Annotated in this window: 79 protein-coding genes and 1 pseudogene; 54 read left to right on the forward strand and 26 right to left on the reverse strand. The window is 62.0% G+C overall.

The features are described 5' to 3' along the window. Positions 1-144 precede the first annotated feature (144 nt). The 5 genes from HX805_RS28755 to HX805_RS28775 form a co-directional block, all read right to left on the reverse strand. Positions 145-1560, reverse strand: a complete 1416-nt coding sequence (locus tag HX805_RS28755; protein ID WP_134326680.1) for an efflux transporter outer membrane subunit — start codon at positions 1558-1560, stop codon at positions 145-147. Continuing rightward, positions 1557-4736, reverse strand: coding sequence for an efflux RND transporter permease subunit (locus HX805_RS28760; protein ID WP_003210869.1), 3180 nt, complete (start codon positions 4734-4736; stop codon positions 1557-1559). The genes HX805_RS28755 and HX805_RS28760 overlap by 4 nt, the downstream gene beginning before the upstream one ends. 15 nt (positions 4737-4751) lie before the next feature. Beyond that, positions 4752-5993, reverse strand: coding sequence for a multidrug efflux RND transporter periplasmic adaptor subunit MexE (gene mexE / locus HX805_RS28765; RefSeq protein WP_008433857.1), 1242 nt, complete (start codon positions 5991-5993; stop codon positions 4752-4754). Between the two features lie 225 nt (positions 5994-6218). Further along, a complete protein-coding gene (locus tag HX805_RS28770; RefSeq protein WP_003210865.1) occupies positions 6219-6629 on the reverse strand; it encodes a DUF3757 domain-containing protein in 411 nt (136 codons plus the stop codon). 68 nt (positions 6630-6697) lie between these two features. Beyond that, positions 6698-7084 (reverse strand): cupin domain-containing protein, encoded by a 387-nt coding sequence (locus tag HX805_RS28775; protein ID WP_177117526.1) that lies wholly within the window; start codon positions 7082-7084, stop codon positions 6698-6700. A gap of 265 nt (positions 7085-7349) precedes the next feature. Between HX805_RS28775 and HX805_RS28780 the strand changes: the two genes are divergently transcribed. From HX805_RS28780 to HX805_RS28795, 4 genes are read left to right on the forward strand one after another with little or no spacing between them, the layout of a single operon-like run. Beyond that, a complete protein-coding gene (locus HX805_RS28780) occupies positions 7350-8336 on the forward strand; it encodes a sugar ABC transporter substrate-binding protein (protein WP_177117527.1) in 987 nt (328 codons plus the stop codon). Beyond that, the gene (locus HX805_RS28785; RefSeq protein WP_177117528.1) at positions 8336-9871 is read left to right on the forward strand and encodes a sugar ABC transporter ATP-binding protein; all 1536 of its coding nucleotides are present in this window, start codon (positions 8336-8338) and stop codon (positions 9869-9871) included. The genes HX805_RS28780 and HX805_RS28785 overlap by 1 nt, the downstream gene beginning before the upstream one ends. Beyond that, positions 9858-10850 carry an ABC transporter permease gene (locus tag HX805_RS28790; RefSeq protein WP_102369138.1) on the forward strand — a complete coding sequence of 331 codons (993 nt, stop codon included), beginning with the start codon at positions 9858-9860 and terminating at the stop codon, positions 10848-10850. Before HX805_RS28785 ends, HX805_RS28790 begins: the two co-directional genes overlap by 14 nt. Then, a complete protein-coding gene (locus tag HX805_RS28795; RefSeq protein ID WP_177117529.1) occupies positions 10847-11821 on the forward strand; it encodes an ABC transporter permease in 975 nt (324 codons plus the stop codon). Before HX805_RS28790 ends, HX805_RS28795 begins: the two co-directional genes overlap by 4 nt. 30 nt (positions 11822-11851) lie before the next feature. Here HX805_RS28795 and HX805_RS28800 read toward each other — a convergent pair whose 3' ends face one another. From HX805_RS28800 to HX805_RS28815, 4 genes are read right to left on the reverse strand one after another with little or no spacing between them, the layout of a single operon-like run. Continuing rightward, complete coding sequence (locus tag HX805_RS28800) at positions 11852-12703, reverse strand: DUF1989 domain-containing protein (protein WP_008433843.1); 852 nt, start codon at positions 12701-12703, stop codon at positions 11852-11854. 14 nt (positions 12704-12717) lie between these two features. After that, positions 12718-13383 carry a GntR family transcriptional regulator gene (locus HX805_RS28805; RefSeq protein WP_003210850.1) on the reverse strand — a complete coding sequence of 222 codons (666 nt, stop codon included), beginning with the start codon at positions 13381-13383 and terminating at the stop codon, positions 12718-12720. Between the two features lie 17 nt (positions 13384-13400). Then, entirely contained in the window at positions 13401-14909 is a 1509-nt protein-coding gene (locus tag HX805_RS28810; protein ID WP_177117530.1) for an amino acid ABC transporter permease/ATP-binding protein, read from the reverse strand. A gap of 16 nt (positions 14910-14925) precedes the next feature. Continuing rightward, positions 14926-15771, reverse strand: coding sequence for an ABC transporter substrate-binding protein (locus tag HX805_RS28815; RefSeq protein ID WP_008433837.1), 846 nt, complete (start codon positions 15769-15771; stop codon positions 14926-14928). 263 nt (positions 15772-16034) lie between these two features. Here HX805_RS28815 and HX805_RS28820 point away from each other — a divergent pair, with 263 nt between their 5' ends. The 8 genes from HX805_RS28820 to HX805_RS28855 all read left to right on the forward strand — a co-directional run bounded on the left by HX805_RS28820 (position 16035) and on the right by HX805_RS28855 (position 24933). Further along, positions 16035-17435 carry a DHA2 family efflux MFS transporter permease subunit gene (locus HX805_RS28820; RefSeq protein ID WP_177051661.1) on the forward strand — a complete coding sequence of 467 codons (1401 nt, stop codon included), beginning with the start codon at positions 16035-16037 and terminating at the stop codon, positions 17433-17435. A gap of 118 nt (positions 17436-17553) precedes the next feature. Continuing rightward, entirely contained in the window at positions 17554-18513 is a 960-nt protein-coding gene (locus tag HX805_RS28825; protein ID WP_008433834.1) for an AraC family transcriptional regulator, read from the forward strand. A gap of 85 nt (positions 18514-18598) precedes the next feature. Beyond that, positions 18599-19975 (forward strand): Rieske 2Fe-2S domain-containing protein, encoded by a 1377-nt coding sequence (locus tag HX805_RS28830; protein ID WP_177081194.1) that lies wholly within the window; start codon positions 18599-18601, stop codon positions 19973-19975. Continuing rightward, positions 19972-20460, forward strand: coding sequence for a benzoate 1,2-dioxygenase small subunit (gene benB / locus HX805_RS28835; protein WP_177081196.1), 489 nt, complete (start codon positions 19972-19974; stop codon positions 20458-20460). Before HX805_RS28830 ends, benB begins: the two co-directional genes overlap by 4 nt. A 10-nt stretch (positions 20461-20470) precedes the next feature. Then, positions 20471-21493: a benzoate 1,2-dioxygenase electron transfer component BenC gene (benC, locus tag HX805_RS28840; protein ID WP_008433832.1), complete on the forward strand. Its 1023-nt coding sequence runs from the start codon at positions 20471-20473 to the stop codon at positions 21491-21493. A gap of 10 nt (positions 21494-21503) precedes the next feature. Then, entirely contained in the window at positions 21504-22265 is a 762-nt protein-coding gene (locus tag HX805_RS28845; protein WP_008433831.1) for a 1,6-dihydroxycyclohexa-2,4-diene-1-carboxylate dehydrogenase, read from the forward strand. Positions 22266-22320: 55 nt separating this feature from the next. After that, a complete protein-coding gene (locus tag HX805_RS28850; RefSeq protein WP_008433830.1) occupies positions 22321-23655 on the forward strand; it encodes an MFS transporter in 1335 nt (444 codons plus the stop codon). 30 nt (positions 23656-23685) lie between these two features. Further along, positions 23686-24933, forward strand: coding sequence for an OprD family porin (locus HX805_RS28855; protein WP_177081200.1), 1248 nt, complete (start codon positions 23686-23688; stop codon positions 24931-24933). On the opposite strand, the gene HX805_RS28860 is transcribed toward HX805_RS28855, so the two are convergent. Continuing rightward, positions 24930-25148 (reverse strand): DUF2790 domain-containing protein, encoded by a 219-nt coding sequence (locus HX805_RS28860; protein ID WP_102369131.1) that lies wholly within the window; start codon positions 25146-25148, stop codon positions 24930-24932. The genes HX805_RS28855 and HX805_RS28860 overlap by 4 nt on opposite strands. 110 nt (positions 25149-25258) lie before the next feature. Here HX805_RS28860 and HX805_RS28865 point away from each other — a divergent pair, with 110 nt between their 5' ends. Further along, positions 25259-26182, forward strand: a complete 924-nt coding sequence (locus HX805_RS28865; RefSeq protein WP_177081203.1) for a LysR family transcriptional regulator — start codon at positions 25259-25261, stop codon at positions 26180-26182. Here HX805_RS28865 and HX805_RS28870 read toward each other — a convergent pair. Beyond that, positions 26179-26973: a helix-turn-helix domain-containing protein gene (locus HX805_RS28870; protein WP_177081204.1), complete on the reverse strand. Its 795-nt coding sequence runs from the start codon at positions 26971-26973 to the stop codon at positions 26179-26181. The genes HX805_RS28865 and HX805_RS28870 overlap by 4 nt on opposite strands. Before the next feature lie 127 nt (positions 26974-27100). On the opposite strand from HX805_RS28870, the gene HX805_RS32690 reads away from it, so the two are divergent. Genes HX805_RS32690 through HX805_RS28890 form a run of 4 tightly spaced genes read left to right on the forward strand, consistent with a single transcriptional unit; the run spans position 27101 to position 30282 of the window. Continuing rightward, entirely contained in the window at positions 27101-27289 is a 189-nt protein-coding gene (locus tag HX805_RS32690; protein WP_032899212.1) for a DUF1656 domain-containing protein, read from the forward strand. 10 nt (positions 27290-27299) lie between these two features. Next, positions 27300-28208 (forward strand): HlyD family secretion protein, encoded by a 909-nt coding sequence (locus tag HX805_RS28880; protein WP_177020820.1) that lies wholly within the window; start codon positions 27300-27302, stop codon positions 28206-28208. Further along, entirely contained in the window at positions 28208-30076 is a 1869-nt protein-coding gene (locus HX805_RS28885) for an FUSC family protein (RefSeq protein WP_177081205.1), read from the forward strand. The genes HX805_RS28880 and HX805_RS28885 overlap by 1 nt, the downstream gene beginning before the upstream one ends. A 20-nt stretch (positions 30077-30096) precedes the next feature. Then, entirely contained in the window at positions 30097-30282 is a 186-nt protein-coding gene (locus HX805_RS28890; RefSeq protein ID WP_003217145.1) for a hypothetical protein, read from the forward strand. A gap of 75 nt (positions 30283-30357) precedes the next feature. Here the strand turns inward: HX805_RS28890 and HX805_RS28895 are convergent, their stop codons facing one another. Next, complete coding sequence (locus HX805_RS28895; RefSeq protein ID WP_003217142.1) at positions 30358-31272, reverse strand: LysR family transcriptional regulator; 915 nt, start codon at positions 31270-31272, stop codon at positions 30358-30360. 248 nt (positions 31273-31520) lie between these two features. On the opposite strand from HX805_RS28895, the gene HX805_RS28900 reads away from it, so the two are divergent. The 4 genes from HX805_RS28900 to pgm all read left to right on the forward strand — a co-directional run bounded on the left by HX805_RS28900 (position 31521) and on the right by pgm (position 37799). Next, positions 31521-32543: a zinc-dependent alcohol dehydrogenase family protein gene (locus HX805_RS28900; RefSeq protein WP_003217140.1), complete on the forward strand. Its 1023-nt coding sequence runs from the start codon at positions 31521-31523 to the stop codon at positions 32541-32543. A gap of 651 nt (positions 32544-33194) precedes the next feature. Then, positions 33195-34616: a hypothetical protein gene (locus HX805_RS28905; RefSeq protein ID WP_177009997.1), complete on the forward strand. Its 1422-nt coding sequence runs from the start codon at positions 33195-33197 to the stop codon at positions 34614-34616. A gap of 24 nt (positions 34617-34640) precedes the next feature. Further along, positions 34641-36053 (forward strand): PLP-dependent aminotransferase family protein, encoded by a 1413-nt coding sequence (locus tag HX805_RS28910; RefSeq protein ID WP_177117531.1) that lies wholly within the window; start codon positions 34641-34643, stop codon positions 36051-36053. A 99-nt stretch (positions 36054-36152) separates the two neighbouring features. After that, complete coding sequence (pgm, locus tag HX805_RS28915) at positions 36153-37799, forward strand: phosphoglucomutase (alpha-D-glucose-1,6-bisphosphate-dependent) (protein WP_087694418.1); 1647 nt, start codon at positions 36153-36155, stop codon at positions 37797-37799. A gap of 127 nt (positions 37800-37926) precedes the next feature. Here pgm and HX805_RS28920 read toward each other — a convergent pair whose 3' ends face one another. Continuing rightward, a complete protein-coding gene (locus tag HX805_RS28920) occupies positions 37927-38622 on the reverse strand; it encodes a pirin family protein (protein ID WP_003217133.1) in 696 nt (231 codons plus the stop codon). A gap of 218 nt (positions 38623-38840) precedes the next feature. Between HX805_RS28920 and HX805_RS28925 the strand changes: the two genes are divergently transcribed. Further along, positions 38841-41309: a UvrD-helicase domain-containing protein gene (locus HX805_RS28925; protein WP_177117532.1), complete on the forward strand. Its 2469-nt coding sequence runs from the start codon at positions 38841-38843 to the stop codon at positions 41307-41309. Between the two features lie 148 nt (positions 41310-41457). Here HX805_RS28925 and HX805_RS28930 read toward each other — a convergent pair whose 3' ends face one another. Further along, complete coding sequence (locus HX805_RS28930; RefSeq protein ID WP_003217129.1) at positions 41458-41730, reverse strand: DUF1652 domain-containing protein; 273 nt, start codon at positions 41728-41730, stop codon at positions 41458-41460. A gap of 261 nt (positions 41731-41991) precedes the next feature. On the opposite strand from HX805_RS28930, the gene HX805_RS28935 reads away from it, so the two are divergent. Genes HX805_RS28935 through HX805_RS28950 form a run of 4 tightly spaced genes read left to right on the forward strand, consistent with a single transcriptional unit; the run spans position 41992 to position 45772 of the window. Then, on the forward strand, positions 41992-42807 hold the full coding sequence (locus HX805_RS28935; protein ID WP_003217127.1) for an AraC family transcriptional regulator: 816 nt from the start codon (positions 41992-41994) through the stop codon (positions 42805-42807). 49 nt (positions 42808-42856) lie between these two features. After that, positions 42857-44263 (forward strand): FAD-binding oxidoreductase, encoded by a 1407-nt coding sequence (locus HX805_RS28940; RefSeq protein WP_177081208.1) that lies wholly within the window; start codon positions 42857-42859, stop codon positions 44261-44263. Positions 44264-44290: 27 nt separating this feature from the next. Next, positions 44291-44632 carry a cupin domain-containing protein gene (locus HX805_RS28945; protein ID WP_003217122.1) on the forward strand — a complete coding sequence of 114 codons (342 nt, stop codon included), beginning with the start codon at positions 44291-44293 and terminating at the stop codon, positions 44630-44632. Positions 44633-44692: 60 nt separating this feature from the next. After that, positions 44693-45772 (forward strand): polyamine ABC transporter substrate-binding protein, encoded by a 1080-nt coding sequence (locus HX805_RS28950; RefSeq protein WP_003217120.1) that lies wholly within the window; start codon positions 44693-44695, stop codon positions 45770-45772. Positions 45773-45876: 104 nt separating this feature from the next. Here HX805_RS28950 and HX805_RS28955 read toward each other — a convergent pair whose 3' ends face one another. Continuing rightward, entirely contained in the window at positions 45877-46671 is a 795-nt protein-coding gene (locus HX805_RS28955; protein WP_371132459.1) for a response regulator transcription factor, read from the reverse strand. Between the two features lie 197 nt (positions 46672-46868). Here HX805_RS28955 and HX805_RS28960 point away from each other — a divergent pair, with 197 nt between their 5' ends. From HX805_RS28960 to HX805_RS29005, 10 genes are all read left to right on the forward strand, one after another. Further along, positions 46869-48233, forward strand: a complete 1365-nt coding sequence (locus HX805_RS28960) for an APC family permease (protein ID WP_003217116.1) — start codon at positions 46869-46871, stop codon at positions 48231-48233. 9 nt (positions 48234-48242) lie between these two features. Next, the gene (locus HX805_RS28965; protein WP_177081209.1) at positions 48243-49343 is read left to right on the forward strand and encodes a P1 family peptidase; all 1101 of its coding nucleotides are present in this window, start codon (positions 48243-48245) and stop codon (positions 49341-49343) included. 364 nt (positions 49344-49707) lie between these two features. Continuing rightward, the gene (locus tag HX805_RS28970; protein ID WP_003217113.1) at positions 49708-51156 is read left to right on the forward strand and encodes a serralysin family metalloprotease; all 1449 of its coding nucleotides are present in this window, start codon (positions 49708-49710) and stop codon (positions 51154-51156) included. Between the two features lie 74 nt (positions 51157-51230). Further along, positions 51231-51599 carry an AprI/Inh family metalloprotease inhibitor gene (locus tag HX805_RS28975; protein ID WP_177081211.1) on the forward strand — a complete coding sequence of 123 codons (369 nt, stop codon included), beginning with the start codon at positions 51231-51233 and terminating at the stop codon, positions 51597-51599. Between the two features lie 104 nt (positions 51600-51703). Then, positions 51704-53455 (forward strand): type I secretion system permease/ATPase, encoded by a 1752-nt coding sequence (locus HX805_RS28980; protein ID WP_134326662.1) that lies wholly within the window; start codon positions 51704-51706, stop codon positions 53453-53455. Continuing rightward, positions 53452-54786: an HlyD family type I secretion periplasmic adaptor subunit gene (locus HX805_RS28985; RefSeq protein ID WP_134326661.1), complete on the forward strand. Its 1335-nt coding sequence runs from the start codon at positions 53452-53454 to the stop codon at positions 54784-54786. Before HX805_RS28980 ends, HX805_RS28985 begins: the two co-directional genes overlap by 4 nt. A gap of 2 nt (positions 54787-54788) precedes the next feature. Beyond that, positions 54789-56126: a TolC family outer membrane protein gene (locus HX805_RS28990; protein WP_177081213.1), complete on the forward strand. Its 1338-nt coding sequence runs from the start codon at positions 54789-54791 to the stop codon at positions 56124-56126. 233 nt (positions 56127-56359) lie between these two features. Next, entirely contained in the window at positions 56360-59317 is a 2958-nt protein-coding gene (locus HX805_RS28995) for an autotransporter serine protease (RefSeq protein WP_177081215.1), read from the forward strand. A 184-nt stretch (positions 59318-59501) separates the two neighbouring features. Beyond that, the gene (locus HX805_RS29000) at positions 59502-62612 is read left to right on the forward strand and encodes an autotransporter serine protease (protein WP_177081217.1); all 3111 of its coding nucleotides are present in this window, start codon (positions 59502-59504) and stop codon (positions 62610-62612) included. Between the two features lie 179 nt (positions 62613-62791). Continuing rightward, complete coding sequence (locus HX805_RS29005) at positions 62792-64222, forward strand: lipase (protein WP_177117533.1); 1431 nt, start codon at positions 62792-62794, stop codon at positions 64220-64222. Positions 64223-64410: 188 nt separating this feature from the next. Here the strand turns inward: HX805_RS29005 and HX805_RS29010 are convergent, their stop codons facing one another. Further along, positions 64411-64635 carry a YgdI/YgdR family lipoprotein gene (locus HX805_RS29010; RefSeq protein WP_102369114.1) on the reverse strand — a complete coding sequence of 75 codons (225 nt, stop codon included), beginning with the start codon at positions 64633-64635 and terminating at the stop codon, positions 64411-64413. A gap of 188 nt (positions 64636-64823) precedes the next feature. Here HX805_RS29010 and HX805_RS29015 point away from each other — a divergent pair, with 188 nt between their 5' ends. Both HX805_RS29015 and HX805_RS29020 read left to right on the forward strand, forming a co-directional pair. After that, entirely contained in the window at positions 64824-66473 is a 1650-nt protein-coding gene (locus HX805_RS29015) for a VRR-NUC domain-containing protein (RefSeq protein WP_177117534.1), read from the forward strand. Continuing rightward, positions 66470-68758 (forward strand): ATP-dependent DNA helicase, encoded by a 2289-nt coding sequence (locus HX805_RS29020; protein WP_177117535.1) that lies wholly within the window; start codon positions 66470-66472, stop codon positions 68756-68758. The genes HX805_RS29015 and HX805_RS29020 overlap by 4 nt, the downstream gene beginning before the upstream one ends. Here the strand turns inward: HX805_RS29020 and HX805_RS29025 are convergent. Continuing rightward, entirely contained in the window at positions 68718-69926 is a 1209-nt protein-coding gene (locus tag HX805_RS29025) for a serine hydrolase (protein WP_177040570.1), read from the reverse strand. The genes HX805_RS29020 and HX805_RS29025 overlap by 41 nt on opposite strands. Positions 69927-69984: 58 nt before the next feature. Then, positions 69985-70944 (reverse strand): oxidoreductase, encoded by a 960-nt coding sequence (locus HX805_RS29030; protein ID WP_134326656.1) that lies wholly within the window; start codon positions 70942-70944, stop codon positions 69985-69987. A gap of 97 nt (positions 70945-71041) precedes the next feature. Here HX805_RS29030 and HX805_RS29035 point away from each other — a divergent pair, with 97 nt between their 5' ends. Together HX805_RS29035 and HX805_RS29040 are read left to right on the forward strand one after the other, a co-directional pair. Next, the gene (locus HX805_RS29035; RefSeq protein ID WP_177047957.1) at positions 71042-71968 is read left to right on the forward strand and encodes an AraC family transcriptional regulator; all 927 of its coding nucleotides are present in this window, start codon (positions 71042-71044) and stop codon (positions 71966-71968) included. Next, positions 71961-72902, forward strand: coding sequence for an alpha/beta fold hydrolase (locus HX805_RS29040; RefSeq protein WP_177117536.1), 942 nt, complete (start codon positions 71961-71963; stop codon positions 72900-72902). The genes HX805_RS29035 and HX805_RS29040 overlap by 8 nt, the downstream gene beginning before the upstream one ends. On the opposite strand, the gene HX805_RS29045 is transcribed toward HX805_RS29040, so the two are convergent. Further along, positions 72865-74331: a HAMP domain-containing sensor histidine kinase gene (locus HX805_RS29045; RefSeq protein WP_003217087.1), complete on the reverse strand. Its 1467-nt coding sequence runs from the start codon at positions 74329-74331 to the stop codon at positions 72865-72867. The two genes, HX805_RS29040 and HX805_RS29045, sit on opposite strands and share 38 nt — an antisense overlap. Continuing rightward, on the reverse strand, positions 74328-75038 hold the full coding sequence (locus tag HX805_RS29050; protein WP_003217086.1) for a response regulator transcription factor: 711 nt from the start codon (positions 75036-75038) through the stop codon (positions 74328-74330). The genes HX805_RS29045 and HX805_RS29050 overlap by 4 nt, the downstream gene beginning before the upstream one ends. Positions 75039-75339: 301 nt before the next feature. Between HX805_RS29050 and msrB the strand changes: the two genes are divergently transcribed. The 3 genes from msrB to msrA all read left to right on the forward strand — a co-directional run bounded on the left by msrB (position 75340) and on the right by msrA (position 78479). After that, positions 75340-75852 (forward strand): peptide-methionine (R)-S-oxide reductase MsrB, encoded by a 513-nt coding sequence (gene msrB / locus HX805_RS29055; protein WP_177010013.1) that lies wholly within the window; start codon positions 75340-75342, stop codon positions 75850-75852. Positions 75853-75881: 29 nt separating this feature from the next. Further along, positions 75882-77639: a cytochrome c biogenesis protein DipZ gene (locus HX805_RS29060; RefSeq protein ID WP_087692313.1), complete on the forward strand. Its 1758-nt coding sequence runs from the start codon at positions 75882-75884 to the stop codon at positions 77637-77639. A gap of 144 nt (positions 77640-77783) precedes the next feature. Continuing rightward, positions 77784-78479 (forward strand): peptide-methionine (S)-S-oxide reductase MsrA, encoded by a 696-nt coding sequence (msrA, locus tag HX805_RS29065; RefSeq protein ID WP_008433754.1) that lies wholly within the window; start codon positions 77784-77786, stop codon positions 78477-78479. Between the two features lie 160 nt (positions 78480-78639). Here msrA and HX805_RS29070 read toward each other — a convergent pair whose 3' ends face one another. Next, positions 78640-79590: an alpha-E domain-containing protein gene (locus HX805_RS29070; RefSeq protein ID WP_003217078.1), complete on the reverse strand. Its 951-nt coding sequence runs from the start codon at positions 79588-79590 to the stop codon at positions 78640-78642. A gap of 2 nt (positions 79591-79592) precedes the next feature. Beyond that, the gene (locus HX805_RS29075) at positions 79593-81002 is read right to left on the reverse strand and encodes a circularly permuted type 2 ATP-grasp protein (protein WP_003217076.1); all 1410 of its coding nucleotides are present in this window, start codon (positions 81000-81002) and stop codon (positions 79593-79595) included. Between the two features lie 413 nt (positions 81003-81415). On the opposite strand from HX805_RS29075, the gene HX805_RS29080 reads away from it, so the two are divergent. The 3 genes from HX805_RS29080 (at position 81416) to HX805_RS29090 (ending at position 82398) form a co-directional block, all read left to right on the forward strand. After that, positions 81416-81961: a hypothetical protein gene (locus HX805_RS29080; RefSeq protein ID WP_003217074.1), complete on the forward strand. Its 546-nt coding sequence runs from the start codon at positions 81416-81418 to the stop codon at positions 81959-81961. 72 nt (positions 81962-82033) lie between these two features. Continuing rightward, positions 82034-82246 carry a hypothetical protein gene (locus HX805_RS29085; protein ID WP_003217072.1) on the forward strand — a complete coding sequence of 71 codons (213 nt, stop codon included), beginning with the start codon at positions 82034-82036 and terminating at the stop codon, positions 82244-82246. Between the two features lie 11 nt (positions 82247-82257). After that, a complete protein-coding gene (locus HX805_RS29090) occupies positions 82258-82398 on the forward strand; it encodes a hypothetical protein (RefSeq protein ID WP_003217070.1) in 141 nt (46 codons plus the stop codon). A 3-nt stretch (positions 82399-82401) separates the two neighbouring features. On the opposite strand, the gene HX805_RS29095 is transcribed toward HX805_RS29090, so the two are convergent. From HX805_RS29095 to HX805_RS29105, 3 genes are all read right to left on the reverse strand, one after another. Next, the gene (locus HX805_RS29095; protein ID WP_177021707.1) at positions 82402-83748 is read right to left on the reverse strand and encodes a sodium:proton antiporter; all 1347 of its coding nucleotides are present in this window, start codon (positions 83746-83748) and stop codon (positions 82402-82404) included. A 98-nt stretch (positions 83749-83846) separates the two neighbouring features. Further along, the gene (locus HX805_RS29100) at positions 83847-87638 is read right to left on the reverse strand and encodes a hypothetical protein (protein ID WP_256348337.1); all 3792 of its coding nucleotides are present in this window, start codon (positions 87636-87638) and stop codon (positions 83847-83849) included. A 102-nt stretch (positions 87639-87740) separates the two neighbouring features. Next, complete coding sequence (locus HX805_RS29105) at positions 87741-88652, reverse strand: LysR family transcriptional regulator (protein WP_177117537.1); 912 nt, start codon at positions 88650-88652, stop codon at positions 87741-87743. Positions 88653-88763: 111 nt separating this feature from the next. Here HX805_RS29105 and HX805_RS29110 point away from each other — a divergent pair, with 111 nt between their 5' ends. From HX805_RS29110 to HX805_RS29140, 7 genes are all read left to right on the forward strand, one after another. Next, positions 88764-89747: an aldo/keto reductase gene (locus HX805_RS29110; protein WP_003217060.1), complete on the forward strand. Its 984-nt coding sequence runs from the start codon at positions 88764-88766 to the stop codon at positions 89745-89747. Positions 89748-89818: 71 nt separating this feature from the next. After that, positions 89819-90610, forward strand: coding sequence for a CDP-diacylglycerol diphosphatase (locus HX805_RS29115; protein ID WP_008433742.1), 792 nt, complete (start codon positions 89819-89821; stop codon positions 90608-90610). Between the two features lie 103 nt (positions 90611-90713). Beyond that, positions 90714-92708: an aminotransferase class I/II-fold pyridoxal phosphate-dependent enzyme gene (locus HX805_RS32530; RefSeq protein WP_177117538.1), complete on the forward strand. Its 1995-nt coding sequence runs from the start codon at positions 90714-90716 to the stop codon at positions 92706-92708. Positions 92709-92733: 25 nt separating this feature from the next. Then, positions 92734-93570: a transporter substrate-binding domain-containing protein gene (locus HX805_RS29125; RefSeq protein WP_087692319.1), complete on the forward strand. Its 837-nt coding sequence runs from the start codon at positions 92734-92736 to the stop codon at positions 93568-93570. 165 nt (positions 93571-93735) lie between these two features. Next, positions 93736-94440 carry an ABC transporter permease gene (locus HX805_RS29130; protein WP_134326647.1) on the forward strand — a complete coding sequence of 235 codons (705 nt, stop codon included), beginning with the start codon at positions 93736-93738 and terminating at the stop codon, positions 94438-94440. Positions 94441-94447: 7 nt separating this feature from the next. After that, positions 94448-95146, forward strand: coding sequence for an ABC transporter permease (locus HX805_RS29135; protein WP_003217050.1), 699 nt, complete (start codon positions 94448-94450; stop codon positions 95144-95146). Further along, a complete protein-coding gene (locus tag HX805_RS29140; RefSeq protein ID WP_008433732.1) occupies positions 95143-96141 on the forward strand; it encodes a DMT family transporter in 999 nt (332 codons plus the stop codon). The genes HX805_RS29135 and HX805_RS29140 overlap by 4 nt, the downstream gene beginning before the upstream one ends. Here HX805_RS29140 and HX805_RS32495 read toward each other — a convergent pair. Then, positions 96097-96609, reverse strand: a pseudogene (locus HX805_RS32495) (TetR family transcriptional regulator C-terminal domain-containing protein); the annotation flags it as partial. The gene HX805_RS29140 and the pseudogene HX805_RS32495 overlap by 45 nt on opposite strands. 74 nt (positions 96610-96683) lie before the next feature. Here HX805_RS32495 and HX805_RS29145 point away from each other — a divergent pair. Continuing rightward, positions 96684-97679 carry a succinylglutamate desuccinylase/aspartoacylase family protein gene (locus HX805_RS29145; protein WP_177117539.1) on the forward strand — a complete coding sequence of 332 codons (996 nt, stop codon included), beginning with the start codon at positions 96684-96686 and terminating at the stop codon, positions 97677-97679. The last annotated feature ends 50 nt before the right edge of the window (positions 97680-97729 follow it).

Raw genomic sequence — 97729 nt, forward strand, 5'->3', positions numbered from 1 at the left:
AAGAGCGGAACCAATAGCAGCCCTGACCGAAATAACGGATATGCACACACCACAAGCGAGCAAAAAAAAGCCCCGCGACCGAATGACGGCACGGGGCTAAAAATTGGCTGGATGCGACCAACCAAAGGAGCTCTTTAAGTCAAATCACTTGGCACTGGCAATCGTGGTACTCGGCTGCCACCCACCGCCCAACGCCTTGTAGATCGCGACGATCCCGCGATACAGATCCACCTCGGCCTGAGCCTGGGAGTCCTCGGCGGCCAAACGCTCACGCTGCGCGTCCAGCAACACCAGGAAGTCCACCGTCCCTTCGCGGTAACGAATCTCCGCCAGATCCGCAGCAGCCCGGCTCGACTCACTCTGACGAATCAGCGAGACCAACCGCTGCTGGCGTTTGCCGTAATCACTGAAGGCATTCTCCGATTCTTCCAGCGCCAGCAACACCTGCTGCTCATAAGTCGCCAGGGCGCCATCCGCCTCGGCATCCGCACCACGCAACCTTGCCCGCACACTGCCCAGGTCAAACGCCGCCCAGGTAATGCTCGGACCCAGCGACCAGGCATTCGCCGCCGCCGACCCAATCTGCGAACCCCGCCCAGCGGTAAACCCGAGGAACCCACTGAGGCTCACCCGCGGAAACAGATCAGCCTTGGCCACCCCAATCCGCGCCGTGGCGGCTGCCAACTTACGCTCGGCACTGAGAATGTCCGGACGACGTTGCAGCAGTTGCCCCGGATCACCAATCGGCAACGCCTTGGCAATCGCCGGCAAATCTTTCGGGCTCAAATCCACGCTCAACTTGTCCGGTCGCTCACCGAGCAGGGTAGCGATACGATTACGCTCGCGAACTTCCTCGGCCTGCAACTGCGGCACACTGGCTTCTACAGCCGCCAGACGCGCATCGGCCCGCACCACATCGAGCTGATCGCCCACACCGGCATCCCGCAGGCTGACGGTGATACCGCGCGAATCCTCCTGGTTCTTCAGGTTGGCCACCGCGATTTTCTCGCGCAGTTGCGCGCCCCGCAGTTGACCGTAAGCGTCCACCAACTCGGCAATCATCGTCACTTGCAGCTGATACAAGTCAGCTTCGGCAACCTGTTGGTCAGCGTCGCTGGCCTCCAGGTTGCGGCGGATGCGGCCGAACAAGTCCACTTCCCAGGCCATGTCCAGGCCCAGGTCATAACGCTCGCTGTTGACACGTTGGGTGGTCTGGCCGGGGATCTGGCCTTTGCCCACATCGCTGCTGACACGGCTGGTGATCACCGGCATCACGTCATTGGCGGCGTCGTCACGAATCGCCCGGGCCGCCCGCAGGCGGGCAAATGCCACCCGCAGGTCACGGTTACCGTTCAGGGACTGAGTCACCAACTGGTTAAGGGTCGGGTCCTCGAACTGCTGCCACCAGATGCCTTCGAACTTACCGTGGTCGTATTGCTTGGCGTCGGCGGCGGCCGTTACGTTGGCCGCCTCCAGTGGCTGGGTTTTATAGTCCGGGCCCACGGCACAGGCGCTCAGCGCCAGTACCAGCAAGCTCGGCAAAAATACTTTCACGCTCATTGCTGTGTCTCCAGCTTCAAGGCCTTGGCCGCTTTGCGCGCTTCACCGCGTTCAACAAACCGGCGGATCAGTACATAGAACACTGGCGTCAGCAGCAGACCGAAGAAGGTCACGCCGATCATCCCGGAGAACACCGCCACACCCATGGCATGGCGCATCTCGGCACCGGCACCGCTGGACATCACCAGAGGCACTACACCCATGATGAAGGCGAACGAGGTCATCAGGATCGGCCGCAGACGCAGACGGCAGGCTTCCAGTACCGCAGCGAGCGGATCGAGGCCTTCCTGCTGTTTATCCTTGGCGAACTCGACGATCAGAATCGCGTTCTTACAGGCCAGGCCCACCAGGACGATCAGGCCGATCTGCGTAAAGATGTTGTTGTCGCCGCCAGAGATAATCACCCCGGTGATGGCCGACAGCAGGGTCATCGGTACGATCAGGATCACCGCCAGTGGCAGGCTCCAGCTTTCGTATTGGGCGGCCAGTACCAGGAACGCCAGCAGTACGCAGAGCGGGAACACGAACAGCGCGGTGTTGCCCGAGAGGATTTGCTGATAGGTCAGGTCGGTCCACTCGTAGGTCATGCCGTTGGGCAGTTCGTCTTTCAACAGTTTCTCGATCGCCGCCTGGGCCTGGCCGGAGCTGTAGCCCGGTGCGGCGTTGCCGTTGATCTCGGCGGTGATGAAGCCGTTGTAGTGCATCACGCGGTCCGGGCCCGAGGTGTCGCTGACCTTGATGAAGGTCGCCAGGGGAATCATCTCGCCTTTGTTGTTGCGCACTTTCAGCTGGCCGATCTGGTCTTCATCCTGGCGGAACTGTTGCTCAGCCTGCACGTTGACCTGATAGGTGCGCCCGAAGCGGTTGAAGTCGTTGGCATACAACGAGCCCAGGTAGATCTGCAGGGTGTCGAAGATGTCGCTGATCGCCACGCCATGGGTCTTGGCCTTTTCGCGGTCGATGGCAGCATCGACCTGGGGCACGTTGACCGTGTAGCTGGTGAACAGGCCGAACAACTCAGGCACGCCACGGCTCTTGGTAATGATGTTCTGCACTTCTTTGTACAGCTCGTCGTAACCCAGGTTGCCACGGTCTTCGACCTGCAGGCGGAACCCGCCGATCGTACCCAGGCCCTGTACCGGCGGCGGTGGGAAGATCGCCATGTAGGCTTCCTGGATGCTGCTGTACTTGCCATTCAGTGCACCGGCAATCGCACCGGCAGACAGGCTCGGGTCTTTACGCTCATCGAACGGCTTCAAGGTCACGAACACGATGCCGTTGTTCGGGCTGTTGGTAAAACCGTTGATCGACAAGCCGGGGAAGGCGATCGCGCTTTCCACGCCGGGCTGTTTCATGGCGATGTCGGACATGCGCTTGATCACGTCTTCGGTACGGTCCAGGCTCGCGGCGTCCGGCAATTGCGCGAAGGCCACCAGGTATTGCTTGTCCTGGGCCGGTACGAAACCGGTCGGCGTGTGGGCAAAGCCCATCCAGGTCAGGACCATCAGGCCGGCGTACAGGAACAGCGCGATACCACTGCCGCGGATCACCCGGCGTACCGTGCCGACGTAACCATGGCTGGCCTTGTCGAAGAAGCGGTTGAACGGTTTGAACAACCAGCCGCCCAGCATCCTGTCGAGGAACCTGGAGAACCCGTCTTTCGGAGCGTTGTGGCCTTTGAGCAATACCGCTGCCAGTGCGGGCGACAGGGTCAGCGAGTTGAACGCCGAGATCACGGTCGAGATCGCAATGGTCAAGGCGAACTGCTTGTAGAACTGGCCGGTCAAGCCGCTGATAAATGCCGCTGGAATGAACACCGCACACAGTACCAGCGCGGTCGCGATGATCGGGCCGGTTACTTCGCTCATGGCCTTTTCAGTGGCCGGGAACGGTTCCAGGCCCAATTCGATGTTCCGTTCGACGTTCTCCACCACCACGATGGCGTCGTCCACCACGATACCGATCGCCAACACCAGCCCGAACAGCGACAGCGCGTTGAGCGAGAAGCCAAACAGGTGCATCACCGCAAAGGTACCGATCAACGATACCGGCACCGCCACCAATGGAATGATCGACGCACGCCAGGTCTGCAGGAACAGGATCACCACCAGCACCACCAGGATCAGTGCTTCGAACAGGGTGTGAACCACGGCCTCGATGGAGCCACGTACGAAGACGGTAGGGTCATAGGCGATGCGGTAATCCATGCCCTCCGGGAAGCTCTGTTTCAGCTCCGCCATCTTGGCGCGCACTTCATTGGAGATGTCGATTGCGTTGGAGCCCGGGCGCTGGAAGATCGGGATCGCCACGGCCGGCTGGTTGTCGATCAACGAGCGCAGGGCGTACTGGCTGGAACCCAGCTCAACCCGTGCAATGTCCTTCAAACGCGTGATTTCGCCGTTGGCGCCGGCACGGATGACGATATTCTCGAACTCTTCCTCAGTGACCAGTCGGCCCTGGGTGTTGACCGACAGCTGGAAGCTGGTGTCATTCGGCGCAGGTTGCGCGCCCAAGGCACCGGCCGCCACCTGGCGGTTCTGTTCGCGAATGGCCGTGACCACGTCGGTGGCGGTCAGGTTGCGCGAGGCGGTCTTGTTCGGGTCCAGCCACACACGCAGGGAGTAATCGCCCATGCCGAACAGCTGCACATCACCCACGCCGCCCAGCCGTGCCAGCTCATCCTTGATATTGAGGATCGCGTAGTTGGACAGGTAGAGCATGTTGTAGCGCTGGTCGGGGGAGGTGATGTGCACCACCATGGTCAGGTCGGGAGAGGCCTTGTCCACGGTAATACCGATGCGCGTCACTTCCTCGGGCAGTTTGGGCTGAGTCCGGGTTACCCGGTTCTGCACCTGTACCTGCGCGTTATCCAGGTCGGTGCCCAGGGCGAAGGTGATGGTCAGGGTCAGCTTGCCGTCGGCGGTTGACTGCGAGGACATGTACAGCATGTTCTCGACGCCGGTGATGGCTTGCTCCAGAGGCGCGGCCACGGTTTCACCGATGACCTTGGGGTTGGCGCCCGGGAAGTTGGCACGGACCACGACGGTCGGCGGCACCACTTCCGGGTATTCACTGATCGGCAGCTGGAACAGTGAAATCGCGCCGGCGATCAGGATCAACAGCGACAGCACCGCTGCGAAGATCGGCCGCGAAATGAAGAACTTGGAAAAATTCATCTTGAGTCGTATCCCTTAACCGCGTGGAGTCGCTGTACTTGCGAGCTTGGGCGCGGCTTTATCCGGCGCCACTTGCTCCAGGTTGCTGGCTTCAAGCGCTTGTCGTTGTTGTGCCAAGGCGGCGAGGGTTTCCTTGCTGGCCATCGGGATGGTTTCCGGTGCAACCGGCGACCCCGGGCGAACGCGCTGCAAACCCTTGACGATGATCGTGTCGTCCTTGGTCAGGCCGCTGCGCACGATGCGCAAACCTTCGATCTTCGGACCCAGCTCCACCGCGCGGTAGGCAGGCTTGTCGCCGTCCATCACCAGTACGAACTTCTTGCCCAGGTCGGTGCCCACGGCTTCGTCGCTGATCAGCACGGCGGAGTAGGTGCCACTGCCTACCAGCTTCAGGCGGGCATACAGGCCTGGGGTGTATTCGCCCTTGCTGTTATCAAACACAGCGCGACCACGAATGGTGCCGGTGGCCGGGTTGACCTGGTTGTCGACGAAGTTCATCTGGCCCAGGTGCGGGTTGCCGTCTTCATTGGACAGGCCCAGGTACACCGGGGTGGTCGCGCCACGGCGACCCTGGCGCGCGAGCTCGGTGTACTTGAGGTACACACGTTCATCGGCGTCGAAGTAGGCGTAGACCTTGTCGGTGGACACCACGCTGGTCAGCGCGGTGACATCGGCGGTCACCAGGTTGCCGGCGGTGATCTCGGCACGGCTGACGCGGCCGCTGATGGGCGAGCTGACACGGGTGAAGCTCAGGTTCAGCTTGGCCAGGTCCAACTGCGCCTGGATGCCGGCGACAGTCGCATGGGCTTCCTGGGCGGCGGTGGTGCGCGAGTCGGCCAGCTCGGCGGAGATCGCATTGCTCTGGCGCAGGCGTTCGCCGCGCTGGGCTTCGTTATCGCTGCGGGTGGCGGCGGCCTTGGTTTGTGCGAGTTGTGCTTCAAGGCGGCGCACTTCGGCCTGGAATGGGCGTGGGTCGATCTGGAACAACAGGTCGCCCTTCTTGACCAAGGCACCTTCGGTGAAGGCGACCTGATCGATCTGGCCCGACACGCGCGGACGGATCTGCACGGTTTCCGGCGCTTCGAGCCGGCCGGTGAATTCGTCCCACTCATTGACCGGTTGTTCCAGCACCTTGGCCACGCTGACGTGGCTTGGTGGCATGGCGGCTGCCTGTTCGGGCGCTTTGCCGCAGGCGCTCATCACCATCACGGCCAAAATGGCCAAGGGATAGCGCAAATGTTTGAGTGACTGTTCCATGAGGTGCATCCGCCAATGTATTTAAGATGGGCGGATCATGCTCGGCAGGGTGCTATCTCACGAATCGAATGAAACAAAGGTAACTATCATTCGGAATGATATAAGCGTAAAGCGAGCCCTCTAGCATGGGGCTTTCGTTAGGGAGCTATCAATGCTGTTGATGACAAAGGACTGTTGCGCAAGATGCAAGGAACAGCGCGCCGCATAAATTGTCGGGCGTGTCTGCTATTCAAATGTACAGAGCGCCGGGTTGGTTGCCGTGCATTCGTTGCCTGACCATGCGCTGCCCAGAGGCCTGGCATTGACCTGGTTTTTCAGGGTCATGCTTACCGGTTCATGGTTCTGATCCAGGTAGTGGCATGCCACAGACGACTGGCCCTGGCTGCTTTGGATCACCGCCTTTTCAAAGTGGACCTGGTGCAGGTCCTTCTGCTCTGTCATCGGGTTTTGCCCGGTCCATTGCCGACCGTCCGGGCCGGACGCGGTGTAGGCGACCACTTCCCCGGTCGGCGTCTTTTTGAACGCGTCTTTAAGGGCATGGGTGGGCGGGCAGGCGCCAGTGCCAGCGTAGACGTTGCCCATCAACGCCATCAGGGCAATCACGAGGGCTGAGGTTTTCCTGAGCTGCCTGTTCATCACGCGTGCTCCTGGTCTGGAGTAACTGTGAGGTAAAGACTAGCCCAAACACGCAACGCCGGAAGGTGCTAAATCCACACGTCGTTGATTGCCGTGCGCTCGCCACCCTCGCTGCCGGTGTTCAGCACGCCGCAGGGTTCGATCAACAGCAACTTCACCTCACCCAATGCGTGCGGCTTGTGCTCGACGCCCTTGGGCACCACGTACATTTCCCCTTGGCCGATGGTCACCGCGCCGTCGCGGAAGTCGATGCGCAGGGTGCCTTCGAGGACGATAAAGGTTTCATCGGTATCGGCATGGTCGTGCCAGATGAAGTCACCTTCGATCTTCACCACCTTGAAGTGGTAGTCGTTCATCTGCGCGACGACCTTGGGCGCCCATTGCTCGCTGAACAGGGCGTATTTCTGGGCGAAGTTGATCGAGGCGTAATTCGTCGAAGCGTGGGAGGCGGGCATTGTAGGTTCCAGGGTTGCAGGACATTGGAGCCTTAAGGTAGGCCCAACGGCCCGCCGGATATTGAATGATCGTGCAGCGCGCGACGGTCCTGGGTGTGTGCAACTGTTGGCTGGGCAACAGCAGTCGGACAGTTGTGGTTTGCTCGAGACAGCAAGGCCTTGTCCATTGTTTTTATCACGTTGATTTTATTGAAAATAATTTATGGCATGGGCTCTGCAATGCACACAGGTGAACCCTTTCACCCGTTGCTCAGCGGAGCCCTGTATGCCTTGCACCTTTTTCTCGCGTTCACGTTACATCTTGCTCGGCGCAGCGTTGTTGCTGGGCCACGCCGCCGTGTCCCAGGCCGCCGAGGGCGATGACGCGGTGCCGTCCCTGGCCGGCAAGCGCATTGCCGTGAGCATGACCGGCACCAGTCACTACTTCGATATCAAGGCCTTCCAGGCCCAGGTCGACGAGATCAAGCGCCTCGGCGGCACGCCCATCACCCTCGACGCCGGGCGCAATGACAAGAACCTGGTGACCCAACTGCAAACCGTGGTCACCCAGAAACCCGATGCGGTGATCCAGACCCTCGGCACCCTGAGCGTGATCGACCCGTGGCTCAAGCGCATCAGCAAGGCCGGCATCCCGCTGTTCACCATCGACGCGCCGTCGCAGTACAGCCTCAACAACACCACCTCGGATAATGTCGCCACCGGCAAGGCCCTGGCCGATCAGTTGATCAAGGATGCCGGCGGCAAGGGCAAGATCCTGGTGTTCAACGGCTTCTACGGCGTGCCGGTGTGCGCGATTCGCTACGACCAGTTGAAGCTGGCGCTCAAGGATCACCCGCAACTGGAAATCATCAAGCCGGAGCTGCGGGATGTGATCCCCAACACCGTGCAGGATGCCTATTCCCAGGTGTCCGCATTGCTCAACAAGTACCCGGCCGGCAGTGTCTCGGCGATCTGGGCGGCGTGGGACATTCCGCAACTGGGGGCAAGCAAGGCGTTGATCGACGCCAAGCGCACCGAGATCAAGACCTACGGCGTGGACGGTACGCCGGAGGTACTGGAGCTGCTCGGCCAGGCCAATTCGCCGGTGGGCGCGGTAGTCGCCCAGCAACCGGCGCTGATCGGCAAGACTGCTGTGCAGAACGTGGCCCGCTACCTGGCCGGGCAGCGCGACCTGCCCAAGGAAACCCATGTGCCGACGCTGCTGACCACCGCCGCCAACCTGGCGCAGGTCCAGCAACTGCGGGGTGATTGATGGCCGCGTTGCACTTGCAGCACCTGCGCAAACGCTTCGGCGCCACCCTGGCGCTGGATGATGCGAGCCTGAAGGTCGAGCGCGGCACCATTCACGGCCTGGTGGGCGAGAACGGTGCCGGCAAGTCGACCTTGATCAAGGTCTTGGCGGGGATCCACAAAGCGGACTCGGGGCAGGTGAGCATTGACGGTCAGGTGTACTCCGCACTGTCGCCGCGCCAGGTGGACGCGCTGGGCGTGCAGTTCATCCATCAGGAGCGGCTGTTGCCGGCGAGTTTTACCGTGGGCGAGGCGTTGTTTTTCGGCCATGAATTACGCCGTGGTCCGTTTGTCGACCGGCGCCGGCAGCAGCGCGAGGCCGAACGTTTGCTGGCGGAATATTTTGAGCTGCAACTGCGCGCCGACGCGTTGGTAGGCGAGCTGAACAGCGCCGAGCGCCAGGTGCTGCAAATCACCCGGGCGTTGATTCGCCAGCCGAAGATCCTGGTGTTCGACGAGCCCAGCGTGGCGCTGGTCAAGCGCGAAGTCGACCAGCTGCTGCGGATCGTCAAGCGCCTGCGGGACCAGGGTTTGTCGATTCTCTACATCTCCCATTACCTGCAGGAAATCGACAGCCTGTGCGATGAAGTGACGGTGTTGCGCAATGGTCGAGATGTGGCCGTGGTTGAGCCACGGCACACCTCCAGCGCGCAGATTGCGCGGTTGATGGTCAACCGCGAGGTCCAGGAGATGTACCCCAAGGCGCAGGTCGAGTTCGGCGAACCATTGCTGCAGGTGCGCGGCCTGAGCCTGGCCCGGCGCTATCGGCAGATCGACCTGGAATTGCGTCGGGGCGAGATCGTCGGCCTCACCGGGCTGGTCGGGTCGGGCGCCAAGGACCTGCTCAAGACCCTGTTCGGTGTGGTGCGCGCCGACAGCGGCAGCATTCATCTGGAGGGGCGTTTGTTGCGCCTGCGTTCACCCGGAGAAGCCATTGCCCAAGGGATTGCACTGGTGCCGGAAGAACGCCGCAGCCAGGGGATTTCACCGCTGCTGTCGGTGCTGGAAAACCTCACGCTCGCCGGGCTTGGGCGTTTCAGTCGCTGGGGGTTACTGAGCCAGCGTAAGGAGCAGGCCGAAAGCCTGCGGCTGATCGACGAGTTGGCGATCAAGACGCCGGGCCCGCAGGCTGCCGTCAGCCAGCTCAGCGGCGGCAACCAGCAGAAAGTCGCCCTGGGCAAATGGCTGAGCCGGCGCTCGGCGGTGTACCTGTTGGACGAACCGTGCGTAGGTGTGGACGTCGGCGCCAAGGTCGAGATTTATCGCGTGATCGGGCGGCTGGTGGAAGAGGGCGCAGCGGTGCTGGTGCTGTCTTCGGATTTGCCCGAGCTGTTGGGGATCTGCGACCGCATCCTGGTGTTGCATCGCGGCGAAATAGCCGGGGAGTTCCATGCCGGTGAGGCGGACAGTGATCAACTGTTGGCGTGTGCCACGGGTGCGGTGCAGTCCACAGTGGCTGTGCAGGTGAAACAGGAGGTGGCGCATGTCCCTGCTTGAAGCTGCTACTCCTGGCTTGTCCCAACGGTTATGGGTACTGCTGTTGCGGCGCGGCTCGGTGGGCGTATTCCTCGCGATTTTGCTGGGCTTTGCCGTCGCCGCGCCGAACTTCTTTTCAGTCGGCAATATCGCGAATGTGTTCAGCCAGTCGGCGATCCTCGGCGTACTTGCCTTCGGCCTGACCTGCGTGATTATCGGCGGCGGCTCCAACGTGGTGGCCGGCGGGCTTGATCTGTCGCTGGCAGCCAATTTGGGCTTGTGTGCGGCCGTGTTCAGTCGACTCAACAACGCAGGCCTCGACCTGTGGGCAAGCCTGCTGCTGACCTTGGGTTGCGGCCTGGCGGTGGGCCTGCTCAATGGCCTGGCCGTGGTGGTGCTGCGCTTGCCACCGTTGCTCGCAACGCTGGCAAGCATGAATGTACTGGCCGGGCTGGAGCTGGTCCTCACTGAAAACACCGTGGTCTCGACTGACTCACCGTTGCTCGACCTGCTCAGTGGCGGGACCTGGCTGGGCGTGCCGGCACTCGCCTGGGTGTTGCTGGTGACGGCCTTTGTGTTGACGCTGCTGATCCAGCACACCGCCTATGGGCTGCGCCTGCATGCCGTCGGCGAGTACCCGCACGCCGCCGAGGCCGCCGGGATTCGAGTGCCGGCCTACGTACTCTCCAGTTATTTGCTCTCTGGGCTGTGTGCCGCGGTGGCGGCTTTGTGTTCAGCGGCATTTTTCAGCGGCAGCACCACCGGCTCCGGTGACATGCTGTTGTCGGTGGTCGCCATAGCCTTTCTTGGCGTGGTGTTTTCCCGGCGACTGGTGGCAAGCATCCCCGGCACCTTGCTCGCGACGCTGTTGATCGGCTTTTTGATCAACGGGTTTCAGTTGCTCAACGTATCGAGCTTCTGGGTCAACGGTGTCCAGGGCGTGCTGATTCTGCTGGTGGTCGCCGCTTCCAGCGCATTGAACCGGGGAGAACATTCATGAGTCAGGTATCCATCCTGCAAGCCCATGGCGGCTGGCGTTCGCTGTTGCCCCTGACGTTGCCGCTGGTGTTCGTGGCCATCGTGGTGGTGTTTGCCTGGCAGGCCCCGGGGTTTCTCAGTGGCGGCAACCTGAAAAGCCTGGTGCTGAATAACTTCGTGCTGCTGGCGATTGTTGCGATCGGCATGACCTATGCGGTGGCGGCCGGTGGCATCGATCTGTCGGTAGGCACCGCGCTGGATTTCGCCAGCTTCAGCTTCGTGGTGTTGCTTAACGCCGGGCACGGGCTGGGTGTGGCGATTGCCGGTGCGTTGGCCGCCGGGCTGCTGGTAGGACTGTTCAATGCCGGCTTGATCGCGGGGCTGCGGATCAGCCCGTTCCTGGCCACCCTCGGCACCTTGTTTATCGGCACCAGTGCCCAGCAACTGCTCTCGGACGGCGGCCAGCCAATTTATATCGCCCAGGGTTTCAAGCCGGAACTGGCGAGCTTCAGCCCTTTGGGCGTGCCCTTGCCGCTGTTGATCGTGCTGGTATTGGCCGTGGTCTACGGCATGTTGCTGGCCCGTGGACGCCTGGGGCGCGAACTGCTGGCCCAGGGTACCCAGCCGCTGCTGGCGTATTACTCGGGGTTGTCGGTGCGGCGCATCGTCACCACCACGGTGCTGGCGGCGGCGCTGGTGTGCGCGGTGGCGGGGATCCTGCTCAGTTCGACGGTGAGTGCCTATGTGCCGCTGTCGGGCAATGCGTTCCTGCTGAATGCGATTGGTGCGGTGTTTATCGGCACCACATTGAACCGCCAGGGCCGGGCGAATATTCCGGGCACATTGCTGGGGGTGCTGTTCATCAACGTCATCGCCAATGGCTTGCTGTTGATCGGCTGGAACTTCTACTGGCAGCAGGTGGCAACCGGCGTGCTGATTTTTATCGTGCTGGCCTTCAGTTTTGTCAGCCGCAGGATTGCGCAGAACACCTGAGGCGCGGCGCCCCAGGTGTGGGCCTGCCCTTTACTTTTCCCAGTCGGCCTTGGCAATCAACAGGCCATGGTTACCGTTATAGGCGGCGCGCTCGGGTTGTTTCCAGCCCTCCAGAAGCGCGTCGTCGAGGCGGTAGATTTCCACCCCCAGCGGACGGCAGACCTTCAACGGGTCTTCCGCATCCGGGCCCCACATCGGCAGCGACAGGTCGCCACCGGGGCAGGTGGAGAGGGCACACAGCAGGTCGATTTCGGCGAAGAACTCCAGATAGTCGCCCTGCTTGGCCGGGCAGGCTTTCATGAAGTACATGTCGTCGTGATTGAGGCCGGTGCACTGGAAAATGTTCAGCACGTCATGCACGTCGAACTCGGTCAGGCCATGGGGCAGCACGGCGCGGGTCAGGTTGGAGTGGCAGTGGTGGTGGAAGTCTTCGCCCGTGAGCATCTTGTTCACGTAAGGGTCGCAGCGCGTGCCCAGCAAGTCGTGCAGGCGCCCGCCGTGTTCGTCGATGCCATAGTCGGCCAGGCTGTCGTCGGTGATGGTGACCATCGGCCGCAAAAACGGCAGGTTCGACCACAGGCGGTCGTAGGTGGTGACGTGCGCGCCTTGCAGCTGGCGGGTGCGTGCCGCCCACATGCGTTCGCGGGGGTCGTTGGCGCTCCACACGTTGAAGTCGCCAACCTGCGGGCCAACCGGCGTGGTCACGCGGAACACATGGCCTGCCGGTACTTTCCAGGCTCGGCCGGTGCGGATCGGCACTTCGAATTGCTCGATCAGGGTGCGCCCGTCCCGGGACTCGCGCACGCGGTCATAGAAGGCTTTGTCGACCTGCAAGGCAGCGCCTTTGCTGACTTGGTAGGCCGCTGGGTAGTCCTTGTACATGGTGGGTCCTCGCTTCAGGGTTTTGGAATGCTGCTCAGGATGTCCAGCAGCAGCGATTCGGAGTCATTGAGGTAGCTGGCCAGGGCTTCGCCGGCGGCTTGCTTGTGGCCGTCAACCAGCAAGTCGTGAATCTGCCGGTCGCGCTCCAGCCAGGGCTTCTGGAAGGTTTCCTCGCTGGGCGCGTTGGAAAACACCAGGCGCATCTGGGCTGCAATATGGGTAAAAAACTCGTCCAGCAACGGGCTGCGCATCAGCCCGACAATATGTTGGTGAAAGCGCAGGCTGTGGGTGCCGAAGGCTTGCCAGTTCTCGCGGTCCTGGGCCAGCTGCGCGGCCTCGATGGACTCCAGCATCAGGTCGGACTGGTATTCGCGCAGCGGCTTGCTGGCGGCGATGGCCTGCAGCTCCAGGGTGCGTCGCACCTTGAAGATGTCACGCACTTCCTCCACCCCCAGGCGGCGCACGATCACGCCTTTGTTGCGCACGTAGCTGGTCAGGCCTTCGCGGCCCAGGTGGTGCAAGGCTTCACGCACCGTGTTGCGCGAGGCGTTGTAGGCGTTCACCAGTTCGCTTTCCACCAGCGGCATGCCGGGCAGCAGGCGGCCGCCGATGATGTCTTCGCGCAGTTCGATGGCAACCTGGTCGGCCAGCGACAGGCTGGGTTCCTTGGCTTGGCTCACGTTGGGGCTCCTTGGGCTCACGCCAGTTGGACGTCTTTGAGGAACTTGGTCATGCGTTCGCTGCGTTGCTCGAGCATGTCACGCGGTGCGGCGTCCTGGATAATCTCGCCGCCTTCCATGAACACCACACGATCGGAAAGCTTGAACGCGAAGTTCATTTCATGGGTGACGATGACCATGGTCATGCCCTCGCGAGCCAATTCCTCGATTACCGCCAGTACGTCGCCCACCAGTTCCGGGTCGAGGGCCGAGGTGGGTTCATCGAACAGCATCACCGAGGGCCGCATCGCCAGGGCGCGGGCAATCGCCACCCGTTGCTGTTGCCCGCCGGATAGCTGGTGCGGGTATTTGCCGGCGTGCTCCAGCATGCCGACCTTGCGCAACAGGGCCAGGCTCAACAGGCGCAGTTCTTCGCCGCTACCATGGGCATGGTAGACCGGCGCGAGCATCACGTTCTCAAGGGCGGTTTTATGCGGGAACAGGTTGAACCCCTGGAACACCATGCCGACATGCACGATGCCGCGCATATGCACCTTGTGCCCCAGCGCGCCTTGCGGCTCCTGGCTGCCACGCAGGAACGGCTGGCCTTGCAGGGTGATTTCGCCACGGTCGAGGCTTTCGAGGCCGTTCATGGTACGAATCAGTGTGGTTTTGCCAGAGCCTGACGGGCCGATGATCGACACCACCTCGCCCCAGCGCACATTCAGTTCGACGCCCTTGAGCACTTCCAGCTCGCCATAGGCCTTGCGCACCCCGCGGGCCTGCAAGGCAAACTCGCCGGGCTCGGCCTGGCCGGGGGCACGACGCGTCGCCACCTGGTCGAGCATGGCGGGGGCGATGGCCTTGGGTTTGCGCCGGGTCACGTCCAGGTGGTTCTCCAGCACCCGCAACAGCCAACTGAACACCGTCACGATGAACACGTAATAGAACGCCACGGCCAGCATGGTCTCCATCACCAGGAAGTTCTGGGTGTAGAGCTGTTGGCCCACCAGCAGGATTTCCGAAAGCGAAATCACCGACACCAGCGAGGTGAGCTTGACGATGGTGATGTATTCGTTGGCCAGTGTCGGCAACGCAACCCGCAGCGCCTGCGGCACCACAATCAACCGCTGCACGCCGCGATAACCCACGCCCAGCGCCTTGCCGGCTTCGCGCTGCCCCTTGACCACCGCCAGCAGGCCGCCCCGATGGATCTCGGCGATGTAGGCCGCCTCACTCAGCACCAGGGCGATCAGGCCCGCGGAGTAGGGGTTGGACAACACCGCGCTGGTGGACGGAAACACCTGCGGCAGGTTGTAGACGAAGATCAACAGCACCAGCAACGGCAGGCTGCGGAAGAACCAGATGTAGACGCCAGCGGAGTCCCGCAGCCAGCGGCGCTCCGACTGCCGCGCCAGGGCCAGGAAAAACCCCAGCACAATGCCCAGCAGCCAGGTTTCCAGGCTCAGTTCGACCACGGTGCCGACGGCTCGCCAGAAGTCGCCGTTCCATAACAAGCCCAGGGTGTAGTGCCAATCGAATTGCATAAAGGTGCTCCGCGTTTCAGTTACCCAGTGCCGCACTGATCTCGGCGGCGTTCGGCTCGGCCAGGTTGTAGCGCGCCAGCAGCTTGCCGTAGCTGCCGTCCTGCTTGATCTGGCTCAGGGCGCCGGTCAGCGCCTGGAGCAGTGCCGGGTTTTCCTTGCGCACGGCCAGGCCGACCACCACCGGGTAGATCAACTCGCTGGAGCTGATCACGGTTTTGCCTTGCAGTTTTTCCACGGTGATCTTGGCGACCGCCGCGTCTTCCATCTGCACGTCCACCGCCTGGGCGAGCAGGGCCTGGGCGGCCTCCGGGGACGTCGGGAACTCACGCGACTCGATCGCCGGCTTGCCCGCAGGGAGGCAGTAGTCCGCCGAAACCTTGTTCAGCTTTGGCACCCACGACGCGCCCTTGATCGACCCGACGCGCTTGCCGCACAGGTCTTCCGGGCGCTGGGGCTTGAAGTCGCCGGTGCTGAGCACCATCAGCGAAGAACCGGTCTTCAGGTAGCTGAGGAAATCCACCTGTTTGGCGCGCTCGGGGGTGACGTACAGCGCCGAGGCCACCACGTCGAAACGCCGGGCGTTGACGCCGAGGATCAGGTTGGCGAAACGGGTGTCGAGAAAACGTGGTTTGAGCCCCAGTTGCTTGCCCATCAGTTGCATGAACTCCGGGTCGAAACCGGCCGGGGTCTTTTGCTCAAGGTAGGTGTAAGGCGGGTAGGTGAGGTCGGAGCCGATGGACAGCTCGCCCGGTTTCAGGGTGCCCTTGATTTCGGCAGCCGACAGCAGCGGCGTCACGCACGCCAGGGTGATCGCTAGCGCCAATGTGCGCAGGGTGTTCTTGCCCGTCAGACCTTTTTGCATGTTCGTCGCCTCGGTTGCTGGATGCAGGGAGATTTGGATTGTTCAACAATCCTGTATTAGCTAGTAAGCGGTTATCGTGCCAACTAATGACTTTTTCAGGTTTTTGATGGGTTTTGACGCGTGAGACAGCCGTTTTTTGCAAGCGCGCACCCCAATTCGGGGCAATTCGTTACCGGGCGCCACGTTGTGAGGCAGGCATTTCGCGGACCATAAAGGACGCACTTATTGATAAAGTGCCGATTCGAAACCATGAGTGAACAGCAATGACGTCGACCTCCCAACGCCGCTCAACCCTGATTGCCTTGTTGGTCGCCGTCACCTTCTTCATGGAGAACCTGGACGCCACAGTGATCGCCACCGCGTTGCCGGACATCGCCAAAACCTTCGGCGTGGGCGCGGTGGACGTGAACATCGGTATGAGCGCCTACATGCTCGCCGTCGCGGTGTTCATTCCCATCAGCGGCTGGCTGGCCGACCGCTTTGGCTCGCGGCGGGTATTCGGTTGGGCAATCGTGCTGTTCAGCCTGTCGTCACTGCTGTGCGGGTGGAGCGACAGCCTGCAGACCTTCGTCGCCGCGCGCGTGTTGCAGGGCATCAGCGGCGCGATGATGGTGCCGGTGGGGCGCCTGGCGGTGCTGCGGGCTACCGAGAAAAAAGACCTGGTGCGGGCGATTTCATTCATCACCTGGCCCGGCCTGGTGGCGCCGATACTCGGGCCGCCTGTGGGCGGGTTTATCGTTACCCACGCGTCCTGGCCGTGGATTTTCTACCTCAACCTGCCGCTGGGCCTGCTGGCGCTGATTGCCACGCTGGTACTGATCCCCAAACACGACGAGGTGACGTCCCGCTCATTCGATTTCAGCGGCTTCCTGCTGGTGGGTGTCGCCAGCGCGGCGCTGTTGTACGGCGTGGAACTGCTCGGGCAAAGCCGTGGCAGCTTGTTGCAGGGCCTGTTACTCAGCGCTGCAGGCGTAATGCTCGGCGCCTTTGCCTGGCGCCATATGCGCCGGCATGCCCAACCATTGCTGGCGCTGGGTGTGGTGAGTGTGCGCACGTTCAGTGTGTGCCTGTGCGGCGGGTCGATTTTCCGGGTGGCCATCAGCACCTTGCCGTTCCTGCTGCCGCTGATGTTTCAACTGGCGTTCGGCCTTTCTGCATTCGATGCGGGGTTGCTGGTGCTCGCGGTATTTGCCGGCAACCTGGCGATGAAGCCGTTCACCACGGCGGTGATGCAGCGCTGGGGCTTTCGCTCGGTGCTGATGATCAACGGCATCCTTGGCGTGCTCGCGATTGCGGCCTGTGCGCTTTTGGACGAGCGCATGAGCTGGACGCTGATCCTGTTCATTCTGTTCGTGGGTGGCCTGTCACGCTCCATGCAGTTCACCTTGTTCAACACCCTGGGGTTCGCTGATATACCCAAGGCGCAGATGAGCGACGCCTCAACCTTGTTCAGCATGTTCTTCCAGTTGAGCATGGCCATGGGCGTGGCGATTGGCGCGCTGTTGTTACGTTTTGCCATGAATTTTCACGGCAATACCGGGCAGGCCGCCACCGCCGATTTCCAGCTGACGTTTCTTCTAGTGGCGGTGATCGCCGGCGTGGCGCTGCTGGATAACCTGCGGCTGCCGCCCCAGGCCGGTGAGTCGGTTTTGCAGCGAAAGTGAACCCACGATACCTTCGGGGTATGACGCAACACCTATTGAATATTGGACGGTTTGCGTCCCCCGCATCACTCTGCGGTGAAGTACATACGCAGGGCCCATAACAATAAAAGGCGCAACCATGACCGTGCTATTGAGTGAGCGCAGCCAGATTTTCGACCGTGCAGATGCCTATGCCGTGTCCGACTACGTCAACCAGCATGTCGGCAGCCACTGCATCCGCCTGCCGCCCAAGGGCCGCCCGCAGGCAAGCATCAGCCACCGGACCTTTTCCAGCCTGGACCTGTGCCGCATCAGCTACGGCGCGCCGGTGCGGGTGACCTCGGTGGCGCTGGAAACCATCTACCACCTGCAGATCCTGCTGCACGGCCACTGCCGCTCGAGCTCCCGTGGCGAAGAGCAGGTGTTGGGCCCCGGCGAAGTGCTGCTGATCAACCCGGATGACCCGGTAGACCTGACCTATTCCGCCGACTGCGAAAAATTCATCGTCAAGGTGCCCGTGCGCCTGCTGGAAAACGCCTGCCTTGAGCAGCACTGGACGTTGCCGCAGCCGGGCATCCGTTTTGCGGCGCCGCGCCACGCACTTGCCGAAATGGGTGGGTTCCTGCAATTGCTGGGGCTGATCTGCCATGAGGCCGAAAACGCCGCCGAACCCGAAGTGCAGGGCCTGTACGAGCGCATTGTGGCGAACAAGCTGTTGGCGCTGCTGGCCAGCAACGTCCTGCGGGTGATTCCGCGACCGGATCAGGGTGGGGGCTTTGAAGCCGTGCGTCAGTTCATCGAGGAGCACCTGGCCGACGACATCAGCGTCGAACAACTGATGGCCATCGCCAGGGTCAGCGAGCGTTCGTTGTATACCTTGTTTGAACGCCAGGTCGGCCTGTCACCCCGTGACTACATGCGCCAGCGCAAGCTGGAGCGGGTGCACGCCATGCTGCAACTGGCCACGGCGCGCAGCGTGACGGAGGTGGCGCTGGATCATGGGTTTGTGCATTTGGGGCGGTTCTCCGAGGCCTATCGCAAACGCTTTGGCGAGCTGCCTTCGCAAACGTGGAAGCGCCGGCTCGCGCCAGGCGGATAACGAATTGCAGTCAGCGGATATTGAGGGGTAGGGCAAGCACATAAGGTGGGGGGGCCTGATACAAGAACAACCGAGGGCCTACCCCATGATCAGCACATTCGACCGACTCGCCCGACAATTGCGCGACTCCGTCCAGGAAGATCCCGCCACTGGGGTGTTCCGCTGCCGCCGCGACATCTTTACCGACCCCGACCTGTTTGCCCTGGAAATGAAGCACATTTTCGAAGGCGGTTGGGTCTACCTGGCACACGAAAGCCAGGTGCCGGAGATCAACGACTACTTCACCACCTGGATCGGCCGCCAGCCCGTGGTCATCACCCGTGACAAACACGGCACGCTGCACGGCCTGGTCAACGCCTGCGCCCACCGTGGCGCGATGCTCTGCCGCCGTAAACAAGGCAACAAAGGCTCGTTTACCTGCCCGTTCCACGGCTGGACCTTCAGCAACGCCGGCAAGCTGCTCAAAGTGAAGGACGCCAAGACCGGCGCCTACCCCGACAGCTTCGACTGTGACGGCTCCCACGACTTGAAACGCCTTGGTCGCTTCGAAAACTATCGCGGCTTCCTGTTCGGCAGCCTCAGCGAGACGGTGCCGGAGCTGAGCGACTACCTGGGTGAGACCCGGGTGATCATCGACCAGATGGTCGATCAGGCCCCGCTGGGGCTGGAGGTGCTGCGGGGCAGTTCGTCATATGTGTATGACGGCAACTGGAAGCTGCAGATCGAAAACGGCGCCGACGGTTATCACGTCAGCTCCGTGCACTGGAACTACTCGGCGACCATGGGCCGGCGCAATTACGAAGCCGAAGGCACGCGCACCGTGGATGCCAATGGCTGGTCGAAAAGCCTGGGCGGCGTGTACGCCTACGAGCATGGCCATATCCTGCTGTGGACGCGCCTGCTCAACCCCGAAGTGCGTCCGGTGCATGCCCATCGCAAGGCGCTGGCCGAGCGCCTGGGCCAGGAACGCGCCGATTTTATCGTCGACCAAACCCGCAACCTGTGCCTCTACCCGAATGTGTACCTGATGGACCAGTTCTCCACGCAGATCCGCGTGGTACGGCCAATCGCGGTCGACAAGACCGAAGTCACGATCTATTGCATGGCACCCAAGGGCGAAAGTGCCGAGGAACGCACCACGCGCATCCGCCAGTACGAAGATTTCTTCAACGTCAGCGGCATGGGTACACCGGACGATCTGGAAGAATTCCGCGCCTGCCAGACCGGCTACCAGGGCGCGACCACCTTGTGGAATGACCTCAGTCGCGGCGCCAAACAGTGGGTCGAAGGCCCTGACGAAAACGCCCGGGCCATGGGCATGAATCCGCAGCTCAGTGGCGTCAAGACCGAGGACGAAGGCCTGTTCGTGCGCCAGCACGCCCACTGGGCCCAGAGCCTGCAACGCGCTATCGAACGGGAGCAGCAAGGCTTGATCGCGACGGACAAGGAGGTGCTGGCATGAGTGCTTCCCGTGACCGCCTGCTGGACTTTCTGTACCGCGAAGCCCGCCTGCTGGATGACCGCCAGTGGGATGAGTGGCTCGAATGCTATTCACCCAAGGTCGAGTACTGGATGCCGGCCTGGGACGACCACGACACGCTGACCGAAGACCCCCAGAGAGAAATCTCGCTGATCTATTACCCCAGCCGCGACGGCCTGGAAGACCGGGTGTTCCGGATCAAGACCGAGCGCTCCAGCGCCAGCACCCCGGAGCCGCGCACCGCGCACCTGATCACCAACCTCGAAGTGCTGGCCGACGACGGGCAGCACGTGGAGTTGCGTTTCAACTGGCAAACCCTCAGCCATCGCTACAAGACCACGGATACGTACTTCGGTACCTCGTTCTATCGCCTCGACATCAGCGCCGAACAGCCGCTGATCACGCGCAAGAAGGTGGTGCTGAAAAACGACTACATCCATCAGGTCATCGATATCTACCACATCTGAGGACACGCCCATGACGTACTCCATTGCCCTGAACTTCGAGGACGGGGTAACCCGTTTCATCGACTGCAAGGTGGGTGAAAAGGTCCTCGACGCGGCCTTTCGCCAACGTATCAACCTGCCCATGGACTGCTCCGACGGTGTGTGCGGCACCTGCAAATGCCGCTGTGAAACCGGCGCCTATGATTTGGGCGACGACTACATCGAAGACGCCCTGAGCGAGGATGAAGCCGCTGAGCGCCAGGTGCTCACCTGCCAGATGGTGCCGCAATCCGATTGCGTGATTGCCGTGCCGGTGCCGTCCGGTGCCTGCAAGACCGGCACCGCGCAATTTGCCGCGACGGTGGCGAGTATTACCCGGCATGCCGATGCAGCGTTGGAAGTCAGCTTCGAACTGGATCAGGCGCCGGTGTTCCTGCCGGGGCAATACGTGAATATCGGCGTGCCCGACAGTGGGCAGACCCGCGCGTATTCCTTCAGCAGTCGCCCCGGCGACAAACGCGCGAGCTTCCTGATCAAGCATGTGCCCGGCGGGTTGATGAGTGGCTGGCTGGAGCGTGCCCAGCCGGGCGACGCGGTACCGATGACCGGGCCGCTGGGCAGTTTCTACCTGCGCGAAGTGGCGCGGCCACTGCTGTTGCTGGCAGGTGGTACGGGGCTGGCGCCGTTCCTGTCGATGCTTGAAGTGTTGGCCGAGCGCGAGGAAACCCGGCCGGTCACGCTGATCTACGGCGTGACGCGGGACCAGGACCTGGTGATGGTCGAGGCGCTGGAGGCGTTCGCCCAACGCCTGCCCAACTTCGGTTTTGTCACCTGCGTGGCCGACCCCCAGACCGCTCACCCCCGGCAGGGGTATGTCACCCAGCACATGGCCGCTGACGTGCTGAACGATGGCGACGTGGATGTGTACCTGTGCGGGCCGCCACCGATGGTCGACGCGGTACGCCAGCACTTCAAGAACCAGGGCGTCACCCCCGCCAGCTTCCACTACGAGAAGTTCACCCCCAACGCCATCGTCACCGGCGACGCCGCCTGAGGAATCCCCCATGACTCCACGTTTCAACACCCAGGTTGCGCTGGTGACCGGCGCCGCCCAGGGCATCGGTCGGCGGGTTGCCGAGCGTTTGCTGGAAGAGGGCGCCTGGCTGGTGGCCGTCGATCGCTCGGAACTCGTGCATGAATTGCAGCATGAGCGGGCGCTGATCCTCACCGCCGACCTGGAGCAGCATGCCGAATGTGCCCGTGTGATGGCCGCTGCCAAGGCGCGGTTCGGGCGTATCGACATCCTGGTCAACAACGTCGGCGGGACTATCTGGGCCAAGCCCTTCGAGCACTACGCCGAGAACGAAATCGAAGCCGAGGTGCGCCGCTCGCTGTTCCCGACCCTGTGGTGCTGCCATTGCGTGTTGCCCTACATGCTGGAGCAGGGCAGCGGTGCCATCGTCAATGTCTCGTCCGTGGCCACGCGCGGAGTGAACCGTGTGCCGTATGGCGCGGCCAAGGGCGGCGTCAACGCCTTGACCGCGTGCCTGGCCCTGGAGACCGCCGGCAGCGGCATTCGGGTCAACGCCACCGCACCCGGTGGCACCGAGGCGCCACCGCGGCGGATCCCGCGCAACAGCCAGCCCCAGAGCGACCAGGAGCGCGTCTGGTACCAGCAGATCGTCGACCAGACCCTCGACAGCAGCCCGATGAAGCGCTACGGCAGCATCGACGAACAAGCCGGCGCGATTCTGTTTCTGGCCTCTGATGAGGCCTCCTACATCACGGGCGTCACCTTGCCGGTAGGAGGCGGCGACCTCGGCTGACCCAGCGCCGTACCTGCAGACACTGACTCACAACAACAATAATGAGAGCACTGCCATGCGTACCCATGACGTCAATTCGATTATCGATAATGCCCATTTCAATCGTTTCCACTGGCTGGTGGTCAGCCTGTGTGCTGTGCTGTTGATCTTTGACGGTTATGACTTGTTCATCTACGGCGTGGTCTTGCCGTCGATCATGAAGGAATGGGGACTATCGCCCCTGCAGGCCGGCGCTCTGGGCAGTTATGCGCTGTTCGGGATGATGTTCGGCGCGCTGGTCTTCGGCAGCCTGGCCGACAAGTTCGGTCGCCGCAAAGGCATCGCCATCTGCTTTGCCTTGTTCAGCGTCGCCACGGTGATTAACGGTTTTGCCAGCAACCCGACTGAGTTCGGAATCTGCCGGTTTATTGCCGGGCTCGGCTGTGGCGGCCTGATGCCCAATGCGGCCGCACTGATTACCGAATACGCACCGAAGAAAATGCGCAGCATCCTGATGGCGGTGATGTTTGGCGGGTACTCGCTGGGCGGCATGCTGTCGGCCGGCGTGGGGATTTTCATGCTGCCGCGTTTTGGCTGGTCGTCCATGTTCTTCGCCGCGGCGATCCCGCTGCTGCTGATGCCGTTGATTGTGTACTGGCTGCCTGAGTCCATCGGGTTCCTGATTCGCCAGGGCCGCAAGGAACAGGCGCGTGAGCTGCTCAAGCGCCTGTCGCCGCAGACCCGGATCGACCCGCAAGACCAACTGCTCGTCAGCGCCGGTAAAGGCAAGGGCGCTTCGGTGCTGGAGTTGTTCCGCCACGGCCTGGCCTTGAGGACGGCGGCGATCTGGGTCGCGTTTTTCTGCTGCCTGTTGATGGTCTACGCCCTGAGTTCCTGGCTGCCCAAACTGATGGCGGGTGCCGGTTACAGCCTGGGATCGAGCCTGTCGTTCCTGCTGGCGCTGAATTTTGGCGGCATCGCCGGGGCGCTTGTCGGTGGCTGGCTGTGTGACCGGCTTAACCTGGTGAAGGTGGTGATCGGTTTCTTTATCGCCGCGCTGCTCTCCATCAGCCTGCTGGGTATCAAGAGCCCGATGCCGGTCCTGTACCTGCTGATCTTTTTTGCCGGCGCCACCACCATCGGCACGCAAATCCTGCTGTACGCCGGCGCCGCACAACTCTATGGCTTGAACATTCGAGCCACCGGCCTGGGCTGGGCTTCCGGTATCGGTCGTACCGGCGCCATCGTCGGCCCGCTGCTGGGCGGCGCGCTGATGGGGATTGAACTGCCGCTGCACCTGAACTTCATGGCCTTTGCCATCCCCGGGGCCATCGCCGTGCTGGCAATGACGGCGTATGCGCTGAATGAACGTCGGGGCCGGCAGGAGGTGATCGCCGCCCCGGCGCAGTAACTGTCGATAACAATAACTAAGAGCAACGACATGAACACACAACGTATCTGGCTATCCCTGTTGGGCGTGCCCCTTGCGGCGACGGCGGCCGAGGGCGGGTTTTTCGAGGACTCCACCGCCACCTTGCAGGCGCGCAACTATTACTTCAGCCGCGATTTCTCGGACATCGTCGGCGCCAACAAGCAATCAAAGGCAGAGGAGTGGGGCCAGGGTTTTATCCTGACCTATAAATCCGGCTACACCCCGGGGCCCGTGGGCTTTGGCCTGGATGCCCTGGGCACCCTCGGCCTCAAGCTCGACAGCAGCCCGGACCGCACCAATACCGGCCTGCTCCCGGTCAAGGGCGACGGCAGCGCCCCGAATGATTACAGCCGTTTGGGCCTGACCTTCAAGGCCAGGTTTTCCAGGACCGAATTGAAGGTCGGCGAACTGCAACCGAACCTGCCGGTGCTGGCCTTCAGCGATATCCGCTTGCTGCCGCCGAGCTATCAGGGCGTGAGTGTCAGCTCCGGCGAAATCGCCGGCCTTGCGCTGCAGGCCGGGCACTTGACCACCACCAGCCTGCGCAACGAAGCCGGCGACGAGAAAATGATCGCCATGCTCGGCCATGTGCCGCAACGCGGCGCTGAAAGTGATGGGTTCAACTACGTCGGCGGCGACTACGCCTTCAACACCAACCGCACCAGCGTCAGCTACTGGCATGGCCAACTCAAGGACATCTACCGCCAGGACTTTGTCGGCCTCAAGCACAGCCAGCCAATGGGTGAGTGGACGCTCGGCGCCAACCTCGGCTACTACGATGCCCGGGAAGACGGCGACAAACTGCTCGGCAAGATCGACAACCAGGCGTTTTTCTCGCTGCTGTCGGCCAAGCATGGCGGCCATATCTTCTACGTCGGTTATCAAGCCATGTATGGCGACAGTGCCTTCCCGCGGGTCTTCGCCAACATCACGCCGCTGGGCAACGAAGTACCCACCTACGAGTTTGCCTACACCGACGAGCGCTCCTGGCAAGTGCGGTACGACTATGACTTCGTGGTGCTGGGCATTCCGGGGCTGACCACCACCGTGCGTTATATCACCGGTAACAACGTGACCACCGGCGCGGGTTATGAAGGCAAGGATCGCGAGCGCGACCTGGATATCGGCTATGTGGTGCAAAGCGGCACATTGAGCGGCCTGGGCATTCGGGTGCGCAATGTCATGGCCCGTTCAAACTACCGCAGCGACATCGACGAGAACCGGCTGATCCTCAGTTACACCTGGAAGCTGCTTTAAACCCCGCCCTGGCACGTGCCCATGACCTGGTAGTTGACAGTATGGCTGGCGCCCTGGCTGTCGAGATACACCATGGTCGCCGGTTCTACCTGGCAACTGCCCGGCACGGGCGTGATTGAAACAACGTGTTGGATATCCAGTGCTTCATTGCTGCCGGCCGCCATGGCGCCGGCGGCGGTGAAAAACAGGAGCAGGCTGAGCCATTTGATATTCATGATGAGTTCCTCTGTGAGTAGGGTTCATTTTAGTGATTGCCGCAGCGGGATAAAGACAGGAACAGGTGAATGACTCGTACGTATCACGTAGCAATCGAGGGGCAATGTTGATGGATTTGCTCAATGGCATGCAGGTGTTTGCCCGGGTTGTCGACACTGGCAGCTTTGCCGCAGCGGCCGAGGCGCTGGACCTGTCCGGGGCACACGTATCACGGTTGATCTGCGAGCTGGAAAAACACCTGCAGACCCGCCTGTTGCAACGCACCACCCGACGCCTGGGCCTTACCGATTCGGGCGAGCGCTTTCTGTTGCGCTGTCGCGACATTCTTGAAGACGTCAGGGAAGCCACGGCAGAAGCCAGCGGCGCGCACCTCAACCCGCGCGGGCGATTGCGGGTGCATTGCATGAGCGGGTTGGGGGTGCTGATCACGCCGCTGATTGCCCGCTACAGCGAGCAATACCCGGACGTGTCCATCGAGTTGACCCTGTCCCAGCACAACCCGGACCCGCTTGAAGAGGGTCACGACGTGGTGATCTCCATCGCCCATTCGTTGCCGGATTCGGCGCTGGTCAGTCAGACGATCGGGCAGTTGTTCAGTGTGCCCTGTGCGGCACCGGGGTATCTGGCCCGGTACGGCGTGCCCGAGCATCCGCAGCAGTTGATGCAGCATCGACGGTTGCATCTGCAGGATTTCCAGGAGGATGCGTGGTTGTTCAAGGGGCAAGAGGGCGAGATTGCGATTTCGCCGGGTGACACCTTCAGGACCAATGTCGCGGATGCGATGGTCAAGGCGACGCAGGAAGGCATGGGCATCAGTCTGTTGCCGTTTTTCAGTGCAAGCGCGGCACTGCGGGAAGGTTCGCTGGTACGGCTGTTGCCCGACTATCGGCTAAGGGAGCGCAGCATTTTCGCGGTGTATCCGTCGAGGCGTTTTTTGGATGCCAAGGTGCGCACGTGGGTCGCGTTTTTGCAGGTGCAATTGCCGGTGTTGCTGGCGGAGCAGGTGAACGTGATTGAGGCTCCCCGAGGCTAGCGCGTTGCAGTACGACGGATATAACGCGCCGGCGACGAGCCCAGCGTCTTGCGAAACATGCTGATGAACGAACTGACCGACTCATACCCCAGCGCCTCGGCGGTCCGTTGCACCGATTCGCCCTCGGCCAGGCTCTGCAAGGCCACGATGATTTGCCATTGCTTGCGCCATTGGCCAAATGTCAGGCCGGTCTCACTCTTGACCAGCCGCGCCAGGGACCGCTCGCTCATGGCGACCTGGCGTGCCCACTGGGCCATGGTGCAACGGTTTGACGGGTCCTGGGCCAGGCCGCGGGCGATGAAGCGCAACTGCGTAGCAGCGGGGAGCGGCAGGTACAACTGCTCCGAAGGAGCCAGTTCCAGTTGTTCAAGGAGCACGCTCGCCACGCGCGAATTGGCAGAGGCAGGCGGATAATCCTGGGGCTGGGCGCTCAGGTGCAGGATCAACGCCAGGACCAGCGGCGAAAGCACCAGCGTGCAGCATTTCTCCGGTAGCGCGGCGGCGCCGGGCTCGATAAACAGATAGCCGATCCTGCCGTTGGCGGTCACCCGGTTGCTGTGGGCGATACCGCCCGGAATCCACACGCCGAAGCCCGACGGCACCATCCACACGCCATCCTCTACGGTACACACGATACCGCCGTGATATGCCACCACCAGTTGGCCTTTGCGGTGGCTGTGCACGGGGAATTCGGTGTCGTTGCGCTGGCTGCCGAGCATCAACGCGACGGCGGGCTGATCAAAACTGTCCAGTTCGAATTGATCAACGCCCTGGAGCTTCATCTCGCCCATGTTGCACCGCCTCGATTGTCTGAAATTGATTATATCCTGGCAGCATACTCAATATCGGCACGACCTTGCAGTCCCTACCATCTTCATCAAGGCGATCAAGGTGATTGCCGACTGCGAGATTCAACCGATGCTCAGCGAAATCACGATTGCCCACCTCTACATTCCTCCGTTCTTGCTCTACGTCGGCGTTGCAGCCCTGGTGTACGGGCTACTGGAGCGGGCCCTGCGGCGCTGGCTGGATTGGGCCTGGCACCCCAGCCTGGCGCGTTTCTTTGTGTCGCTGATCGTGCTCTCGACCTTGGTTCTGAGCTTTTGAGGGCAGCGCGATGATCATCAAACACATCCTCAAGACCCTCGTCACCCTGGTGCTCGGGCTGGCCGCATTGCTGTTCTGCACGCAACTGTGGCGTGCCTATGAGTTGGCCCCCTGGACGCGGGACGGGCGTGTCAGCGCACAAGTTATCCGTATTGCCCCCGAGGTGTCCGGCCAGGTCGAACACCTGCTGGTGGGCGACAACCAGTGGGTCGCCAAGGGCGCGTTGCTCTACCAGATCGATCGCAGCAGCTACTTGCTTGCCCAGCAACAGCGCACGGCCGAGCTTGCCGAGGCGCGCAGTGTTTTCGAGCAGCGCAGTGCACAGCTCAAACGCCGCAATCAGCTCGGCGATGCGATTGCGCGGGAGGAAACCGACAACGCAGCCCGGGACCTGGCGGTGGCCAGGGCGCGCCTGGATGCGGCCCGCAGCCAACTGGCCCATGCGCGGCTGGATCTGGACCGCACGACGATTCGTTCGCCGGTCGACGGCTATGTGACCCAGTTGCGGCTGCAGCCGGGTGACTACGCGGCAGCGGGCGAGACCAATATCTTTGTGGTCGATAGCCATAGCTTCTGGGTCACCGGTTACTTCGAGGAGACCAAGCTGGCTGGTGTTCGGGTGGGGGCTGTGACGTCCATCAAGCTGATGGGTTTTTCACCGCTGCTCGAAGGGCATGTGGCGAGCATTGGTCGGGGCATTGCCGACGGTAACGAGCTGCGCAGTAACAGTGGTTTGCCCCAGGTGGCGCCTACGTTCAGCTGGATACGCCTGGCCCAGCGCGTGCCCGTGCGGATTGAACTGGACAAGGTGCCGCCCGGTGTGGAGTTGGCGGCGGGGATGACCGCCAGCATCGAGGTTGCCGAGGAGGGCACGGCGCCGCGCTGGAGGCTGGTGCAATGGCTTCAGGCGTTCATGTGATGCTCCGTGCACTGCGCATGCTGGGGGCATGGGAAGCTGCTACCTCGGGCTATGTGCTGCGTAGTCTTTTGGCGGCCTCATTGGCCCTGTGGCTGGGGTTCCAATTACACCTGGATTCGCCGTTCTCGGCCGCCTCAACCGTGTTGTTGCTGATCCATCCGCTGCAGGGGGCAGTGGTTGGCAAGGGCTTCCACCGGGCACTGGGCACCCTGGTGGGGTTGGCTGTGGCATTGGTCCTGACCAGCCTGTTCGCCCAGCAAATGCTGCTGTTTATCCTCGGGATCGGGGTATGGCTGGGCCTTTGTGTCGGCGCCATGACCGTGCTTCGGCACTACCAGGCCACGGCGGCGGTGGTCGCCGGCTACACCGTTTGCCTGGCCCTGGGGCCCGCCATCGTCGCGCCACAGCAAGGTTTCGAACATATCGTCGGGCGGGGCACGGCCGTTGTTCTGGGGGTGTTGAGCCTGAGCCTGGTGGCCACGTTATTCAGCCGCAAGACCGTCGAGCGCACACTGACCATGGCACTTCGCGACGTCTCGTCGCGCACCCTGCGGTTATTGGCCGTGCGGTTTGACGGCGGGCCGGCGCGTGCGCAGGACCCGCTGGCCATCGATATCAGCAAAGTGGACGACCTTCTCGGGATTGGTCGGGGCGAGTCGGTGCTGATCCGCGCCAGGCTGGCGACCCTGCAGGCAGGACTTGCGTATCTGCATGCCGTGGTGCTCGACGAATGTGCGATACCTTCGCACGCTGGAATCGGCGCACAGTTGCGCCAGCTGGCTGAAGCCATGCCCGGGTTTTGCGTGGCGGCCGATCGTGTCCGGGAGCTGCAAGCCAGCCTTGAACCAGGCGCGAGCCAGCGGCGTCTGAATGAACCATTGGCCGAACTGGCCAGCGCCTTGTCGAGTTTTGCCTGCCTTGAGCGCGCGCCCCTGCCGCCGGCCCGCGCCGTGGGGTTTCACCGACACTACGGCGCTGCACTGCGTAACGGTGTGCGAGCGTTGCTGGCCACACTGGCGACCGGTGCTGTCTGGTACCTCACCGGCTGGGACCAGGGGCCAACCTTGCTGGCCGTACTGGGTCCGTTCTGCACCTTGCTGGCCACCAGCGCGGCGCCCGAGCAAGGCATTGCGAGCCTTGCCAGGGGAACCTTCTACGCAATCCTGGCAGCGGCGGGGTGCAAGTTCCTGCTGTTGCCGCACATCAGCGGGTTCGGGTTGCTCACGGTGGTGCTGGTTGCGTTCTGGGCGGTCGGGATTCATGCCACGACCCGGCCGCGCCATGCCCTGCAAGGCGTCGCCTACCTGATTACGTTCAATACCCTGGTCGGCACCGCCGGGACCGCCCAATACGACTTCGCTGACTTCGCGAATCAAGCCCTGGCCTGGATGGTGACGCTTGCTATCTGCCTGCTGGCCTTCCAGTTGCTGCCGGGGAAACCTGCCAGCCACGCCGACGTCCTGAGGACCGCGCTGCACAAGGACACACGCCGGTTACTGCGTCACGGGCACCGCATGGATCTTCTGAAGTGGCAGGCCACGCAACAGCACCGGATGGTTGCCCTGCAAGCGCTGTTGGGCGCCGATGAGGCTGGTGCCGTCTCGCTTCAACTGGGTCGACAGTTAAGGTTGCTGCACCGCAAGACACGCGACCTGGAGCCTGATTCGTCAATCGCCAGGTGTGTGCAAACGGGCGATCGGCGTATTGCCAGATATGCCTTCGATTCAGCGATCTGCGCGGCCCAGGCCCGGCGTACGTCGAGATCACTGATCCGCCTTGGTGCCCGCGACCTGGCTGCTTGTTACCGGGATTTGGCGGGGTTGCTCGACCAATACCAGCGTGCCGATATCCGAACCCGTTTCAGCTAAAACAACGAAGGTGAGATGAAATGAAGCAACTCCTTATCTGGACGCTTTTCGGGATGATTGTGTCTGTGCCAATGGCGGTGCAGGCATCGGACGGGGCTGAGGCGCTGGCCCGCTGGCAACAGCAATTCAAACAAGAGCAAAAAAAGCTCGCCGAGCATCGGGCGCCTGGCCGTGATTCAAGGCCCAAGGCCGATCGCCAGCGATGAGCCGGTTCCCGGGGAATTGCAATCTGTTCAGAGCGAAGTGACGAGTTCGGTGTGATGCCCGGCGGTGCTGTTGCTTTATAGGCTGTCCGGGTCGCCGAAGAACATCTGAATCCGCGACCTTAACCACCGTTCCCCCGGATCATTGTCCTGTGACCCACGCCACGCCATGTGCAATTCAAATGTGCGCACCGGCAGTGGCGGCTCCTCAGCCCGCAAGCCACCCGCTGAAGTCAACGCTTCAGCGGCATAGTCCGGCACGGTCGCGACAATATCGGTGCCCGCCAGCAATGTCCCGAGCCCATTGAACTGCGGCACAGCCAGGACTACGTGGCGCTTGCGGCCCAGTTTTTCCAGTTCTTCATCCAGAAACCCGCTCAAATCCCCGGCAAACGACACCAGAGCATGGGGCCGGGCGCAGAAGTCATCCAGGCTCATGGAGCCCGGCATGCTGTCGGCTCGCAACAGCATCGGCTTGCTGCGGCGCAGGACTTTGCGTTTGGCGTTGGCTGGCAAATCGGTGGTGTAGCTCACGCCGATGGAGATTTCGCCGGAGGCCAGCAGGCCGGGCATCAGGATGTAGTTGACGCGGCGCACTACCAGCACGATGCCGGGGGCTTCGGCCCGCAGGCGCTTGAGCAGCAGCGGCAGCAGGGCGAATTCGACGTCGTCCGACAGGCCGATGCGGAATACCGCGGTGCTGGTGGCCGGGTCGAATTCGGAGGCGCGGCTGACGGCCGTGGAAATCGAGTCCAGGGCCGGGGAGAGCAGGGCGAAGATTTCTACCGCACGGGCCGAGGGCTCCATGCTGCGTCCGGTACGCACGAACAACGGGTCGTCGAACAGGCCGCGCAGGCGTGACAGGGCTGCGCTGATGGCCGGCTGGCCAAGGAACAGTTTCTCGGCAGCGCGGGTCACACTGCGCTCATGCATCAAGGTTTCGAATACGATCAACAGGTTGAGGTCGACACGACGCAGGTCGTTACGGTTCATCTTGTGTCCCAGGCGGCGTCAGTAAACTTGACGGGAGCGGTCATATAAGAACAATGACCGGCATGAATCTTACGGGGAAAGGCTGGTACTCTGCACCGGCTAATTCAGTTTTCCTACATGGCTTGGCACCTTTTCCGTATGTGCGGAATCAATGACAGGCATGTCGACTATTAACGGCGACCGGTGGTCTTGCCCCGAAAGCCCAGATAGAGTTCATGGCAATAGAGGTTACTTTGACGAGGTTTGCGATGTCCCGCACGATCCGTTTTCACAAGTTTGGTCCGGCCGAGGTGCTCAAATGCGAAGAGCATGCAGCCGCTAAGCCCGCACCGGGCGAAGTGCAGGTGCGCGTCGAGGCGATTGGCATCAGCTGGTACGACATTCTGTGGCGCCAGAACCTGGCGTCGTCCCATGCCCGCTTGCCTTCCGGCCTTGGCCATGAAATGGCCGGCGTGGTTGTGGCCGTTGGCGAGGGTGTCGACGACCTGGCGGTGGGTGACAAGGTCGCCAGCTTCCCGGCCGAGAGCCCGAATGACTACCCGGTGTACGGCGAACAGATCGTCCTGCCGCGCTCGGCGCTGACCCGCTACCCGGATGTCCTGAGCCCGATCGAAGCCAGCGTGCACTACACGCCGCTGCTGATTGCCTACTTTGCGTACATGGACCTGGCGCGGGTCAAACCCGGGCAATTCGCCCTGGTAACGGACGCCAGCCACTGTGCCGGCCCATCGTTCGTGCAGCTGGGCAAAGCCCTGGGGGTGCGGGTGATTGCCGCCACCAAGACCAGTGATGAGCGCGAATACCTGCTGTCCCTCGGGGCCGAGAAGGTCATCGTCACCGAAGAGCAGGACCTGCTGATGCAAGTCAACAAGTTCACCGACAACCGCGGCGTAGACGTGGTGTTCGATGGCTTGGGTGGCCCGCAGATGTCGTTGCTGGGTGATGTGCTGGCGCCGCGTGGCAGCCTGGTGCTGTACGGCCTGCAAGGTGGCAACCAGACGCCATTCCCGGCCTGCGCGGCGTTCCAGAAGAACATTCAGTTCTTTGTGCACTGCATCGGCAACTTCACCGGCAAACCGGAACTGGGCATCATCCAGGACCAGGTGGCCTTGCAGCGAGCCTTGCGTGACATCAACCAACTGACCGCCGACAAGGTGCTGGTACCGCTGAAAACCACGGTATTTCCGTTCAGCCAGTTCGTTGAAGCGCACCGCTATATGGACGAATGTCCGTGCCGTGAACGGGTTGCCTTGCAGGTAGAAACTGTTTGATCTGTGGGAATATTCTCAAGCGAGTATTCCTGCCCCCGGGCGCATGGGGCAAATGCGCCATTTGACAGGACTTAACCTGCCCACCGCTTGAATCGGGATTTCAGTACTTCAGCCCGATAAACCAGATGTATGCCCCTGACGCCGCCCTGAATCCCAGCGCGGCGTTGTCGTGTCTGCACACTCGATACCCCATGCAAGCCCCCATCTGAACCGGTTTTAGCCGGCGTTCTGTATCTGTTAATCATTATTCAAGTGCCGATAATTGCCCCGTCACTTTTATCTCAAGGATTGAGCAATGATTGAATATATGAAATCACCCCGTACATCCGTCAAGCCCAATAATGTTTCCCATGGCTGTTTTGCCGGAACATCAATATTGAAGTGGGTTATGTCGGATGCTTCTCTAGTTTGTAAGTTAAAGCAGCGTAGGAAGTTGTCAGAGCGTTCCTAAGACTTTCGGTTTGGGCTGCGTGCCCCTTGGCTTGGCGCCTTTTCGGGACTGGAAGCCCCCAAAGGCAGGCTTGGCAGGTAGGGCCCGGTGCTAATCTCCATTGAATGTCACATGTTGTAACGCCCCTACAGAAACAACAGGTCAGGCAAATGCCGTCAACGATTGCCCGAAACTGATATTTCAACTCAGGTAGTAGAACTATGAGCGCTATTCACGAACAAGCCATGAACTATGTCTATCAACAAGTATTGCAACGCTTGATAGGGCATTTCTCTCGAACAGAACGTACCTCGCTCCAGTTATTGATTCAACGAATCGTGGTAGCGGCAGGCGGCATGGAGCGGATCGGTGAATACAAGGTGCTGGTAGCTCACGGCGCAGGCGCCGGCAGCAGCTATGTCCTGGCGTTGTTGCGGGCAGCCCAGCTGACGCTTGCAGGCCGGGCGCCGCGGACGTTTCAACTGCGAGTCGCGACCTTGCGCCATGCCGGCATGTCGCAAAATGCCCTGGACACGCTGCATCGCGGCTACAGCGCGCTGTTCCTGCATGACGATGCGCGTGTCGAATTGCTGATGGTCGAGAATCAGGAAGTCTTGCCGTTCAACCACCTGCGGCCGGCCTCCAGTGCGGCGCGCGACACCAGCCGGCGCAATATGCTGATGGTGGGGCACCTGACTTCGGGAGATCTTCGCCAAACCCTGTGCAACGACGCCTACCTGGCCCTCGGTGACTTTTACCAGCGCGTCACCACCTGCAATGGCGGCGTGCACGCGCTGGTCAGCGGTGACTCCGCGCGCAAGCAGCGGGAGTACCTGGCGTGGCTGAAGAAGGCTGCGCTGGCGAGCGGTGCAGAGATCCCGCCGCGCCAGCCCCTGGTGCTCAGCGGGCTGTTCGCGCGCATGGATGAGTGGAGCAACGCCTATTACTGCGACCTTTACGGCGAGCGTTACGCCGTCGCCGATAAGTCCGACACGGACAACCATCGCCACTTGGCCTATATCGGCGCTGCCGACCTTAAGGACGCGGCCGAATACTCCTCCGGGCCGCTGTTGCGTCAGTTCATGGGCTATGAACCGGACGAGTTTGGCTTTCATTTCAGCCACGCGAGCTATGCGAACCCGTTGCTGATGGCCCATCTGCGGGGCTTGCAGGCCGAGTGCCTGCGGGAACTGGATTACGAGGAGGGCGCACAGGGCTTCATGCAGCAGGCCGCGCTGTTCATGCGGCGCAAGCAGATTCCCGAACACCTGATTGCCCAGGCAGCGACCCAGGATGGCCGAGCGCTGGCGGCCGACTACGCCCAGGCGCTGTTCCGATTGGATGAAAGCCAACTGAACTGCCTGATGTTTTCGCCGTTTATCCGTCACGGCGAGCGCCTCGAAAGCTTTTTGCGCCAATGCCACCCCGGCATGCTGGTGGCGCTCCCCGAGCTGCACAAGGCGCTGCAAGGCAAGCCGGTGGCCGAGATGCTGGTGCAATGGGCCATCGACACCAGCGGGTTGCCGATCGACCTGCTGCAACATCTCTATCGCAAGCGGCCCGCCACCGGCGTGCCGGGCATGGCCGAGACGCCACAGCAAGGTGCGCCCGCCCTGGCAGCCTACCAACTGGCGGGGCGTTAAGCGGGTGGCGGCGGGTGACCAGCGATGAACCTCAGGGACGACCGGCAAACCGACTTCGCCTACCAGGCGGTGTATCGCTACATGATCAACCTCATCGGCGAGGTGGGCACGGATGCCCGGGTAAAACTGCCATCATTGCGGCAGCTGGCGGAGCGCCTGAATGTGTCGATCTCGACCATTCAATACGCTTACTCGTTGCTCGAGAAGGAGGGCCGGGTGTACTCGGTGCCCAAGTCGGGCTACTACGCCTGGCCGGTATTGAATAAACCGCCAGGCAGCAGCGGTGGCGACCTGCTGGAGCGCCTCTATGCCAGTGCGCGACGCCCGGGAATGCGCGTGCTCAGCGCCGATGAGCCGGCACTTGCGGCGTCACTGGACGCAGCGCTGTTGCTGCTCGAGCGCGAACTGTTGCGGCATTACCCGCATCATCTGCAGCCATGGTCGCAGCCCTGTGGCGTGTGGGAACTGCGGGCGACGCTCGCGGCGCGCTATACCTCGTCGCCGACCCGTTGCTGGCAGGCGGACGAGGTATACATCGGCGCCGACTTGCGCGGGGTACTGGAAATCCTGATCGAGGTGCTGGGTCTCAAGGGCGCTGCGATCATCGTCGAATCCCCGTGTGACTGGCTGATCCTGCGGTTGTTGCAGGGGGCAGGCGTGAGGGTTCTCGAATTGCCATTCACGGCGGACGACGGCCTGGACCTGGCGTTGTTCGAGCACTTGCTCAGCACCGAGCCGGTGCAGCTGGCGTTGCTGTCATCCGGTGTCAGCCTGCCGTCCGGCGTAGTCCTGTCCACCCATGACCGCCTGCAGCTAGTGCGATTGCTGGACCAGCATGGCTGTTGGTTGTTAGAAAATGACAGCCATGGTGACCTCGGCTTCGGGCAGCCAATCACCGCGTTACGGGACCTGGCCAATCCCGAGCGGCTGATGGTGTTTTCCACGTTCGAGAAGATGCTCGGGCCGGAAGCGCCGTTTGGCTATTTGCTGTCGCGCCACCTCAGCGGCGAGCTGCAGCGCCAGTTCCTGTTGCGCGCATTCCGGTTGTCCTCTATCCGCCAGCGCGCGATTGCGCGGCTCTATCAAAGCGGGCGCATCGACCAGCATCTGCGGGAGTTGCGCCCGCAACTCAAAGAGCAGGCCCGGCGCATGGGCCTGCGGCTGGACACGCATCTGGGCAACCAGGTGAGCTACCGAATGCCCGCCGCTGGCGCGACCTTCTGGTTGCGCTCAGAGGCCCCGGTGGATATGCGCCAGGTGTTCCAGCGCCTGCTCACCCGGCAGGTGGTGATTGCGCCGGGGGAGTTGTTCAGCCTCAGTGGCCTGCACTGCCAGCATCTGCGGCTGAGCCATGCCGTTGACGGCGCCCATAACCTGGAGAACGCCCTGGATGAACTGGCTCTGGCGCTCAGGCAGGCACAGACCGGCGCTGAATGAAATTTCGCTGATTGCTGTAGGATTTATAACGTCGCGGAGCAGTCCAAGTCCCAGTAAACTGCACTTTTTTCCGAATCCTTCTCTTTCCGAGGTTTATGCATGACTCTCAGTCCTTTTGCGGGCAAGCCGGCACCAGCTCAATTGCTGGTAGACATCCCGCGACTGGTAACGGCCTATTACACCGGCCAGCCTGATGCAGCGATCTCCACCCAGCGCGTCGCCTTTGGTACCTCAGGGCACCGCGGCAGCTCGTTCGACCTCAGCTTCAATGAATGGCACGTGCTTGCCATCAGCCAGGCCATTTGCCTGTACCGTGAAGCCCAGGGCATCAACGGCCCGCTGTTTGTCGGCCTGGACACCCACGCCCTGTCGACGCCTGCCGGCGCCAGCGCCCTGGAAGTGCTGGCCGCCAATGGCGTGCACGTGATGCTCGCCGAAGGCGACGAGTACACCCCGACACCGGCGATTTCCCACGCCATCATTTGCTACAACCGCGGCCGCACCAGCGGGTTGGCCGACGGCATCGTGATCACGCCGTCCCACAACCCGCCACAAAGCGGCGGCTACAAGTACAACCCGCCCAACGGCGGCCCGGCCGACACCCACATCACCAAGTGGATCGAAGCCAAGGCTAACGAACTGCTGGCCAATAAGCTGGCCGGGGTCAAGCGCATCACCCATGCCCAGGCGCTGAAGGCCGACACCACTCATCGCCACGACTACCTCAACACCTACGTGGCCGACCTGGTCAACGTCATCGACTTCGATGCCATCCGCAACGCTGGCTTGCGCCTGGGCGTCGATCCGCTGGGCGGAGCAGGGGTGCGCTACTGGTCGGCCATCGCCGAGCATCACCGCCTGAACCTCGACGTGGTGAACACCGAAGTGGATTCGACCTTCCGCTTCATGAGCGTCGACTGGGACGGCCAGATCCGCATGGACCCGTCCTCCAGCTACGCCATGCAGGGGTTGATCGGCCTCAAGGACCGTTATGACGTGGCCTTCGCCTGCGACCCGGACCACGACCGCCATGGCATCGTGACGCCGTCCGGTGGCTTGCTGGCGCCGAACAACTACCTGGCCGTGTCCATCGACTACCTGTTCCAGAACCGCCCCGAATGGCGCGCTGATGCTGCGGTGGGCAAGACCGTGGTCAGCAGCGGCTTGATTGATCGCGTGGCCAAGCGCATTGGCCGTCGCCTGTACGAAGTGCCGGTGGGCTTCAAGTGGTTTGCCGATGGCCTGTTTGACGGTTCGCTGGGTTTTGGTGGCGAAGAAAGTGCCGGCGCCTCGTTCCTTCGCAAGGACGGCAGCGTGTGGAGCACTGACAAGGACGGTTTGATCCCGGCGCTGCTGGCGGCGGAAATGACCTCGCGCAAAGGCCAGGACCCAAGCCAGATTTATCGCGGGCTGACCGATGCACTGGGTGAGCCGTTCGCCATTCGGGTGGATGCCAAGGCGACTCCGGCGCAGAAGGCCTTGTTGGGCAAGCTGTCGCCAGACCAGGTGACGTCCACGCAGTTGGCCGGGGAAAGCATCCAGCAGATCCTCAGCCACGCGCCGGGCAACGACCAGGCGATCGGCGGGCTGAAAGTCATGACTGAAAACGGTTGGTTTGCCGCACGGCCATCGGGCACCGAGGACATCTACAAGATCTACGCCGAGAGCTTTATCGGCGAAGATCACCTCAAGCAACTGGTGGAAGAGGCCCAGGTGTTGGTAGACGGGGCGATCTCGGCTAACTGATGCCCAACCTATGACTGATTAACCTGTGGCGAGGGAGCTTGCTCCCGCCGGACTGCGCAGCAGTCCCATTTTTGGGGGCGCTTCGCACCCCAGCGGGAGCAAGCTCCCTTGCCACATTCAAGCTCGGTCAGGCGAGGTCGACCAACACGATCTCGCTGTCCTCAACCGCTGTCACCCGCAGTACCTGCTCATCCTCAACCGCCACACCGTCTCGAGCTTGTGCACGCAAGCCATTGACTTCAATCACCCCGGTGGCCGGTACCAGGTACGCCCGGCGTCCGTTGTCCAGCCGATACTCGGCACTTTCACCGGCTTTCAGGTTTGCCGCTACCAAGCGTGCATCGGCCCGAATCCGCAGGCTTTCGCTGTCTCCGGCCTTGCCACTGGCCAGGGTCACAAACCCTTCGCGGTCACCCTTCGGAAACGGCTTAGCGCCCCACGACGGCGGCAAACCGGCCTCATTGGGAATGATCCAGATCTGGAAAATCTTGGTCGGCGTAGCTTCCAGGTTGTACTCGCTGTGGGCGATCCCGGTGCCGGCGCTCATTACCTGGACGTCGCCGGCCTCGGTGCGGCCCTGGTTGCCCAGGTTGTCGGCATGGCTGATGGCGCCCTCACGCACATAGGTGATGATTTCCATGTCCCGGTGCGGGTGCTGCGGGAAGCCGGTGCCCGGTGCGATGAGGTCATCGTTCCACACCCGCAGGTTGCCCCAGTGCATACGCTTGGGGTCATGGTATTCGGCAAACGAAAAGTGGTGGTGAGCGTCCAGCCAACCGTGATTGGCGCCGCCCAGGGTGTTGAAAGGTCGAAGTTCAAGCATGATCGTCTCCTGTGGATGGGAGCCATCATCCAGCAGCGCCAGATCGATAAAAAGCGTAAAAAATGCTGGATTCCTATCGAATGCTTCGATGCCGATGCTCAGGGCTTGTCTTCACTTCATCGCCTAACTGCATGAGCGCAAAGCAATTGGCTGGAACTGTGGGGCATTTGCGGCGACCATAGGGCTCTTGTCCGAGTTAAAGCATCGCAGGAGTCCGCGTGCCGCAACACACCCCCGATCTGCCTCCCGAACTGCGGCCACTGGCCGAAATGCCCCTGTTGAAACGGCTCGCCGCCCGATTATTTGGTCACGGCCTGACGCGCCTGCGGGCACAGCACCGTTTCTCATGGCTGCATGGCCAGGCCGACGGCTTTCGCAGTGGCCACACGGCCGGCGTGGAGTATGGCTATAAGGAAGGCAAGGCGGATGGTATCGAAGAGGGCCGCCAGGTCCTGCTGATTCGTGACTTCCGGCCGGATGAGCACACTGCGCCGGGTGTTGACGACAATCTGTTCGATGATTGGCGCCTGCCGCTGACCGCCGAGTTGAAAAAACGCATCAAGGCTGATGTGGCGCGCCTGCTGCCGGCCCATGCCCAGCCGAGTGCGGCGCAATGGAAGATGATTTTCAGCGATACGCCGTCCACCTCGGTGATCGCCGGCGCCGGCGCGGGTAAATCCACCTCGCTGGTGCTGCGTATCCTGCTGCTGATCCATTACCTGGGCTTCGAGCTGAGCTCGATGACGGTGGTGACCTTCACCCGTGAGTCGCGCAAGGACTTCATCAACAAGCTCATGGAAATTCTCGCCTTGTGGGGCCAACCCCTTGGTATGAAAGACGCGCAAGCGGTGGTGCGGACCTTTCACTCACGCATCCTGCCAATGGTGCGCAGCCTGCCGGGCCTTGAGCGGCTGCAGGCGTTCGAGAACCTCAATGCGCGGACCGAAGCGGGCTTTGATGAGGCCGACAGCAACCCCTTCGAATTGCGGATCAACGACGCCCAGCGCCAGCAACTGAATGCCTGCTATCACCGGCTGCATGGCCGCCATGAACGCTTCCGCGAACTGATCGCCCCGCTGGCGCGCCATGCCCTGCAACTCAAGGAGCTGGAGCGCGATCACCCGGACGTGCAAAAACGCGTGGCGGTGACCGAACTGGCGGCCAAGCGCGATGAAGAACTCTGCGATGTGATCGAAGACCTGTGGTTTCGTGCCGGCGCCTGGCCGATCAAGGGCATCGAGCCCAATCGCCAGACGTTCGATATCAACGGCGCGAAGTTTCACTGCCATGGCTACATTGCCGAACTGGATGCCTCGGTCGTACTGGGCTTCGACCCGCGGGAAAATGCCCAGGTCAGTCGACCCGGGTCCAAGCTGTCAGTACGTGCCGAATGGGCGGTAAAGCGAACCCTGTTTCAAGCTTTCTGTCGTAAACCATTGATATGGCTAGAAAGCTACGAGTCTTCCAAGCGGCTTTTAAGCAGCCTGGCAGGTGACGCAACAGCGGGCCCGGGCTTCGATTACAAGGTCAAGGGCGAACTGGGTTCGGCACCGTTGCTGGACAGCTTTGTTGCCGCCGCCGGGTTCATCGAGAACCTCGGGCTGGATGTGCCCACCGCCGTGGGCAAGATGAGTTTTGCCAAGGATGATCCAGACCGTTTTTACTTCGAGGCACTGAGCATTTTCTGGAAGGCCCTCGAAGATCACTTGCTGGACCAGTCGCCACCGGTCATGACCTACAACCGGATGTTCTCGCTGTTTGGCGAAAACACCCCGGAGAACCTGAAGTTGCTCAGCGACCCGCTGCTACGGCCGATGTCGCACCTGATGATCGACGAATTCCAGGACGTATCGCCGCAGATCGTCTCGTGGATCCGGGCCAGCTTGCGGGAGATCCGCAGCCGCGGGCCGGCCATGCACGTGGGGCGCGGGGCCCAGCGCTCTTCGCTGTTGTGCGTGGGCGATGACTGGCAGTCGATCTATGGCTGGCGTGGCAGTTCGCCCAAGTATTTCATGGAGTTCAACAAGGAGTTCCCGTCACCCACGACCACCCGGGTGATGCTGGGCGAGAACTACCGCAGCCATCAGCACGTGATCGATGCTGCCGAGCACATTGTGCGGGCGGCCCCGGCCATCAGTGGCAAGAAAGCCAAGGCCAGTGGAACCGCGAAGGAGTTGGTGCCGGTCACGGTTCGTGACCGTGACGATGCGGCGCTGGGCCAACAACTGCTGGCGCACTATCAAAAGGGTGATTCGGTGTTAATGCTGTATCGAAAAAGCAGCGATAAATCATTGATGCAAGAGCATATTCAGTCGGTAGTTAATGTGGATTCTAGTTTGCCGTACGGCAGCCGCCGGCTCAAGCAACTGACCTATCACAGCGCCAAGGGCTTGCAGGCGGATGCTGTATTCCTGCTGGGCGACTGCCAGCACTTGACCAGTTCGCCGTACAAGAACCAGGTCTACCGCATGGCAGGACTGGGCAAGGACGGCGATACCGAAGCTTACGACAGCGCGCAGAAAGACGAAGTGCTGCGCCTGGCCTACGTGGGCATTACCCGGGCGGTGAGCCATTGCTATTGGTATGTCGACGGCCAGGATGGCCAAGGGGTGAATGTGCCAAAGGCTTCGGACCGGGTTGCCGGGGACAAACCGTTTTTTGACGACCAGCGCATCAGCAAATCATAAGGGGTGACGTTGAATCCTGTGGTGAGGGAGCTTGCTGTGGCGAGGGAGCTTGCTCCCGCTGGAGTGCGCAGCGCTCCCAGGATTTTGGGGCTGCTACGCAACCCAGCGGGAGCAAGCTCCCTCGCCACAGGATACCTGCGTTGCCAGATCAAGCCCGTAGCGACAGCGGCGGCACAAACGACTCCAGTTCATCCTCAACCGCCTCGATGATCCGCTCCACGTCAGCAGCGTTCATCACCGTGGCGCAAGGGATACCGGCAATTGCAATCAGGGTTTCCCCGCTGGCGCGGTCGAACAGGCGGGCGATCATACTGCCGGGAGCATCCATGCTCGCCTCAAAGCCCATGGGATGAAAGTGCCAGCGCATCAACTGGCAGGCATTGGGGAATGTCACTTTGTTCATGTTGCCCACCTTGTTCATTGAGCGCTTCCTTTAGCTCGCTGCAGGGGCGCCATGACCGTCACTGGTCCTGGCCGTCGTGAGCATTAAAAATAGCATTCGTTCGCATCGGGCATGGGAGTTTTTTCGTCCCGTCCGGCAGTTGTTTTCAATAACGTTGATATGGGTCACGTGCTGCGTGGTATCAAGCGAAAGGCCATTAGTCGGAAATATCAAATGGCCGTTGAGCGGGTACGGGCAGTTGGGCAAGCTGCCTCTTTTTTCACCGGCGTAGAGCGCTCAATGCAAGACATCATTCCGGATGACTCCCAGAAAACCCAAGCTACGGCCAAGCTGGTACTGCGTCACCATCTGTGCTGGCGGGATCGGGACCTGGATGGAGTGATGTCGTACTACCATCCGGACATCCAGTACCACGATTTCTTCCAGAACCGCGTGGTGGGTGCCGGCGAGCTGCGCGAATACCTGCAAGCCAGCATGCCCCGTGGCGCCGACGAAGCGATCGAACACACCGACCGCATCCGCGCCGACGGCGACACCGCGTTCATCCAATACCGCATCACCTTGCGTGGCGGCCAGGGCCTGGTGTCGTTTCGCACCAGCGAAGCGATTACCGTGCGCGATGGCTTGATCTGGCGGGTCAACGAGTACGCCTCCCTGGTCCACGAGCAGTCTGCCAGCCGCCGCGAGACCACACGCCCGACCGTCAGCCGCCTGGGCCTGTCGCCGCAGCAACTGAGCTACATGGCCAACGACCTGCAACAGTACTTCGAGCGCCAGCAACCCTATCTGGACCCCGAGCTGGACCTGCAACGGGTGGCGAAGGAGTGCGGGTACAGCCGCAACCAGATTTCCTACCTGTTGAACCAGGTGCTGGGGCAAAGTTTTTATCGCTACGTCAACCAGGCACGCCTCCAGCATTTGCTGGCTGCACTGGAAATGGCCGCGCCGCCGATCCGCATCGACGAACTGGCGTTTGCCGCCGGCTTCAATTCGACGTCGGCGTTCTACAGCAGCTTCCGCCAGCACACCGGCCAGTCGCCCAAGGCCTACGTCAAACAAATTTCCCTGCGTGCACGCGCGCAAGACAGCCCCTGAGGCCAGGCTCTAGGATCACTGCCATCGAAGTGTGGTGGTGGAGCTTGGCATGCCTGCATGGCGCAATATCAGTTTATGGATGGACCAGCTGGACGAGCCGCTGCTGGCACGCGCGTCCCTGGAGCAGGACCTGGACGTCAACGTGGCCATCATCGGCGCCGGCTACACCGGGCTCTGGACCGCGTATTACCTGAAGCGCCAGGCGCCCGAGCTGAAAATCGCAATCATCGAGGCGCAAACCGCCGGGTTCGGTGCCTCGGGCCGTAACGGCGGCTGGCTGATGGGCAACCTGCTGGGAGAGGACCGCCTGTTGGCCGGCCTGACCCCGGAACAGCGCCGGGCCTCGTTCGACCTGCTGCACGCCATCCCCGACGAAGTCGCGCAAGTGATCGAGCGCGAAGGCATCGACTGCGACTACCGCAAGGGTGGTGTGCTGTATTGCGCCGCGCGCTACCCCGAACAGGAAGCCACCCTGCGTGCATACCTGGCCAAACTTCACAGCCAGGGCCTGACCGACGACGACTACCGTTGGCTTGGCCCGCAACAACTGGCCGAGCAGATCCGTATCGCCAAGCCTTATGGCGGCATCTATGCACCCCACGTTGCCACGATTCACCCGGCCAAGCTGGTGCGCGGCCTGGCGCGGTTGGTGGAGCGGATGGGCGTCAAGATCTACGAAAACAGTCCCGTCACCCATTGGCAGTCCGGCAGCCTGCGCACGGACAAAGCCTCGGTGCGCGCCTCCTGGGTGGTGCCGGCGGTGGAAGGGTATGCCACCACGCTGGCTCCGCTGGGGCGCTATCAGTTGCCGGTGCAAAGCCTGATCGTTGCCACCGAGCCGTTGCCGGCCAGCACTTGGGACGAGATCGGCCTGAATCGTGGCCAGGCGTTTGGCGAGAGCAGCCGGCAAGTGACTTACGGCCAGCGTTCGGCGGACAACCGCCTGGTGTTCGGCGCTCGCGGGGGTTATCAGTTTGCCGGCAAGTTGCGGCACAACTTCGATCTCACCGACAGCGAAGTCGAGCTGCGTCGCTACCTGTTCGGCGAACTGTTCCCGCAGCTCAAGAAAGTCCGGATCACCCACGCCTGGGGCGGCAACCTGGGCATGTCCCGGCGCTTCAAGCCGCACATGCTCTGCGATCACGCGGCAGGCATCGCCCTGGCCGGTGGTTACGGCGGCGAGGGCGTAGGCGCCAGCAACCTCGGTGGCCGCACCCTGGCGGACCTGATCCTGGGGCTCGATACGCCGTTGGTTCGCCAGCCATGGGTGATTCAGCCGGGCCGGCTGGACGGGCTCAAGGCCTGGGAACCGGAACCCTGCCGCTGGCTGGGCTACAACGCGATCATCCGCAGTTTTGTGCATGAGGACCAGGTGTTGGCCAACCCCAATACCGCCCCGTGGCGCCGCAAAATGGCCAGCGGGGTTGCCGGGCTCATGGAAGGTTTCATGCACTAAGTCGTTTCAATCACCACAGGTATGAACATGAGCATTACCCAGTTCAAAGACACACTCAGCGCCCATTTGCCGGACTCCTCGCCCGTCGCCGTGCCACTGGGCACACCGGTGGCGGTGGCCTCGACCTTGAGCGTGGAACGTAGCGACGGCGTCGAAACCGGCATCTGGGAATGCACGCCCGGGCGCTGGCGCCGGCAGATCAAAGCCCAGGAGTTTTGCCACTTTATCCAGGGACGCTGCACCTTCACCCCCGACAACGGGGAAATGCTCCACATAGAAGCCGGCGACGCACTGATGTTGCCGGCCAACAGCACCGGTATCTGGGACATCCAGGAAACCGTGCGCAAGACCTATGTACTGATCCTCTGATTCTTTGATCTTTGATCGCCTGCCATAAAAACAGCCCTAAAACCGCCAGGAAATCGAACCATGAGACCCATTGCCCTGTTGCCGCTGGTATTCGTCGCCACCCTTAGCCAAGCCGCCGAGACGGTGAAGATCTACAACTGGTCGGACTATATCGCCCCCGACACCACCAGGAACTTCCAGAAAGAAACCGGCATCGGTTTCACCTACGACGTGTACGACAGCAACGAAACCCTCGACGGCAAGTTGATGACCGGCAAATCCGGCTATGACGTGGTGTTCCCCTCCAACCACTTCATGGCCCGGCAGATCCAGGGCGGGGCGCTGAAGAAACTCGACAAGAGCCAGTTGCCCAACTGGAAGAACCTCAACCCGGTGCTGCTCAAGGCCCTGGAAAACAACGACCCGGGCAACGCCCACGGCTTCCCGTACCTGTGGGGCAGCACCGGTATCGGCTACAACATCGACAAGGTCAAGGCGGTACTCGGCGACAACGCCCCAGTGGATTCCTGGGACCTGATCTTCAAGCCCGAGAACATGCAAAAACTGCAGAAGTGTGGCGTCGCCATCCTCGACAACGGCCCGGAACTGCTGCCCGCGGCCCTCAACTACCTGGGCCTGCCGCACCACAGCAAAAAGGCGGAAGACTACAAAAAGGCCGAGGACCTGCTGATGAAAGTGCGGCCGTACGTGGCGTATTTCCACTCCTCGAAATACACCGCCGACCTGGCCAATGGTGACATCTGCGTGGCCGTCGGCTTCTCCGGCGACATCCTCCAGGCTGAGAGCCGCGCCAAGGAAGCCAAGAATGGCGTGAATATCGGCTACAACATTCCCAAGGAAGGCGCCGCCATCTGGTTCGACATGGTCGCCATGCCCGCCGATGCCCCGGATGAAAAAGCCGGCTATGCGTTCATGAACTACCTGCTGCGCCCGGAAGTGATGGCCAGCATCACCAACTACGTGCACTACGCCAACGGCAATGCCGCGGCGGACAGCCTGGTGGACCCGGCAATCAAGAGCGACACCAAGGTGTACCCAAGTCCGGAAATGATGGGCAAGTTGTTCGCACTGGAAGCAATGCCACTGAACATCGACCGGATTCGTACGCGGGTGTGGAACACCATTCGTACCGGGCGTTGATGATCGTTCCCACGCTCCGCGTGGGAATGCATCCTGTGACGCTCCGCGTCACGACTTCAAAAGCGCATGCGGAGCGTCCAGGGCGGCGTTCCCACGCCGCGGAATCAAGGATTCTCCAAGTCATGCCCCAACGACTGGATAAACAACGAAAACAGCTCCGGCTGCGACGAGATATCCAGCTTGGCATACAGGTGCCGGCGGTGAACCTTGACCGTATCCGGCGAGATATTCAGCCGTTCGGCCATGGCTTTTGACGAAAACCCGCGCAACACCAATCGCGCTATTTCCAGTTCCCGCTCCGACAACACGCCACAGCCGAAATGACTCAACGCGTCCCGTATCTGGCTGGCCATTTCCGCCGGCGCGGCCACTCGCTGGGTGCTTTGCTGCCAATGCTGCTGCATCAACGGCAACACCCAGGCCGCGAGCGTGGTCATCAACCCCGTTTCCTCGCCGGTAAACAACCGCTGCATCCCCAACGACAGCGATAACGTCCCCGCACCCGGCAATTGCAGGATGAATTGCACCTCGTCTTCCAGCACGTTGTCGTGGAAGTAATTGAGGAAGTATTCACTCTGGCGAAAATGATCCGGCGCCACTTCCTCAAGGCGGTACACGCCACTGGCATACCCCTCGCGACACGCCTGGAAAAACGGGTCCAACAGGTACAAGCCATTCAGATAAACCAGCATCGACGCCGGTTTGCTGCTCGGTTGTGCGTCGTATTCTTCCAGCGCTTCGGGCGGGCCATCGGCGGGGTAGAAGATCGCCAGGGCATTGTCGAAGGGCAGGCATTGGTGCAGCAACAGCACCAGTTGCTTCCAGAAACGTCCGGTGCCGATCTGTGCGACGGTACGCCCCAGGCCCGCGTGCATGCCGACTTCCCTGAACAGGCTCATGTGCAGCTCCACGCTAAGGATTCAGGCCGCAAGGGTTCGACTTTTGCCCGGCGGCGTCAAGGGGAGTACTCCAATAGGGGAATTGGCCGATCTACACAGAGTGTTTAAGTTGGCCGTCAGTCAGTGGGGAACATACCCTGCGCCGCTTCACCTTTTCGTTTCTGCCTCAAACCAAGAACAATCAAGAGGATAACGATATGAGTGCTCCTTCCACGCCCGACGGCGTGCTGAAACCCACCCTGAGCGTATTCGATGTAGTGGCCATCACCGTCTCGGCGGTCACCCCGGCCAGTTCAGTGTTCGTGATTGCGCCGTTTGCCATCCAGCAGGCCGGCAGCGGGGTGTTCCTGGCCTTTGTGATGGCCGCCTTGCTCGCGCTGATGTTCGCCTTTTGCTACGCCGAACTCGGGCGTGCCCACAACAGCGCCGGCGGCGAATACGTGTATGCCAAGCGGGTGTTCGGCGGCATGGCCGGCTACGCGACGTTCCTCACGGTACTGGTGATGCTGCTGTTTATCCCGCCGGTACTGGCCACCGGGGCGGCGACTTACCTGAATAACGCCCTCGGCACCCAATTCGATTCGCAAACCGTGGCCCTGGTGATTGTGGTGTGCAGCTACGCCCTGGGCATCCTCAATATCAAGCTGAATGCCTGGATCACCGGCACCTGCCTGCTGCTGGAAGTGGCGGCGTTGCTGGTGATCGTGTTTATCGGCTTCGGCAATCCGGTGCAGCCGGTCAGCGTGCTGTTGCAACCGCAAATCGTCGAGAACGGCGTGCTGCACCTGGCGCCCTGGGCGCTGGTCATCGGCGCGGTGGGCATCGGCCTGTTCTCGTTCAATGGCTACGGTCCCGCCGTATTGCTGGCCGAAGACATGAAGTGCGGCGGCAGGGGCGTGCACAAGGCGGTGTTGTGGTCCCTGGGCCTGGTGGTGGTCATCGAGCTGGTGCCGATCACCGCCTTGCTGATCGGTGCGCCATCCCTCAGCGCGATGATCAGCAGTCCCGACCCGATCGGCTACCTGCTGACCAGCCACGGTAACGAAACCCTGTCGCGGCTGGTCAGCGCCGGGATCTTCCTGTCGGTATTCAACGCCATCGTCGCCATCGTCATCCAGATTGGCCGGGTGGTGTTCAGCAGCGGCCGCGATGCGCTGTGGACACCCACCATCAACAAACTCTTCACCCGGATTCATCCACGCTGGGATTCCCCGTGGTTGGCTACGCTGTTCCTGGCGGTCCCTTCGGCATTGCTCAGCTTCAGCTCCAACCTGGCGGACCTGACGTCTTTCAGCGTGCTGCTGATCATGCTGGTGTACCTGATCGTGGCGTTGAGCGCGTTGATGAGCCGGGTGTTGCTGCGTGACCGCGAGCACCCGTATCGCATGCCGTTGTGGCCGGTGCCGGCCTTGCTGGCGGTGCTGGGCGCCGGCTACCTGTTGGTGACCCTGGCGATTGCCGCCTCGGTTCGCGACATCATGATTATCATCGGCCTGTTGGCACTGTCGGTGATCCTGTATTGCATCAGTGGCCGGTTGAGTCCGGCGTTTCAGAAACTGTAAGGAGTGGTTATGCGTGCACGTCAATTGGGCATCACCTTGGGACTGGGCACACCCGGTGAGTTGAATGCCATCACCGACGTTCCAGGGGTTCGGGTCGGACACAGTACGATCAAGACCCGCATCGACGGCAAACAGGTACGTACCGGCGTGACGGCGATTCAGCCCCGGGCCGGTGCCGCGCGGTATCAGCCGTGTTTTGCCGGCTACCACGTGCTCAACGGCAATGGCGACGCCACGGGGCTTGAGTGGATCAGCGAATCGGGGTTGCTGACCACGCCGCTGGCGATCACCAACACCCACAGCATCGGGATTGTGCGCGACACGCTGATCGCCCTGGAGCGCGAAAGCCTCGAAGACCCCGCCGTGTACTGGTGCATGCCGGTGGTGATGGAAACCTACGACGGCTTGCTCAACGATATCTGGGGCCAGCACGTCGGCCCGGAGCATGTGCGCGAGGCGCTGGCCAACGCCGAATCCGGGCCGGTGGCGGAGGGCGCCGTGGGCGGCGGCACCGGGATGATCTGCCATGAGTTCAAGGGGGGCATCGGTACCGCGTCACGGCGCTTGCCGGCGGAGCAGGGTGGCTGGACCGTCGGTGTGCTGGTGCAGGCCAACCATGGCAAGCGTCAGGAACTGCGCGTGGATGGTTACCCGGTAGGCCGGCAATTGATGGACATCCCGTCACCCTTTGCCGATCGCGGCACACCCGGCATGGGCTCCATCGTGGTGATCATCGCCACCGATGCGCCGTTGCTGCCCCATCAATGCCAGCGCCTGGCACAACGCGCGTCCATCGGGATTGCGCGCACGGGTGGCGGTACCGAGGACTCCAGCGGGGACCTGTTCCTGGCGTTCGCCACCGGCAATCAGGATTTGCCGGTGGCCGACTACGGGCGCAAGGGCTCGCCCCTCAGCACAGCCCTGCAAATGGTCAATAACGACCACATTTCACCGCTGTTCAGCGCGGCGGCGGAGGCCGTGGAAGAGGCGATCATTAATGCCATAGTGGCCGGCGAAGACATGACCACCGACCAGGGTGTGCGGGTGCCCGCGCTGGATGCCCACACGCTCCTGCAGGCATTGCGCCAAACCGGCTGGCGCGACCAGTAAGTAAACTAAGTCTTGTCCCGGTAATACGGGACAAACACTTAAATAGTGGCTATTCAATACTAACAATGACACGGTGACACTTTCTTAGTGCACCTCAGTCAATACTTTGGATCCATTCGTGGCTAAATGTCTTTAGGAGTATTTAATATTTAAATAGCTGGATTTTAATAACGCGCTATTTACCAGTGTTTGCAGGTTTTGTTCACCGGCCCAACTTTATACTTGGATAAAAACCGCTGGACGAATGATTTCAGGTTGTGTCAGTTTTCTCTCGCCTTCAAAAGGGGCGAGTGATCGGACTTACTCGCCAGAGTGGGTCCGGTCGGACAAAAACTGTTCCACTTGCAAACAAGGAAGTACGTTTATGTCAAAAGTAAAAGACAAAGCTATTGTGTCGGCGGCTCAAGCAAGTACCGCTTACACCCAGATCGATAGCTTTAGCCATCAATACGACCGCGGTGGCAACCTCACGGTCAATGGCAAACCGTCGTTCACCGTTGACCAGGCCGCCGACCACCTGCTGCGTGAGAACGCCGCGTACCGGGACGTGGATGGCAACGGCAAGATCGATCTCACCTACACCTTCCTGACTTCGGCTTCGAACGCGACCATGAACAAGCATGGGATCACCGGGTTCAGCCAGTTCAACACCCAGCAGAAAGCACAGGCCGTACTGGCCATGCAATCCTGGGCCGATGTGGCCAATGTCACCTTCACCGAGAAAGCCTCGGGCGGTGACTTCCACATGACCTTCGGCAACTACAGCGGCGGCCAGGACGGCGCAGCGGCCTTTGCCTACCTGCCAGGCACCAACGCCAAGTACAACGAAAGCGGCCTTGACGGCACTTCCTGGTACCTGACGAACAACAGCTACACGCCGAACAAGACCCCGGACCTGAACAACTATGGCCGGCAGACCCTGACCCACGAAATCGGCCACACCCTGGGCCTGGACCACCCTGGCGACTACAACGCCGGGACCGGCAACCCTTCGTACAAAGACGCGGACTATGGACAGGACACGCGTGGCTACAGCGTCATGAGTTACTGGAGCGAGAGCAACACCAACCAGAACTTCAGCAAAGGCGGGGTAGAAGCCTACTCGTCCGGCCCGCTGATCGACGACATCGCCGCGATCCAGAAGCTCTACGGCGCCAACTACAACACCCGTGCCGGTGACACCACCTACGGCTTCAACTCCAACACCGGGCGTGATTTCCTCAGCGCCACTTCATCGGCCGACAAGCTGGTGTTCTCGGTGTGGGACGGTGGCGGCAACGACACCCTGGACTTCTCCGGTTTTACCCAGAACCAGAAGATCAACCTCAATGAAACCTCGTTCTCCGACGTTGGCGGCCTGGTGGGCAACGTTTCCATCGCCAAGGGTGTGACCGTGGAGAACGCCATCGGCGGTTCGGGCAACGACCTGCTGATCGGTAACGCAGCCGCCAACGTCCTCAAGGGCGGTGCCGGCAACGACATCATCTTCGGCGGCGGCGGTGCAGACCAGCTGTGGGGCGGCTCAGGCAACGACACCTTCGTGTTCGGCGCCAGCTCCGACTCCAAGCCGGGTGCGGCGGACAAGATCTTCGACTTCACCTCGGGTTCCGACAAGATCGACCTCACCGGCATCACCAAAGGTGCAGGCCTGACCTTCGTCAACGCGTTTACCGGTCATGCCGGCGACGCGGTGCTGTCCTACGCTTCGGGTACCAACCTGGGCACATTGGCCGTGGACTTCTCCGGGCACGGCGTGGCGGATTTCCTCGTCACCACCGTTGGCCAGGCAGCCGTCAGCGACATCGTGGCCTGATACACGCGTAAAGGAGGGTGGCGCACACGCGCCGCCCTCTGCCCTTGCATCCACCCCATGAACGGGCGAAGGTGATGACGCTATTTCGCAGTACCGTGGCCTGGAGTTTCCAGGTGTTGCTTATGTCGGCAGGAGCCACAGCAATGGCAAGCAGTCTGGTTTTACCTACTTCCGCGCAGTTGGCCGGGCATTGGGCGCTGCATCAGCAAGAGCAGGTGTGCGCACTGGACTTGATTGAGCAGGCTAACGCGTTAGGGGGCGATGTGGAGTGCGCCGGACAATGGCTGGGGGAAGCCCCCGTTAGTTGGACGCCTACTCCCGATGGTATTTGGCTGATGAATGCCGAAGGCACCGGCATAACCCATTTGAATCGCCAGAAAGACGGCGAATATGAAGGTCGCGCAAAAAACGGCGCGGTATTGATATTGCAACGTGCACCGTAATAGTTCGTTATAACGATATAACCCGATTTTAATGTTTGCCCGCCCCTTATTGGGGCGCTCGGTAAACTATTGCGCGTCATTCGGCTCAGGGAAGATCAGGCAACATGGCGAAGACCACTCCCGTTGCACCACTGTTCAAGGCACTTGGCGACTACAAAAGTATTCTGATCAGTATTGGCTGTTTCACGGCATTGATTAACGTATTGATGTTGGTGCCGTCGATTTATATGTTGCAAGTCTACGACCGCGTGCTGTCTTCACAGAACGAAACCACCCTGGTGATGTTGACGCTGATGGTGGTGGGGTTCTTCGCCTTTATCGGTGTGCTGGAGGTGATCCGCAGCTTTATCGTGATTCGCATCGGCAGCCAGTTGGAGCGGCGTTTCAACCTGCGGGTCTACAAGGCCGCTTTCGAGCGCAACCTGCAACGGGGCGAAGGCCATGGCGGGCAATCCCTGGGGGACCTGACCCACATCCGCCAATTCATCACCGGGCCTGCGCTGTTCGCGTTTTTCGACGCGCCGTGGTTTCCGATCTATCTGTTCGTGATTTTCCTGTTCAACGTGTGGCTGGGTGTCTTGGCCAGTGCCGGTGCCGTGCTGCTGATTGCCCTGGCGTGCCTTAACGAATACCTGACCAAAAAGCCTCTGGGTGAAGCCAGCGGTTATTCCCAGCAATCCACCCAATTGGCCACCAGCCACCTGCATAACGCCGAGACCATCCAGGCCATGGGCATGCTGGGTGCATTGCGCAAGCGCTGGTTCAAGGTGCATTCGCAGTTCCTGGGCCTGCAGAACAAGGCCAGCGACACCGGCTCGATCATCAGTTCCCTGAGTAAATCCCTGCGCCTGTGCCTGCAATCGTTGGTGCTGGGCCTGGGTGCGCTATTGGTGATCAAGGGCGACATGACCGCCGGGATGATGATCGCAGGCTCCATTTTGATGGGCCGGGTGTTGAGCCCCATCGACCAGTTGATTGCCGTGTGGAAGCAATGGAGTTCGGCCAAGCTGGCCTACCAGCGCCTGGACAACCTGATGCGCGAGTTTCCGCCCCAGGGCGAGCAGATGGCCTTGCCGGCGCCCAAGGGCAATGTGAGTTTCGAGCAAGTCAGCGCAGGCCCGCCGGGGCGACGTGTGCCGACCTTGCATCAAGTCAGCTTCAACCTGACTGCGGGCGAAGTGCTCGGCGTGCTGGGTGCTTCCGGCTCCGGCAAATCAACCCTGGCCCGCGTGCTGGTGGGCGTATGGCCAACCCTGGCGGGCACCGTGCGCCTGGACGGAGCCGACATTCATCGCTGGGACCGCGACGACCTCGGACCGCATATCGGTTATCTGCCCCAGGACATCGAACTGTTCAGCGGCAGCATCGCCGACAACATCGCGCGCTTTCGTGAAGCCGACCCGGAGCGGGTGGTGCAGGCCGCCCAACAGGCAGGTGTGCACGAATTGATCCTGCGCTTGCCCCACGGCTACGACACCGTGCTCGGTGACGAGGGCAGCGGCCTGTCCGGTGGGCAGAAACAACGGGTCGCCCTGGCCCGCGCGCTGTACGGCGGGCCACGCCTGATCGTGCTCGACGAGCCCAACTCCAACCTCGACACCGTGGGTGAAGCCGCCCTGGCCAGCGCGATCATGCAGATGAAAGCCCAGGGCAGCACGGTGGTGCTGGTGACTCACCGTTCCTCGGCGTTGGCCCAGGCCGACAAGCTGCTGGTGCTGAACGAAGGTCGTTTGCAGGCATTTGGTCCGAGCCAGGACGTGCTGCGCGCACTGTCCGGCCAGCAGGAAGCACCACGAGAAAAGGCCGGGGTCAGCCTCAGCCGTCAGTATCAAGCCGGAAGGAATCCAGGCGCATGAGCAGCGACAGCAGCATTCAAATCAACCGCGATTACGAACAGACCCATCCCGAGCACGACGCGCGTTTCTTCGCCCGCATGGGCTGGCTGCTGACGGTGGTCGGCGCCGGCGGGTTTTTCCTCTGGGCCAGTCTGGCGCCGCTGGACCAGGGGATCCCGGTACAAGGCACGGTGGTGGTCTCGGGCAAGCGCAAGGCGGTGCAAACCCTGAGCCCCGGCGTGGTCAGCCGGATCCTGGTGCGTGAGGGCGAGGCGGTGAAGCAGGGCCAGCCGCTGTTCCGTCTCGACCAGACGCAGAACCAGGCCGACGTGCACTCCCTGCAAGCCCAGTACCGCATGGCCTGGGCCAGCGTGGCACGGTGGCAGAGCGAGCGGGATAACCAGTCGACGATCACCTTTCCGCCCGAGCTGAGCGGCAACCCGGATCAAGCCCTGGCACTGGTCCTCGAAGGCCAGCGTCAACTGTTCAGTAGCCGCCGCGAAGCCTTTGCCCGGGAACAGGCCGGGATTCGCGCCAGTATCGAGGGCGCTACGGCGCAACTGAACGGCATGCGTCGCGCCCGTAGTGACCTGACGGCCCAGGCGCAATCCCTGCGTGACCAGTTGAACAACCTGCAACCCCTGGCCGACAACGGCTACATCCCGCGCAACCGGCTGATGGAATACCAGCGGCAACTGTCCCAGGTGCAACAGGACCTGGCGCAGAACACCGGCGAAAGCGGGCGGGTGGAGCAGGGCATCCTCGAGTCGCGCCTCAAGTTGCAGCAGCACAGCGAGGAGTACCAGAAGGAAGTGCGCAGCCAACTGGCCGACGCGCAGCTGCGCAGCCTGACCCTGGAACAACAACTGACCTCCGCCGGTTTCGACCTGCAGCACAGCGAGATCAACGCGCCCGCCGATGGCATCGCGGTCAACCTGGGCGTGCACACCGAAGGCGCCGTGGTGCGTGCCGGTGAAACCCTGCTGGAAATCGTGCCCCAGGACACCCGCCTGGAAGTCGAAGGGCGCCTGCCAGTGCACCTGGTGGACAAGGTCGGTGCGCACTTGCCGGTGGACATTCTCTTCACCGCCTTCAATCAGAGCCGCACGCCGCGGGTGCCGGGGGAGGTGAGCCTGATCTCCGCCGACCAGATGCTCGACGAAAAAACCGGCATGCCTTACTACGTGCTGCGCACCACCGTCAGCAGCAGCGCCCTGGAGAAACTCCATGGCCTGGTGATCAAGCCGGGGATGCCCGCCGAGATGTTCATCCGCACCGGCGAGCGCTCCTTGCTCAATTACCTGTTCAAGCCGCTGCTGGACCGCGCCGGCTCGGCATTGACCGAGGAATGAGCATGAAGCCGATGTTCATCGCCTTGCTGCTCGCCTGCGGCAGCGCCCAGGCCGCCATGGGCCCGTTCGATGTCTACGAACAGGCCCTGCGCAACGACCCGGTATTCCTCGGCGCCATCAAGGAACGCGACGCCGGCCTGGAAAACCGCACCATCGGCCGCGCCGGCCTGCTGCCCAAGCTCTCGTACAACTACAACAAGGGCCGCAACAACTCCCAGGCCACCTTGCCCGACGGGCGCGGCGGCAATTATCACGATGACCGCAACTACAACAGCTATGGCTCCACGTTCACCCTGCAACAGCCGCTGTTCGACTACGAAGCCTATGCCAACTACCGCAAGGGCGTGGCCCAGGCACTGTTTGCCGACGAGAGCTTCCGCGACAAGAGCCAGGCGCTGCTGGTGCGGGTGCTGACCTATTACACCCAGGCGTTGTTTGCCCAGGACCAGATCGACATTGCCCGCGCCAAGAAAAAGGCCTACGAGCAGCAGTTCCAGCAGAACCAGCATCTGTTCCAGCAGGGTGAGGGCACCCGCACCGACATCCTGGAAGCCGAGTCGCGTTATGAGCTGGCGACTGCCGAGGAAATCCAGGCGCTGGATGAACAGGACGCCTCGCTGCGCGAACTCGGGGCGCTGATTGGCGTGCAGAGCGTCAATATCAACGACCTGGCGCCGCTGAACCCGGGGTTTGCCGCCTTCACCCTGACCCCGGCCAATTACGACACCTGGCACGAACTGGCGCTGACCAACAACCCCAACCTGGCCTCGCAACGCCAGTCCGTGGAAGTGGCGCGTTATGAAGTGGAGCGCAACCGTTCGGGGCACCTGCCACGCATCACGGCGTATGCCAGCTCGCGCCAGCAGGAATCCGACAGCGGCAACACCTACAACCAGCGCTACGACACCAACACCATCGGCATCGAAGTCAGCATGCCGTTGTATGCCGGTGGCGGCGTCTCGGCTTCCACCCGCCAGGCCAGCCGCGCCATGGAGCAGGCCGAGTACGAACTGGAAGGCAAGACTCGCGAAACCCTGATCGAACTGCGACGCCAGTTCAGTGCTTGCCTGTCGGGAGTGAGCAAGTTGCGGGCGTATCAAAAGGCGCTGACTTCGGCCGAAGCGCTGGTGGTCTCGACCAAGCAAAGCATCCTCGGCGGCGAGCGGGTCAACCTCGATGCGCTGAACGCCGAGCAGCAGCTGTACAGCACCCGTCGCGACCTGGCCCAGGCACGGTACGACTACCTGATGGCCTGGATTAAATTGCATTACTACGCGGGCAACTTGCGTGACACCGACCTGGCCAAGGTGGACGAGGCGTTTGGTCCTGAGAGCCGCTGATGCCTGGACGAGTGGTACTTGGTGCAAGGGAGCTTTGGTGGCATGGGCGCTTGTTTTGGCAAGGGAGCTTTCTGTGGCAAGGGAGTTTTCTGTGGCAAGGGCGCTTGTTGTGGCGAGGGAGCTTGCTCCCGCTGGGCTGCGTAGCGGCCCCAAGATCTTGGGAGCGCTGCGCACTCCAGCGGGAGCAAGCTCCCTCGCCACAGGTATTTCAACAATAAGAAAAGGGACTCTTCATGATCACTGGTTCACCTCGCTTCAAACCCTTCACCGCAGGCTCCTTGCTGCTGCTGTCAGTGGCGGCCCACGGGCAGTACATCGAAGCCGGAAAAGTCGGCGACCCCGGCAGTTGGCGCACCGCCGAGTTCCAGAGCGACTGGGGCCTGGACCGGATGAAAGCCAACGAGGCCTATGCGAGCGGCATCACCGGCAGTGGCGTGAAGATCGGCGCCCTGGACTCGGGTTTCGACCCCAACCATCCCGAAGCCTCAAAAGACCGCTATCACGCGGTCACCGCCAGTGGCACCTATGTCGATGGCAGCCCCTTCACCACCACCGGCGCGCTCAACCCAAACAATGACTCCCACGGCACCCACGTGACCGGCACCATGGGCGCAGCCCGCGATGGCGTGGGCATGCACGGCGTGGCGTACAACGCGCAGATCTACGTCGGCAACACCAACGCCAGCGACAGCTTCCTGTTCGGCCCCACGCCAGACCCCAAGTACTTCAAGGCGGTGTACAGCGCGCTGGTGGATTCCGGCGTGCGCGCGATCAATAACAGTTGGGGCAGCCAACCCAAGGATGTCAGCTACCAGACCATTGGCGACCTGCACGCTGCCTATGCCCAGCACTTCAACCGGAACACCTGGCTGGATGCCGCGGCCGATGTGGCCAAAGCCGGGGTGATCAACGTGTTCAGTGCTGGCAACAGCGGGTACGCCAACGCCAGCGTGCGTTCGGCCTTGCCTTATTTCCAGCCGGAGCTGGAAGGCCACTGGCTGGCGGTATCGGGCCTGGACAAGGCGAACAACCAGAAATACAACCAGTGCGGCATCGCCAAGTACTGGTGCATTTCCACCCCCGGGGCGTTGATCAACAGCACCATTCCCGATGGCGGTTATGGGGTGAAATCCGGCACCTCGATGTCGGCGCCCCATGCCACCGGCGCACTGGCGCTGGTGATGGAACGCTATCCATACCTGAACAACGAGCAGGCCTTGCAGGTGCTGTTGACCACGGCCACCCAGCTCAATGGCGCGGTCACCGATGCACCGACCACTCAGGTCGGCTGGGGCGTGCCGGACCTTGGCCGGGCGATGCACGGGCCCGGGCAATTGCTCGGGCCGATGAATGTCACGTTGGCGGCCGGGCAGGGCGATGTGTGGAGCAATGCGATCTCCGACAAGGCGCTGATCCAGCGCCAGGCCGAAGACAGCGCCGAAACCCTGGCCTGGCAGCAAACCCTGCGCGACAAGGGCTGGGAGAACGGCGTGGGCGCCGGCGCGAGTCAGCAGGACCAGACGGACTATGCCGTTGGCACTGCCCGTGCGGCAGCCGCGGCCCAGCGTATCTACGAAGGCAGCCTGACCAAATCCGGTGCGGGCAGCCTGATCCTGGCGGGCGACAACACCTACCGTGGCCCGACCACCGTGAATGGCGGCCGGTTGGCGGTGAATGGCTCACTGACGTCCGCGGTGACGGTCAATGAAAGCGGCACGTTGGGCGGCTCCGGTCGCATCGCGGCGTTACAGGTCAATAGCGGCGGCACCGTGGCGCCGGGCAACTCCGTGGGCACCTTGCAGGTGGCCGGAGATGCAAACCTCGCCGCCGGCTCCACCTATGCGGTCGAACTCACCCCCACCACCAGCGACCGGATTGTCGCCACGGGCAAGGCAATCCTCGGCGGCGGCAACGTGACCCTGGCCCTGGAAAACAGCCCGACCCTGCTCAGCCTGCAACAGGCGGAAAGCCTGGTGGGGCGCCAGTACAACATTCTTCAGGCGGCGGGCGGGATCCAGGGCCAGTTCGGTGCGGTGTTGCCCAACTACCTGTTCCTCGGCGGCACCCTCGACTATGCCGCCAACGGTGTGCAACTGGGCATTGCCCGCAGTGATGCGAGTTTCGCCAGTGTCGGTGCCACTCGTAACCAGCGTTCGGTGGCCGCGGCCGCCGAGCAGTTGGGCGCCGGTAATCCGGTGTACGAAAGCATCCTGCGGTCAGACTCGGCGGCCACGGCGCAGTCGGGTTTCCAGCAGCTGTCGGGAGAAATCTACCCGGCCATCGGCACAATGCTGATCAATGACAGCCGCCAGGTACGCGATGCCGTTAGCGAGCGTCTGCGCCATACGCCGGCTACCGGTGAGAGCAACGTGTGGGTCAAGGCGCTCGGCAGTTGGGGCAAGACCGACAGCCGCAGCGACACGGCAGGCTACACCAGCTCACTGAGCGGAATGCTGGCCGGTGTCGACGGCGCGCTGGACGAGCAGACCCGTGCCGGTCTCGTGGCCGGTTACAGCGACAGCTCGCTGAACATGGGCAGCGGCACGCATTCATCGGCGTCCATCGACAGCTACCACCTCGGCGCCTACGCCGGGCATGAGCTGGGCAATTGGCGCTTGAGCGTCGGCGGTGCCTACAGCTGGCATCGCGGCGACGTGAAACGCGACTTGCAGTACGGCGAAGTCAGCGGCAAGCAGAAGACCAAGCTGGATGCGCGCAGCGCCCAGGTATTTACCGAAGCGGCCTACCGTTTGAACGTGTCCTCGGTGGCGCTGGAGCCGTTCGCCAACCTGGCTTACGTGCATCTGGACAACGAGCGCTTTCACGAGAAGGGCGACGCCGCCGCGCTGGAGCGTGGCAGTGACAGCCGCGATGCGGTGCTGAGCACCCTGGGCCTGCGGGCGGCAAAAACCTTCCCCCTCAATGACCGCCAGCAACTGGACGTTTCCGGCTCGCTGGGCTGGCAGCACAGCCTGAGTGCCGTTGAATCCGAAGAGCACCTGGCGTTTGTCGCCGGAGGGCCGTCGTTTGCGGTGCAAAGCTCGCCGTTGATGCGCGACGCGGCAGCGGTGGGCGTGCAGGCGAGCCTGGCGTTGAGCAAAAGCACACGGGTCAACCTCGACTACACCGGCCAATTGGCTGGCCGGGAAAAAATCCAGGGTGTGGGGCTGAGCCTGAACTGGCAGTTCTGAGCAAGATCCTGAGGCCGAAAGAGGTCAACTGTGGGAGCGGGCTTGCTCGCGAATGCGGTGTGGCAGTCGACGCACCTGTAGCTGAGCCACCGCATTCGCGAGCAAGCCCGCTCCCACATGGGGTCGGCGACGCTTGGGAGAAACGTGATTTATACAAGTGCAATAAAAACTAAGGAAGGTCACCGTGAAAAAAACAAAACGAGGGTTTCAATCCGCCATCCCAACAGGCCCGGGCTACCCGCTCAAGGCCCTGAGCTGCGTGCCATACGGCGCGTTGCTGTGTTGCCTGGCCAGCCTGGGTACCGCCCAGGCCGCACCCTACGTGGAAACCGGAAAACTGGGAGATGCTGCCAGTTGGCGCAGTAATGAATTCAAGGCCGATTGGGGCCTGGGCGCCGTGCATGCAGACGCCGCCTACGCCGCCGGCTACACCGGCAAGGGTGTGAAGCTGGGGATCTTCGACCAGCCGGTGTATGCCCAGCATCCGGAATTCGCCAGCCCCGGCAAAGTGGTCACGCTCGTGACCGAAGGCATTCGCCAATACACCGACCCGTATATCCCGGTGAAAGCCGGGGACGCGTTTCGCTACGACGGCACGCCTTCCCTGGGTTCCAACGGCAAGCTCGGCAATCACGGCACCCACGTAGGCGGGATCGCTGCGGGTAACCGCGACGGCGGGCCAATGCACGGCGTGGCGTTCGATGCGCAGATCATCAGCGCCGAAAACGGTGACCCGGGCCCCGAAGACGGGATCATCCTGGGCAACGACGGTGCGGTCTACAAAGCCGGTTGGGACGCGCTGGTGGCCAGCGGCGCACGCATTATCAACAACAGCTGGGGCATCGGCATTGGTGACCAGTACGCCAAGGGCGGCCGAGATCCGGCATTCCCCAACTTCACGGTCAATGAAGCCCAGGCGCAGTTCAATAACATTCGGCCGATCCTTGGGACGATCGCAGGTGGCGCTTATCAGGGCGCCATTGATGCGGCCCGCAGCGGCGTGCTGACGATCTTTGCCGCCGGCAACGACTACAACCGCAACAACCCGGATGCGATCTCGGGCCTGGCGTACTTCGTGCCGGAGATTGCACCCAACTGGCTGTCGGTGGCGGCCTTGCAACAGAATCCCGACACCGCCAGTTCCGATCCTTACGTGATCAGTACGTTTTCCTCGCGCTGCGGGTATGCCGCCAGCTTCTGCGTCGCGGCCCCCGGCACCAAGATCTACAGTTCGGTGATCAACGGCACCTCCCTGGAAAACCTGACCACCGACTACGCCAATTTCAACGGCACCTCCATGGCCGCGCCGCATGTGGCCGGCAGTGCAGCGGTGTTGATGGAGCGCTTCCCGTACATGAGCGGCGACCAGATCTCCACGCTGCTGAAAACCACCGCGACCGACCTCGGCGCACCGGGCATCGACTCCCTGTACGGCTGGGGCATGATCAACCTGGGCAAGGCCATCAACGGCCCTGGGATGTTTGTGACAGCTGAGGATATCCCGGCGGAGTTTCGTATCGACGGCGCCTACGGCTCCGGCCAGTTTGTCGCAGACCTGCCAGGGATTGGCGCCGTGGTGGATGCCGGCAAACCGACCCAGCGCACGTGCACCGATGTGCATTGCGGGCTGGATGTGTGGAGCAACGATATCTCCGGGCATGGCGGCTTGACCAAGCAGGGCATTGGCGCGCTGGTACTGACCGGCACCAATACCTACAGCGGCCCGACCCTGGTCAACCAAGGGTTGCTGGCGATCAATGGCTCGATCACCTCCGACGTTACCGTCAGCAGCAGCGGGGTAGTGGGTGGTTCCGGGCGCATTGGTTCGCTGACAGCGAACAGCGGCGGTACCGTGGCGCCGGGCAACTCCATCGGCACCCTGAACGTGGCCGGGGATGTGAACTTCGCGGCGGGCTCTACCTATGCGGTGGAGTTGTCGGCCACCAACAGTGATCGCATCGTCGCCGGTGGCAAGGCCACCCTCAGCGGCGGCACGGTGACCCTGGCCCTGGAAAACAGCCCGACGCTGCTGACCCAGACCCAGGCCGAAAGCCTGATCGGTCGCCAGTACAACATCCTGCAGGCTGCAGGCGGGATTACCGGCAGCTTCGGTTCGGTGCTGCCCAACTATCTGTTTATCGGCGGTACCCTGAACTACGCCGCCAACGGCGTGCAGCTGGATGTGGGGCGCAATGCCAACACCTTTGCCAGTGTGGCCGCCACCCCGAACCAACGTTCGGTGGCCGCTGCTGCCGAGCAGTTGGGCGCGGGCAACGCCGTGTACGAAAGCCTGTTGCTGGCGCCGAATGCGGCCTCGGCCCAGGGTGCATTCCAGCAGCTGTCCGGGGAGATCTACCCGGCGCTGGAAACCGCGTTGGTGAATGACAACCGCTACCTGCGCGAAGCCGTGGGCGAGCGTTTGCAGCAAGGGGCAATGGGCGCATCGAGCCAGACCGTCGATAGCCGTGGCAACGTCTGGGTCAAGGCGTTGGGCGCCTGGGGCAAGACCAACAGCGGCAGCGATACGGCGGGCTACACCACCTCCATCGGCGGCATGCTGGCGGGTGTGGACGGCGCGCTGGATGAAGACACCCGTGTAGGCCTGGTGGCGGGGTACAGCGATACATCGCTGAACATGGGCAGCGACACCCATTCCCGGGCATCGGTGGACAGCTATCACCTGGGTGCGTATGCCGGGCATGAAATCGGTGCCTTGCGCTTGAGCGGTGGTGCGACCTACAGCTGGCACCGCGCCGATGTGAAGCGCGAGCTGCAATACGGTGAAGTCGCCGGCAAGCAGAAAGCCAAGGTGGATGCCCGCAGTACCCAGGTGTTTACCGAAGCGGCGTATCGCCTGAACCTGCAACCCCTGGCCCTGGAACCGTTCGCCAACCTGGCGTACGTGCATCTGGATGCCGATGGGTTTACCGAAAAGGGTGATGCGGCGGCCTTGAAGGGCCGGGATGACAGCCGCGATGTGGTGTTGAGTACCCTGGGTGCTCGAGCGCTGAAAACCTTGAATATCAATGACCATCAGCAACTGGAGCTTTCCGGCACCCTGGGTTGGCAGCACAACCTGAGCAGCGTCGATTCCGAGCGGCACCTGGCGTTTGCCTCGGGCGGCCCTTCGTTCACTGTGGAGAGTTCGTCGATGGTGCGTGATGCGGCATTGGTGGGGGCGCGGGTCAGCCTGGCGTTGAGCAAGGATGCGAAGGTGAATCTGGATTACAACGGCCTGCTGGCCAGCAAGGAGAAAGTCCATGGGGTGGGTTTGAGCCTGGACTGGGCTTTCTAAACACCGCAGTTGGAAATGTGGGAGCGGGCTTGCTCGCGAAAGCGGTGGATCAGTCAACCCACCCACCGACTGGCACACCGCCTTCGCGAGCAAGCCCGCTCCCACATTGATCCGGTTCCAATCGTCCATTTGTGCAGATTCGGCTTTCTCGACAATTCCAACAAAAGAGAGGCAATACCATGGGTGTTTTCGACTATAAAAACCTCGGCACCGAGGGCTCCAAAGCGTTGTTCGCCGATGCCATGGCGATCACGCTGTACTCCTATCACAACCTGGACAACGGCTTTGCCGTGGGTTACCAGCACAACGGTTTTGGCCTGGGGCTGCCCGCCAATCTGGTGGGGGCGCTGCTGGGCAGCACCGATTCACAGGGGGTTATTCCAGGGATTCCCTGGAACCCCGACTCGGAAAAAGCCGCCCTCGAGGCGGTCAACAAGGCCGGCTGGACGCCCATCAGCGCCAGTACCCTGGGCTACGGCGGCAAGGTGGACGCCCGTGGCACGTTCTTCGGTGAAAAGCCCGGCTACACCACCGCGCAGGTGGAAGTGCTGGGCAAGTACGATGGCGACGGCAAGCTGCTGGAAATCGGCATTGGTTTTCGCGGGACTTCGGGGCCTCGGGAAACCTTGATCAGCGACTCCATCGGCGATCTGGTCAGCGACCTGCTGGCGGCGCTGGGGCCCAAGGATTATGCGAAAAACTACGCCGGCGAAGCCTTCGGCACCTTGCTCAAGGATGTCGCGGCGTATGCCGGCAGTCATGGCCTGACGGGCAAGGACGTGGTGGTCAGCGGTCATAGCCTGGGTGGCCTGGCGGTCAACAGCATGGCCGACCTGAGCGGCAATAAATGGTCGGGGTTCTACAAGGACTCCAACTATGTGGCTTATGCCTCGCCAACCCAGAGTGCCGGCGACAAGGTGCTGAACATCGGTTATGAAAACGACCCGGTGTTTCGCGCGCTGGACGGCTCGTCGTTCAACTTCTCCTCACTGGGCGTGCACGACAAGCCCCATGAGTCGACCACGGACAATATCGTCAGCTTCAACGATCACTACGCGTCGACGCTGTGGAATGTCCTGCCGTTTTCCATCGTCAATGTTCCCACCTGGCTTTCTCATTTGCCCACCGGGTATGGGGATGGCATGACGCGGGTCCTGGACTCGCAGTTCTACGACCTGACCAGCCGGGACTCGACGATTATCGTGGCCAACCTGTCGGACCCGGCCCGGGCCAATACCTGGGTGCAGGACCTCAACCGCAATGCCGAGCCGCACAAGGGCAACACGTTCATCATCGGCAGTGATGGCGATGACTTGATCCAGGGTAGCAAGGGCGTGGATTTCATCGAGGGCGGCAAGGGCAATGACACTATCCGCGACAACAGCGGGCATAACACCTTTCTGTTCGGCGGGCAGTTTGGGCAGGACCGGGTGATTGGTTATCAGCCGACCGACAAGCTGGTGTTCCGGGACGTGGAGGGCAGTGCGGACTGGCGTGACCACGCCAAGGTGGTGGGGGGCGATACCGTGCTGAGCTTTGGCGCGGACTCGGTGACGCTCGTTGGCGTTGGGCTCGCCGGGGTTTGGGGCGATGGAATTTCCATCAGCTAAGTAGCGCCACAGATTGATCGTTCCCACGCTCTGCGTGGGAACGCCGCCCCGGACGCTCTGCGTCCAACGGCCAACCCACGGTTCATGTCTTGCGCAGTGGTGACGCGGAGCGTCACGGGATGCATTCCCACGTAGAACGTGGGAACGATCATGGCAAAGAAAAGTGGGAGCCGACGGGCTCCCACTTTTTATTTCTCCTTCATCACGGTCGCGACGTCATCGGCCTTGACGCGAATATGCTTGCCGGCGATGTCGGTGAATTCGTAGAAGCCATCGGCCGTTTTCGCGTTGGGCACGTCCTTGGTCAGGTATTGAGTGCCGTTCTGCAACGTCACCACCGTCTGCGTGGAGCAACCGGCCAATACCAGCAACGTGAACATACCCACCGCCAGACCCAAATTCTTCATGCTCATAACCCTTACCCTGATCCTTCGAAAACCCCGCACCTGAGCGGTCGGGGGAGACTCATTTAATGTGGCTGACAGCCATCTGATCATTATTACGCAAAAAGTTGCGTGTGCCTTTGATCTATTACTGATTGCAACAGTCGGTCAGGGACGGCACTCTGTATGCATAAACAGTGGTTGATCCAGTGCCTGACATGTCCAATCCCCTAGAAGATCCGCTCTATTACCTGCATAACTTCCGCCAAGTGCTCGCCTGGCTGGGGCAGCGTTATGCCGATTTGCTGGCCCCGGACGAAGAGCATTTCATTCAGCAATTTGACAGCTTGCCGCAGGCTTCCCAGGCGTTACTGGTACGCATGGTGATGCGCAAGGGCGCGCATTTCCGGGCGGGCAAGCTCAACTATGTCGAGATCGGCGCGGTACACGAGGCGGTTGTGCCTTTGCTGGAACAGGGTTGGGTGACGGATCAATGCCTGTTGTCGTTCGCCGAGTTGTTCGGCCTGTTGCAGAAAGCGGAAATCCTGGCGGCGTTCAAACCCTGGATCGAGCAACCCAAGGCCAGGAAGGCTGACTGGCTGGAAACGCTGTCAACGCAGTTTTGTGAACTGCGTCACTTCCAGCACTGGTGCCCGGACCTGGCCGATCAGCTTTACAGCCTCACCGTGATGGAACTGTGCGACCGCCTGCGTCTGATGTTCTTCGGTAATCTCTATCAGGACTGGTCAGAATTTGTGCTGGCGGACCTGGGGATCTTTACCTACGAGAAAGTCGAATTCTGCGCCGAATCCCGCGGTTTGCGCAGCCGTGACGATGTGCACGGCTTCCTGTTCCTGCATCAGTGCCAGCAGGCCTTTGAAGCGGGCGAGGCACTCGATGGCGTGCTGGAACAAATCGCTACCTTGCACACCGACAACCCCTGGCTGGAGAAACGTCGGGCCAAGTTGTTGTTCCAGGTGGGCCAGTATTGTGAGCGCAGCGCCGAGTTGGCCCTGGCGGAAGCTATCTACCGGGGCTGCACCTATCCCGGCGCACGGGCGCGGCTGATCCGGGTGCTGGAGCGCCAGGAGGATTTTGCCCAGGCGATGGGGCTGGCCCGTGAGGCGCAACAGGCCCCGGAAAGCGCTGCCGAACAGCAGCACTTGCTGCGCGTGATACCCAGGCTGCGACGCAAGCTCGGCGAGCCGGCGCTGCCCAGGGCAAAACCCCGCGAGATCGTGCGCCTGGACCTCGAACTGCCGGCCCCGGAACCGATGATGTCGGTGGAGTATTGCGTACAGGCGCACCTCAGCGACCATGGTGCACCCGTGCATTACGTCGAGAACAGCCTGATCAATTCGCTGTTTGGCCTGCTGTGCTGGCCGGCGATTTTCGCGCCGTTGCCGGGGTCGTTTTTCCACCCGTTCCAGCGCGGGCCGGTAGACCTGCACAGCGAGGATTTTCATCTGCGGCGCGCCGAGCTGTTCGCCGAGTGCCTGGGCCAACTGGACGATGGGCGCTACAAGCACACCATTCGCCAGCGTTATGTAGACAAATGGGGCATCCAGTCACCCTTCGTGTTCTGGAACGTGCTCAGCGAAGAACTGCTCGATCAGGCCCTCGACTGCCTGCCAGCGGCGCACCTGCGCCACTGGTTCGAACGCCTGCTGCTGGATATCCGCGCCAACCGCGCCGGCATGCCCGACCTGATCCAGTTCTGGCCCGAAGAAAAAACCTACCGCATGATCGAAGTCAAAGGCCCCGGTGATCGCCTGCAGGACAACCAGTTGCGCTGGCTGGAGTTCTGCGGCGAACACCAGATGCCCGTCACTGTGTGTTATGTGCGCTGGGCGGGGCAGGCCGCTTGAGCTACAGCGTCGCGGTGCGTGCATTATGTGAATTCACCGCCAAGGTCGGCGACCTCGACCTGCGTTTTACCCCGTCTCCCAGTGCCCAGGAAGGGATTGTCGGCCACCGCACGGTGGCCTCGCGGCGCAGCGCCCATTACCAGAATGAAGTCGCGCTGGAGGGCGAATACCAGCAGTTGAAAGTCCGGGGCAGGGCGGATGGCTACGACCCGGACCGCAACCAGCTGGAAGAGGTGAAAACCTATCGCGGCGACCTGGACAAACAACCGGCCAACCACCGGCAACTGCACTGGGCACAGGTCAAGGTCTACGGCTGGTTGATGTGCCAGAAGCTCGGGTTGTCGGAGATTGTCCTGGCGCTGGTGTACTTCGACATTGTTGGCGAGCACGAGACGCTGCTCAGCCAACGGTTTCAGGCTGACGACCTGCAGGCATTCTTCGTGCAGCAATGCGCCCTGTTCCTCGGCTGGGCCGAACAGGAAATGCACCAGCGCGAAGCCCGCAATGCCGCAGCGGTTGCCCTGGGCTTTCCCCATGCGGCGTTTCGCCCGGGCCAGCGCGCCCTGGCGGAAACGGTCTACAAGGCGGTCAGCACCGGCCGCTGCCTGATGGCCCAGGCGCCTACCGGGATTGGCAAGACCGTCGGCACGATTTTCCCGATGCTCAAGGCCATGGCGCCGCAACAGCTGGACAAGGTGTTCTTCCTGACCGCCAAGACCCCGGGCCGCAAACTCGCGCTGGATGCGGCGCAAGTGCTGTATGACAGCAGCCCCGATCTGCCATTGCGGGTGCTGGAGCTGGTGGCGCGGGACAAGGCCTGCGAACACCTGGACAAAGCCTGCCATGGCGACTCCTGCCCACTGGCGAAGGGGTTCTATGACCGCTTGCCGACGGCCCGCGAAGCTGCTTCCCGCGTGCGCCTGCTGGACCAGCGCAACCTGCGGGAAGTCGCCTTGGCCCATGACGTCTGCCCCTATTACCTGAGCCAGGAAATGGCACGCTGGGCCGACGTGGTGGTCGCCGACTACAACTATTACTTCGACTTCGGCGCCATGCTGTTCGGCCTGGCCCAGCTCAACCAGTGGCGCGTCGCGGTGCTGGTGGACGAAGCCCACAACCTGGTGGAGCGTGGCCGCTCGATGTACAGCGCGGCCCTCGACCAGTACACGCTCAAGACCCTGCGCGAGATCGCACCCGAGCGGCTGAAAAAGCCGCTCCAGCGCCTGAACCGTGAGTGGAATGCCCTGCACAAGGAGCAAGTGGCGCCTTATCAGGCCTACGCCCAGAAACCCGACAAACTGCTGCAGGCGCTGAGCCTGTGCACCAGCGCCATGGGTGAATATTTCAACGACCATCCCGAAGCACTCAATGGCGAACTGCAAGCCTTCTACTTCGAGGCCTTGCAGTTTGCCAAGGTCGCCGAGCTGTTCAACGAACACTTCATTTTCGACATCAGCAAACGCGAACTCAGCGGCAAGCGCAGTTCATCGAACCTGTGCCTGCGCAACGTGGTGCCCGCCGAATTCATTCGGCCCCGGCTGACGGCGGCCCGCAGCAGCGTGCTGTTTTCCGCAACCCTGAGCCCACGGCACTACTACGCGGACTTGCTGGGAATGCCGCCCGACACGGCCTGGGTGGATGTGGAATCACCGTTCAAGGCCGAGCAGCTGCGGGTGCATATCGTCGACCGGATCTCCACCCGGTTTGTGCATCGCCAGGCGTCCCTGGAGCCCATCGTCGAGCTGATTGCAGCGCAGTTTGCCCAGGCGCCGGGCAACTACCTGGCGTTTTTCAGCAGTTTTGATTATCTGCAGCAAGTGGCGCAATTGCTCGCCGAACGGCACCCGCGCATCCCGCTGTGGCAGCAGTCACGGGGCATGGCCGAGGCTGAACGCCAGGCATTTCTCGACCAGTTCACCCAGCACAGTCAGGGCATCGGGTTTGCCGTGCTTGGCGGCGCATTCGGCGAAGGCATCGACCTGCCGGGCACCCGGCTGATCGGCGCGTTTATCGCCACCCTGGGTCTGGCGCAACTCAACCCGGTGAACGAGCAGCTCAAGCTGCGGATGGGCGCGATTTTCGGCGCCGGTTATGACTACACCTACCTTTATCCGGGCATCCAGAAGGTGGTGCAAGCCGCGGGCCGGGTGATCCGCAGCCAGCAGGACCGAGGGGTGGTAATGCTGATTGATGACCGGTTTGGCGAAGCGCGGGTGCGGCAGTTATTACCGCGCTGGTGGTCGATCACTGCGGCGGATACACCGCATCCCGCAACTGGTGGGTGAACTGGCCGGACATGCCTTCGTAAGCCGTATTGGTCAGTGCCACCACCGTAAGCTTCTGCTGCGGGTCGACAAACCAGCTGTGACCGTAGGCGCCGCCCCATTCAAAGGTGCCCCGGGATTGCGGTGTGCCTGTCAACGCCGGGTCATCCAGCACCGCCCAGCCATAACCGAACCCCCAGCCCGGGTCCTGGGTTTGCGCCTTGGCGCCGACCGAATCGGTGACCATCAACTGCACGCTGTGTGCCGACAGGATCGGAGCGCCGCCCCGGCGAATGGTTTCCAGGAACCGCGCAATATCACCTGCCGTCCCGGCCATGCCTGCGCCGCCGGAAGGGTAGGACTGGGGATCGAGAATCCGCCGCACATCAAACAGCGCGGTGCTGTTGCCCGAGGTGATCGTGGCCTTGTCGACCATGCGCAACGGCTGTGGCGAGCCATCCTGATAGGCGGCGGACAGGCGTTTTATATCCGTCACGGAAAACCCGGTATCGCTTAGCCCCAGTGGTTCGGTCACCGAGTCGCGGAGCAATGCCGGCAGGCTCTGGCCGGACGCCTTTTCCAGCACCGCACCCAGCACATCGGTGGCCATCGAATACTGCCAGCGGGTACCCGGCGGGTAACTCAAGGGCACGCTGGCGATGCGCTTCAGGTTCTCGGCAAAGCTGATTTCCGGCTCGCCCAAACCATCGGAAACCCCGGCGGTGCGGTAGGGTCCGTGCGGGCTTTCCAGAAATCCATAGCTCAGGCCGGCTGTGTGGTTAAGCAACTGGCTGACGGTGATCACCGGGATGGTGCCATCCGCCAGCTTGGGATTGAAGTCGGGCAGCCAGCGGCTGACCGGATCGTCCAGGCCCAAGCGACCTTGTTCCACCAGGTGCATCGCGGCGGCGGATACCAGCGGTTTGGTCACCGATGCCAGGCGAAAGATCGTGTCCTCTGTCATCGGGCGCCCGTCTTCGCGGTCCGCCAAGCCGGCAGCACGGTGATAAACCAGCTGCCCGTCCCGCAGCACCAGCACCACGGTGCCCACCAGGCGATTGTCGGCAATGGCGCTGTCGACCACCGCATCCACGCGCTTGGCGAGCAGTGGGTCGTGGCTGTCGGCGCAGGCGAGGGTGGCGCAAAGGGAGGCGGCAAGGGGCACGAGGTATCTGGCAGGAGGCTGCATGGTTCAGGTCGCTCATTGGCAGTGCATGACTGCCAAATATGAACGCTGGGGTCCCGGACTACAACGTGACATTGCACAACTGCTGACTCACTGCCCATAAGCGTTCGGCCTGCTCCGGGTCGACAGCCCAGGGCCATACGCCGTTACGGCTGGTGTCATCCTGCGACCAAGCGGCCACATCGCAATCTTCGCAGTAGAGTCCGCCCATGCCCTCCAGCTGCGGGCTGACAGCGCACCACACCGAGGTCGCGGCGCCTTGCTCGGGGCTCTTGTAGTGACTGGCGCTGCGGATATTGCCGTGCTCATCCAGTGCGCCGACGAATGCCAGGTCGTCCTTGTCCAGGTAGCGGATCAGGTCGGTGAGGATTTCCCCCGGGTGCACGGAAAATGCGCGCACACCCTCCGCTTTACCTCGTCGGTCCAGTGCTACCGCGAACAGTGCGTTGGCGGTTTTTGATTGGCCGTAGGCGAGCCACTTGTCATAGGGGCGGTGTTCAAATTGCGGGTCATCGAAATGCACAGGGCTGAGACGATGGCCGAGGGATGATACCGAAACCACTCGTGCGCCATTAGCCTCACGCAGCGCCGGCCACAACCGCGCGGTTAGCTGGAAGTGGCCCAGGTGGTTGGTGGCGAACTGCGCTTCGAAACCTCGCGTATCCCGTTGCAGTGGTGTGGCCATGATTCCGGCGCTATTGATCAGAAGGTTCAATGCCCGGTCGCTGGCGAGGAAGTTTTCGGCAAAACGGTCGATGGAAATCGGGTCGAGTAAATCCAGGCTGGCGTGTTCAACACCGATGATGCCCGAGAGGTTGCGTTCGGCCTTTTCAGGATCCCGCGCGGGAACGATCACCTGCGCACCCGCGTCGACCAACACGCGAACCGTTTCCAGGCCAATGCCAGAGTAGCCACCGGTGACAATCACCGTCTTGCCTCGCAAATCGCTGCCCGCCAAGGCTTGCTGGGCGGTAGTGCCGGCATCGAAGCCGCTGCCAATTGGGGTTTGTTTGTCAGCCATGAAAGATCTCCTTATGGGAGGCCTAGAGTCTCTCGCTGGAGCCCGGACGCGGAATGCCCTAGAGTCCGTGTTTCTGTCGCGATCGTCCGGAGCTTTTATGGATACCCTTTCCGATGTGCTGGCACTGTTAAAAAGCCATCGCTCGACCTTCGCCGGCCTGAAGGCTGGGGGCACCTGGGCCATTGACTTTGCGGCGCCGGATGGCATCAAGTTCAACGCGGTGGTGGAGGGTAGTTGCTGGCTGGAAGTGGAAGGGCTGGCAGTACCGATACGCTTGTATGAGGGAGATTGTTTCCTGTTGACCCAGGCACGCCCGTGGAGGCTGTCCAGCAATCTGTGCCCTGAAGGACTCGATGCACGTGAGGTGTATGCCGACGCGGTGGGCGGCATCGCCACGTTGGGGGACACGGTGGATCTGTTTTTGATCGCCGGGCGCTTTATCTACGGGGACGACGCCCGACTGTTGCTGGATAGCCTGCCGCCGGTGTTGCGGGTGAGTGCCAACTCCGAACAGGCCGCCGTGTTGCGTTGGTGCCTGGATCGCCTGGCCCGGGAATACGCCAGCCCGTTGCAGGGAGCGGCGCTGATGACCGAGCATTTGGCGCAAATGATGCTGGTGCAAATCCTGCGGCTCTATCAATCTTCCATGGGCACCCATACCACCGGCTGGCTGGGAGCCTTGACGGATCCAAGGCTGGCCCCGGTGCTGCGGGAAATTCACGCAGCGCCCGCCCGGCGCTGGACATTGAGTGAAATGGCCGGCGTGGCGAGTCAATCCCGCTCCACCTTCGCCTTGCACTTCAAGCAACGGGTAGGGCTGGCACCGCAGGAATACCTGACCCGCTGGCGTATGCACCTGGCGGTACAGGCCTTGAAAGCCAGCGACAACAGCGTGTCCACGATCGGCCAGTCCCTGGGTTATCAGTCAGACAGCGCTTTCAGCAATGCTTTCAAGCGCGTGATGGCTTGTTCTCCCCGGGAATACCGCGAGCGAACCCCACACAAGGAACCCAGTGATGAGTGAAACCCAGCAGCAGAAGGTCAAGGTCAACGGCATTGAGTTGAACGTGCACATCGCCGGCCCCGAGAGCGGCCCGCCGGTGTGGTTGCTGCATGGGTTTCCCGAGTGCTGGCACTCCTGGCGCGAGCAGATTCCGGCGCTGGTGGCCCAGGGTTATCGGGTGTTTGTCCCGGAAATGCGCGGCTATGGACAATCCAGCGCGCCGCCGGAAGTGGCCGACTATGACCTGCTGACCCTGTGCGCCGATATCCAGGGCGCCATGGACCTGTTCGGGCATCGCCGGGTCGTCATGATTGGCCATGACTGGGGCGCCGTGGTGGCCTGGCACCTGGCGTTGCTCGAGCCAGAGCGCGTCAGCCAGTTGGTGACGATGTCGGTACCGTTCGCCGGACGCTCCCGCAGGCCGGTGATCGAGATCATGCGCGAGCTGTACGCCGATCGCTTCAATTACATCCTGTACTTCCAGGCCCCGGGCGTGGCTGAAAAGGAACTGGATGCCGATATCGAGCGGACATTACGGCTGTTCATGCAGGACCAGGACGTTTTCCTGCAGAAGAAACCCGCCAGCGCGAAGCTGCTGGAAGGTGTGCCGCTGCCCGGTACGCTCCCGGCCTGGTGCAGCCAGCAGGACCTCGACGTGTATGTTCAGACCTTCGCCAATGACGGCTTTCGCGGCCCGTTGAACTGGTACCGCAACTTCGAACGCAACTGGCAGCGCACCGAGTTCCTCGCCGGCAGGCAGGTGCTGCAGCCGACGCTGTTCCTGATCGGTGACCGCGACCCGGTCGGCGTGTTCGAAGCCCACACCCTCAAGCGCATGCCCGACGTCGTGCCGAACCTGCAACAAAGCGTCCTGCCCAACTGCGGCCACTGGATTCAGAACGAGCAGGGGCCCAAGGTCAACGAACTGCTGCTCGGGTTTCTAGGGCGAACGTGAACGTCGCGCCGCGTCCTGGCACATCGATCAGGCGGATTTCCTGACCGTGCAGTTGCAGGATCCGGTGCACGATGCGCAAGCCCAGGCCGCCATCGCGTCGAGCCCCACCAATGGTGAAGGCGCGCAGGAACAGACCTTCGCGCAGATCCGCCGAAATCCCGGGGCCGCTGTCGCTCACCGTGACTTCAACAAAACCGGACTTGGGGGCCAGGGTCACTTCAACTTCGCCATTGGGCGGGGTATGGCGCAGGGCGTTATCCAGCAGGTTGGTGAGTACCCGTTCGATCAGGCCCAGGTCGGCCAATACGGTTGGCACCACCGGTGGCAGGCTGGCGGTGAGGGTGATCGCCCGGGCTTCCGCGGTCAGTTCAAACTTCTGGAAAATGTCCTGCACCAGGTCGGGTAACGAAAAGCCTTCGATGACCGGCTGCACAAACCCGTGTTCCAGGCGTACCAGTTCCAGCAGCGACTGGGCCAGCCCGCCGACCTTGCGGCTCTGGTCGAGGGCGATGCCCAGGTAACGCCGGCGTTCCTGCGGGGTCAGGCTGGCGTCTTTCAGGGACAGGGTTTCCAGGTAGCCATGCAAGGAGGCCAGCGGTGTGCGCAGGTCATGGGAAATATTCGCGACCATCTCCCGGCGTTCCTGCTCTTGGTGGGTGATGGCGCGCCACTGTTCACCCAGGCGGTTCTCCATCTGCACGAAGGCGTGGTCGAGCACGGCTATTTCATCCTGGCTGGCAACCTCGGGCGCCACGGCCTGCGGGACTTTCGGTGCGCCGTTGATATCGAACTGGCCGACCTTCTCGGTCAGTTGCCGCAAGGGCCGGGTGATCCAGGCGAACGCGGTCAAACCCGCGAGCAAGCACAACAATGCCACCAGGGCGATGGACCACAGGGCGATGTTCAGTGCCATGCCGGTGGCATCCCGGGCGTCGAACACATCATGGGCTTCGCCCAGCAGCACTACATACAGGTAGCCGGCCTGCTGGCCGTTGACCCGCAGCGGCGCGGCGCTGAACACCTTGAGGCCGTCGACGCTGCGCGGGTCGTCGCCGAGGATCGGCAGCATCGCGCCGCTGAGGAAACGGCGCACCGGTTCCAGGTTGACCTGGTCGCGGCGCAGGTGGCCGCTGGGCGCAGCGTTGCCGACCACGCGCCCGTTAATGTCCAGCAGGTACACCTCGACACTCGGGTTTACCAGCATCAACTGGCTGAACAGGTTGCGCACCGCGTCCGGCTTGAGACCGTCGGCGTCCATCAACTGCGTATCCCGGGCGATGTGCGCGGCGAGGTCGCGGGACAGGCCTTGCACCACTTCCAGTTCATGCATGTGGTTGGAGCGCACTTGCAGCCAGGCCGACGTGCCGCTGCAAATCAGCAGCAACAGCGCGAACACCAGGGACAGGCGCTGGGTAAGGGTCAGCCTCATGCCGATTGCTCGGCAAACTTGTAGCCACGGCCCCACACCGTGAGGATGCGCGCCGGGTTGGCCGGATCGGCCTCGACCTTGGCCCGCAGGCGGTTGATATGGGTATTGACGGTGTGTTCGTAACCTTCGTGACTGTAGCCCCACACGGCGTTGAGCAGGTCCATGCGCGAGAATACCTTGCCCGGTTGGCGGGCGAAAAAGTACAGCAGGTCGAATTCCCGGGGCGTGAGGTCCAGCCGCTGGCCTTGCAGGGTGGCGTCACGGGTCAGCGGGTTGATGAACAACTGGCCGAGGTCGAGGCTGCCGGCGTCCATCTTCAAGTTGCGCGCCATGGCGTCGACCCGGCGCAGCAGCGCCTTGACCCGCGCCACCAGCTCCGGCATGGAAAACGGCTTGGCCAGGTAGTCATCCGCCCCCAGTTCCAGGCCGAGGATGCGATGCAACTCGCTGGAGCGGGCACTGGTGATAATGATCGGCGTGTAGCGCGTCATCGCCCGGGCCCGCCGGCAGATCTCCAGGCCGTCGACGCCGGGCAGCATCAGGTCCAGGATCAACGCATCCCAGCCGCCTTGCTCCAGCAGGCGCAGGCCTTCGTCACCATCGGCACTGTGAACCACCTCGAACTGCTCGTCCCGCAGGTGCAGGCAGATCAAATCGGCAATATGGGCATCGTCCTCGACCACCAGGACACGTTTGGGCTGATCCATTGATAAAAACCTGTCTTCTTGATTCGCGCATTGTGCGGCTTTTGCAACAGTGTAGTTATCACGAATTGTTTAACTCTGCGTGAGGATTCCGCGACCACCCCGGGCCTAACCTTACTCATCGCAACGGCCAAAGTACGCCCCCCTCATTGTGGCGAGGGAGCTTGCTCCCGCTGGGTCGCGCAGCGGCCCCAAAAAAGCCGGGAGCGCTGCGCACTCCAGCGGGAGCAAGCTCCCTCGCCACAGTTTGTTTGTCAGCCATAGGGGCTTCGCCAGCCATCCGCACTTGTGTGAGGAGCAACTCATGTATTCACGTCGACAGATCCTGCTCGCCGGCGGCGGCCTCGGCCTCGCAGTAATCGCCGGTGGCCTGCTGCAAAAAATCAACGCCGGCCCCGCCCTGATCGCCGAAGCCGAAGCCGCCGAAAATTTCGAAGTCAGCCACACCGACGCCGAATGGCGCACCCTGTTGACCGCCGAGCAGTACGCGATCCTGCGGGAGGAGGGCACCGAACGCCCCTACAGCAGCGCCCTTAACAGTGAACACCGCAACGGCACCTTCGCCTGCGCCGGTTGCGCTTTGCCCCTGTACGCCTCAGCCACCAAATTCGAAAGCCACACCGGCTGGCCCAGCTTCTGGCAACCCCTGGAAAACGCCGTGGCCAGCCACGTCGACACCTCCTTCGGCGTGGTACGCAAGGAAATCCACTGCCGCCGCTGCGGCGGTCATCAGGGCCACGTGTTCGATGACGGCCCGGCACCCACCGGCCTGCGCTACTGCATGAACGGCGCAGCCATGACGTTCACCGCGACTTAATTCAATGTCTTCCTATAAGGGTCTACCCTATGTGGCTTTTGGTTCTCGCATATCTGGGCGGCGTGCTGACGATTGTCAGTCCCTGCATCCTGCCGGTTCTGCCTTTTGTCTTCGCTCGCACCGGGCAGCCGTTTTTGCGCAGTGGCTTGCCGCTGCTGCTGGGGATGGCGATGACCTTCGCCCTGGTCGCCTCGCTCGCGGCGGTGGGCGGCGGCTGGGTGGTGCAAGTCAATCAGTACGGTCGCTGGCTCGCGTTGCTGTTTGTTGCGCTATTCGGGCTGACGCTGCTGCTGCCAAGCCTGTCCGAGCGCCTGACCCGGCCGCTGGTGGCCGCGGGCAGTCGCCTGTCGGAAGCCGCCGGGGCCGATTCGCGGCCGCGTCCGGGCGCATCGTTCCTGATCGGCGTGGCCACCGGGCTGCTGTGGGCGCCGTGCGCCGGGCCCATCCTCGGGCTGGTGCTGACGGGCGCCGCGCTGCAGGGCGCCAGTATCGGCACTACCTTGCTCTTGCTGGCCTACGCGGCAGGGGCTGCCACCTCCCTGGCCTTGGCGCTGCTGGTCGGCGGTAAAGTCTTCGGTTTCATGAAGCGTTCGCTGGGCGCTGGTGAATGGCTGCGTCGTGGGCTCGGCGCCCTGATGTTGGCCGGTGTGGCGGCCATCGCCCTGGGCCTGGACACCGGCATCCTGGCGCGCCTGTCGACGGCGTCAACCGGTGGCCTGGAACAAAGCCTGGTGGAAAAACTCAGCGCCAAGCCTGAACAGAAGAGCGGGGCGATGATGGCCGGCGGCGCGATGATGGCCGCCAACCACAGTGACACGCTGCCAGTGGAAGGCCAGTTGCCGCCGCTGGACGGTGCCGTGCAATGGCTCAACTCCGAGCCACTGACTGCCGAGGCGTTGAAAGGCAAGGTGGTGCTGGTGGATTTCTGGACCTACTCCTGCATCAACTGCCTGCGCACCTTGCCGTACGTCAAGGCCTGGGCCGAGAAATACCGCGACCAGGGCCTGGTGGTGATCGGTGTGCACGCTCCGGAATTCGCCTTCGAACGCGACGTGAACAACGTCACCAAGGCCATGAAGGACCTGGGCATCACTTACCCGGTGGCCATCGACAACAACTACAAGATCTGGCGCGCCTTCAACAACCAGTACTGGCCGGCGCATTACTTTGCCGATGCCAAGGGCCAGATCCGCTATCACCATTTTGGCGAGGGTGACTACGCCGAGTCCGAACGAGTGATCCAGCAACTGCTGCGTGAGGCGGGCGCTACCAAGGTGGCGGGCGGCTTGATCGAAGCCGATGCCAAGGGCATCCAGGCCGCACCGGACATGAACGAAGTGCAGTCGCCGGAAACCTACCTGGGCTTCCAGCGCGCCGAGAACTTCGTGACCACCGGCACCCTGGGCACCGACAAGGTGGTGAACTACCCGGCAGCCGGCAACCTGGCCTTGAACAACTGGACCCTGGAGGGCCCATGGAACGTCGGCGGCCAGCAAGCCACCCTCGCAGCGGCCAACGGCAAGATCGTCTACCGCTTCCACGCCCGTGACCTGCACCTGGTGCTGGGCCCGGGCGCCGACGGCAAGCCGGTGCGCTTCAAGGTCAGCATCGACGGCCAGGCGCCGGGGGATGCCCACGGCACCGACGTCGCACCGGATGGCAGCGGCACCGTGACCGAACAACGCCTGTATCAACTGGTGCGCCAGCCGGGCGCGGTAAAGGACCGGACCTTCACCATCGAGTTCCTGGACCCGCAAGTGGCGGCCTATGCCTTCACCTTCGGCTAACCCATAGCGAAATTTGGCATGGTTAACCCGATCATGTAGGAGCTGGCTTGCCTGCGATAGCGATGTTGAATTCACCACCTCAATCGCAGGCAAGCCAGCTCCCACAGTTGACCGCATTTATCCTGATGTTTCGGAGTGACTGAGATGAAACTGCTTAAGTACTTACCGGCCCTGGCGTTCGCCGCCTTTGTCGGCCACAGCTCGGCGTTCTCCTTCGGCCCGTCCGACGACGCCGTGGCCATCGCGCCGCCGGCCATGGACCTGCCGGCAGACGCGAACAACCTGCAAACCGCGGTCTTCGCCGGCGGCTGCTTCTGGGGCGTGCAGGGTGTGTTCCAGCATGTACAAGGGGTGAAAAACGCCGTCTCCGGCTATGACGGCGGCGCGGCGAGCACCGCGCAGTACGAAAGCGTCAGCGGCGGCGACACCGGCCACGCCGAGTCCGTCGCCGTGACCTACGACCCGAGCAAGGTCAGCTACGGCAAGCTGCTGCAGATCTACTTCTCGGTCGCCCACAACCCCACGGAACTCAACCGCCAGGGCCCGGACAGCGGCACCCAGTACCGCTCGGCGATCTTTGCCCAGAACGCCGAACAGCAAAAAGTCGCCCAGGCCTACATCGCCCAGCTCGACGCCGCGAAAGCCTTCGACAAGCCGATCGTGACCAAGATCGAGATGGGCAAAGCCTTCTACCCGGCGGAGTCCTATCACCAGGACTTCCTGACCGAAAACCCGTCGTACCCCTACATCGTGATCAACGACCTGCCAAAGGTGGCCCAGCTGAAAAAATTGTTCCCTGAGCAGTACCGCGCAGAACCGGTACTGGTGAAAAACCAGTAGACCTATGATCGTTCCCACTCTCGACGATCGACGATCGTTCCCACGCTCTGCGTGGGAACGCCGCCAGGGCGCTCTGCGTCCGCTCTTGAAGTCGTGACGCGGAGCGTCACCGGATTCATTCCCACGCGGAGCGTGGGAACGATCAGCGTGGGAACGATTATCAGACGACTTCAAGGTAGGAGCTATGAATCGCCCGCGCCAACTCCCGCACGGTGTCGATAAAATCCGTCAACCGGCTATGCAGCCCATCCTCCAGAATCTCATCAATCCCCGTATACCTCAGCCGCGCCTCAAACTCCGCCGCCAAACGCTGGGCCGTACGCCCATAACTCCCCGGCAGGTCCGCCAGGATATGGCTCAACTCCTCGATACACGCATGCAACGAGCGCGGCACATCACTGCGCAACAGCAACAACTCCGACACCGACCGCGCATTCAGCGCATTCGGGTACAGCTCGGTATACGCCTCAAACGACGACAGCGCCCGCAACAACGCGCTCCACTGGTAATACCCGCGTGCCGAAAGGTCGCTGACTTCCTCGGACTCTTCCCCAAACATTTCATACCGCGCGTCCAGCAACCGCAACGTGTTATCCGCCCGCTCGACAAACGTCCCCAGCCGAATAAACCGATACGCATCGTTACGCATGATCGTCCCGGACGTCGCCCCACGAAACAGGTGCGAGCGCTGCTTCACCCAGTCACAAAAGTGGCTGATGCCATGCCGCGCCAACCCGCCGGCCGCAATACTGCGCATCTCCAGCCAAGTGGCGTTGAGGTTTTCCCACATATCAGCCGTGATCCGCCCCCGTACCGCATGGGCATTACCCCGTGCAGCCCGCAGGCAATTGTAGATACTGGCGGGGTTTTCCTCGTCGAGGGCGAAGAAGTGCAGCATGCGCTCGGCGTCCAGTTGCTGATGGCGCTCAAGGTAACTGTCCAGGGTGCCGCTGCTGAGCAGCGACATGGCCAACTCGTCCAGCCCGTCACTGCGCCCGGCCTGGGGCATCAACGACAGCGAATAACTGACTTCCAGCATGCGCGCCAGGTTCTCGGCACGCTCCAGGTAACGGGACATCCAATACAGATCTGCGGCGGTTCTACTCAGCATACTCAGCCCTCCACCACCCAGGTGTCCTTGGTTCCGCCGCCTTGCGACGAGTTGACGATCAATGAGCCTTCGCGCAGCGCCACGCGGGTCAAGCCACCGGGCACCAGGCGGGTTTCCTTGCCCGAGAGCACGAACGGTCGCAGGTCGATATGCCGCGGCGCGATGCCGTTTTCGACAAATGTCGGGCAAGTGGACAGGCTCAAGGTCGGTTGGGCGATGTAGGCGTGAGGGCGGGCCTTGATACGCTGGCGGAAGTCCTCGATCTCGGCCGCGCTGGACGCCGGGCCCACCAGCATGCCGTAGCCGCCGGAACCCTGGGTTTCCTTGACCACCAGTTCCGGCAGGTGCGCCAGTACGTGGGACAGCTCATCCGGCTTGCGGCACTGGAACGTCGGCACGTTTTGCAGGACCGGCTCTTCATCCAGGTAGAACCGGATCATTTCCGGCACGTACGGGTAGATCGACTTGTCGTCCGCCACGCCGGTGCCTATCGCATTCGCCAGCACTACGTTGCCCGCGCAGTACGCCGCGACCAGGCCGGGCACGCCGAGCATCGAATCGGGGTTGAAAGCCTGCGGATCGAGGAAGGCATCGTCGATGCGGCGGTAGATCACATCCACGGCCTTGGGGCCGTCGGTGGTACGCATGAACACCTTGAGGTCGTGCACGAACAGGTCGGCGCCTTCCACCAGCTCCACGCCCATTTCCCGGGCCAGGAATGCATGCTCGAAGAACGCGCTGTTAAACCGGCCCGGCGTCAGCACCACCACATTCGGGTTGTCCAGGCGGCTGGAGCTTTTCAGGGTCTTGAGCAGCAGGTTGGGATAGTGGTCCACCGGGGCGATGCGTTGCTTGGCGAACACCTCGGGGAACAGGCGCATCATCATCTTGCGGTCTTCGAGCATGTAGCTCACGCCGCTGGGGGTACGCAGGTTGTCTTCGAGCACGTAGTAGGTGCCGTCGCCATCGCGCACCAGGTCGACCCCGGAGATGTGCGAGTAGATATCGCGGTGCAGGTCCAGGCCGACCATGGCTTTCTGGTATCCCTCGTTGCCCAGCACCTGATCGGCGGGAATGATCCCGGCCTTGATGATGCGTTGGTCGTGGTAGATGTCGGCAAGGAACATGTTCAGCGCATTCACCCGCTGGATACAGCCACGCTCGATGACACTCCACTCACTGGCGGGGATGCTGCGGGGGATGATATCGAAGGGGATCAGGCGCTCGGTGTCTTGCTCGTCGCCATACAGGGTGAAGGTGATCCCCGCGCGGTGAAACAGCAGGTCGGCTTCACGGCGGCGCTGGGCCAGCAGTTCTGGCGGCGTGTTGGCCAGCCAGCGGGAGAATTCCTGATAATGCGCACGGCAAACGCCTTGTGCGTCATTCATTTCATCAAAGAAAGATCGAGCCATTCCAATTACCTTGTCAGTGCCGGGACTAACTGCGCTTTGGCACTGCCGCTTTAGAAAACGTATTTTTTTATGAGCCCGTGGCTGATGGTGCCAGCAGGCCTGGTCCTTACTTTCTTTTGGGGTGGGCTCTGGGTCGGGGGGTAACGATTGCTCCTGTATCCGGGCAGATAAAGGACTAAAGCAATGCCTGTGCCATCCACCTTGTGGCGAGGGAGCTTGCTCCCGCTGGGCTGCGCAGCGGCCCCAAAAAGGAATCAGACCGCTGCGCACCGGAGCGCTGTCCCGGTCCAGCGGCACCAAGCTCCCGCGCCACCGATGCGGCCCTATCGCCTCAAAACGGTGCACTGATTACTTGAACTTTGCACCAGCCCGGTTCTTCTAAACTGCTTCAAATGCCAGCACGGAGCACGGATGTGCCCAGAATCATCTCACCCGACACCCCGGAATCGAGCCTGACCGACCACAGCGAACACAACGCTAAGATTTTCGGTTCGCCCAAGGACCGTCTCGACTTTTACCGGCGTGAAATCCAGTACGAAACCAGCATCCTGGCCAACCGCACCGACGCCTACCTCACGGCTCAGTCATTCCTGGTGATCGCCTTCGTGTCCGGCATGGGCAACCTGAACCCCGAATGGGGCAAGCTGTTCACCCTGGTGGTGCCCGTGTTCCTGGCGACCCTGGGCATTCTCAGTTCCCTCAACGCCTGGCCGGGGATTCGGGCGGCCTACGAAATCATCGACCACTGGCATTACAAGCAGAGCGAACTGCTGCGCAGCGAGCCGGTGATGGGCCTGGCCTACGATGAGTCGCCACTGTTCAGTGAGATGGAGTCGTCCCACAAGGGCTATCGCAAGTCGCTGTTGTTCTCGATGCGCGCGCCCTGGCTGTTCATGGTGTTCTGGGTGATGCTGGGGGCCTACGCGTTTTACATCCAGGTGGACAATCCCGGCTCATAAGCAATTGGAACTTCACCGACCCGCACGGGACCTTACCTTTACGCAGTCTGCGTTTTCCAACAGAGGTGAGCCATGAGCACAGACAACGACCCGCAAACCAGCAACCGTAACGATCCCGCCATCGACCGCGGCGAACCGGCCCCCGGCACCGCGGCCGACGCGCCGAAAGACCCCAAGCCTGCCAGCGACCCCAAGGCCAAGGAAAACGACTACAGTCCAGATTTCAAGCCCGAGCGCGAGCCCAAGCCTGAAACCGATGCCGATATCGATACCCAAGGCGGTTAGAGGAGACGGTGATGTCAGTTGAAATAGACGAAGACGATGAACTCAATGACCCGGGCAACGAAGACCCGGGTTCATTGATGGATGATGCCGAAGTACCGCTTAACGACCTGGATGATGCCGCTGACGTCGGCAACACTGAAAACCAGGAGTAGACGTCATTGTTGTGCCTGGGCACGTCGTTCATACCACGCCAGCATCGGCTGCGTGCTGAGACCATGAACGACGATGCTCAGGGCAATGACTGACAGCGTCAGGTTCACCGCGACCGCACTGCTGGTGCCCACCAGCCCGTGGTTGATGGCATAGAACAGGTAGTAGATGCTGCCGATCCCGCGAATCCCGAACCAGCCCACCAGCCCGCGCTGATGGCGATTCAGCAAGCTGCCCCAGGGTATCGACAGCACGCTGAGGGGGCGAATCACGCAAAACAGCACCGCCCCCACCGCCAGCGCCCGCCAGTCCCAATGGCTGACCAGCACCACGCCCAGCAAGGTCACCAGGAACACTTCCATCGAACGCTCCACCAGCCCACCAAAGGCGAGCATGTCGCCCATCATCACCCCGGCGGCGATTTGCGTGTCCTGCAGTTGCCCGACATCGCCATGCAACGCATGCTCCGGCTCAACTTCCATGTGGCCAACCACCGGCTGTGCCAGATGTTCCGCCGGGGTTTGTGAGTTGCCGGTGGACTTGAACTCGGCCTGGCGCAGCCCCAGGCCGGCGGCAAATACCGACAGGAAGCCGTAGCCGCCGATGGCTTCGGCCACCACATAGGCGAGGGCGATCAGCGCCAGCGTCAGGTAGTCATTCGGTGACAGGGTGCTGTCGGCATTGGTGATACGCATCTTCAGGGTGACGCGACCGATGCCACGCCCCATCCAGTAGCCCACGAGCAACCCGGCAGGTACGGCCCAGAGCAGGTTTTTCAGCACCCAGCCGCCCAGCCAGTCACCGTCGAACCCGCCGTGCTGCATGAAAAACAGCGCAAAGATCACGAACGGGAAGGCCGTGCCGTCGTTCAAGCCTGCCTCACCGGAAAGACCGAAGCGCAGCGCGTCATAATCCTGCGCGTTATTGACCTGCACCAGGCCCGCGAGCACCGGGTCGGTGGGCGCAAGAATCGCCCCCACCAGCAGTGAAACCCCCCACGACAACCCCAGCAGCCAATGCAGCACCAGGCACGTCCCGAGGATGGTCAAGAGCATCACCGGCCCGGCCATGCCAAACGCAATGCGCCAGGTTCGGTGCTTGAGGGGCAGGCGCAGTTTCAGCCCGCTGACGAACAGCGAAAACAGCACCGCGACTTCTGTCAGGTGCTCCATCCAACTGGCCGAGGCCTTGATGTCCAGATGCAGCAGGTCCATGCCCAGCGGGCCGATACCCACGCCGAGCAACAGGCACACCGCCGAGGTGGTGACCGGCATCCAGCGCAGGTAGGAGGAGGTGAGGGCGAGGGTGAGCAACACCGCGCCCAGTACGGCCATCCATAGGATGAAGGTCATTGAATAGTCCCGGGCATGGTCTGTGTGAACGTTTGAGGTTTGCCGGGAGAGAGAGGTTCAAAAAACGCGCATTGCCTGCTCGGGCAATCCGCGGTTTGTCAGGTCGCCAGGCGTGTTACGTTGGCATTGAGGGTGCTGTTTGGGGTGAAGGAGAAGGTGAACCCCGAGTCGAGAAACTTTTGCAGCCCGTCATTATCAAGACTGAATACCGTTGCACCGACCGATTGATCAAGAGTGCCAGTGGCATCGAACATGGCTTTGTCCAGGCCGGCTTGGTTGGTGTTGTAGATATAGAGCTTTCCATCACTGCTCTTTTGAATATAGGCGGTGTGTACGATATTGCCGTCTGCTTTATTGCTCATGAAGTTGATAACGCCTGATTCGGTAATGTCCGCGGGCCTGAATACGGCGCTGGTATTCTCGACAGTAATATCCATCAGATCCTTGTAGCGTTGCGTGTAATTGGAATCCCCGCTCCTGACCACACTGCCCAGCACGGCCTCGCGAGTTTTCAACGGGAGTGCATTGTCTGCCATCCCGACGAACATGGTTTTTTCGTAGCAGATTGTCCCGGTGTATCCCGTTTTGGCATGGAGCTTCTCCAGTTTGTCGCGAAGCGCTTCTACCGGCACGGCGTCAGCTTTGAAATTTTCCAGCGGCTCGCCAAAGGGCTGTCTGGTTTTCACATTCAAGGCGTGCCAATTACCGGTGGCGTCATCAAACTTCGCAAACACCTTGGCTTCTTCGGTCGCATTGGCCGCCTTGTAAGTGCCTTCGGCAATGCCGGGCTTTTTCGCCAGTGACGTCAGGTCGACACTGCGCAAGGCGCCACGCAGATGATTGACGCCGTTACGTCCAGCGGTCAGCGTGGTGCGCCCCAGCTTCAATGCACTCCGGGCCAGATCATCAGCCCCGCTCAACGGATTGAAACTCCCCAGCGCCGCGCGCCCGACAATCTTCGCGCCCTGGGCGAACTTGCTGAAAGCCGATGCGCCGGCGGCCACGGCCTTGGCCCCCCTGGCTGCCGCACCGAGGCCCACGGCAAACCCAAATATATCCAGGGCCAGGTCGCCGACACCTTCGCCGATGTTGCCGTTTTGAAAGTTGACGATTGCCGACCTCAAGGGGATCAGGTTGAGGAGGAATTCATTGACTTTCTTGTAAAAGGGAACCTCGGTATCAAGCGTGGTGACCCCCTCGGCCTCTTTTTTGAATGACCGGATATCAACATCCGTCACCATGGCATCGGCAATATAAGACGTTCGGGCACTGCCAAAGCTCTTGGGGTTGGCGTCCTGGATTTTTTCATCCGTCAACCCGGGTGCGTACTCGCCCGAAGGTATGACTTCTTCCAGGTCTTTATGGTAATGGGTGTGGTTGGAAGGTTGTTTGCCTGCCGTGAAGTCACCCAGGTCCGTACGCTCGGTAATCTTCGCGGTCCTGAGATTGATTTCGTAGGTGTGCACCTGGTTTTTGCGCCTGGTTTTCACCAGCAGGCAATTGTCTTCGGGCACCCGCTTGCGGGTTTCCTTGCCAAAGTTGTCCTTATCGACGTCGACTTCCCTGACCACTGTGATTTCGCCGTATTCCAGGTTTTTACGGTCCTCTTCAGGGAGCCGCGAAACCATCCACTTCACCTGGGCCGCGACGCTTTTTTCGATGCCGTCGGCGTATTCCCCGAACGCGTCCTGGAACACGTTCGGCATACTTGGCAGGTCTTTGGTTTTTTCCAGCACCTCGCTGAGGTTCAACGTACTGGATGAGGTCACCCACTGATTGTCAGCGGGGGGCGGGGGCCCAATTCCAAGTACCCCTACGGCCGGTGGTTCTTCGACGCCAGGTCGATGGTGAAGCGCGTCCTTCATATACAAGTCGAGGATCGAATAAGGCCCCGGGAAATCGCTATGGGCGGGTTCCAGCGTGATGCTCTTGTCTTCCAGGGTTGCCGTATCCATGCCTGGCAGGGCTTTGCGCAACTGCTCCAGGGCCATTTCCTTGCGTAATGGCATCGGCATGCTCTGTGTTTGACTGGCCGCGCTCAGCTCGGTGATCTGCGCATCGAATGCATCGCGTACATCATTCATTTGGCCTTCGGTCACCGGATACGGCATACCGTTCGCGCTTCCCCAATCCTTGAGCGCCTCTTGCTGGGCGGCATATTCGACATAACGCTCCTGGGCGGAGACCGGCGCGACCTCAGCGTGGAGCATGACCTGCCCATAGGACATCCCTGCGGTTGAACCCGGAGACTGCGCTTCGATGCGTTCTACCGCGGTGACAAAACTGACCCAACTATGGGAACCGGGGGTGACCTGGTCCGGGATGTCTTTAACCAGGAACTCCGGAGCGCGGGTGGAGAGCAGCAGATGCGCTTGTAGCGCCGCTGCCTCGGGTGACGATGCCTTGCCGGTGCTGACAAGATGTTCGGCCAACCGGCTGACGATACCGGATGCGGGTTTGCCCCAGGTACTGTTCCCGGTCACGGCAAAACCGGCGATGTGATGCCTGGACCTGGGGTCTGTCGCGCGGAACGAGTTGTCATTGTCCACACTCATGGCTGCCAACAGCCAATCAGTGGCACTGCCTTTGATGGACTGCGCGTCAAATTTTGCCTGGAGGGCCTCGCCCAACGCCTTGCCCTTGGGGGAGCGGATCAGCGAGTCGAGCACCCGCTGCGGGTCAGCCAGCTCGGAAGGCGTGAACGACTTGCCCTGCATGAGGTATTCCACTACGTTCCTGGCGCCGTTCAAATCAACGTCGCCGATCTTGCCGCGGCGCAGGTCGGACCGCAGCTGATTCGCCGCCTCGGGCGCAAGCGGGGGCTGCCATTCCAGCGCACCGCCATAATTGCCATGGAGCGGCGTCTGGAGTTCAGGCCTGAGCAGATAATTCGTCAGGTTCTCCACCTCCTCGGGCGTGGTTGGCACGTCCCAGCCATTGATCTCAAGGAATTCCTTGAGGCTAATGGTGCTCCCTGAGTCGGTGCTCCCGACCTGGCGGTAAGCGCTGTCGGGGTGAAGCTCGACTTTATTCTTTTGCAGGTAGTCGAGAACGTCACCGCTCCCAATGCTGCCCGATCGAATCCGCTCAAGCAGGTAATTGAGTTCACGCCCCACGGTGTTCAGCGTCTGGGTATTGCCCACCAGGGCTTTCTGGCGCTCAACCTCATCCTCACCACGGGTTTCGTGCAGGTCCGCAAAACGCGGGCCGCTCACGCCGGTAAAAGCCTTGTCGCGCGCCAACTCATCTGCACGCTCGTGGGCATGATCCGGCAGGATATGTTCTTGCTCTTTGTAGAATTGGCTCACCAACCACAGGGGGGCACTGTTGCTGTTTTGGGAGAGCGGCGGTTTGAAGGGGATCGGGTTACCGTCGCCGATAACGCGTGCGGCGTCCCTGACCTGTGCGCCCACCTGCGCCCAGCCTTTGTCATCGGGGCCGTTGGGTTGCGCGGCGGCGGAGGGCCTGCGCTGGTAGGTGATCTTCCCGGTATTGGGGTCAATCATCACTGAATTGGGGTTTATCCCGTTTTCCCTCATCCAGTCACGGACTTGCGGGGACTCCATGGCACGCCCCAACTGCGACCACCACTGCCCGAACGTTGAGTTCGGCGGAATGTTCTCGACCATGATCGTGTCATCATGGCCGTCGCCCTTGACCTGACGCAGCGCGCTGGCTACCTGGCCTGCCAGTTCACCGTCGGCATCGGCACGCGGGCTGGGGATCCTGGTCCCGGGGGAGCCTGGCGCGGCATTTTCCGGCGCTGCGGCCTGGAGCCGCGCCGGGGGAAGCGGCTTGTCAGGTGCGTTCAAAGGAATGAAAGAAGCCGTAGCCTGAGTAGGAGCAATTGTCATAGGAGGGGGATCCGGTAATTTATCGAGTACACCCAAGCAGCGCTTCGCTCCAGCGGGTGTAACTCTTCGTACCCGATGCCCCCTCAGCGATTCCATCCCACTGGCATGCAGTTTGATACGGCGTTTTACGCGCCCATGCTAAGGGCGCGCCGCGGTCCTCAGCCGAATCATGTCGATCAGCTGGCGCAATCCCGGCTGCGACTGACGCCGGCTGGGGTAGTACATGCACAGCGGCGCGCCGATGCAGGCCCAGTCGGGCAGCACTTCTACCAGGCGCCCGTCGGCCAGTTCCGCCAGCACGCGATTCTCCAGGCAGTAGGCGATACCCACGCCTTGCAGGGCCGCATCAACGATGGTCTGGGTGTCGGCCGCGCTGAAGTGGCCGGGCACATCGAGCCGCTGCTGGCGTACGCCATTGCCCAGTTCCCATTTGTAGGTGGTCTTGTCGCCCAGGTACATGCGTACACAGGAGTGCGTGAGCAAGTCCCTGGGCACTGCAGGTGTCCCTGCCTGTGCGAGGTAGGCCGGGGAGGCGACCATGATCCAGCGCAGCTCGCCGGTCAGCGGCACGGCCACCATGTCCTGGGGCACCGTGGCGCCATAGCGGATCCCTGCGTCGTAGCCCTCTGCGACGATGTCGAGCATGCGGTCCTCGATCATCACGTCCAGGCGCAGTTGCGGGTAGGTGCGGGTGAACTCGCCGAGCACCGGCGAAATCAGCAGCACCGCGGCATCCCGGGGTACGTTCAGGCGCAGGCGGCCAATCGGCGCCTCGCGGTACAGTTCGAGGGTGTCGAGGCCGTCCTGGATCGTCGCAAAGCCGGCACTGAGTTTTTCCGCCAGTACCACGCCGGCATCGGTAGGCTCTACGGCGCGGCTGGTGCGATACAGCAACTTGACCCCCAGGCGCGTTTCCAGGTTGCGCATGGTGTGGCTCAGGGCCGAGGTGGTGACGCCAAGTTCATTGGCGGCATGCCGGAAACTGCGGCGACGGATGATCGCCATGAAGACATTCAGGTCGGCCAACTCGGAGCGATTGAACGCAGCCATATCAAGCACCTTTTATGGGGTTTGGGTTGCACGCGGCGTTGAGCCCGATTCAACCACGGATGATCTAGAGTAATCGTTTTTTTACTGATTGTTTCTGGCGGAGGCTTTTTCATGAGTATCGAAACCATCAAGATCCCGGGCATCGACAAGGCCGTCTCGCGGATTGCCCTGGGCACCTGGTCCATGGGTGGCTCGATGTGGGGCGGCGCCGATAATGAGGTCTCGGTCAAGACCATTCGCCATGCGCTGGCCAGCGGCATCAACTTTATCGACAGTGCGCCGGTCTACGGCCTTGGGCTGTCGGAAGAACTGATCGGCCGGGCCCTGCGCGGTGTACGCCACACGGCGGTGATCGCCACCAAGGCCGGGTTGCAATGGGACGACGGCACGGTGCGCCGCAATGCCACGGCCCGACGTATCCGCAAGGAAATCGAAGACTCACTGCTGCGCCTCGAAACCGACTACATCGACCTCTACCAGATTCACTGGCCCGACCCGTTGGTAGCCCAGGAGGAAACCGCCGGCGAGCTGGAAAAACTGCGCCGTGAAGGCAAGATCCTTGCCGTGGGGGTGAGCAATTATTCGCCTGCGCAAATGGACGATTTCCGCCAGTACACGCACCTGGACACCGTGCAGCCGCCCTACAACCTGTTTGAGCGGGCGATCGACAGCGATATCCTGCCGTACGCCAAGCAAAATTCACTGGTGGTTTTGGCTTACGGTTCGCTGTGCCGGGGTTTGTTGAGCGGCAGCATGCACGCGGCCACGGGTTTTACCGGGGATGACGTGCGCAAGCTCGACCCGAAATTCAAGGCGCCACGCTTTGAGCAGTACCTGGCGGCGGTCGCGGCATTGGACGTGTACGCTCGCGAATGCCACGGCAAGTCTGTGCTGGCCCTGGCGTTGCGCTGGGTGCTGGACCAGGGCCCCACGGTTGCACTGTGGGGCGCCCGCCGGCCGGAGCAGCTCAAAGGCGTTGAAGATGCGTTCGGCTGGCAGCTCACGGCCGACGACCTGCAACATATCGACCGTATTCTGGCCAGCACGATAAAAGACCCGGTAGGGCCGGAATTCATGGCCCCGGCCCAGCGTTAACCTTTGCGACAGGGATGTCTTGCAGCTTGCAAAACAACACAAGACATTCCTTTGGCGTTGAGGTTTTTGGCATGAAGCGCGGTCCCTTGTTCAAGATCATGGGTGGTTTGCTGTGTGTGGTGGCGGTGGCAGCCGCCTGGAAATGGCGCGGCAATCCCGATGTGCTGTGGCAGATCGTCAGCCGTCAATGCGTGCCCGACCAGAACCAGCACCAGAATCCGCGCCCCTGCCTCGAGGTTGATCCGGACAAGGGGTTCGCGCTGCTCAAGGACCTCAACGGCCCGTACCAGGACTTACTGATCCCCACCGATAAAGTCACCGGAATCGAAGACGTCGCGCTGGCCCGGGACTTGTTGCCGCATTACTTTGCCCAGGCGTGGAAACACCACGATGTACTCTCGGCCGGCCTGCAAACACCGATTGCCGACCGTTATGTATCCCTGGCGATCAACTCGCGGTATGGCCGCACGCAAAACCAGTTGCACATTCATATCGCCTGCCTGCGCCCCGACATTTTCAACACCCTCAATGAACGCGCGGCAACCCTCGACGAGCACTGGCAAATCCTGCCGGTAAAACTGCAGGGGCATACCTACAGTGCCCGTACGTTGTCGGCGGTGGAATTCGACCTGCGCGACCCATTGGCCATCCTGAATGACTACGTGCAGGCCCAGGGCGACGCCATGGCCAGTTACAGCTTGCTGTTGGCACCGGCGGCGAACGGCAACTTCGTACTGTTGACCACGCGGTTGACGCTCAAGGAATGGAACCTGGCCTCCGCCGAAGAACTGCAGGACCGCCAGTGCAACCTGATGGACAAACCACCACAACGACCTGTTTTAGCTGTTAACGACATCCGGTGAAGTTTGCCGTTGAACGAGTGTTCAGTTTCAATTATGTTGGCTGCACCCCCTGCCTGGTAACAGGCGGGCTTGCGCTTTTTCTGATTGAACGAGAGGCACTGGCATGCGGTTTTCACCTTTTGTCGAGCGAATTGCAGGGCAGGGCGTAGCCGCCTGGGACATCCACCACGCTGCCTTCCAGGCCAGCAGCAAAGGCGAAGACATCATCATCCTGAGTGTGGGCGATCCGGATTTCGCCACACCCTCGTTCATCACCGACGCCGCCGTCGAGGCCCTGCGCCAGGGCGACACCCACTACACCGAAATCCCCGGCCGCCCGGCACTGCGCGATGCCATCGCCGCGCGCTACAGCCAGTCCCTGGCTCGCCCGCTCAACGCTGAAAACGTCATCACCGTGGCCGGTGCGCAGAACGCCTTGTTCGTCACCTCGCTGTGCCTGTTGCAGGGCGGTGATGAAGTGATCGTGCTCGACCCGATGTACGTCACCTACGAAGCGACCCTCAAGGCCAGCGGCGCAACGCTGGTGCGGGTGCCGTGTTCCGCCGACTCGGGCTTTCGCCTCGACCCGGCACTGCTGGCTGCCGCCATTACGCCTCGCACCCGGGCGATCTTCTTCTCCAACCCCAACAATCCCACCGGCGTTGTCCTCAACCCTCAGGAATTGCAGGTGATCGCCGACCTGGCGATCGAGCATGAACTGTGGGTAGTGGTGGACGAGGTCTACGAAAGCCTGGTGTTCGATGGCGACTACCATAGCCTGGCCGCGTTGCCGGGCATGGCCGATCGCTGCATCGTGATCGGCAGCCTGTCCAAGTCCCATGCCATGACCGGCTGGCGCATCGGCTGGATCGTCGCCGCGCCTGCGATGGTGGCCCACGCGGAAACCCTGGTATTGAGCATGCTCTACGGCTTGCCGGGGTTCGTGATGGAGGCCGCGACCGCCGCCGTGCTGGCCCACGATGAAGTCACCCAGGGCATGCGCGAAACCTACCGCCGCCGCCGCGACCTGGTGGTAGCAGGCCTCGGCGGTTGCCCGGGCATTCACGTGCGGGCCCCGCAGGCAGGCATGTTCGTGTTGGTGGATGTGCGGGACACCGGCCTCGGCTCCCTGGATTTCGCCTGGCGGCTGTTCCGCGAAGCAGGGGTTTCCGTGCTGGATGCCGCGGCCTTCGGCGAGCCGGCCCAGGGTTTTGTGCGGCTGTCGTTTACCCTGGGTGAAGCGCGACTGGCCGAAGCCTGTGAACGTATCAGCCGCTTCGTCGCCAAGCTCGCCGGAGAACCGCGAATCGAGCCTGCGGCGAAAATCATCAGCGTACAGCCGGTGGCTGCGAAGAAGATGATCGAGGTGCTCGACCTGCATAAACGCTTTGGCAATATCGAGGTGCTCAAGGGCATCTCCCTGACCGCCCACGAAGGCGAGGTGATCTCGCTGATCGGCGCCAGCGGCTCGGGCAAAAGTACCTTGCTGCGCTGCATCAACATGCTCGAAGTGCCGGACCAGGGCAGCATCCACGTCGACGGTGAAAGCATCAAGCTCAACTACGGCCGGCCCGGCTCACCGCTGGTGGCCGACGCCAGGCAACTGGTGCGGATTCGCTCGACACTCGGCATGGTGTTCCAGAACTTCAACCTGTGGCCCCATCGCACTGTGCTGGAGAACCTGATCGAAGCGCCGATCCAGGTGCTGCGCGAAAGCCGGGCCGAAGCCATCGAGCGCGCCGAAGCCTTGCTCGACCGGGTTGGCCTGGCCGCCAAGCGCAATGAATACCCGGCGTTCCTCTCCGGCGGCCAGCAGCAGCGGGTGGCCATCGCCCGAGCCCTGGCCATGCGCCCCAAAGTCATGCTGTTCGACGAACCCACCTCGGCCCTCGACCCGGAGCTGGTGGGCGAAGTCCTGCGGGTGATTCGCTCCCTGGCCGAAGAGGGCCGCACCATGATCCTGGTGACCCATGAAATGGCGTTCGCCCGGGATGTGTCATCCAAAGTCGCGTTTTTGCATCAAGGCCTGATCGAGGAAACCGGCTCGCCGGACTCGGTGTTTATCGACCCACGCAGTGAACGTTGCCGGCAGTTCGTCAACGCGCATCAAACTCGCTAACTCCAAAAAAAGACGGGGCAAGATCATGAAATCCAAACGATTGGCAAAGTGGTTGAGCAGTGCTGTGTTGATGCTGGCGGCAGGTACTGCGTTGGCGGCGGAGAAACCCATTGTGTTCGCGGTGGCGGCAGAACCCTACCCACCGTTCACGGTGAAGGGCGGCAATGGTGAGTGGACGGGCTTTGAAGTCGACCTGATCCATAAGCTCTGCGGCTTGATGAAGGCTGAGTGCCAGATCAAGGAAGTGGCCTGGGACGGGATTATTCCGTCACTGCTGGCGAAGAAAATCGACGTGATTTTCTCCTCGATGTCGGTCACCGAAGAGCGCGAAAAACAGATCGCCTTCAGCCGCGCCTACTACGATTCGCTGCTGGGCATTGCCGGCCCCAAGGGCACCACGGTCGAAGTCTCGCCGGCAGGGCTGAAGGGCAAGATCATCGGCGTGCAGATCTCTACGGTCAGCGCCAACTACCTGAAGAAGTACTACGAGAACATTGCTGACCTGAAGTACTACGACACCCAGGAATCGGCCAACGCCGACCTGATTGCCGGGCGCACCGACCTGATGATGGCCGACGGCGTCGCCATCGCCATGATGGTCAAGACCCCTGAGGCCCAGGGCCTGGCCGAAATCGCCGAAGTGCCTTATGACCCGATCATCGGCCGCGGCGTGGGGGCTGGCCTGCGCAAGGAAGACACCGAACTCAAGGCCCGGCTCGACAAGGCCATCGGTGAGTTGCTGGTGAGCAAGGACTACGCCGACCTGTCCCAGAGCGTGTTTGGGGTATCGGTCAGCCCGTGCAAACGCGCCGACACCCCGGCGTACGTCAGCAAGGTATGTGACAGCCCCTACACAAACTAATCCGGTAGAAAGAGAGTGCTTGTGGCGAGGGAGCTTGCTCCCGCTGGGGTGCGAAGCGCCCCCAAACAATGGGCCTGCTACGCAGTCCAGCGGGAGCAAGCTCCCTCGCCACAGCAAGCTCCCTCGTCACAGGGTCATTGCGTGTCATCGAAATAGGGAGCAGCGATGTTCGATCTACTCAACTTCAGCGAACAAGGCTGGGGCAATGCACTGCTCAAAGGGCTTTGGATGACCCTGCAGATCTCCGCCGGCTCGTTTGCGGTGGGGCTGCTGATCGGCCTGGTGGTGGCCTGCGCCAAGCTCAGTGCACCGCGCCCGATAGCCATGCTGATGCGCGGCTACACCACGGTGTTTCGCGCGGTGCCCGAGTTGCTGCTGATCCTGCTGCTGTATTACGCAGGCTCGATGGGCCTCAACGCATTGATGCTGTGGCTGGGGTTTGCGCAGTTCAACATCAGCGGCCCGCTGGTAGCGGTCCTGGTACTGGGGCTGGTGCAAGGCGCGTACGCCTCGGAGATTTTCCGCGCGGCGATCCTCGCAATTCCCCATGGCCAGATCGAAGCGGCGCGGGCGTTTGGCTTGAGCGGCTTTGGCCTGTTCCGTCGGGTGACCCTGCCGATCATGGCGCCATACGCCCTGGCGGGGATGTCCAACCTGTGGATCAATCTGATCAAGGACAGCGCGCTGATCAGCGTAGTGGGCACCAACGAGCTGCTGTACACCGCCAAACAGGCGGCGGGCTCGACCCGGCATTACCTGTTGTTCTACCTCACGGCCGCCGCCTTGTATTACCTGGTGACACTGGCCTCCAACTACCTGTCCGGGCGCCTGGAGCGACGTATTCGTCGCTGGATGCCGGTTGTCGAGTGAGCCGCACATGCCTGAGTGGATAAGTTATTACGCAGGACTGATCGCCAAGGGCTTGCAGACGACGCTGTCGCTGCTGGTGATCTCGGCAGTGCTCGGCTTCGCCCTGGCGGTGCTGGTAGCGCTGGCGCGGCTGTCCCGGCGCAAGTGGCTGGCCCGTTGCGCACTGGGCTACACCAGTGTGCTGCGGGGCACGCCGCTGCTGATCCAGATCTACATCTTCTATTACGGCCTGGGCAGCCTGTTTGCCCAGTTCCCGATGATTCGCGGGAGTTTCCTCTGGCCGTTCCTGCGGGACGGTTACTGGTACATCGTGTTCGCCCTGGTGTTGTCGGTGGGCGCGTACGTCGGTGAAGTGATTCGCGGCGGGCTGCTGGCCGTGCCCAAGGGTGAAATGGAAGCCGCCTCGGCGTTCGGCATGACGCCACGCCAGGCACTGTTGCGGGTGCGCCTGCCACGGGCCATGCGCCTGCTGCTGCCGACCCTGGCGGGGGAGACGGTGATGCTGCTCAAGTCCACGGCGCTGGCCTCGACCATTGCCGTGGTCGACCTGCTTGGCGCCGCCAACGTGGTACGCGCCCAGACCTTGCAGATCTACCAGCCGCTGCTGCTGGTGGCCGGGGTCTACCTGTGCCTGACCTTTTTGATTGAAGCCCTGTACGCGATTGCCGAGCGACGCGGCACACCGTTGCGCAGGTCTGCCGGATGAAAACCGATCGCTCGTTGCAAGGGATTGCCCTGTGCTCGCTGGCCTATGCGTTCCTGGCGCTGCAGGACGCCGGGATCAAATGGCTGGTGGCCGACTATTCAGTGTTCACCATCCTGTTCTGGCGCAGCCTGGTGGTGGTCGCCGCGTGCGTGATCGCCGGGCGAATGGGTTTGCTCAAGCGTGCCTGGCACTCGGTCAGCCGCAAGCTGTTGATCATCCGCGGCCTGCTGTCGCTGCTGGCCTGGCTGCTGTACTACACCGCCGCCAGAGACCTGACCCTGGCGGAAATGACCACGCTGTATTTTTCCGCACCGATCATGGTCACGTTGCTCGCGGCATTGATCCTCAAGGAGCGCGCCAGTCGCGGCCAGTGGATTTCGCTGATCATCGGCTTTGTCGGCGTGGTGATCGCCTGTCGCCCCAGCAACATGCTCGACCCATTGCCAATCGCCCTGACATTGGCGGCAGCACTGTGCTGGGCGTTTACCTATATCCAGTTGCGCCAGGTGGACGACAACACCTCGGTGCTGGAGCAGATGCTGATCACCAATGTGGTGTTTGTAATCTGCATGGCGCTGACGCTGCCCTGGACCCACACGCCATCGCCGACCCCGGCATGGCTGGGCATGCTCGGCGCGGGGCTGGTGGGCGGGATTGGCCAGTTCCTGCTGTTTGCGAGCTTCCGCCGGGCCACGGCGACGCTGCTAGCGCCGTTTGAATACACTGGTTTGATCTGGGCGTTCCTGCTGTCGAGCCTGGTCTGGGGCACGGTGATGGACGTGTCGCTGATTTTCGGTGCCGTGCTGATCGCCATCAGCGGCACCCTGGCCATGCTCAGCGCCCGGCACCCGGTGTCACAGGATGTGGTCGGCGCCGAATGCTCCGTGACGCAGCCCCTGTATCCAGCAACGGCAGATGTGCAGCCCGTTGGCGGGGCTGAAGGTGCCGGGGTTGAGGCACCACTCGAGCCAGAGTCCGTCGAGCATCGCCGATAAGCCGATGGCGGCCAGGCGCGTGTCGTGGATCACGAAGCCTTCGCTCTCGGCCAGGTCGTCGAGCAACTGGCGGATCAGTTCGAGGTAGGCGCGGTAGCTTTTTTCATGGGAGTCGTTCACGTGGTTCGAGTGGCGGATCAGGCTCCAGAACACCACCCAGACGCCCAACAGTTTCGGGTCCATGACCCGCGAGGAAAACGAGCCGGCGAGGAATGCATCGAGCCGCGCGGCAGGGCCCACGGCCTGGTCGACTTCCTGCCACAGGGCGGTGGTCAGTTCGCTGGCGAGTTTGTGGTAGGTCTCGGCGATCAGTGCATCGATGCTGCCGAAATGGTGATTCAGCAACCCCACCGAAACCCCGGCTTCAGCGGCGATGCGCCGCACGGAAATGCCGGCATGCCCGTCACGGGCGAGGCTGGTGAGGGTGGCGGCAATCAACAGGTCGCGACGGTCTTCGGCCACAGGCACATCCTCGGTGAAGATACATGGTTGAACGTGTGTTCAATATATACCTGCAGAACCAACAAGAGGAGGGCAACGGCATGGCAAAAGACCTTTCGTGGCAAGTCCCCGGGGATTCCGGGAACACCCTGCACATTGGCGCCTGGCGCTTCGAGGGTGACGGCGACGGCCCTCGGGTGCACCTGCAGGCCGGTGTGCATGCCGATGAAATCGCCGGGATGCTGGTGTTGCATCAACTGCTGCCGCGTTTGCAGGCCTGCCAGGATCAGGGCCGGCTCAAGGGCACGGTGACGGTGGTGCCCCAGGCCAACCCGTTTGGCATTGGCCAGTTTCGCCAGGGGCGGTTGTTGGGGCGGTTTCACGAAGCCACCGGGCAGAATTTCAACCGGGCGTTTGATCATTCATTGGCCATGGAGCGGCCGGCCAGCAACCTGGCGCAATGGCAGAAAAGCCTGGTGCAACTGGCCGCCGATGCTGACCTGGTGCTGGACCTGCACACCGATGATGAAGCCCTGCCATATCTCTACATCCACCGCAGCTTTTGGCCCGCGGGCCGGGCGCTTGCGGCGGCGTTGCAGGTGGATGTGGTGATTGTCTGGGACGAGGGCGGTGATGGGTCGTTTGAGGAGACCATCATTGATCACGGGAAGCCGCGGTTGGCGGCGACGATTGAATTGCGTGGGCAGGCGGATGTGAGTGATGCCCTGGCCGGGCAGGATGGTGATGGGATCTGGGCTTGGCTCTGCGCCAGCGGGGTGATTGATGAGGCGCCGGTGATTGCTCAATGGCGGGGGCAGGTGGTGGACATGGGCTGCATGGAGACCATCCTGGCACCGTGTGCCGGGGTGTTGGTGTTTGAAAAAGGTTTGGGTGAACAGGTGGAAGAGGGTGAGCGGTTTGCGCGGATTATTCGGCGGCCTGGGGATCCGGCTTCTGAGGTTGTGCTGCATGCGGCGCAAACCGGGCGGATGGTGACGGGGCATCGGGAGCGGCTGGTTTCACAGGGTTCGGTGGTGGCCAAGTTTACCGGGACGCGGTTGTCTGAGGGGTACAGCGGGGGGGTGTTGGATCCTTAGGCGGGAGTACATATCCGTTTCTTCGGTTATGGCTGGTATTGGTTCCGCTC

It is taken from the genome of Pseudomonas sp. G5001 (assembly GCF_013385475.1).
Lineage (GTDB): Bacteria > Pseudomonadota > Gammaproteobacteria > Pseudomonadales > Pseudomonadaceae > Aquipseudomonas.

Coding starts and splice junctions, on each gene's coding strand:
- HX805_RS28780 (WP_177117527.1), top strand. CDS start 7,350: ATGCCTTGCACCTTTTTCTCGCGTTCACGTTACATCTTGCTCGGCGCA.
- HX805_RS29095 (WP_177021707.1), bottom strand. CDS start 83,748: ATGACCTTCATCCTATGGATGGCCGTACTGGGCGCGGTGTTGCTCACC.
- HX805_RS28975 (WP_177081211.1), top strand. CDS start 51,231: ATGACGCTATTTCGCAGTACCGTGGCCTGGAGTTTCCAGGTGTTGCTT.
- HX805_RS28990 (WP_177081213.1), top strand. CDS start 54,789: ATGAAGCCGATGTTCATCGCCTTGCTGCTCGCCTGCGGCAGCGCCCAG.
- HX805_RS28885 (WP_177081205.1), top strand. CDS start 28,208: ATGCTCCGTGCACTGCGCATGCTGGGGGCATGGGAAGCTGCTACCTCG.
- HX805_RS29015 (WP_177117534.1), top strand. CDS start 64,824: ATGTCCAATCCCCTAGAAGATCCGCTCTATTACCTGCATAACTTCCGC.
- HX805_RS28860 (WP_102369131.1), bottom strand. CDS start 25,148: ATGAATATCAAATGGCTCAGCCTGCTCCTGTTTTTCACCGCCGCCGGC.
- HX805_RS29030 (WP_134326656.1), bottom strand. CDS start 70,944: ATGGCTGACAAACAAACCCCAATTGGCAGCGGCTTCGATGCCGGCACT.
- HX805_RS28920 (WP_003217133.1), bottom strand. CDS start 38,622: ATGCTTGAACTTCGACCTTTCAACACCCTGGGCGGCGCCAATCACGGT.
- HX805_RS29025 (WP_177040570.1), bottom strand. CDS start 69,926: ATGCAGCCTCCTGCCAGATACCTCGTGCCCCTTGCCGCCTCCCTTTGC.
- HX805_RS28770 (WP_003210865.1), bottom strand. CDS start 6,629: ATGAACAGGCAGCTCAGGAAAACCTCAGCCCTCGTGATTGCCCTGATG.
- HX805_RS28795 (WP_177117529.1), top strand. CDS start 10,847: ATGAGTCAGGTATCCATCCTGCAAGCCCATGGCGGCTGGCGTTCGCTG.
- HX805_RS28775 (WP_177117526.1), bottom strand. CDS start 7,084: ATGCCCGCCTCCCACGCTTCGACGAATTACGCCTCGATCAACTTCGCC.
- HX805_RS28960 (WP_003217116.1), top strand. CDS start 46,869: ATGAGTGCTCCTTCCACGCCCGACGGCGTGCTGAAACCCACCCTGAGC.
- HX805_RS29125 (WP_087692319.1), top strand. CDS start 92,734: ATGAAATCCAAACGATTGGCAAAGTGGTTGAGCAGTGCTGTGTTGATG.
- HX805_RS29130 (WP_134326647.1), top strand. CDS start 93,736: ATGTTCGATCTACTCAACTTCAGCGAACAAGGCTGGGGCAATGCACTG.
- HX805_RS28950 (WP_003217120.1), top strand. CDS start 44,693: ATGAGACCCATTGCCCTGTTGCCGCTGGTATTCGTCGCCACCCTTAGC.
- HX805_RS28755 (WP_134326680.1), bottom strand. CDS start 1,560: ATGAGCGTGAAAGTATTTTTGCCGAGCTTGCTGGTACTGGCGCTGAGC.
- HX805_RS28995 (WP_177081215.1), top strand. CDS start 56,360: ATGATCACTGGTTCACCTCGCTTCAAACCCTTCACCGCAGGCTCCTTG.
- HX805_RS28970 (WP_003217113.1), top strand. CDS start 49,708: ATGTCAAAAGTAAAAGACAAAGCTATTGTGTCGGCGGCTCAAGCAAGT.
- HX805_RS29145 (WP_177117539.1), top strand. CDS start 96,684: ATGGCAAAAGACCTTTCGTGGCAAGTCCCCGGGGATTCCGGGAACACC.
- benC (WP_008433832.1), top strand. CDS start 20,471: ATGACGTACTCCATTGCCCTGAACTTCGAGGACGGGGTAACCCGTTTC.
- HX805_RS28820 (WP_177051661.1), top strand. CDS start 16,035: ATGACGTCGACCTCCCAACGCCGCTCAACCCTGATTGCCTTGTTGGTC.
- HX805_RS28930 (WP_003217129.1), bottom strand. CDS start 41,730: ATGAACAAGGTGGGCAACATGAACAAAGTGACATTCCCCAATGCCTGC.
- HX805_RS29110 (WP_003217060.1), top strand. CDS start 88,764: ATGAGTATCGAAACCATCAAGATCCCGGGCATCGACAAGGCCGTCTCG.
- HX805_RS28760 (WP_003210869.1), bottom strand. CDS start 4,736: ATGAATTTTTCCAAGTTCTTCATTTCGCGGCCGATCTTCGCAGCGGTG.
- HX805_RS28855 (WP_177081200.1), top strand. CDS start 23,686: ATGAACACACAACGTATCTGGCTATCCCTGTTGGGCGTGCCCCTTGCG.
- HX805_RS28955 (WP_371132459.1), bottom strand. CDS start 46,671: ATGAGCCTGTTCAGGGAAGTCGGCATGCACGCGGGCCTGGGGCGTACC.
- HX805_RS28845 (WP_008433831.1), top strand. CDS start 21,504: ATGACTCCACGTTTCAACACCCAGGTTGCGCTGGTGACCGGCGCCGCC.
- HX805_RS28825 (WP_008433834.1), top strand. CDS start 17,554: ATGACCGTGCTATTGAGTGAGCGCAGCCAGATTTTCGACCGTGCAGAT.
- benB (WP_177081196.1), top strand. CDS start 19,972: ATGAGTGCTTCCCGTGACCGCCTGCTGGACTTTCTGTACCGCGAAGCC.
- HX805_RS28815 (WP_008433837.1), bottom strand. CDS start 15,771: ATGCAAAAAGGTCTGACGGGCAAGAACACCCTGCGCACATTGGCGCTA.
- HX805_RS32530 (WP_177117538.1), top strand. CDS start 90,714: ATGCGGTTTTCACCTTTTGTCGAGCGAATTGCAGGGCAGGGCGTAGCC.
- HX805_RS29010 (WP_102369114.1), bottom strand. CDS start 64,635: ATGAGCATGAAGAATTTGGGTCTGGCGGTGGGTATGTTCACGTTGCTG.
- HX805_RS29035 (WP_177047957.1), top strand. CDS start 71,042: ATGGATACCCTTTCCGATGTGCTGGCACTGTTAAAAAGCCATCGCTCG.
- HX805_RS29105 (WP_177117537.1), bottom strand. CDS start 88,652: ATGGCTGCGTTCAATCGCTCCGAGTTGGCCGACCTGAATGTCTTCATG.
- HX805_RS28800 (WP_008433843.1), bottom strand. CDS start 12,703: ATGTACAAGGACTACCCAGCGGCCTACCAAGTCAGCAAAGGCGCTGCC.
- HX805_RS28965 (WP_177081209.1), top strand. CDS start 48,243: ATGCGTGCACGTCAATTGGGCATCACCTTGGGACTGGGCACACCCGGT.
- HX805_RS29140 (WP_008433732.1), top strand. CDS start 95,143: ATGAAAACCGATCGCTCGTTGCAAGGGATTGCCCTGTGCTCGCTGGCC.
- HX805_RS28890 (WP_003217145.1), top strand. CDS start 30,097: ATGAAGCAACTCCTTATCTGGACGCTTTTCGGGATGATTGTGTCTGTG.
- HX805_RS29060 (WP_087692313.1), top strand. CDS start 75,882: ATGTGGCTTTTGGTTCTCGCATATCTGGGCGGCGTGCTGACGATTGTC.
- HX805_RS28810 (WP_177117530.1), bottom strand. CDS start 14,909: ATGCAATTCGATTGGCACTACACCCTGGGCTTGTTATGGAACGGCGAC.
- HX805_RS29070 (WP_003217078.1), bottom strand. CDS start 79,590: ATGCTGAGTAGAACCGCCGCAGATCTGTATTGGATGTCCCGTTACCTG.
- HX805_RS28980 (WP_134326662.1), top strand. CDS start 51,704: ATGGCGAAGACCACTCCCGTTGCACCACTGTTCAAGGCACTTGGCGAC.
- HX805_RS29050 (WP_003217086.1), bottom strand. CDS start 75,038: ATGGATCAGCCCAAACGTGTCCTGGTGGTCGAGGACGATGCCCATATT.
- HX805_RS28880 (WP_177020820.1), top strand. CDS start 27,300: ATGATCATCAAACACATCCTCAAGACCCTCGTCACCCTGGTGCTCGGG.
- HX805_RS28940 (WP_177081208.1), top strand. CDS start 42,857: ATGCCTGCATGGCGCAATATCAGTTTATGGATGGACCAGCTGGACGAG.
- HX805_RS28905 (WP_177009997.1), top strand. CDS start 33,195: ATGAGCGCTATTCACGAACAAGCCATGAACTATGTCTATCAACAAGTA.
- HX805_RS28865 (WP_177081203.1), top strand. CDS start 25,259: ATGGATTTGCTCAATGGCATGCAGGTGTTTGCCCGGGTTGTCGACACT.
- HX805_RS29075 (WP_003217076.1), bottom strand. CDS start 81,002: ATGGCTCGATCTTTCTTTGATGAAATGAATGACGCACAAGGCGTTTGC.
- HX805_RS28895 (WP_003217142.1), bottom strand. CDS start 31,272: ATGAACCGTAACGACCTGCGTCGTGTCGACCTCAACCTGTTGATCGTA.
- HX805_RS29135 (WP_003217050.1), top strand. CDS start 94,448: ATGCCTGAGTGGATAAGTTATTACGCAGGACTGATCGCCAAGGGCTTG.
- HX805_RS29045 (WP_003217087.1), bottom strand. CDS start 74,331: ATGAGGCTGACCCTTACCCAGCGCCTGTCCCTGGTGTTCGCGCTGTTG.
- pgm (WP_087694418.1), top strand. CDS start 36,153: ATGACTCTCAGTCCTTTTGCGGGCAAGCCGGCACCAGCTCAATTGCTG.
- HX805_RS28900 (WP_003217140.1), top strand. CDS start 31,521: ATGTCCCGCACGATCCGTTTTCACAAGTTTGGTCCGGCCGAGGTGCTC.
- HX805_RS28985 (WP_134326661.1), top strand. CDS start 53,452: ATGAGCAGCGACAGCAGCATTCAAATCAACCGCGATTACGAACAGACC.
- HX805_RS29040 (WP_177117536.1), top strand. CDS start 71,961: ATGAGTGAAACCCAGCAGCAGAAGGTCAAGGTCAACGGCATTGAGTTG.
- HX805_RS29090 (WP_003217070.1), top strand. CDS start 82,258: ATGTCAGTTGAAATAGACGAAGACGATGAACTCAATGACCCGGGCAAC.
- HX805_RS29115 (WP_008433742.1), top strand. CDS start 89,819: ATGAAGCGCGGTCCCTTGTTCAAGATCATGGGTGGTTTGCTGTGTGTG.
- HX805_RS28910 (WP_177117531.1), top strand. CDS start 34,641: ATGAACCTCAGGGACGACCGGCAAACCGACTTCGCCTACCAGGCGGTG.
- HX805_RS28850 (WP_008433830.1), top strand. CDS start 22,321: ATGCGTACCCATGACGTCAATTCGATTATCGATAATGCCCATTTCAAT.
- HX805_RS28785 (WP_177117528.1), top strand. CDS start 8,336: ATGGCCGCGTTGCACTTGCAGCACCTGCGCAAACGCTTCGGCGCCACC.
- HX805_RS28830 (WP_177081194.1), top strand. CDS start 18,599: ATGATCAGCACATTCGACCGACTCGCCCGACAATTGCGCGACTCCGTC.
- mexE (WP_008433857.1), bottom strand. CDS start 5,993: ATGGAACAGTCACTCAAACATTTGCGCTATCCCTTGGCCATTTTGGCC.
- HX805_RS29005 (WP_177117533.1), top strand. CDS start 62,792: ATGGGTGTTTTCGACTATAAAAACCTCGGCACCGAGGGCTCCAAAGCG.
- HX805_RS28870 (WP_177081204.1), bottom strand. CDS start 26,973: ATGGGCGAGATGAAGCTCCAGGGCGTTGATCAATTCGAACTGGACAGT.
- msrB (WP_177010013.1), top strand. CDS start 75,340: ATGTATTCACGTCGACAGATCCTGCTCGCCGGCGGCGGCCTCGGCCTC.
- HX805_RS32690 (WP_032899212.1), top strand. CDS start 27,101: ATGCTCAGCGAAATCACGATTGCCCACCTCTACATTCCTCCGTTCTTG.
- HX805_RS28790 (WP_102369138.1), top strand. CDS start 9,858: ATGTCCCTGCTTGAAGCTGCTACTCCTGGCTTGTCCCAACGGTTATGG.
- HX805_RS28945 (WP_003217122.1), top strand. CDS start 44,291: ATGAGCATTACCCAGTTCAAAGACACACTCAGCGCCCATTTGCCGGAC.
- HX805_RS28935 (WP_003217127.1), top strand. CDS start 41,992: ATGCAAGACATCATTCCGGATGACTCCCAGAAAACCCAAGCTACGGCC.
- HX805_RS29085 (WP_003217072.1), top strand. CDS start 82,034: ATGAGCACAGACAACGACCCGCAAACCAGCAACCGTAACGATCCCGCC.
- msrA (WP_008433754.1), top strand. CDS start 77,784: ATGAAACTGCTTAAGTACTTACCGGCCCTGGCGTTCGCCGCCTTTGTC.